Origin of the sequence: Rhodobacter aestuarii, assembly GCF_900156655.1 — a bacterium.
GTDB classification, from domain to species: Bacteria; Pseudomonadota; Alphaproteobacteria; order Rhodobacterales; family Rhodobacteraceae; genus Rhodobacter; species Rhodobacter aestuarii.
This window is the reverse complement of sequence record NZ_FTOG01000011.1, coordinates 57,214-146,742: the sequence shown is the minus strand read 5'-3', so window position 1 is coordinate 146,742 and position 89,529 is coordinate 57,214. Positions and strand designations below refer to the sequence as shown.

Annotated in this window: 81 protein-coding genes, 1 tRNA gene and 2 pseudogenes (1 of these 84 only partly in view); 63 read left to right on the top strand and 21 right to left on the bottom strand. The window is 61.1% G+C overall.

All coding sequences use genetic code 11. From position 1 onward, the window contains the following. Positions 1–484, bottom strand: a pseudogene (locus tag BW967_RS18415) (transposase); the annotation flags it as partial. Positions 485–604: 120 nt separating this feature from the next. On the opposite strand from BW967_RS18415, the gene BW967_RS15585 reads away from it, so the two are divergent. The 7 genes and pseudogenes from BW967_RS15585 (at position 605) to BW967_RS15555 (ending at position 8,190) form a co-directional block, all read left to right on the top strand. Beyond that, positions 605–922, top strand: coding sequence for a DUF1153 domain-containing protein (locus BW967_RS15585; RefSeq protein ID WP_076486030.1), 318 nt, complete (start codon positions 605–607; stop codon positions 920–922). Next, positions 919–1,740: an IS3 family transposase gene (locus BW967_RS15580; protein WP_076486010.1), complete on the top strand. Its 822-nt coding sequence runs from the start codon at positions 919–921 to the stop codon at positions 1,738–1,740. Before BW967_RS15585 ends, BW967_RS15580 begins: the two co-directional genes overlap by 4 nt. A 76-nt stretch (positions 1,741–1,816) precedes the next feature. Then, a complete protein-coding gene (locus BW967_RS18565; RefSeq protein WP_139327848.1) occupies positions 1,817–2,347 on the top strand; it encodes an SLATT domain-containing protein in 531 nt (176 codons plus the stop codon). Positions 2,348–3,044: 697 nt separating this feature from the next. Further along, positions 3,045–3,209 (top strand): annotated as a pseudogene (locus BW967_RS18560) (IS5/IS1182 family transposase); the annotation flags it as partial. Then, positions 3,193–4,380, top strand: a complete 1,188-nt coding sequence (locus BW967_RS15565) for a hypothetical protein (protein WP_139327847.1) — start codon at positions 3,193–3,195, stop codon at positions 4,378–4,380. The pseudogene BW967_RS18560 and the gene BW967_RS15565, both read left to right, overlap by 17 nt. 14 nt (positions 4,381–4,394) lie before the next feature. Continuing rightward, entirely contained in the window at positions 4,395–5,453 is a 1,059-nt protein-coding gene (locus tag BW967_RS15560; RefSeq protein WP_076486006.1) for a hypothetical protein, read from the top strand. Positions 5,454–5,457: 4 nt separating this feature from the next. Beyond that, complete coding sequence (locus BW967_RS15555; protein ID WP_139327846.1) at positions 5,458–8,190, top strand: hypothetical protein; 2,733 nt, start codon at positions 5,458–5,460, stop codon at positions 8,188–8,190. 534 nt (positions 8,191–8,724) lie between these two features. Here BW967_RS15555 and cobA read toward each other — a convergent pair. Next, the gene (cobA, locus tag BW967_RS15550) at positions 8,725–9,675 is read right to left on the bottom strand and encodes a uroporphyrinogen-III C-methyltransferase (protein WP_245826565.1); all 951 of its coding nucleotides are present in this window, start codon (positions 9,673–9,675) and stop codon (positions 8,725–8,727) included. Positions 9,676–10,011: 336 nt separating this feature from the next. Between cobA and BW967_RS15545 the strand changes: the two genes are divergently transcribed. The 30 genes from BW967_RS15545 to BW967_RS15400 all read left to right on the top strand — a co-directional run bounded on the left by BW967_RS15545 (position 10,012) and on the right by BW967_RS15400 (position 46,087). Further along, complete coding sequence (locus tag BW967_RS15545) at positions 10,012–10,596, top strand: ANTAR domain-containing response regulator (protein WP_076486004.1); 585 nt, start codon at positions 10,012–10,014, stop codon at positions 10,594–10,596. Next, positions 10,593–11,771: an ABC transporter substrate-binding protein gene (locus BW967_RS15540; RefSeq protein WP_076486003.1), complete on the top strand. Its 1,179-nt coding sequence runs from the start codon at positions 10,593–10,595 to the stop codon at positions 11,769–11,771. Before BW967_RS15545 ends, BW967_RS15540 begins: the two co-directional genes overlap by 4 nt. Positions 11,772–12,047: 276 nt before the next feature. Then, positions 12,048–13,415 carry a CmpA/NrtA family ABC transporter substrate-binding protein gene (locus BW967_RS15535; protein WP_076486002.1) on the top strand — a complete coding sequence of 456 codons (1,368 nt, stop codon included), beginning with the start codon at positions 12,048–12,050 and terminating at the stop codon, positions 13,413–13,415. A gap of 72 nt (positions 13,416–13,487) precedes the next feature. After that, entirely contained in the window at positions 13,488–14,573 is a 1,086-nt protein-coding gene (locus BW967_RS15530; protein ID WP_076486001.1) for an ABC transporter permease, read from the top strand. Positions 14,574–14,578: 5 nt separating this feature from the next. Then, complete coding sequence (locus tag BW967_RS15525; protein ID WP_076486000.1) at positions 14,579–16,234, top strand: ABC transporter ATP-binding protein; 1,656 nt, start codon at positions 14,579–14,581, stop codon at positions 16,232–16,234. Continuing rightward, the gene (locus BW967_RS15520) at positions 16,234–17,169 is read left to right on the top strand and encodes a GAF domain-containing protein (RefSeq protein WP_076485999.1); all 936 of its coding nucleotides are present in this window, start codon (positions 16,234–16,236) and stop codon (positions 17,167–17,169) included. Before BW967_RS15525 ends, BW967_RS15520 begins: the two co-directional genes overlap by 1 nt. Positions 17,170–17,179: 10 nt before the next feature. Beyond that, positions 17,180–19,618: a nitrite reductase large subunit NirB gene (nirB, locus tag BW967_RS15515; protein ID WP_076485998.1), complete on the top strand. Its 2,439-nt coding sequence runs from the start codon at positions 17,180–17,182 to the stop codon at positions 19,616–19,618. Beyond that, positions 19,615–19,947 carry a nitrite reductase small subunit NirD gene (gene nirD, locus BW967_RS15510; RefSeq protein ID WP_076485997.1) on the top strand — a complete coding sequence of 111 codons (333 nt, stop codon included), beginning with the start codon at positions 19,615–19,617 and terminating at the stop codon, positions 19,945–19,947. Before nirB ends, nirD begins: the two co-directional genes overlap by 4 nt. Positions 19,948–20,029: 82 nt before the next feature. Then, positions 20,030–20,872: a formate/nitrite transporter family protein gene (locus BW967_RS15505; RefSeq protein ID WP_076485996.1), complete on the top strand. Its 843-nt coding sequence runs from the start codon at positions 20,030–20,032 to the stop codon at positions 20,870–20,872. Positions 20,873–20,897: 25 nt separating this feature from the next. Continuing rightward, the gene (locus tag BW967_RS15500) at positions 20,898–23,537 is read left to right on the top strand and encodes a nitrate reductase (RefSeq protein ID WP_076485995.1); all 2,640 of its coding nucleotides are present in this window, start codon (positions 20,898–20,900) and stop codon (positions 23,535–23,537) included. Next, the gene (locus BW967_RS15495) at positions 23,534–24,511 is read left to right on the top strand and encodes a glycosyl transferase family protein (protein ID WP_076485994.1); all 978 of its coding nucleotides are present in this window, start codon (positions 23,534–23,536) and stop codon (positions 24,509–24,511) included. The genes BW967_RS15500 and BW967_RS15495 overlap by 4 nt, the downstream gene beginning before the upstream one ends. Before the next feature lie 328 nt (positions 24,512–24,839). Next, a tRNA-Trp gene (locus tag BW967_RS15490) sits at positions 24,840–24,915 on the top strand. 100 nt (positions 24,916–25,015) lie between these two features. Beyond that, the gene (gene secE, locus BW967_RS15485; RefSeq protein WP_076485993.1) at positions 25,016–25,198 is read left to right on the top strand and encodes a preprotein translocase subunit SecE; all 183 of its coding nucleotides are present in this window, start codon (positions 25,016–25,018) and stop codon (positions 25,196–25,198) included. Positions 25,199–25,376: 178 nt separating this feature from the next. Continuing rightward, positions 25,377–25,916: a transcription termination/antitermination protein NusG gene (gene nusG / locus BW967_RS15480; protein ID WP_076485992.1), complete on the top strand. Its 540-nt coding sequence runs from the start codon at positions 25,377–25,379 to the stop codon at positions 25,914–25,916. Positions 25,917–26,003: 87 nt separating this feature from the next. Further along, the gene (rplK, locus tag BW967_RS15475) at positions 26,004–26,456 is read left to right on the top strand and encodes a 50S ribosomal protein L11 (protein WP_076485991.1); all 453 of its coding nucleotides are present in this window, start codon (positions 26,004–26,006) and stop codon (positions 26,454–26,456) included. Between the two features lie 3 nt (positions 26,457–26,459). Next, positions 26,460–27,158 (top strand): 50S ribosomal protein L1, encoded by a 699-nt coding sequence (gene rplA, locus BW967_RS15470; RefSeq protein WP_076485990.1) that lies wholly within the window; start codon positions 26,460–26,462, stop codon positions 27,156–27,158. Positions 27,159–27,379: 221 nt separating this feature from the next. After that, a complete protein-coding gene (gene rplJ, locus BW967_RS15465; protein WP_076485989.1) occupies positions 27,380–27,895 on the top strand; it encodes a 50S ribosomal protein L10 in 516 nt (171 codons plus the stop codon). A 68-nt stretch (positions 27,896–27,963) separates the two neighbouring features. Then, entirely contained in the window at positions 27,964–28,338 is a 375-nt protein-coding gene (gene rplL, locus BW967_RS15460) for a 50S ribosomal protein L7/L12 (protein ID WP_076485988.1), read from the top strand. Positions 28,339–28,575: 237 nt separating this feature from the next. Beyond that, positions 28,576–32,712, top strand: a complete 4,137-nt coding sequence (rpoB, locus tag BW967_RS15455) for a DNA-directed RNA polymerase subunit beta (RefSeq protein ID WP_076485987.1) — start codon at positions 28,576–28,578, stop codon at positions 32,710–32,712. A gap of 50 nt (positions 32,713–32,762) precedes the next feature. Continuing rightward, entirely contained in the window at positions 32,763–36,998 is a 4,236-nt protein-coding gene (gene rpoC / locus BW967_RS15450; protein ID WP_076485986.1) for a DNA-directed RNA polymerase subunit beta', read from the top strand. Positions 36,999–37,173: 175 nt separating this feature from the next. Next, positions 37,174–37,740, top strand: a complete 567-nt coding sequence (locus BW967_RS15445) for a NifU family protein (protein WP_076485985.1) — start codon at positions 37,174–37,176, stop codon at positions 37,738–37,740. Beyond that, the gene (gene tsaB, locus BW967_RS15440) at positions 37,730–38,341 is read left to right on the top strand and encodes a tRNA (adenosine(37)-N6)-threonylcarbamoyltransferase complex dimerization subunit type 1 TsaB (RefSeq protein ID WP_076485984.1); all 612 of its coding nucleotides are present in this window, start codon (positions 37,730–37,732) and stop codon (positions 38,339–38,341) included. Before BW967_RS15445 ends, tsaB begins: the two co-directional genes overlap by 11 nt. After that, the gene (rimI, locus tag BW967_RS15435; protein ID WP_076485983.1) at positions 38,341–38,751 is read left to right on the top strand and encodes a ribosomal protein S18-alanine N-acetyltransferase; all 411 of its coding nucleotides are present in this window, start codon (positions 38,341–38,343) and stop codon (positions 38,749–38,751) included. The genes tsaB and rimI overlap by 1 nt, the downstream gene beginning before the upstream one ends. Before the next feature lie 154 nt (positions 38,752–38,905). After that, positions 38,906–39,895 carry a BMP family lipoprotein gene (locus BW967_RS15430; protein WP_076485982.1) on the top strand — a complete coding sequence of 330 codons (990 nt, stop codon included), beginning with the start codon at positions 38,906–38,908 and terminating at the stop codon, positions 39,893–39,895. Further along, complete coding sequence (locus BW967_RS15425; protein ID WP_076486028.1) at positions 39,895–41,493, top strand: ABC transporter ATP-binding protein; 1,599 nt, start codon at positions 39,895–39,897, stop codon at positions 41,491–41,493. The genes BW967_RS15430 and BW967_RS15425 overlap by 1 nt, the downstream gene beginning before the upstream one ends. After that, the gene (locus BW967_RS15420) at positions 41,490–42,578 is read left to right on the top strand and encodes an ABC transporter permease (protein WP_076485981.1); all 1,089 of its coding nucleotides are present in this window, start codon (positions 41,490–41,492) and stop codon (positions 42,576–42,578) included. The genes BW967_RS15425 and BW967_RS15420 overlap by 4 nt, the downstream gene beginning before the upstream one ends. Next, complete coding sequence (locus BW967_RS15415; RefSeq protein WP_076485980.1) at positions 42,578–43,546, top strand: ABC transporter permease; 969 nt, start codon at positions 42,578–42,580, stop codon at positions 43,544–43,546. Before BW967_RS15420 ends, BW967_RS15415 begins: the two co-directional genes overlap by 1 nt. After that, positions 43,530–44,330 (top strand): purine-nucleoside phosphorylase, encoded by an 801-nt coding sequence (locus BW967_RS15410; RefSeq protein WP_076485979.1) that lies wholly within the window; start codon positions 43,530–43,532, stop codon positions 44,328–44,330. Before BW967_RS15415 ends, BW967_RS15410 begins: the two co-directional genes overlap by 17 nt. Positions 44,331–44,402: 72 nt before the next feature. After that, positions 44,403–45,320: a sulfite exporter TauE/SafE family protein gene (locus BW967_RS15405; protein WP_076486027.1), complete on the top strand. Its 918-nt coding sequence runs from the start codon at positions 44,403–44,405 to the stop codon at positions 45,318–45,320. Beyond that, the gene (locus BW967_RS15400) at positions 45,320–46,087 is read left to right on the top strand and encodes a TIGR02186 family protein (RefSeq protein ID WP_245826564.1); all 768 of its coding nucleotides are present in this window, start codon (positions 45,320–45,322) and stop codon (positions 46,085–46,087) included. Before BW967_RS15405 ends, BW967_RS15400 begins: the two co-directional genes overlap by 1 nt. Here the strand turns inward: BW967_RS15400 and BW967_RS15395 are convergent. From BW967_RS15395 to rbfA, 9 genes are all read right to left on the bottom strand, one after another. Then, entirely contained in the window at positions 46,084–46,320 is a 237-nt protein-coding gene (locus tag BW967_RS15395) for an Lrp/AsnC ligand binding domain-containing protein (RefSeq protein WP_076485978.1), read from the bottom strand. The two genes, BW967_RS15400 and BW967_RS15395, sit on opposite strands and share 4 nt — an antisense overlap. Positions 46,321–46,479: 159 nt before the next feature. Continuing rightward, the gene (locus tag BW967_RS15390) at positions 46,480–48,021 is read right to left on the bottom strand and encodes an ATP-dependent DNA helicase (RefSeq protein WP_076485977.1); all 1,542 of its coding nucleotides are present in this window, start codon (positions 48,019–48,021) and stop codon (positions 46,480–46,482) included. Between the two features lie 89 nt (positions 48,022–48,110). Further along, entirely contained in the window at positions 48,111–48,467 is a 357-nt protein-coding gene (locus BW967_RS15385) for a YigZ family protein (RefSeq protein WP_076485976.1), read from the bottom strand. Between the two features lie 103 nt (positions 48,468–48,570). Next, positions 48,571–48,840, bottom strand: a complete 270-nt coding sequence (gene rpsO, locus BW967_RS15380; protein WP_076485975.1) for a 30S ribosomal protein S15 — start codon at positions 48,838–48,840, stop codon at positions 48,571–48,573. 147 nt (positions 48,841–48,987) lie between these two features. Beyond that, complete coding sequence (locus BW967_RS15375; RefSeq protein ID WP_076485974.1) at positions 48,988–50,019, bottom strand: calcium-binding protein; 1,032 nt, start codon at positions 50,017–50,019, stop codon at positions 48,988–48,990. 111 nt (positions 50,020–50,130) lie between these two features. Further along, positions 50,131–50,655, bottom strand: a complete 525-nt coding sequence (locus BW967_RS15370) for a DUF1643 domain-containing protein (RefSeq protein ID WP_076485973.1) — start codon at positions 50,653–50,655, stop codon at positions 50,131–50,133. A gap of 4 nt (positions 50,656–50,659) precedes the next feature. Further along, positions 50,660–51,562 (bottom strand): tRNA pseudouridine(55) synthase TruB, encoded by a 903-nt coding sequence (gene truB, locus BW967_RS15365; RefSeq protein WP_076485972.1) that lies wholly within the window; start codon positions 51,560–51,562, stop codon positions 50,660–50,662. 65 nt (positions 51,563–51,627) lie between these two features. Continuing rightward, a complete protein-coding gene (locus tag BW967_RS15360) occupies positions 51,628–52,371 on the bottom strand; it encodes a phosphodiester glycosidase family protein (RefSeq protein WP_083952286.1) in 744 nt (247 codons plus the stop codon). Beyond that, positions 52,346–52,786: a 30S ribosome-binding factor RbfA gene (rbfA, locus tag BW967_RS15355; protein WP_076485971.1), complete on the bottom strand. Its 441-nt coding sequence runs from the start codon at positions 52,784–52,786 to the stop codon at positions 52,346–52,348. The genes BW967_RS15360 and rbfA overlap by 26 nt, the downstream gene beginning before the upstream one ends. Before the next feature lie 94 nt (positions 52,787–52,880). Here rbfA and dapB point away from each other — a divergent pair, with 94 nt between their 5' ends. Further along, positions 52,881–53,690, top strand: a complete 810-nt coding sequence (gene dapB / locus BW967_RS15350; protein WP_076486024.1) for a 4-hydroxy-tetrahydrodipicolinate reductase — start codon at positions 52,881–52,883, stop codon at positions 53,688–53,690. An 88-nt stretch (positions 53,691–53,778) separates the two neighbouring features. On the opposite strand, the gene BW967_RS15345 is transcribed toward dapB, so the two are convergent. Further along, positions 53,779–53,958, bottom strand: coding sequence for a DUF1674 domain-containing protein (locus BW967_RS15345; RefSeq protein WP_083952285.1), 180 nt, complete (start codon positions 53,956–53,958; stop codon positions 53,779–53,781). Between the two features lie 93 nt (positions 53,959–54,051). On the opposite strand from BW967_RS15345, the gene BW967_RS15340 reads away from it, so the two are divergent. The 11 genes from BW967_RS15340 to BW967_RS15290 all read left to right on the top strand — a co-directional run bounded on the left by BW967_RS15340 (position 54,052) and on the right by BW967_RS15290 (position 66,430). Continuing rightward, complete coding sequence (locus BW967_RS15340; RefSeq protein WP_076485970.1) at positions 54,052–55,317, top strand: RsmB/NOP family class I SAM-dependent RNA methyltransferase; 1,266 nt, start codon at positions 54,052–54,054, stop codon at positions 55,315–55,317. Positions 55,318–55,401: 84 nt separating this feature from the next. Further along, on the top strand, positions 55,402–57,156 hold the full coding sequence (locus BW967_RS15335; RefSeq protein ID WP_076485969.1) for a heparinase II/III family protein: 1,755 nt from the start codon (positions 55,402–55,404) through the stop codon (positions 57,154–57,156). Positions 57,157–57,173: 17 nt separating this feature from the next. Then, positions 57,174–58,760: a bifunctional phosphoribosylaminoimidazolecarboxamide formyltransferase/IMP cyclohydrolase gene (gene purH / locus BW967_RS15330; protein WP_076485968.1), complete on the top strand. Its 1,587-nt coding sequence runs from the start codon at positions 57,174–57,176 to the stop codon at positions 58,758–58,760. 7 nt (positions 58,761–58,767) lie between these two features. Continuing rightward, positions 58,768–59,247 (top strand): signal peptidase II, encoded by a 480-nt coding sequence (gene lspA / locus BW967_RS15325; RefSeq protein ID WP_076485967.1) that lies wholly within the window; start codon positions 58,768–58,770, stop codon positions 59,245–59,247. A 75-nt stretch (positions 59,248–59,322) separates the two neighbouring features. Beyond that, on the top strand, positions 59,323–59,874 hold the full coding sequence (locus BW967_RS15320) for a DUF3035 domain-containing protein (RefSeq protein ID WP_076486022.1): 552 nt from the start codon (positions 59,323–59,325) through the stop codon (positions 59,872–59,874). A 90-nt stretch (positions 59,875–59,964) separates the two neighbouring features. After that, positions 59,965–61,347 carry a M16 family metallopeptidase gene (locus tag BW967_RS15315; protein WP_076485966.1) on the top strand — a complete coding sequence of 461 codons (1,383 nt, stop codon included), beginning with the start codon at positions 59,965–59,967 and terminating at the stop codon, positions 61,345–61,347. Beyond that, positions 61,344–62,660 carry a M16 family metallopeptidase gene (locus tag BW967_RS15310; RefSeq protein ID WP_175610466.1) on the top strand — a complete coding sequence of 439 codons (1,317 nt, stop codon included), beginning with the start codon at positions 61,344–61,346 and terminating at the stop codon, positions 62,658–62,660. Before BW967_RS15315 ends, BW967_RS15310 begins: the two co-directional genes overlap by 4 nt. 47 nt (positions 62,661–62,707) lie before the next feature. Next, entirely contained in the window at positions 62,708–64,579 is a 1,872-nt protein-coding gene (gene mutL, locus BW967_RS15305; RefSeq protein ID WP_076485965.1) for a DNA mismatch repair endonuclease MutL, read from the top strand. 1 nt (position 64,580) lies between these two features. Continuing rightward, on the top strand, positions 64,581–64,874 hold the full coding sequence (locus tag BW967_RS15300) for a hypothetical protein (RefSeq protein WP_076485964.1): 294 nt from the start codon (positions 64,581–64,583) through the stop codon (positions 64,872–64,874). Beyond that, the gene (locus BW967_RS15295; protein ID WP_076485963.1) at positions 64,871–66,031 is read left to right on the top strand and encodes a DNA recombination protein RmuC; all 1,161 of its coding nucleotides are present in this window, start codon (positions 64,871–64,873) and stop codon (positions 66,029–66,031) included. Before BW967_RS15300 ends, BW967_RS15295 begins: the two co-directional genes overlap by 4 nt. Positions 66,032–66,085: 54 nt before the next feature. Continuing rightward, entirely contained in the window at positions 66,086–66,430 is a 345-nt protein-coding gene (locus BW967_RS15290) for a DUF3775 domain-containing protein (protein ID WP_076485962.1), read from the top strand. A gap of 52 nt (positions 66,431–66,482) precedes the next feature. On the opposite strand, the gene BW967_RS15285 is transcribed toward BW967_RS15290, so the two are convergent. Further along, positions 66,483–67,169, bottom strand: coding sequence for a response regulator transcription factor (locus tag BW967_RS15285; RefSeq protein WP_076485961.1), 687 nt, complete (start codon positions 67,167–67,169; stop codon positions 66,483–66,485). 144 nt (positions 67,170–67,313) lie between these two features. Here BW967_RS15285 and ribA point away from each other — a divergent pair, with 144 nt between their 5' ends. Together ribA and BW967_RS15275 are read left to right on the top strand one after the other, a co-directional pair. Continuing rightward, entirely contained in the window at positions 67,314–68,393 is a 1,080-nt protein-coding gene (ribA, locus tag BW967_RS15280) for a GTP cyclohydrolase II (RefSeq protein ID WP_076485960.1), read from the top strand. After that, the gene (locus BW967_RS15275) at positions 68,390–68,944 is read left to right on the top strand and encodes a L,D-transpeptidase family protein (RefSeq protein ID WP_076485959.1); all 555 of its coding nucleotides are present in this window, start codon (positions 68,390–68,392) and stop codon (positions 68,942–68,944) included. The genes ribA and BW967_RS15275 overlap by 4 nt, the downstream gene beginning before the upstream one ends. Here the strand turns inward: BW967_RS15275 and BW967_RS15270 are convergent. Both BW967_RS15270 and BW967_RS15265 read right to left on the bottom strand, forming a co-directional pair. Further along, positions 68,941–69,603, bottom strand: coding sequence for a YggS family pyridoxal phosphate-dependent enzyme (locus BW967_RS15270; RefSeq protein WP_076486020.1), 663 nt, complete (start codon positions 69,601–69,603; stop codon positions 68,941–68,943). The genes BW967_RS15275 and BW967_RS15270 overlap by 4 nt on opposite strands. A gap of 94 nt (positions 69,604–69,697) precedes the next feature. Next, positions 69,698–70,627: a porin gene (locus BW967_RS15265; protein WP_076485958.1), complete on the bottom strand. Its 930-nt coding sequence runs from the start codon at positions 70,625–70,627 to the stop codon at positions 69,698–69,700. Positions 70,628–70,891: 264 nt separating this feature from the next. Here BW967_RS15265 and BW967_RS15260 point away from each other — a divergent pair, with 264 nt between their 5' ends. From BW967_RS15260 to BW967_RS15235, 6 genes are all read left to right on the top strand, one after another. Then, the gene (locus BW967_RS15260) at positions 70,892–71,401 is read left to right on the top strand and encodes a DUF3576 domain-containing protein (RefSeq protein ID WP_076485957.1); all 510 of its coding nucleotides are present in this window, start codon (positions 70,892–70,894) and stop codon (positions 71,399–71,401) included. Positions 71,402–71,547: 146 nt separating this feature from the next. After that, entirely contained in the window at positions 71,548–74,103 is a 2,556-nt protein-coding gene (gene leuS / locus BW967_RS15255) for a leucine--tRNA ligase (RefSeq protein WP_076485956.1), read from the top strand. Beyond that, positions 74,090–74,584 (top strand): LPS assembly lipoprotein LptE, encoded by a 495-nt coding sequence (gene lptE, locus BW967_RS15250; RefSeq protein ID WP_076485955.1) that lies wholly within the window; start codon positions 74,090–74,092, stop codon positions 74,582–74,584. Before leuS ends, lptE begins: the two co-directional genes overlap by 14 nt. Further along, entirely contained in the window at positions 74,581–75,606 is a 1,026-nt protein-coding gene (gene holA, locus BW967_RS15245) for a DNA polymerase III subunit delta (protein ID WP_076485954.1), read from the top strand. Before lptE ends, holA begins: the two co-directional genes overlap by 4 nt. Next, positions 75,606–76,793 carry a TIGR03862 family flavoprotein gene (locus BW967_RS15240; RefSeq protein WP_076485953.1) on the top strand — a complete coding sequence of 396 codons (1,188 nt, stop codon included), beginning with the start codon at positions 75,606–75,608 and terminating at the stop codon, positions 76,791–76,793. The genes holA and BW967_RS15240 overlap by 1 nt, the downstream gene beginning before the upstream one ends. A gap of 51 nt (positions 76,794–76,844) precedes the next feature. Further along, a complete protein-coding gene (locus BW967_RS15235) occupies positions 76,845–78,080 on the top strand; it encodes an MFS transporter (RefSeq protein WP_076485952.1) in 1,236 nt (411 codons plus the stop codon). Here BW967_RS15235 and BW967_RS15230 read toward each other — a convergent pair. Beyond that, on the bottom strand, positions 78,077–78,916 hold the full coding sequence (locus tag BW967_RS15230) for an SDR family oxidoreductase (protein ID WP_076485951.1): 840 nt from the start codon (positions 78,914–78,916) through the stop codon (positions 78,077–78,079). The genes BW967_RS15235 and BW967_RS15230 overlap by 4 nt on opposite strands. Before the next feature lie 78 nt (positions 78,917–78,994). On the opposite strand from BW967_RS15230, the gene ade reads away from it, so the two are divergent. From ade to BW967_RS15210, 4 genes are all read left to right on the top strand, one after another. Further along, positions 78,995–80,797: an adenine deaminase gene (ade, locus tag BW967_RS15225; protein ID WP_175610465.1), complete on the top strand. Its 1,803-nt coding sequence runs from the start codon at positions 78,995–78,997 to the stop codon at positions 80,795–80,797. After that, positions 80,794–82,269, top strand: coding sequence for an AMP nucleosidase (locus BW967_RS15220; protein WP_076485950.1), 1,476 nt, complete (start codon positions 80,794–80,796; stop codon positions 82,267–82,269). The genes ade and BW967_RS15220 overlap by 4 nt, the downstream gene beginning before the upstream one ends. Positions 82,270–82,414: 145 nt before the next feature. Then, the gene (locus tag BW967_RS15215) at positions 82,415–82,702 is read left to right on the top strand and encodes an HU family DNA-binding protein (RefSeq protein WP_076485949.1); all 288 of its coding nucleotides are present in this window, start codon (positions 82,415–82,417) and stop codon (positions 82,700–82,702) included. Between the two features lie 172 nt (positions 82,703–82,874). Continuing rightward, positions 82,875–83,753 (top strand): DMT family transporter, encoded by an 879-nt coding sequence (locus BW967_RS15210; RefSeq protein WP_076485948.1) that lies wholly within the window; start codon positions 82,875–82,877, stop codon positions 83,751–83,753. Here BW967_RS15210 and BW967_RS15205 read toward each other — a convergent pair. The 4 genes from BW967_RS15205 to dapD all read right to left on the bottom strand — a co-directional run bounded on the left by BW967_RS15205 (position 83,750) and on the right by dapD (position 86,551). Beyond that, entirely contained in the window at positions 83,750–85,012 is a 1,263-nt protein-coding gene (locus BW967_RS15205; protein ID WP_076485947.1) for a lytic murein transglycosylase, read from the bottom strand. The genes BW967_RS15210 and BW967_RS15205 overlap by 4 nt on opposite strands. Positions 85,013–85,101: 89 nt before the next feature. Next, positions 85,102–85,455, bottom strand: a complete 354-nt coding sequence (locus BW967_RS15200; protein WP_076485946.1) for a hypothetical protein — start codon at positions 85,453–85,455, stop codon at positions 85,102–85,104. A 1-nt stretch (position 85,456) separates the two neighbouring features. Next, entirely contained in the window at positions 85,457–85,720 is a 264-nt protein-coding gene (locus BW967_RS15195; RefSeq protein ID WP_076485945.1) for a hypothetical protein, read from the bottom strand. 3 nt (positions 85,721–85,723) lie between these two features. After that, entirely contained in the window at positions 85,724–86,551 is an 828-nt protein-coding gene (gene dapD, locus BW967_RS15190) for a 2,3,4,5-tetrahydropyridine-2,6-dicarboxylate N-succinyltransferase (protein ID WP_076485944.1), read from the bottom strand. Positions 86,552–86,631: 80 nt separating this feature from the next. On the opposite strand from dapD, the gene BW967_RS15185 reads away from it, so the two are divergent. Then, a complete protein-coding gene (locus BW967_RS15185; protein WP_076486018.1) occupies positions 86,632–87,456 on the top strand; it encodes an LOG family protein in 825 nt (274 codons plus the stop codon). Then, the gene (locus BW967_RS15180) at positions 87,443–89,023 is read left to right on the top strand and encodes an ArnT family glycosyltransferase (protein WP_076485943.1); all 1,581 of its coding nucleotides are present in this window, start codon (positions 87,443–87,445) and stop codon (positions 89,021–89,023) included. The genes BW967_RS15185 and BW967_RS15180 overlap by 14 nt, the downstream gene beginning before the upstream one ends. A gap of 42 nt (positions 89,024–89,065) precedes the next feature. Here BW967_RS15180 and rlmN read toward each other — a convergent pair whose 3' ends face one another. Next, positions 89,066–89,529, bottom strand: the final stretch of a protein-coding gene (rlmN, locus tag BW967_RS15175; RefSeq protein WP_076485942.1) for a dual-specificity RNA methyltransferase RlmN. Its footprint extends 718 nt past the window's final position; only the last 464 of its 1,182 coding nucleotides appear in the window; the start codon falls outside the window, past its right edge; it ends in the stop codon at positions 89,066–89,068.

Below are 89,529 nucleotides of genomic sequence, written 5' to 3'. Positions count from 1 at the left end.
ATGCCCTTGCGCTCGAGCAGGATGCCGACGCGCCGATAGCCGAAGCGACGGCGCTTCTCGACGATCTCGTGCATCGCCTCACGGATTTCCGGGTTATCGGGCGGCCTCTTTCGCCGCACCGTCTTCGGATCGACACCGATCAGGACGCAGGCCCGGCGCTGAGAGATCGGATGATCCTTCAGCGCCCGCAGCACCGCGTCCCGCCGTTGCATCGGCGTCGTTAGGGCTTTCCCAGCAGATCCTTCAACACAACATTATCCAGCATGACATCAGCCACGAGGCGCTTCAGCTTCGCGTTCTCGGCCTCGAGCTGCTTGAGCCGATTAGCGTCCGAAAGGTCCATGCCGCCATACTTGGCCTTCAGCTTGTAGAACGTCGCAGGGCTCAAACCGTGCTTCCGGCAAAGCTCCGAGGTCGGCAAACCCGCCTCCTGCTCTTTGATCATCCCGATAATCTGCGCCTCGGTGAAACGGCTCTTTCGCATTCGTCTGCTCCTTCAGGTTGGGCAGACTCTACATCAGATTGAGGGAACCTCCGGGGGGCAGGTCACGCCCGTGTATCGCCTCAGTGAAAAGCTGCTCATGCTACAATGGAGAACGTGGCAATGAGTATGACGATGGACGACAGCATCAAACGTTGGACGGCGAAGCGCAAAACAGCGCTCGTCATCGAGATCATTCAGGGCAAGACGACGGTGGCCGAAGCCAGCCGTTCGTTCGACCTGACGCCTTCCGAGATCGAAGGCTGGGTCGAGGACGCGAAGCGGGGCATGGAGAATTCCTTGCGGGCCAACCCGCTCGACATCCGCGAGCAATACGAGAAGCAGCTGAAGGATCTGCAGGAAGCTTACGGCGAGGCCATGCTGGAGATCCGCGCGCGAAAAAAAGCGCAGGCCCTCATGGAACGGGAGGACGGGCAATGATCCGGACGCTCCATGAGGGCCTTCTTGCGGAGGGCGTCACGGTGCCGATTGCCAAGCTCTGCGCCTGGTTCGGCGTGCCGCGAAGGACGGTCTATTACAAGCCGACCAAAGCCGCGCCGAAGGTCGATCCGCGCTTCGCCGAGCCGATCAAGGCCATGATCGAGCAGGAGCCATCGTTCGGCTACAGGACCGTGGCCTGGCTGCTCGGCTTCAACAAGAACACGGTGCAGCGGATCTTCCAGCTCAAGGGCTGGCAGGTCCGCAAGCGCGCCGTCGGGATGCGACCGCGTATCGAGGCCGTGCCTTCCGTCGCCACCGCGCCGAACGAGCGCTGGTCGACGGATCTGGCCCGGGTCTGGGCCGGCAAGGACGGCTGGGCGTCGCTCGCGCTGGTGATCGACTGCCACACGCGGGAGCTCCTGGGCTGGCATCTGTCGCGCTGCGGCAAGGCCACGACCGCCGCCAGCGCGTTGGAGCATGCGTTGATCAGCCGGTTCGGCACGCTCGGTCGCGTCGACCGGGAGTTCCTCTTGAGGTCGGACAACGGCCTGGTCTTCACCAGCCGCCACTTCACGGCCCTGGTCCGCAGCTATGGCCTGAAGCAGGAGTTCATCACCCCGCATTGCCCGCAGCAGAACGGCATGGTCGAGCGGGTCATCCGCACGCTCAAGGAGCAATGCGTTCATCGCCATCGCTTCGAGAGCATCCAGCACGCGACCCGCGTCATTGGTGACTGGATCAGCTTTTACAACAACCGCCGCCCTCATCAGGCCCTTGCCATGCGCACGCCTGCCGAGGCATTCAGATTAGCGGCTTAACCTGAGCAGATTCCGATGGGTCGATACAGATCGATGACCGTGTCCATTCCTGCACACAACTTTGAAAGGTACAAACATGGCTGACGAAAAAATAGACGAAATAGACAGCACTCAGATTATAGCCTTGGAGGGCTCTGCAACAAACTATCTGATCTCGAAAATTCACCCTCTGCGTGTGAACCAAATCACTCACTATAGCGTGTGCGAAAGGCTTTTGCGACGACATCGCTTAATTGGGTTAGCTCTTGTGGTTTTTTCAACTTTTGCGTTGGGAACCACTTTCGCAGATAAGTCCATTATCCCTAACGCTGAACTCGTGCTACCCGCAATATCAATACTCGTCGCTCTGCTATCTGCACTTTTGGCGTTCATGGGTGATCAAGCTCGCGCAATGGATCACCAATCGTCGGCAGTAGCTTATGGTGCGTTAGTGCGCCAATGTGAAGTGCGGACCTCGGGGGCGTGCAGTGATGCTGGCAATCAAGATTACCTGGCGGAGTTCCTTAAGGAATGGGCTGCAATATCGAGAACGTCACCACTGACTACAGATGCGGATAGGCAGCGTGTCGAAACTAAATTGATTCGAGAATTTGGCGAAGCTGAGTAAGCGGTCGCCGGGGATCACGGGTATGGCTTGTCATCGCCATGAAGCGCGCATTCACGTCGCGCTTCTTGCCAGCGCCCACACGGTCCACTGCCGTCCTCATGTTATCGTAGATCCCGCGCCCCGGAACGCCTTCGAACAGTGACATCCAACAGGTAGTACCAGATCGGTTCATGCGAGGCGCGCCGTCTGTCGCGCCGAATGGGACCAGTGAGCGGCGGTTATCGCAGATTGCCGAGGATGCGATGCCGCAAACTCAAGGTCCGGAAACCGCCCCTTGCGAAGGCGACGGCCTGACCGACTTGACCGGCCCAATGCCGTCGGTGGACCCTTCCGGCGCATGTCGCCAAAGCGGCCGCTTGAGCTTGGCACAGCGAGATGGGTGCGCAGCCCATTCCGGCTCCCCGTGGGAGGCGCCGGGTAATCCTGGCGCCGAAACAACGGGCGGTCTGCTGACGGTGGTGAAGAAGCCGCTGAAAGTCGTGGCCGTCGCTCTGGCCAACCGCATGGCGCGACATATCTTGGCAATGCTGCGAACTGGTGAGGCCTGGCGGGCGAAGTGAAAGCGATGAATTCAGGGCCGAGCGCGGCCTGATCGAAGTTGCGAGAGCAAAGTGAGATGATGGCAAACTGACGGACACTAGGCCGGGACACCCCGTTTGAACCGGAGCGCCACGAGCACCTGCCATTGATAGGAAGCTGCATCAAGCTGCTTTGCCAATCTCTGATGGCTCGAGACTTCGATCGCCTGGTTGCGGCGTTGCAGCTTCGCATCGCCGTGCTGAACGGCTGCACCGCGCGTGGTATCCCCGTGACAGTTCCTGTGGGAGAAGTCCCCCAGGAGAAAGATGAATTCCGTTCATAGCTTGATCTGTGCGACGGGCCGTGTTTTGCTCTATTCTGTGTATTTATTGGGCGAAGGCATGTCGATTATGATAAAGTCAAATTTGCGCAAACTGTGGGCGGATGGGGAGGGCCGACTGCTTCTGACGAACATTGCAAATCAACTCGACAATGGAGTCATTGGGCACAAAGACATTGCGCCTTTTTTGCGGCGTGCGCGACATCGCGAAGCAGATTTTTCTACACGTGGTAGCGCACTTGCTTACACTCAACGGGATCTCGATCGACCGGGCCCTCCCAGTGGCGTCCTCAAAGGGCCGCTCTGTACACAGATCGTCGATGATACGTTCGTGCTGCGAGTAACTTCATTTGATCTCATCATTCGGAGCATATTTTTTTTAAAGAACGATGAGCTGCACCAAAATATCCTGACCGATCTAAATACGCTTTTGCATCGTGACATTAGTGACGAAGACGCCCGCCATGCCGACGATGGAATCAAGGGCTATCTGAACAAATATGCCATGGATGGCGGTGCGCCATCTCGGTGGAGCCTCCCTCCGGAGGTTGCCGCTCTTTCCCCGGTTGCCTGTCGTTTCGGTGAGCGTTCCATCCGATTGGAGGACAAGGCCAAGGGAAAGCCTGTGTTCGTCGCGCCGGTCGTCAAGGGGGGAAGGACTCTTGTGCCGCTTTTTCAGTCTCTGAATGCTTGCGGCATCGCTGATGACTTCCGGGATCGGCTTGGATTGGATTACTTGGACCGATTCTACGTTGATAAGCGGACCGTTATTGGAGGCATCTTGTTTCGAAAGAGTCAGATTGTTGGTTCAACTGTTCATCGTCCTACCCCTTTTGATAATACATCACCTGCGCGGTTCCGTGGGGCTTATGGCGCTTACGGAGCGGGACGCGGGTCGATGGGACGGGCGGCGGATTTGGCTTTGGCCGGTGGTGGGGCTGCGACGGGCCCCGGTTGTGCGGAATTGGTTGCCCAAGATGGTCATTTCGCGCCGAATGACTCGGAAGTGCTCATATTTTATTTTGGTCCGGTTAAAAATCCTCGGAACGATCATTATCAGGCGGGGCACTGGGGGACGGAAGATGACGCATTTGCCGATGGGTGCCTCGGCAGAGAGAGACGTACGCGGGCATTGGCGCGGATCGTGCTAGCAGCCCGCCGTGTCGGCCGATAGGGACAGGAAATCCGATGGACAAGCAACGCGATACTTCTGCCCCCGAAGGACGGCTGATCGAGCGTGTCGGCAAATTCATGGCCCCCGTTCGCGATTATCGGAAACACCCCGTAGAAACGTTCAATGATTGGCTCGCATTGGTTTTTACGGAATTTTTCAATCGCGAGACCGGTGCTGCGTTCGCGCCGTTCAACGACCGTTTCGAAGGCCGTTTGGAGTTTCCCGAGGCCTTCTGCGAATTCGTGCGAGTCGACGTCAGCGGGCAACGCGTAGGAGAATTCGACGCTAGAGCTTTGGTTGTCAATTACTTGGCCAGCAGGCTGGGGAACGCCCTACAGGACTTCGCACCGTTTGAGCGTACCGGCGGTGATGGACGCCTTTATATCCGTGACTACCCACTGCTGCTGTTCAAAGCGCTGCGCCTTCTTGACGGGGAGCGCGCTTGTGAATGGGCGGCGAGTGCGACGCGGACGATGGACGGGGCAGCCATCCGTTGGACGATTGACAGGCAGCCACTTCCGGTTGCGCTTTACTACGAGATGAGGGGGCGCGCCATAGCCGGCCCCAACCGCCAAGATTTCAATGATGCTTTCCTTGAATGGTGCGACAAGAACTGCGATCTGAAAGGGGGATACGGCCCTGCGTTCGCGGTGCTTCTGGATGTGTTGCGCGTGCGCAAAGCACAGGAGCGGATCGCGCTGGTTCACTGGCGGCAGGACCTCCTCTTTACAATTTGCACCGGGATCTTGCGCTTGGATGAGGTGATGGGGACCGATTGCGAGAAGCTTTCGCTGGCCGCAAAACAACTTCGAAAAGCGTTCGGTTCGGATGGGATAGAAAAAATTGCCGCGATGTTCCCTGACAGTAAGGAAAAATGGAACCGCAATCCATTGCTGGTAGAGGCTTTCGGGCGCGAACTTGTCGCAAGCGAAGGGACCGGAGCCGAAGGCGGCTGGGGTGGAGTAGAGCAAACTCCAGCATGGTATACTGAAACGATACAGGCTGGCGGCGCATTGCCTGTTTCGATGCTTCGTGAGGTGAATATGGGGAATGCTTTGGGAGGCGGGCCGTAGCACCATGGAAAAAAACCTCGACCTCAACCTGAAAATTTTGCGTAATGCCGCTTTTCTCCGGCGCGAGTTCGTGGGCCTCGAGATCACTCGGGCGACCGACGGCGGTATTTTCGATCGACGCAAAAAGACGATCTTCATCTACGATACAGATGTGATCGTGACCTATTGCGAACCCTGGAAAAAGGGCCCATTGAGCCCCGAGGCGGGCGGTGAGGGGTATGGTGAGATCCTGTCAGTCTCTTCGGATGGCAACAAATCCGAACGAGAGCGGGCCATGGATGTGGCTGCGATCTTGGCGGAACGCGCACTGCTCAGTATGCGGGACCGAAATATTCCGGCATTCCTCTTCGATGGGCATCTTGACGAAACAAACAAGGTCTACGCGGAGATCGGACGGCGGGTTTCGGAGCGCAGCGACAGGCCTCAACTCGACTTTGAGGAAGAGCGCAACCGCCGACTTAGGCAGTTGTTCGCTATGATCAATTATCGAGCGCCCTCAAGTAAGCAGACACCGACGCAGCTTTCCCCTTTGGTCAAAGAGCTTTTTGCAACGATGAATGCAGCCACTCGCTATCCCGGCGAGCAAGAAAAAGATGAAGCTGCGCTGAGGAACCTATTTGAACTTCGGGTCAAGACTGGGAACATCTATCCGACATCCAAAGCGGCTGTGATGCTCGGCGACAAGGTGCCGGAGGCTGTTCGTGATGCGCTTTGTGTATTTTCTGCCGCGAAGGGAAATCCGGAGGGCTTCACGGATAAACTTGAATACCTGACGGATGTTGAGCGGCAAGATCTGTACACAATCACCCAGCATCTCTCGCGGTCGTTCAGAGCAGGCCAGGAGGCGGACTGGAATGCGATTAGCTTGGTGTATCTCGCCAATGCGCGTCTCAAGACAACCGGCTGGCGGGTCGTTCTGATGACCGGGACGACATCGCTCGTCAACGCCTGTCACGGGCACTTTGCAGCGATCAAGGGGCTTGACCCCAAGCGCGCGGAAGGTCTGCAAAAGAATTTCGCAAGTCGGTTCATTCGACATCTGTGGTCGGGAACGACTGATGCGCTTTTGGAACCTGCGTCGGATAACTTGGGCGGAAATGCGCCGGATCGTTTCATCAATTGGCTCGATGGCTTCATTGCCGATTGCTCGAATGCGGACCGATTTGAAGTTGAAAGGCTGGATGAATTCATTTCCGACCCTAAAAGAATGTTCAAGGATAACCTCGAAAGGCGCGTTGGCGATGCGTCCAACCATTGGAAATCTCTGATCGAGGATGCATTGCGAAATTATCGCTTTCGACAAATCGGAATTGATAGCGAGGCGGCGCTTAAACTTCAGAGTAAGATTTTGTACAGGATTTCCATGGCCAGAGGTTTATCGTCACCCCCGTCGTTTTCGGAAATGCTCCGGGAACACCAAGAAGAATACGAACGCGAGCGAGATCTAACTTATACGAAACTCTCCGATATCGGCATTGAGTCTATTTTGAGTAGCCGTGGCATTGGCTTGCGCAATCCGCCTGACCTTGCTTTCGAAAGCTTGAAACGCACCAACAAGATTTTCAAGACCCTGTGTAGCATGAATGGCTATAGCGATCATAACACGCGTTTGCGCGAGTTCGCGGATGACTATCAGGAAATCTGGAGGGATACCCGCGACGAGAAGGAAACGGATGATCCGCGCAAGGAATGCTATCTGCGGTTTCTCGCGCTCGGTGCCGCATTTGCCAGTGGCAATTTGTGGGGAGTCGCGCTCAGCCAAGGCGAGCGTGCCTTGGCTATCGTTCGCCGCTCAAAGTCGAGGGGAGCTATTCCCGATAAAATATGCCAAGATGGCAGGGTCACGCATATTTCTGGTCGTGAAGCATATTTCCTTTGTGCAACTGCGCAGAGAGCCGTAGCGAGGACGCAAAAAGAGTTTGATCGCTCGTTTCGGCACCTTAAGGACGCCGAACGGTGCTTGGAAGAGGACTGGAAAAGCGGCTCGGCACTGAGCACCTCAAGGTTGCGTTTGAAGGGAGAACATCTCGCACTTCAATTGAGCCGATATTATGATGCTCGTAAGAGAGCTGAAAAAGAGGGCCGAGAAGACTGCTATTGCGACGATCAAGTGGCAGACGTGTTTTCCTCTGCAAAAGATTTGTTGGAATACTTCAAGCATATCGAAAGTAATGGCACTGGGTTTGGAAAAGACGGAAAGTACTATTTTCCTAGGTGTAAGCTGGCAAAGAGACCTCCCGTTAGCGAGAAATTTTTTGACGAGTGGCAGCCAAAAGAGATCATGCTATATCCGAGCTATGGCAAGGTGAGTCTTCTACATATTTCAACGAACTTTGTTCAGGTGGCGGCAATTCGTTCCTACCGTGCGTATATGGGCCACGGCTCGACCGATGAATCCCCTCTGACCTATGAAAATCTTCGCTTCGCCGTTGAGTTGATGAGTTATTTCACCGGAAAGGCCGACAAAATTCTGTTGGATAAAGTGCCCCCTCCAGAGCATTTGCTTAGGGCGAGTCCTCTGGTTCTTCTCTACCGAGAGACGGGGGCGCTACTTATCGACTCAGATGCCGATCCTATAATGAAGAACAGAGATGGTGTAGATCGTTATTTTGAAGAGCACAAGAAGGACTTCAAGGTCGCAGATTACGACGATTGGCGTCTGAGGGCGTTGAGGACCCACTGTGAGCGCCTTGTAACGATGTCAGCAGACGAGAGACGCCAATTCTTGTATGTTTGAGCTACAGGACACCTCGATTTTTCACCGTTTACCACGCTCAGTGAATGTTTAACCGTAGAGCAATGCTGCGAGTTGTTTGGGCGACTGCTTGGTGGAGTACGAAATCGCTGCAACTGAGAAAAGGTAGTACCAGATCGGTTCATGCAAGGCGCGCCGTCTGTCGCGCCGAATGGGACCAGTGAGCGGCGGTTATCGCCGATTGCCGCGGGTGCGATGCTGCAACCTCACAGTCGGCTTCCCGCCCTTCGTGTCGGTGTGCGTGCAGATGGTCAGACTACGCATCTTAGATCGGGTAAACTACGGCGGTTGCATGCCCCCGCAGCCCAAAAAGACCATCTATAACAATACGTTATGAACGACCTGAGGGGCGCTTTACGCGTTCCGAAAACAACGCTCGAAGCAACGTGGAAGCAGATGGAGCGCGCTACAATGCCTGCCACCTTGGATTCACGAGATGAATCCTTCACCGGATTTGTGCAACCCTGTCCTATGGCGAACCGAAATCGCAAAAACCGCCGAGCGGGGTCCCAATCTTCACGCGGCGCTGCGTGTTTTACTGGCAATGTCTCGGGCAAGCGATTTGGGGTAGCGCACCATCAAAATCGCCGGATTGACGATGCCGTTTTCCCGCACGGTCTCGGCCAGATCAGCCAGAACGGTCTCGACGCGGCGCTCGCGCGGGGTTGAGACAGAGGCGATGATCTCTACCGGGCAAGTGGTCGGCGCCCCCGCCGCAAGCAGATCGGCCTGCACTTTCGCGGCCTTTTCGACCGACATGTAAAAGGCAATCGCCGTGCCCGGACGCGCCAAAAGCGCCCGGTCGGGCTCGGCATCGCCGGGGCGGCAGGTGCCGGTGGTGATCACGAATGTATCGGTCTCGCCGCGTTCGGTCAGCGCATGGCAGGTGGCCGCCGCAGCCGCCGAAGCTGCGGTGATGCCGGGCACGATCTCTACCGCGATCCCGGCGGCGCGGGCTGCATCAATCTCTTCGGTCGCGCGGCCAAAGATCGACGGATCGCCTGATTTCAGCCGCACCACCCGCTTGCCGCGCGCAGCCTCCGCGACAATCATCCGATCGATGCGCGCCTGAGACCATGCCGCCGTCCCCAGTTCCTTGCCGACATAGATGCGCTGCGCACCCTCGCGCGCGAGGTCGAGCAGATCGGGGTCCACGAGACGGTCGTAAAAGATCACATCGGCCTCTTGCAGGCGCTGCAGCGCGCGCAGGGTCAACAGATCGCGCGCGCCGGGGCCTGCGCCGACCAAGGCAATATGGCCTGCTTTCCCCTGCGCTGGGTCGGTGCGTGTCTGTGTATTCACCTTCACGGTCGCGTCTGTGAGGCTGATCAAAGCCCCGCCAAAGGCGTGACGGGGGCTTTTCCAAACCTGTTGTGCCAGCATATCGCGCAGCCGCCCCGCAAAGGCGACGCCGAAAAGCCCAAAACGGCGCCCATCCTTGCGCAGCAACATCGGGAAAGTCCTCATGTCTTGGCTCCTCAATGCAAAAAGGCCGCCGACGCCAGCGCGAACGATGTCACGCAGAGTCGAGCAGCCTTGCCCATCATCCCGGTTTTGGGAAATCGCGACGCCGTTGTCGCTTATCTCACCGCTATGAAGCCCGCGCCTTTCTCGCAAGAAAAACATGCGGCCGCACTGGCCGTATCCTCGAAAGCTGGCGCGCAATGCCTCTAATTTGGGCGGCCTTGCGCAATTCTGTCTATCTGCGCACCAGTCGTGGGCAGGATCGGCGCCTGGATGCGTGAGGGCTTCTGTTTTCGGAAGGTGCAAATATAGTGGCTCAGACCTTCAAGGTGCCACTCCATGCCCGAAACGCTCTCCATCATCGTTGTTGAAACCGATCCCGAACGTGCGGGGCTGATCACCGATAGTTTGAAGGACACCGGGCTTTATAAGATCACCGTGATACCGGAAACGACGGGCCTTGCGCGCCGGATTGCCGAGATCAACCCCGATATCGTGCTGATCGACATGGCGAGCCCCTCGCGCGACATGCTCGAGGAACTCACCCTTGCCTCGGGCCCGCTCGAACGCCCGGTTGCGATGTTTGTGGACCGCGCCGACAGTAGCGCCACCAAGGCCGCGATTGATGCGGGCGTTTCGGCCTATGTGGTGGACGGGCTGCGCGCGGACCGGATCAAGCCGATCATGGATGCCGCGATTGCGCGCTTTCATATGGTACAGCGGATGCGCACGGAGCTGCTGACCACCAAACGCGCTTTGGAAGAACGCAAGGTGATCGACCGCGCCAAGGGTTTGCTGATGAAGGCGCGCGGTCTTGATGAAGATGCCGCCTATGCCCTTTTACGCAAAACCGCGATGGATCAGGGCAAGAAAGTCGCCGATGTGGCGGCGGCCTTGGTCACGGCGGCGGGGCTTTTGTCATGAGCTTAGAGGTCATGAAGGCGGGCTATATTCCGCTTGTGGATGCCGCACCGCTGATTATTGCGCGCGAGATCGGCTTCGCCGAAGAAGAGGGGCTCGCGCTGAACTTGCAAGCGGCCCCAAGCTGGGCGCAGTTGCGGGACCAATTGATGATGGGGCAGATTGAGGCGGCGCATCTGCTGTTTCCGATGCCCATTGCCGCCGCCCTTGGGCTGGGTGGCTTCAATACGCGTATTGATATTTTGCAGGTGCTCTCGCTCAACGGCAATTCCATCGGGGTGTCGCGCGAGCTGGCGCAAAGACTGCGGGCACAGGGTTTTGGGTTTGATTTTGCCGATGCCCGCGCGGCCGGAGAGGCGCTGAAGGCGGCGCGGTCGGGCCCGTTGCGGGTGGGGGTGCCGTTTCCTTTCTCGATGCATGCCGAGTTATTGCACCATTGGTTTGGCGCGCTGGGGATGACGGCGCCCGATGATTTTGAAATGCGCACCGTGCCGCCGCCGCTGATGGCAGAGGCTTTAGGCGCGGGCGAGATTGATGCTTTTTGCGTAGGTGCGCCTTGGGGGTCCATCGCGGTGGAATTGGGGGCGGGTGAGTTGCTCCTCCCCGGCAATGCGATCCGCACCAATGCCCCCGAAAAGGTGCTTGCCGTTCGCCATGACTGGGCAGAGGCGGAGCCGCGCCTGACCCGGCGCCTGATGCGCGCCGTTTGGCAGGCCACCCGTTGGTTGAACAGCGAAAGCAATTTGTTGACCGCCGCCGAAATCCTGTCGCGGCCCAAATACCTCGACCTTCCGGCGGAACTGATCGAACGGTCATTAACCGGAGATCTGGTGATCTCGCCCCGTGGCGAGATGCGCCACACCCCCAATTACATGACCTTTCATGCGGGCGCGGCGAGCTACCCTTGGGCCTCGCAAGCGGCCTTGGTGGCGGCAAAGCTTGCCGCGCGGATGGGGCTTGCGCCGGAAAAGGCGATCCCGGCCGCCCGCGCGATCTGCCGGACCGATCTTTACGCCACCAACCTTGCCGATCTGGGGGCCGATCTGCCCGCCACGCGTGACAAGCACGAGGGGGCCCTAAGCGCCCCGACGCAAGTTGATGCGGCGCAAGGGCGGGTGATTCTGCCTGCGGATTCGTTTTTCGATGGCTGGATTTTTGATCCCCCATCTGCCTCGTGATGCATTTCTGCGCAGTTTTTGCTGCTGTGCAGAAAATACACTCCGGACGCGGCCGGAATTCTTAACAGCTTGTTGACGGTGCGACCGCCTGTCGCGCATGGTCAATGCATCGGAGCAAGGGCGTTCCGATGACCATATTCCGCCTCGCATAGATGTGGGGCCTTGGACAAAGCCGTCCGACCTGATCGCTTCTCTTCCACCTCCCTGGAAGTCGCGTGCAGGTCGGGCGGCTTTTTCGTTTTCGGCGCGCGATACGTGCAACAGGGACAGAGACACATGAAAAAGCTACTGGCCGCTATGGCCGCCACGACCATCCTCGCCAGCCCCGCCTTTGCGGAGATGCTGGATGTCGAGAAAGATGAACTCACCCTTGGCTTCATCAAACTCACCGATATGGCGCCGCTGGCCATCGCCTATGAAAAGGGCTTCTTCGAAGACGAGGGGCTTTACGTTACGCTTGAGCCGCAAGCGAACTGGAAAGTGCTGCTGGACCGTGTGATCTCGGGCGAGCTTGACGGTGCGCACATGCTGGCGGGGCAGCCCTTGGCCGCGACCATCGGTTACGGCACCGAGGCGCATATCGTGACGCCCTTCTCGATGGATCTCAACGGCAATGGCATCACCGTCTCGAATGCGATCTGGGAAGAGATGAAGGCCAATGTGCCGATGGGCGAAGACGGCAAGCCTTTGCACCCGATCTCGGCCGCCGCGCTGAAGCCTGTGGTCGATAAATACCGCGCCGAGGGCAAGCCCTTCAACATGGGCATGGTGTTCCCGGTTTCGACCCACAATTACGAACTGCGCTACTGGTTGGCGGCGGGTGGCATCAACCCCGGCCTTTATGCGCCTGACGACGTTTCTGGCCAAATCGGGGCCGAGGTGCTGCTTTCGGTGACGCCGCCGCCGCAAATGCCAGCCACGATGGAAGCCGGCACGATCTATGGCTATTGCGTGGGCGAGCCGTGGAACCAGCAAGCCGTGTTCAAAGGCATCGGCGTCCCGGTCGTGACCGATTACGAGATCTGGAAGAACAACCCCGAGAAGGTCTTCGGCCTGACCGCCGAATTCGTGGAAGCCAATCCCAATACGACGCTCGCCCTGACCAAAGCGCTGATCCGCGCCGCGATCTGGCTGGATGAAAACGAAAACGCCAACCGCCCCGAAGCGGTGGAGATCCTGTCGCGGTCTGAATATGTGGGGGCTGATGAAGCGGTGATCGCAAACTCGATGACCGGCACGTTTGAATATGAAAAGGGCGACACCCGCGCGGTGCCCGATTTCAACGTGTTTTTCCGCTATAACGCGACCTATCCGTTCTATTCGGACGCGGTGTGGTATCTGACGCAAATGCGCCGCTGGGGCCAGATTGCCGAGCCGCAAACCGATGCGTGGTATGATGAAACCGCGAAATCGGTCTACAAGCCCGCGATCTATCTCGAAGCCGCGAAAATGCTGGTCGAGGAAGGCAATGCCGATGAGGCTGATTTCCCTTGGGACAGCGATGGCTACAAAGCCCCCACGCCGGCAGAAGATGTGATTGACGGCATCGGCTACGATGGCCGCCAGCCCAACGCCTATATCGACGCCCTGACGATTGGGCTGAAGGGCGCGCAGCACCTTGTCGGTTCCCGCATCGAAGGTTGAGCCCGCCCCGGCGGAGGGGCTCCCACCCTCCGCCACCTTCCTCTTATCCAAGGCCCGCAAAGGACCCCAGACATGACCGCGATTGATCCCGAAACCCTCGCCAAAGGGCAGACGCGCGCCGAGCGCCGCGCCGCGTTTCATGCCCGCATCACCCGTGCCGATGGCTGGTTCAAGGTGCTGGGCCTTGCGTGGCTGACGCCGATGCTGCGCATTGCTGCGGGCGATGACCCCAAGGCCCAAGGCCGCGAGATTTGGCAGCTTTTGGGTGTGCCGCTTTTGGCAATTGCGCTTTTCCTTGGGGCTTGGGCGGGCCTTGCGCCCAAGGTGCAAACCTCGCTTGGCGCCATTCCCGGCCCGGCGCAGGTTTGGGATCAGGTGGGCGTGCTGTGGAAAGACCATTTGCGCGAGCAAGACAAAGCCGCCGATTTCTACGCCCGCCAAGATGAGCGCAACGCCAAGCTGATTGCCGATGGCAAAGCCGACCGGGTGAAACTTCGCGACTACACCGGCAAGCCGACTTACCCCGCGCAAATCTGGACCTCGATCAAGACCGTCTTCTTTGGCTTCCTGATCGGCACCGTGATTGCCGTGCCGCTGGGCATCATGGCGGGGCTTTCCAAAACCGCCAATGCCGCGCTGAACCCGCTGATTCAAATCTTCAAACCGGTCTCGCCGCTGGCTTGGCTGCCGATTGTGACGATGGTCGTCTCGGCACTTTACACCACCACCGACGGGCTGTTTTCGAAAAGCTTCCTGATCTCGGCGATCACCGTAACGCTCTGCTCGCTTTGGCCGACGATCATTAACACCGCGCTTGGCGTGGCCTCGATCGACAAAGATCTGGTCAACGTCTCCAAGGTGCTGAAAATGAACACTTGGACCAAGATCACCAAGCTGGTCCTTCCCTCGGCGCTGCCGCTGATCTTCACCGGGCTGCGGCTGTCCTTGGGCGTGGGCTGGATGGTGCTGATTGCGGCTGAAATGCTGGCGCAGAACCCCGGACTTGGCAAATTCGTTTGGGATGAATTCCAAAACGGCTCCTCGGACAGCCTCGCGCGGATCATGGTGGCGGTGTTCACCATCGGCATCATCGGCTTCATCCTCGACCGGATGATGTTCGCGATCCAATCGCTTTTCACCTTCTCCAACAATCGGTGAGTGTCATGGCGATCCTTGAATTTTCCAATGTCTCCAAAACTTTCGGCACGAACTCGGTGCTCAAGAACATCGATCTACAGGTGGAAGAAGGGGAGTTTCTGGTGCTTCTGGGCTTTTCCGGCACCGGCAAGACCACGCTGATCAACCTGATGGCCGGGCTCGAGATGCCCTCCGAGGGCGCGGTGCGCTTCAAGGGCCAGCCCATCACCGGCCCCGGCCCCGAACGCGGCGTGATCTTTCAAAACTACTCGCTGATGCCGTGGCTTACGGTGAATGAAAATGTGGCGCTGGCGGTGGACACCATCTTCCCCGGCCTGTCGCGCAAAGACCGTGCTGAGAAAGTGGCGCATTACGTGAAAATGGTGGGGCTGAGCCATGCCGCCACCCGCCGCCCGGCCGAGCTTTCGGGCGGGATGCGCCAGCGGGTCAATGTGGCCCGGGCGCTCGCCATGAACCCCGAGGTATTGCTGCTGGATGAGCCGCTTTCGGCGCTTGACGCGCTCACCCGTGCGAATTTGGCCGATGAGATCGAGCATATCTGGGAAGCCGACCGCAAGACCTGCGTGCTGATCACCAATGATGTGGATGAGGCGATTGTGCTGGCCGACCGGATCATTGCGCTCAACCCCGATGGCAGCTTGGGCCAAAGCTTCTCAGTCAAAATTCCCCGCCCGCGCGACCGAGGCGCGATGAACCATGATGCGGAATTCAAACGCCTGCGGGCCGAGGTGACGACTTACCTGATGGATGTTGGCATTTCGGCGCGGCGCGAAGGCTCCCGTCAACTCCCCGATGTGGTGCCGCTGCACGCGATCCCGAAGGCGGTGTCCGAGGCGGCGCGCTCGGCGCTGGAAGACCGCTATCTGGAATATTCGCGCCTGCACAAGGTTTATCCCACGCCCAAAGGCCCGCTGACGGTGGTGGAAAACTTCGATCTGACGCTGAAAAAGGGCGAGTTCGTCTCTCTAATCGGCCATTCGGGTTGCGGCAAATCCACCGTGCTCACGATGACAGCGGGACTCACCGATGTCTCGCTCGGCGGTATCAAGCTCGACGGTTTCGAGGTGAAGGGCGCAGATCCGGAACGCGCCGTGGTGTTCCAGTCGCCCTCGCTGTTCCCCTGGCTTTCGGCGCGCGAAAACGTCGCCGTGGGGGTGGAGAAGGTCTACCCCAAGGCCAGCCGCGCCGAACGCCAAGATGTGGTCGATTACTACCTTGAGCGGGTCGGGCTGGCCGATGCGATGGACCGCCCGGCCTCGGAAATGTCGAACGGGATGCGCCAGCGCGTTGGCATTGCGCGTGCCTTTGCGCTTTCGCCGAAACTGCTGCTGCTTGATGAACCCTTCGGCATGCTCGACAGCCTCACCCGCTGGGAGTTGCAAGAGGTGCTGATGGAGGTCTGGTCGCGCACCAAGGTCACCGCCGTATGCGTCACCCACGATGTCGACGAGGCGATCTTGCTGGCTGACCGCGTGGTGATGATGACGAATGGCCCGCGCGCCACAATCGGCCGGGTGATGCCGGTCGACCTGCCGCGCCCGCGCACCCGCAAGGCGTTGCTCGAACACCCGGATTATTACCTCTACCGCGAGCAGGTGCTCAATTTCCTTGAAGAATATGAAAAGGGCCACAAGCCCGCCAAAGCCTCGGAGGCCGCGTGATGGAAACCGCAACCGCAACTGTCAGCCCCGCGCGTGCCTTTATTGGCGTGAGCGAAGTCTGGGTGCCCGAAGGCGACCGTCTGGTCCATGCCGCCGGTGAATATGGCGCGCTGCGCGCCTTTGAAGAAGCCTCGATCCGTACCAGTTTTGGCTATGGCGAGGGCCTCCCCGGCAAGGCTTGGGCCGAGGCACGCCCGGTCGTGCTGAAAGGCTTCGACGGCAGCTATTTCAAACGCACCGAAGCGGCGAAAGAAGCGGGGCTCACCTCTGCCGTGGCGCTGCCGGTCTTTGCGGGCGAGGTGCTCAAGGCGGTGCTGGTGGTGCTTTGCGGCGATGATGACACCACCATCGGTGCGATTGAGGTTTGGGCCGAACGCGACGGGCTCTTGCTGCTCGACGATGGCTATTACGGCGCGGCCAAGCATTTTGAATGGGTCAGCCAGCACACGCATTTCCCCAAGGGCCAAGGGCTTCCGGGGGGCGTTTGGGCCGCGCAAACACCGATGCTGTTTCGCGATCTGGGCTCGGGCTATCGCTTCATTCGGTCCGAAAGTGCCGGGGCTGCCGGGTTGACCACCGGGCTTGGCCTGCCGGTGCCTGTGCCGGGTGAGCAAACCTATATTGCCACGCTCCTTTCCGCCCGCGGCACGCCGATTGCACGCCGGTTCGAGATTTGGGACGCACGCGAAGCGCGGATGGGCAAAGACGGCGGTGCGATGCTGATTGATGGCATTTGCGAACGCGAAGGCCCGCTTTGGAGCGAAGACAATCCGCGCCGCGCGCAAATCTGGCAAGGGCCGATCGGGCAGGTCTTGGGCTCGGGGCTACCGCAGGTGATCAGCGGCGGGCAGATCGCGGCGGGCTATTCCAGCATGGTCGCGCTGCCAATCCATCGTGGCGAGGAAATCGCCCATATCGTTGCTTGGTATGTCTAAGGGGGCCGCTATGCAAAAACTGGTCGTCATCGGGGCAGGCATGGCTTCGGGCCGGATGCTCGAACATCTGTTTGAAGCGGCACCGGGGGCATGGGATGTCACGCTCTTCAACGCCGAGCCGCGCGGCAACTATAACCGCATTATGCTCTCGCCGGTGCTTTCGGGCGAAAGAAGCTATGAGGAAATCGTCACCCATGACGCGGCCTGGTATGAGAGCCACGGCGTCACCTGTCGCTTTGGCGAGAGGGTGGTCGGCATCGACCGCGCCCGCAAAGAGGTGATCGGCGAAAATGGCACCGTCGCCTATGACAAGCTGGTCATCGCCACCGGGTCGGAGCCCTTCATGATCCCGCTGCCGGGGCGCGATCTGGACGGGGTGATCGCCTACCGCGACCTTGAGGACACCAACCGGATGATCGAAGCTGCGGCGCCCGGCGCGCGCGCGGTGGTGATCGGCGGTGGGCTTTTGGGCCTTGAGGCTGCGGCGGGCATGCGCCTGCGCGGCATGGAGGTGACAGTGGTGCACCTGATGGGGCATCTGATGGAGCGCCAGCTCGATCCGGCGGCGGGCTATCTGTTGCGCCGCGCGCTGGTGGACCGCGGCATCGAGGTTTTGTGCTCGGCCAACTCCAAGGAAATTCTGGGCGAGAACGGCAAGGTTCGGGCGCTGATGCTGGATGACGGCACCGAACTGCCCTGCGATCTTCTGGTGATGGCGGTGGGTATTCGCCCCGCCGCGACCCTTGGCCGCGAGGCGGGTCTGGCGGTCGGGCGCGGCATTCAGGTCGATGCGCAGATGCGCAGCTCCGACCCCGATGTGCTGTCGCTGGGCGAATGCGTCGAATTCGAGGGCCAGCTGTTCGGCCTTGTTGCGCCGCTTTACGATCAGGCCAAGGTCGCCGCCGCCACGCTTTTGGGTGAAGAGGCGGTCTTCACCCCGCGCGAGGTCTCGACCAAGCTCAAGGTCACCGGCTGCGATCTGTTCTCGGCGGGCGATTTTGCCGAAGGCCCGGGGCGCGAGGATATCGTGTTCCGCGATCCGGCGCGCGGCGTCTACAAGCGCCTCGTGCTGGAAGAAAACCGCGTGATCGGCGCGGTGCTTTATGGCGACGTGGCCGATGGCAACTGGTTTTACGGGCTGATCAAGGACGGCACCGATGTCTCGGACATGCGCGAGACGCTGATCTTTGGCCCCGCCTTTCAGGGGGGCGCGCCCGCGGACCCTATGGCGGCCGTTGCAGCCTTACCGGCTGACGCAGAGATCTGCGGCTGCAACGGCGTGTGCAAGGGCGCGATCGTCGCGGCGATCCAGAACGGGGCCAGCACGCTCGATGCGATCAAGGCGACCACCAAGGCCAGCGCCTCTTGCGGCAATTGCGCGGGGCTGGTGGAGCAGGTTCTGGCGGTGACTTTGGGCGATGACTTCGTCGCGCCCAGCGCGCGGCCGATGTGCGCCTGCACCGATCACCCGCATGAGGATGTGCGCCGCCTGATCAAGGCGAAAGAGATCAAATCCATGCCGCAAGCGATGCAGGAACTGGGCTGGAAGACCCCCAATGGCTGCCACTCCTGCCGCCCGGCGCTGAACTATTACCTGATCGCCGACTGGCCGCTCGACTATAAGGACGACCCGCAAAGCCGGTTCGTGAACGAGCGCAACCACGCCAACATTCAAAAAGACGGCACCTATAGCGTGATGCCGCGGATGTGGGGCGGCATGACCACGCCCGATGAATTGCTGGCGATTGCCGCCGCGGCAAAGAAATACAATGCCACGGTGAAGGTGACGGGCGGCCAGCGGATCGACCTTCTGGGGATCAAGAAGGAAGACCTGCCCTATATCTGGGCCGATCTGAACGCGGCGGGGATGGTCTCAGGCCATGGCTACACCAAGGGGCTGCGCACGGTGAAAACCTGTGTCGGCACCGATTGGTGCCGCTTTGGCACGCAAGACAGCACCGGCCTTGGCATCAAGCTGGAAAAGCGGCTCTGGGGCTCGTGGACGCCGCACAAGTTCAAGCTTGCCGTCACCGGCTGCCCGCGCAACTGCGCCGAGGCGACCTGCAAGGACCTGGGCGTGGTCTGCGTCGACAGCGGCTATGAGATCGGCGTCGGCGGCGCGGCGGGGATGGAGTTGAAAGAGACCGAACCGCTGGCAAAGGTTGCCACCGAGCAAGAGGTGATCGACATCACCGTGGCCTTCTTGCAGCTTTACCGCGAAAGCGCCAATTACCTCGACCGGCCCTATAAATGGATCGCCAAGACCGGCGGACTCGACTGGATCCGCGCGCAGGTGGTCGATGATCTTGAAAACCGCGCCGCGCTGATCGCGCGTTTCGATATCTCGCAATCGATCTACCAAAAAGACCCGTGGGCCGAACGCGCCACGCCCGAATATCAGCGCGCCTGGGCGCCGCTTGCCGATCTCACACAGGAGGCCGCCGAATGAGCTGGGTAGATATTGGCGCGCTGGACGACATTCCCGCGCAAGGCGCGCGTGTCGTGCGCACGAAACTGGGCTGCGTCGCGGTGTTTCGCACCGCCGATGATCAGGTGTTCGCGCTCGCGGACCGTTGCGCCCACAAGGGCGGGCCACTGTCTGAGGGCATCGTGCATGGCCACAAGGTGACCTGCCCGCTCCACAACTGGGTGTTCAGCCTAGAGACCGGGGAGGCACAGGGGGCCGACAGCGGTCAGGTGCCTACCTTCCCCGCCAAAATCGAAAACGGTCGCGTGCTGCTCGATGCTGCGCGGCTGCAACAGGAAAGCGCCGCATAGAACGGCGCCAATGACAGCCCGATCCGGTTCCGGTCCGGGCGCTCTCCTCCTCCTCCAACAAACAGCAGGGACGTTTCCAACCATGTCTTACAACACTCCCCCGCAGTTCGCCGAGAAGATGATCGAAGCGGGCGAATCCAAGATCACCATGTCCACCAAGGACACTTTGATCCGCGCTTATATGGCGGGCGCGATCCTCGCGCTTGCGGCAGCCTTTGCGGTGACCATCGCGGTCAACACCGGCAACTTCCTTGTGGCCTCGCTGCTTTTTCCGGTGGGCTTTTGCATGCTCTACCTGCTCGGCTTTGACCTGCTGACCGGGGTCTTCACCCTTGCCCCGCTTGCGGTGATCGCGAAACGTCCGGGCATGACCTGGGGCGGCGTGCTGCGCAATTGGGGCCTTGTTTTCGTCGGTAACTTTGCGGGCGCGCTGACCGTGGCGGTGTTTATGGCGATCATTTTCACCATGGGCTTTTCCACCGAACCAAACGCCGTGGGCCAAAAAATCGGCAAGATCGGCGAGGCTCGCACGCTGGGTTATGCCGCCGCCGGTGCCTCGGGGATGTTGACGGTCTTCATCCGCGCGGTGATGTGCAACTGGATGGTCTCGACCGGGGTCGTCGCGGCGATGATGTCGAACTCTGTCTCGGGTAAGATCATGGCAATGTGGATGCCGATCCTTGTGTTCTTCTACCTCGGTTTTGAACATTCGATCGTGAACATGTTCCTGTTCCCCTCGGGCATCATGCTGGGCGGCAATTTCACTTGGGTCGACTATTTCGCCTATAACGAGATCCCGGTGGTTTTGGGCAACCTCGTGGGCGGGCTGACCTTCGTGGGAGGTATGATCTACGCCACGCACTACAAAACCTCGCCGAAGCGCCAGCCGAAGGGCATTGCCCCGGCACCGGTTGCGGCTGAGTAAATCCAACGGGGCAGGAGGACCGGAGATGACAGCGATCACTGAATCTGCGATCTGCACCACCTGCCCCTATTGCGGCGTCGGCTGTGGCGTGACGGCCCGGCCCGATGGTGCGGGCGGGCTTGAGATCAGGGGCGACAAGGCGCATCCGGCAAACGAGGGGCGGCTGTGCTCCAAGGGCTCGGCTTTGGGCGAGACGGTCGGGCTTGAAGACCGCTTGCTTGCCCCGCAGATCGGCGGGCAGGAAGCAAGCTGGGACACAGCGCTCGATCTGGTCGCAAGCAAGTTCCGCGCGGCGATTGCCGAACACGGGCCCGATGCGGTCGCTTTCTATGTCTCGGGGCAGCTCCTGACCGAGGATTACTATGTAGCCAACAAGCTGATGAAAGGCTTCATCGGCTCGGGCAATATCGACACCAATTCAAGGCTTTGCATGGCTTCTTCGGTGGCCGGCCACCGCCGCGCCTTTGGCACGGATACAGTGCCTGGGCTTTACGAAGATTTCGATCAGGCCGAGGTGATCGTGCTGGTGGGCTCCAACCTCGCCTGGTGCCATCCGGTGCTTTACCAGCGCATCGCGGCGGCGAAATCGGCGCGGCCCGATCTGCGCGTGGTGGTGGTGGACCCGCGCCGCACCGCGACGTGTGATCTGGCCGATCTGCATCTGGCGATCGCGCCGGGCGGGGATGCGGCGCTGTTCAACGGGCTTTTGGCGCAAATCGCGGCGACGGGCGCGGTAAATGCGGCCTATGTGGCCGCACATGTCACCGGTTTCCCCGAGGCGCTGGCGGCGGCGCAGGCCTCTGACCCCGCGCTGACCGGGCTCTCTGATGCCGATCTGGCGGCCTTCTACCGGCTCTGGATCGGTAGCGAAAAAGTCGTCACCGTCTATTCGCAGGGGATCAACCAATCCTCCTCGGGCACCGACAAGGTCAATGCGATCCTCAATTGCCACCTTGCGACGGGCCGGATCGGGCGCCCTGGCATGGGGCCGTTTTCGGTCACCGGCCAGCCCAATGCGATGGGCGGGCGCGAGGTGGGGGGGCTCGCCAACATGCTCGCCTGCCATCTCGATATCGAAAACGCAGATCATCGCGGCGCGGTGCAGGGGTTCTGGCAAAGCCCCGCCATGGCCCCCGGGCCGGGGCTGAAGGCGGTCGACATGTTCCGCGCCGTCGAGGCCGGGCAGATCAAGGCGCTGTGGGTGATCTGCACCAACCCCGCGGTGTCCATGCCCGAGGCCGACCGGGTCCGCGCCGCGATTGCGGGCTGTGATTTCGTCGTGGTCTCGGACCTGACCGCGCAGACCGACACCGCGCAACTGGCCGATGTGGTGCTGCCCGCCACAGGCTGGGGCGAGAAGGACGGCACGGTGACCAATTCCGAGCGCCGCATCTCGCGCCAGCGTGCGGTGCTGCCGCCCCCGGGGCAGGCGCGGCACGATTGGCAAATCCTGTGCGATTTTGCGGCGCGGATGGGCTGGGGCGCATGGTTCGACTATGCCAACCCGGCGGCGATCTTTCGCGAATATGCGGCGCTTTCGGGCGTGGCCGGGGCCTTGGGGCGCGATTTCGACATCTCCGACCTCGCGACGCTTTCCGACGCCGATTATGCGGCGCTTGCCCCCTTCACTTGGCCGCAATCGGCGCGCAAACGCGGCGGTCGGTTCTTTGCCGAGGGGCAGTTCTACACCCCCGACGCCCGCGCCCGGATGCTGCCCATCGTGCCGCGCCTGCCGCAAAGCGCGCTCAGCCCCGATACGCCGTTCCGTCTCAATACCGGGCGGGTGCGCGACCATTGGCACACGATGACCCGCACCGTGAAATCGGCCCGGCTCAGCCAGCATATGGGCGAGCCCTATCTTGAGATTCACCCCCGCGATGCCGCGCGTCTGGGGCTGGGACCGGCGGTGCTGGCCGAGGTCTCGAACACGCATGGAACCGCCCTGCTGCGGGTGCTGGAAAGCGCGCGGGTGCCGCAAGGAAGCGTCTTCGCGCCGATGCATTGGACCGCGCAAACCGCCTCGGCGGGCCGGGTGGATGCGTTGGTGCCCGCCACGGTGGACCCGGTCTCGGGCCAGCCCGAAAGCAAGGCGGCCACGGTGCGGATCGCCCCCTTCAAGGCGGCGTGGTATGGCTTTGCGGTCTCGGTTCAGGATGTGACGCCGCGCTGCGACTATTGGGCGAAGGCGCGCAGCAAGGCGGGCTGGCGCATCGAACTTGCGGGGCGCGACAGGCCCGAGGATTGGGAAGCCTTCGCGCTTGACCTGTTTGGCCGGGCCGAGGCACAAGCGATCACAATGATCGACCAAGCGCGCGGCCTAGCGCGGGTGGCGCTTTTGCAAGAGGGGCGTGTGGTGGCGGCACTTTTCGTGGCACCCGAGCCGGTTGCGGTGTCGCGCGGCCATGTCGCGGCGCTTCTGGGCGCGCCGGACCAGCCCGCGCTGCTTGCCGGTCGCGCGGGGGCCGACCGGCCCGACCCGGGCGCCACGATCTGCGCCTGTTTCGATGTCGGCGTGAACACGGTTTTGGCGGCGATTGCCAATCAGGGGCTGGCTTCGGTGGAGGCGATTGGCGTGGCGCTGCGCGCGGGCACCAATTGCGGCTCCTGCCGCCCCGAACTCGCCGCCCTTCTGGCGCAGGCCCGCAGCGCCGAGGCCGCCGCATGAGCCTTGCGCCGTACATCCATGCGCTTGGGCGCGGGCCGGGGCGGTCGCGCGCCCTCACCCAAGACGAAGCGCGCGATGCGATGGCGCAAATTTTGGCGGGCACCGCCGCGCCAGAGGCGGTGGGCGCGCTGTTGATGCTGATGCGCTACCGTGGCGAGACGGCCCCCGAAATCGCAGGCTTTGTCGAGGCCCTGCGCGCGACCCTGCCCGCTTGGCCGGGCCCGCGCCCCGTGCTTGACTGGCCAAGCTATGCCGCCGGTCGCTCGCGCGGATTGCCTTGGTTCTTGCTGTCCGCCCGGCTGGTGGCGCGGGCAGGCCTTCCGGTTTTGCTGCATGGTTGGAACGGGCCGCAGGCGCCCCATGCCTCGATCCGCGCCGCGCTGCCCGCCGCAGGCATCGCCGAAGCCAAAGATATGGAAGATGCCGCGCGGCTTCTAACGCGTGATGGGATCGCCTATTTGCCGCTTGAGGCTTTCGCCCCGCGCGCTTTAGAAATTTTGCGGCTGCGCGAGATTTTGGGCCTGCGCTCGGCGATCAACACCGTGCTGCGGGTAATGAACCCGGCGGGGGCGCCCGCCGCAGTGCAGGGCGTTTTCCATCCCCCCTATCGGGAGCTTCAGGCCGATGCCTGCGCGCTTTTGGGGCAAGAAAGCGTCACCGTGATCAAGGGCGGCGGAGGTGAGTTCGAACGCCACCCGTCGAAAAGCATCGCGCTGTTCGGGCTGCGCGCAGGGGCTAACTGGACCGGGGAGGCACCGGCCTTGTGCGAAGAGACCCGCCGTCTGGCTGAACTGCCGGAGGCGGAGCCGGGTGGGGCGACCGATTTCGCAAAGCTTTGGTCCGGTGCGCACGAAGACCCGTTTGCGCAGGCCATCGTGCTGGGCACAGCCGAACTTGCGCTGCAAACCTGCGGCTTTGCGGAGGCGGGCGGTATCGCACAAAGCCTGTGGGATAGCCGCGCCGATCCAATGTGAGATTCCTTTGCAGGGCTATTTGCGGTTTGATGTTGATCTGAGTGAAATCCCCGGAAGCCGACCCGCATCCAGCGCTGGGCCAAAGTTTTCGCGTGGCTCAAAAAATGACGTCAGAAAGAGTTTTTCTTTCCACCGCGAAATCCCCGCTCACCTAGACTGGGCTGCTGTCTGCGAAAGCTGCGTAAGCTTAGCTGAAAAGCGCGCAGCATACCTTTTCCAGATTTGTCGATGTGGCGGCATTTGAGCACGTTGTGCCCTGAGATGCAGTTGCGACGCAAAACGCTCTTGATTTCCCCCGCCGCCTGCCTTAGCACCCGCAACACGGCCTAGGGGTATAGCTCAGTTGGTAGAGCATCGGTCTCCAAAACCGAGGGTCGCGGGTTCGAGCCCTGCTGCCCCTGCCAGCCGTTTTCCGCAAAGTTTCGTATCGGTTGCGTGCACGCCGGCGCTTGAAATTGGTGTCGCTTGCGCGTATCTCGACGCGGTCGCAAGGAAGGAAGCATCATGGCGAACCCGATCCAGTTCATGCAGCAGGTCCGCTCGGAAGTGGGCAAGATCAGCTGGCCGTCGCGCCGTGAGGTGCTTTTGACCACGGCGATGGTCTTTGTGCTGGCGGCGCTGACCGCGCTGTTCTTCTCGCTCGTGGACTGGGCGATCCGTTTTGGCGTTGGCCAAATTCTGGGCTGAAAACCCGGCGAAGGCCTTGAAAAGCAGCCTTTTGGCGGCTAAAGGGGCTCCAGACTTCGGAACCGGCGTGCATCGATTCGCAAGATGCGCGCCGTCTTGTTTTCCGAGAAGAGCGGTCAAACCGTTGTAATGGCAGGATTTTCGGCGCGTTGCGCTGGGCGAAAGAGGCAGGCTGGGCATGGCGAAGCGTTGGTATTCGGTTTCCGTACTCTCGAACTTCGAGAAGAAGGTCGCCGAACAAATCCGTCAGGCCGTGATCGACAAAGGCCTTGAGGATGAAATTGAAGAGGTTCTCGTTCCCACCGAAGAGGTGATCGAGATTCGTCGTGGCAAGAAAGTCACCTCGGAGCGCCGCTTCATGCCGGGCTATGTGCTCGTGCGGATGGATATGAGTGATCGTGGCTACCACGCGATCACGTCGATCAACCGGGTGACCGGTTTCCTCGGGCCGCAAGGCAAGCCGACGCCGATGCGCGACGCCGAGGTGAACCAGATCCTGAACCGCGAAGGCCCGACGGGCGAGGTTGCCGCGCCGCGCAACCTGATCCGCTTCGATGTGGGCGAGAGCGTGTCGGTGACCGATGGCCCGTTCGAGGGCTTCTCGGGCATGGTCGAGGAAGTGGACGATGTCGCGGGTCGCCTGAAGGTGACCGTGTCGATCTTTGGTCGTCCGACGCCGGTGGAATTGGAATTCACGCAGGTGGCGAAAACCGCCTGACGTGCATCGTGGGAGGCGCGGGGTAACCCAGACCGGACCACTAAACTTCGCCTCATGGTGGGGCGGCAGTGAAAAGGAGAGGGCCACATGGCCAAGAAAGTTATCGGGCAGCTGAAGCTGCAAATTAAAGCGGGGGCGGCCAACCCGTCGCCGCCGGTCGGTCCGGCGCTGGGTCAGCGCGGGATCAACATTATGGAATTCTGCAAGGCGTTCAACGCCCGCACGCAAGAAATGGAACAAGGTTCGCCGGTTCCCTGCGTGATCACCTACTACGCCGACAAATCGTTCACCTTTGAAACGAAAACGTCGCCCGCGTCCTACATGCTGAAAAAGGCCGCTGGCCTGAAGCCGGTGGGCAAGCGTAACCGCCCGAAAGGGTCGGAAAAGCCGGGCCGCGAAACGGTTGGTACCGTGACCGCCGCGCAAGTGCGCGAAATCGCTCAGGCGAAGATGAAAGATCTCAACGCCAACGATATCGACGGCGCGATGAAAATCATCCTCGGCTCTGCGAAGTCGATCGGTCTGGACGTGAAAGGGTAAGCAATGGCCAAGCTCGGTAAACGTTCGGTCGCTGCGCGCGCCGCTTTCGAAGGCAAAGACAACCTCTCGGTTGAAGAAGCCGTCAAACTGATCAAATCCGCTGCCTCGGCGAAATTCGACGAGACGCTGGAAATCGCGATGAACCTCGGCGTTGACCCGCGCCACGCTGACCAAATGGTCCGCGGTGTTGTCCGTCTGCCCAACGGCACCGGCAAAACCGTGCGCGTGGCCGTGTTCGCCCGTGGCGCGAAAGCTGATGAAGCCAAAGAAGCCGGGGCCGATATCGTTGGCGCCGAAGACCTGATGGAAACGATCCAAAGCGGCAAGATCGAGTTCGATCGCTGCATTGCGACCCCGGACATGATGCCGATCGTCGGCCGTCTGGGCAAAATCCTCGGGCCGCGCAACCTGATGCCGAACCCGAAAGTCGGCACCGTGACGATGGACGTGAAAGCGGCTGTCGAAGCGGCGAAAGGCGGCGAAGTTCAGTTTAAAGTCGAAAAAGCTGGCGTGATCCACGGCGGCATCGGCAAAGTCTCGTTCACCGAAGACAAGCTGGCTGAAAACGTGCGCGCTTTCGTGGATGCCGTGACCAAGGCGAAACCCGCCGGCGCCAAAGGCACCTATGTGAAAAAAGTGTCGCTGTCCTCGACGATGGGCCCGGGCGTTTCGCTCGACCTCGCGACGACTGCCGCGCAATAAGAATTTGCCGGGAAACCGGCGAATGACGGGGCGGTCAAACGCCCCGTCCTGTCCGAGACGGAGGGTGCCGGGTTCCGGCTTAATTTCCTTCCTGAGATGGGGAACGAGAATTACCGGGGTACTGCCTCGGGCGATCTCGGGAACCGATCGGACCCGACCTGCGGGCATGCGCCCGTGGGAAACGAGAGCCGGGGGGAAACCCCCACACTTGGAGTGTAACCGTGGATAGAGCCCAAAAAGAGAAAGTGGTCGAGGAACTCGGCCAAATCTTCGAAAGCTCTGGCGTCGTGGTGGTTGCCCACTACGAAGGCATGACGGTTGCTCAGATGCAGGACCTGCGCGCGAAAATGCGTGAAGTTGGTGGGTCCGTCCGCGTTGCCAAGAACACGCTCACCAAGATCGCCCTTGAAGGCAAGCCCTGCGCCAGCATGGCTGAACTTCTGTCGGGTATGACCGTTCTCGCCTATTCCGAAGACCCGGTCGCTGCGGCCAAGGTCGCGGACGCCTATGCCAAGACGAACGACAAGTTCGCTATTCTTGGCGGGTCGATGGGCGGGGAGGCTCTGGATCCGGCCGGTGTCAAAGCCGTCGCCTCTATGCCGTCGCGTGAAGAGCTTATCGCTCAAATCGTGTCGTGCATCGGTGCGCCTGCTTCGAACATCGCCGGCGCCATTGGTGCGCCTGCTTCCAACATCGCGAGCATCCTCAAAACTCTTGAGGAGCGGGAAGCCGCCTGAAGCAACAAATTGCCTTCGTCGGAAAGCACCGACGTCGGATCAACCCTATATCAGAATGGAACGGAAAAATGGCCGATCTGAAAGCCCTCGCCGAGCAAATCGTCAACCTGACGCTGCTTGAAGCCCAAGAACTGAAAACCATCCTCAAAGACGAGTACGGCATTGAGCCGGCCGCTGGTGGCGCTGTCATGATGGCCGCCGCCCCGGGCGCCGCTGCTGAAGCCGCCGAAGAGAAAACCGAATTCGACGTCGTTCTCGTCGAAGCCGGCGCGAACAAAATCAACGTGATTAAAGAAGTTCGCGGCATCACCGGTCTTGGCCTGAAAGAAGCCAAAGAGCTGGTCGAAGCTGGTGGCAAAGTGAAAGAAGGCGCGGCGAAAGCCGAAGCCGAAGAAATCAAAACGAAGCTCGAAGCGGCTGGCGCCAAGGTCGAGCTCAAATAATCGAGCAGGATGCGTTCGCATCCTCTTTAAAAAATTGGCTGGGTTCGGGGCTTTCCCGAGCCCAGCTGCTCCTGTCTCGGTAAGGGCTTTGACAAGAAGCCTTTTCCAAGGCAGGGTCGGTTCGGGAGCCTTCCGGTGGGACGGAAGGCAGGTATGGAACCTGACCCCCCATTCGCCTGCAACGTGTATCGGGCCCCGACGATACACGCTTGCTACAGACGAAAGGTCACGACGAGCATGGCTCAAGCTTACGTTGGTCAAAAACGCATCCGCCGCTACTACGGCAAAATCCGTGAAGTTCTGGAGATGCCCAACCTCATCGAGGTGCAGAAGGCCTCCTATGACCTGTTCCTGCGTTCGGGCGATGCGCCCAAGCCGCTGGATGGCGAAGGCATTCAAGGCGTTTTCCAATCGGTCTTCCCGATCAAAGACTTTAACGACAATGCAATTCTCGAATTCGTGAAATACGAACTCGAACGTCCGAAATATGACGTCGACGAATGCATGAGCCGCGATCTGACCTTCTCGGCGCCGCTCAAGGTGACGCTGCGCCTGATCGTGTTTGATGTTGACGAAACCACCGGGGCGCGGTCGGTCAAAGACATCAAAGAACAAGACGTGTTCATGGGTGACATGCCGCTGATGACGCCCAATGGGACGTTCATCGTCAACGGGACCGAGCGGGTCATCGTTTCCCAGATGCACCGTTCGCCGGGCGTGTTCTTCGACCACGACCGTGGCAAAACCCACTCCTCGGGCAAACTGCTGTTTGCTTGCCGGATCATTCCTTACCGTGGCTCGTGGCTCGACTTTGAATTCGACGCCAAAGACCTCGTGTTCGCGCGCATCGACCGTCGCCGCAAACTGCCGGTGACCACGCTGCTTTATGCGCTGGGTCTCGACCAAGAAGGCATCATGGATGCCTATTACTCGACCGTGAACTTCCGCGCCGAGGGCAAACGCGGCTGGGTCACCAAATTCTTCCCCGAGCGCGTGCGCGGCACCCGCCCGGCCTATGACCTGATCGACGCCGCTTCCGGCGAAGTGATCTTGCAAGCGGGCGAAAAAGCCACGCCGCGTATGGTCAAAAAATGGATCGACGATGCGGCGATCACCGAAGTTCTGGTGCCCTTCGACCACATCCTTGGCCGCTACTGCGCCAAAGACATCATCAACGAAGACACCGGCTACATCTACATCGAAGCCGGCGACGAGCTGACTGCGGAATACGACCGCGACGGCCAGTTGGTGGGTGGCTCGATCAAGACGCTGCTCGACAATGGCATCACCGATGTTCCGGTGCTCGATATCGACAACGTCAATGTCGGCCCCTACATGCGCAACACCATGGCCGCGGACAAGAACATGAACCGTGATCAGGCGCTGATGGACATCTATCGCGTCATGCGTCCGGGTGAACCGCCGACCGTCGAAGCTGCCTCGAGCATGTTCGACACGCTGTTCTTCGATAGCGAGCGTTACGACCTGAGCGCCGTGGGCCGCGTGAAAATGAACATGCGCCTTGATTTGGATGCGCCCGATACTCAGCGCACCCTGCGCCGCGAAGACATCATCGCCTGCATCAAAGGCTTGGTGGAACTGCGCGATGGCAAGGGTGAAATCGACGATATCGACCACCTCGGCAACCGCCGGGTGCGTTCGGTCGGCGAGCTGATGGAAAACCAATATCGCGTCGGCCTGCTGCGCATGGAACGCGCGATCAAAGAGCGCATGTCCTCGGTCGAAATCGACACGGTCATGCCGCAAGACCTGATCAACGCGAAACCGGCTGCGGCCGCGGTGCGTGAATTCTTCGGCTCTTCGCAGCTGTCGCAGTTCATGGACCAAACCAACCCGCTTTCGGAAGTCACGCACAAGCGTCGTCTTTCGGCGCTCGGGCCGGGCGGTCTGACCCGCGAACGTGCAGGCTTTGAGGTCCGCGACGTTCACCCGACCCACTACGGTCGGATGTGCCCGATTGAAACGCCGGAAGGTCAGAACATTGGTCTGATCAACTCGCTCGCCACTTTCGCGCGGGTGAACAAATACGGCTTCATCGAAACCCCCTATCGCCGTGTGGAAGATGGGCAGGTGACGGACGACGTGATCTACATGTCGGCCACCGAAGAGATGCGCCACACCATCGCGCAGGCGAACGCCACGCTCGATGAAGATGGCCGCTTTGTGAATGACCTCGTCTCGACGCGTCAGGCGGGTGAATTCATGCTCAACCCGGTCGAGGCCGTGGACCTGATCGACGTGTCGCCGAAACAGCTCGTGTCGGTCGCTGCGGCGCTCATTCCCTTCCTTGAAAACGACGACGCCAACCGCGCGCTGATGGGCTCGAACATGCAACGGCAGGCCGTGCCGCTGCTGCGCAACGAAGCCCCCTTCGTCGGCACCGGCATGGAAGCCACTGTGGCGCGCGACTCGGGTGCTGCGATCATGGCGCGCCGTGGTGGTGTGGTGGATCAGGTCGATGCGCAGCGGATCGTTATCCGCGCCAACGAAGATCTGGGCATGGGCGATGCGGGCGTGGACATCTACCGTCTGCGCAAGTTCAAACGCTCGAACCAATCTTCGACGATCAACCAACGTCCGATCGTGAAAGTGGGCGACATCGTCACCAAGGGCCAAGTTGTGGCTGACGGTCCCTCGACCGATCAGGGCGAATTGGCGCTGGGTCGCAACGTGGTCGTCGCCTTCATGCCGTGGAACGGCTACAACTACGAAGACTCGATCCTGATTTCGGAACGCATCCACCGCGATGACGTGTTCACCTCGATCCACATCGAGGAATACGAAGTGGCGGCGCGCGATACGAAGCTTGGGCCGGAAGAGATCACCCGCGATATCCCGAACGTCGGTGAGGAAGCTTTGCGCAACCTCGACGAGGCGGGGATTGTCTACATCGGCGCCGAAGTGGGCCCGGGCGACATTCTCGTGGGCAAAATCACCCCCAAAGGCGAAAGCCCGATGACGCCGGAAGAAAAACTTCTGCGCGCCATCTTCGGTGAAAAAGCCTCGGACGTGCGCGACACCTCGCTGCGCCTGCCGCCGGGGGCCTACGGCACGATCGTGGAAGTGCGGGTCTTCAACCGCCACGGCGTTGATAAAGACGAACGCGCGCTGCAAATCGAGCGTGAAGAAGTCGAACGTCTGGCCCGCGACCGTGACGACGAAATGGCGATCTTGGAGCGCAACATCTACGCGCGTCTGAAAACGCTGATCCTCGGCAAAGTCGCCGTGAAAGGCCCGAAAGGCATCAAAGCCGGTTCGGAAATCACGGAAGATCTGCTGGGCACGCTGAGCCGTGGCCAATGGTGGCAGCTTGCCCTTGAAAACGAAGCCGATGCCAAGGAAGTGGAAGCGCTGAACGATCAGTTCGACGCGCAGAAACGTGCCCTTGAGCACCGCTTCGAAGACAAGGTCGAGAAAGTCCGCCAAGGCGACGATCTGCCTCCTGGCGTGATGAAGATGGTCAAAGTCTTCGTTGCTGTGAAGCGCAAGCTGCAAGCGGGCGATAAGATGGCCGGTCGTCACGGCAACAAAGGTGTTGTGTCGAAAGTCGTGCCGATGGAAGACATGCCCTTCCTCGCCGATGGCACCCCGGTTGACCTCGTGCTGAACCCGCTCGGCGTGCCGTCGCGGATGAACGTCGGACAGATCCTTGAAACCCACATGGGTTGGGCCTCGCGCGGTCTGGGCATCCAGATCGACGAAGCGATCAAGGAATATAAGCGCTCTGGCGATCTGACCCCGGTGCGTGACGCGATGCGCCATGGCTATGGTGACGAGACCTACGAAGCGGCCTTCTCTGAAATGGAAGAAGAGCGGTTCGTGGAATGTGCCGAGCATGTCCGCAACGGCGTGCCGATTGCCACGCCGGTCTTTGACGGCGCGAAAGAGGCTGATGTGAACGATGCGCTGATTCGCGCGGGCTTCGACAAATCGGGCCAATCGCGTGTGTTCGACGGCCGTACCGGCGAAATGTTCGCGCGCCCGGTCACGGTTGGGGTGAAATACTTCCTCAAGCTGCACCACCTTGTTGACGACAAGATGCACGCCCGTTCGACCGGCCCGTACTCGCTCGTCACCCAGCAGCCGCTTGGTGGTAAGGCGCAGTTCGGTGGTCAGCGTCTCGGGGAGATGGAGGTCTGGGCTCTGGAAGCTTACGGCGCCGCATATACCCTGCAAGAGATGCTCACCGTGAAGTCGGACGACGTGGCTGGCCGGACCAAGGTCTACGAAAGCATCGTCAAGGGCGAGGACAACTTCGAAGCCGGTGTGCCGGAATCGTTCAACGTTCTCGTCAAGGAAGTGCGTGGCCTCGGCCTCAACATGGAACTCCTGGATTCGGAGGAAGACGAGTGAGGGCGGTCGCGCCCTCCTCCCCTTTCCCGACCCATTCAAGGACATAACCGATGAACCAGGAACTCACCCAAAACCCGTTCAACCCGCTGGCCGCGCCGAAGGCTTTTGACGAGATCAAGATCTCGCTGGCTTCGCCCGAGCGGATCCTGTCGTGGTCCTATGGCGAGATCAAGAAGCCCGAAACGATCAACTACCGCACGTTCAAACCCGAGCGTGACGGTCTGTTCTGTGCGCGGATTTTTGGCCCGATCAAAGACTACGAATGCCTGTGCGGCAAATATAAGCGGATGAAATATCGCGGCGTTGTCTGCGAAAAATGCGGTGTGGAAGTCACGCTGCAAAAAGTCCGCCGCGAGCGTATGGGCCACATCGAACTGGCCTCGCCTGTTGCGCATATTTGGTTCTTGAAATCGCTTCCGAGCCGCATCGGTCTGATGCTCGACATCACGCTGCGCGACCTCGAACGCATTCTGTATTTCGAGAATTACGTCGTGATCGAACCCGGTCTGACCGAGCTGTCCTACGGCCAGCTTCTGACCGAGGACGAGTATCTGGACGCGCAAGACCAGTATGGTGCCGACGCTTTCACCGCCAACATCGGCGCAGAAGCGATCCGCGACATGCTCGCCGCGATCGACCTTGAGGCGACCGCCGAGCAACTGCGCGAAGAGCTGAAAGAAGCCACGGGCGAGCTGAAGCCGAAGAAGATCATCAAACGCTTGAAGATCGTCGAAAGCTTCATCGAGTCGAAAAACCGCCCCGAGTGGATGATCCTCACGGTGCTTCCGGTGATCCCGCCGGAACTGCGCCCGCTGGTGCCGCTTGACGGTGGCCGCTTCGCGACGTCCGACCTCAACGACCTCTATCGTCGTGTGATCAACCGGAACAACCGTCTCAAGCGCCTGATCGAACTGCGTGCGCCCGATATCATCGTGCGGAACGAAAAGCGGATGCTGCAAGAAGCGGTTGACGCGCTGTTCGACAACGGCCGTCGTGGCCGCGTGATCACGGGCACCAACAAGCGCCCGCTGAAATCGCTCTCCGACATGCTGAAAGGGAAGCAAGGCCGCTTCCGTCAGAACCTTCTCGGTAAACGCGTCGACTTCTCGGGCCGTTCGGTTATCGTGACCGGGCCGGAACTCAAGCTGCACCAGTGCGGCTTGCCCAAGAAGATGGCGCTCGAACTCTTCAAGCCCTTCATCTACTCGCGCCTTGAAGCCAAGGGCCTGTCGAGCACGGTGAAACAGGCGAAGAAACTGGTCGAGAAAGAGCGTCCCGAGGTTTGGGATATTCTGGACGAGGTGATCCGCGAACACCCGGTGTTGCTGAACCGCGCACCGACGCTGCACCGTCTGGGCATCCAAGCCTTCGAGCCGCAACTGATCGAAGGTAAAGCGATCCAGCTGCACCCGCTCGTTTGCTCGGCGTTTAACGCTGACTTCGACGGTGACCAGATGGCCGTTCACGTGCCGCTTTCGCTGGAAGCCCAGCTGGAAGCCCGCGTGCTGATGATGTCGACGAACAACGTTCTGTCGCCCGCCAACGGCGCGCCGATCATCGTTCCGTCGCAAGACATGGTGCTTGGTCTTTACTACACGACCATGGAACGGGCCGGGATGCCGGGCGAAGGCATGGTGTTCTCCTCGGTTGAGGAAGTCGAACACGCGCTGAACTCGGGCACCGTGCACCTGCACGCCAAAGTCAAAGCCCGCGTCAAGCAAATCGACGAAGAGGGCAACGAGGTCTGGAAACGGTATGACACCACCCCGGGCCGCGTGCGTCTTGGCGCGCTTTTGCCACTCAACACCAAAGCGCCCTATGACCTTGTGAACCGCCCGCTGCGGAAGAAAGACGTGCAAAACGTCATCGACACCGTCTACCGCTACTGCGGTCAGAAAGAGTCGGTGATCTTCTGTGACCAAATCATGGGTCTTGGGTTCCGCGAAGCGTTTAAGGCCGGTATCTCGTTCGGTAAGGACGACATGCTGATCCCGGAACGCAAATGGGAAATCGTCGATGGCGTGCGCGAGCAGGTCAAAGAGTTCGAACAGCAGTACATGGACGGTCTGATCACCCAAGGTGAGAAGTACAACAAAGTCGTCGATGCTTGGTCGAAATGCTCGGATGCCGTTGCGGCCGAGATGATGAAGGAGATTTCTGCGGTTCGCGTCGATGATGCGGGCATGGAGAAAGAGCCGAACTCGGTCTACATGATGTCCCACTCCGGGGCGCGGGGTTCGCCGGCGCAGATGAAACAGCTTGGCGGGATGCGCGGCCTGATGGCCAAACCGTCGGGCGAGATCATCGAAACGCCGATCATCTCGAACTTTAAAGAAGGCCTGACCGTGCTCGAGTACTTCAACTCGACCCACGGCGCCCGTAAGGGTCTGGCCGACACTGCGCTTAAAACGGCGAACTCGGGGTATCTGACCCGTCGTCTGGTCGACGTTGCCCAAGATTGCATCGTGCGCTCGCATGACTGCGGCACCGAGCGTGCCATCACGGCTTCGGCCGCGGTGAACGACGGTGAAGTGGTCGCGCCGCTTTCGGAACGCGTTCTGGGCCGGGTTGCGGCCGATGACGTGATGGTTCCGGGCACCGATGAGGTGCTGGTGCGCAAAAACGAGCTGATCGACGAGCGTAAAGCCGACCTGATCGAGCAAAATGCGATCCAATCGATCCGCATCCGCTCGGCGCTGACCTGTGAGGCCGAAGAGGGCGTTTGCGCGCTTTGCTACGGTCGTGACCTTGCCCGCGGTACGCTGGTGAACCAAGGCGAAGCTGTGGGTATCATCGCGGCGCAGTCGATTGGGGAACCCGGCACGCAGCTGACGATGCGGACCTTCCACATCGGCGGTATTGCGCAAGGTGGCCAGCAGTCGTTCCTTGAGGCCTCGCATGAAGGCGCCATCGAGTTCCGCAACGCCAATATCCTCGTGAACGAGGCGGGCGAGCAGATCGTGATGGGCCGTAACATGCAGATCGCGATCATGTCCGATCAGGGCGAGGAACGCGCCAGCCACAAGCTGGGCTACGGCACCAAGCTCTTCGTCAAGGAAGGCCAAGCGGTCAAACGCGGCGAAAAGCTGTTCGAATGGGACCCCTATACCCTGCCGATCATCGCGGAAAAATCGGGTGTGGCGAAATTCGTCGACCTCGTTTCGGGCATTTCGGTGCGCGACGAGACCGACGATGCCACCGGTATGACGCAGAAGATCGTGACCGATTGGCGCTCGGCGCCGAAAGGCAACGACCTGAAGCCCGAGATCATCATCGTCAATGCCGATGGTGAGCCGGTCCGCAACGATGCAGGCAACCCGGTGACCTATCCGATGTCGGTGGACGCCATTCTCTCGATCGAAGAGGGACAAGAGGTGAAGGCCGGTGACGTGGTTGCGCGTATCCCGCGCGAAGGTGCGAAGACCAAAGACATCACCGGGGGTCTTCCCCGCGTGGCGGAACTGTTCGAAGCCCGTCGTCCGAAAGATCACGCGATCATCGCCGAACTTGATGGCTATGTGCGCTTTGGTAAAGACTATAAGAACAAGCGCCGCATCGCGATCGAACCCGCGCAAGAGGGTCTCGAGCCGGTCGAATACATGGTGCCGAAAGGTAAGCACATCCCGGTGCAAGAGGGCGACTTCGTGCAGAAGGGTGACTACATCATGGATGGCAACCCGGCCCCGCATGACATTCTGCGTATCATGGGGATCGAGGCGCTGGCCGAATATCTGATCGACGAAGTGCAAGACGTGTATCGTCTGCAAGGCGTGAAGATCAACGACAAGCACATCGAGGTGATCGTGCGGCAAATGCTGCAAAAGATCGAAATCCTCGACAGCGGCGATACCACGCTGCTGAAAGGCGAGCATATCGACAAGTCGGAGTTCGACGAAGAGAACGCCAAAGTCGAAGCGCGTGGTGGCCGTGCCGCTACGGGCGAGCCGGTGCTGCTCGGGATCACCAAAGCCTCGTTGCAAACGCGGTCCTTCATCTCGGCGGCGTCGTTCCAAGAAACGACGCGCGTGCTCACCGAGGCTTCGGTGCAAGGCAAACGCGATAAGCTTGTCGGCCTGAAGGAAAACGTCATCGTCGGCCGTCTGATCCCGGCGGGTACGGGTGGGGCCACCACCAAGGTCCGCAAGATCGCTGCCGAACGCGACCACACGGTGATCGAGGCGCGTCGCGCCGAGGCTGCCGAGGCCGCCGCGCTCGCCGCGCCGATCGACACCGCCTACGAAGAGGCCGATTTCGGCCCGGTGGAAACGCCCGAAAGCCGCGATTGATCGGCTGACGCGTTTAGAAACAGGCCCCCGCGCAATGCCCTTGCGCGGGGGCTTTTTGATGGAAAACGGCCGCAAATCCCGTGCCGTGACTTGGGGTGCGGCTTTGTGAGGTCGGCCAAAACTTGACGAATTTGGTCAGAAGGCGCATATCTGCCTCAAGCCAAGGAGGCACGCCATGTTCATCCAGACCGAGACCACCCCGAACCCCGCGACGCTCAAATTCCTGCCGGGGCAGGAAGTTCTGCCCAAAGGCAGCGCCGATTTCACCTCTGAGGAAGCTGCGCAGGTTTCGCCTTTGGCGGGGCGTATTTTCCGCGTGGCCGGGGTGAAGGGCGTGTTTTTGGGTTCTGATTTTGTCACCGTCACCAAAGACGATGCCACCGATTGGGCCCATGCCCGCCCAGCGATTTTGGGCGCGATCATGGAGCATTACCAATCCGGCCAGCCGGTGCTGATGGGGGCGGCCAGCGGTGGCCATACCGAAGGCGGCGCTGACGATGGCGAAGATGGCGCGATCATCGCCCAGATCAAAGAATTGCTCGACACCCGTGTGCGCCCCGCTGTGGCGCAAGATGGCGGCGACATCACCTTCCACGGCTTTGAAAAGGGCGTGGTTTACCTGCATATGCAAGGTGCTTGCGCGGGCTGCCCGTCTTCGACCTACACGCTGAAAATGGGCATCGAGAACCTTTTGCGCCATTATATCCCCGAGGTCAGCGAGGTGCGCGCCGTTGCGCAGTGAGGCTCTGACCCTTGCCTTTGACACATCGGCCGCGCATTGCGCGGCCGCTTTGCTGCAAGGCGAGACGGTGCTGGCGCATCGGCTGGAAGAGATGGCGAAGGGGCAGGCCGAACGGCTGATGCCGTTGTTGGAAAAGCTTCTCGCCGAGGCAGGTCATAATTGGCGCGACCTTGCCGCCATTGGTGTTGGCATTGGGCCGGGCAATTTTACTGGCGTGCGGATTTCGGTTTCTGCCGCGCGGGGCCTAGCGTTGAGCCTTGGCATTCCCGCGATTGGGGTTTCCAGTTTCGAGGCGGTTGCCGAAGGCGCGGCGCGCCCGATTGCGGTGATGCTCGATGCACGGCGCGGCGAGGCTTATGCACAGCGCTTTACCGACGCAGGTGCAGAGCCGCCCCGCTTGGAGCCCGCAGGGGTATTTCAGGCGGAACTGGCAGGCACGCCGATCCTTACACCGGAGCAAGCGACTTTCCCGCTCGCCGTGGCCATTGCCCGGGTCGCCGCATCGCGCGCCGAGACCCCGCAGCCTAAACCCGCGCCGCTATATCTGCGCGGGGCCGATGCCGCGCCGCCGTCTGATCCGCCTCCGGTGTTGCTGGACTGATGGACCCCGCCGCCCTTGCCCAATTACATGCCACTTGCTTCACCACCCCGCGGCCATGGTCTGCGGCGGAATTCGCCGATCTTTTGGCAAGCCCGCAGTGCTTTCTTTGCATCGAAGCCACCGGGTTTCTGTTGGGCCGGGTCGTGGCGGATGAGGCCGAATTGCTTACCCTCGCCGTTGACCCACAAGCTCGGCGGCAAGGCACGGGTATGAAACTCGTGACGGCGTTTTCGGTCGAGGCCCGCAGTCGCGGCGCGACGACAGCATTTTTGGAAGTTGCGGCCTCAAACGCTGCTGCTCAGGCCCTTTATGGCTGCACGGGTTGGACAGAAGCCGGGCGGCGTAAGCGCTATTACCACGCGCCGGACGGCAGTGCAGAGGATGCGCTGGTTCTGGTGCAAGCGCTTTAGGCAGCTGCCTAGGATCTGCGCATCAAGACGCGACGACAGCCAAAAACCCGCTTGACCGCCCCCGGTTTCAGAGCCCTAATTCGCGAGGTCCGCGGGCTTGCCCCGCCACTGGCGTTCCTTGGGGGGGACGCGCAACAATGACCGGGAGTGATCCATGACCATGACGAAACATTTCCTCGGCGCCGCAGCGACGCTGGCGCTTTTTGCAGGCGCGGCGGCTGCCGATCCGGCGCTGATTTTTGACCTTGGTGGCAAGTTCGACAAATCCTTCAACGAAGCGGCCTTCAACGGCGCCGAGCGTTGGGCCGCAGAAACAGGCGGCACCTACAAAGAATTGGAAATGCAGTCTGAAGCGCAGCGCGAACAGGCGCTGCGGCGCTTCGCGGAATCGGGTGCGAACCCGATCGTGATGACGGGCTTTGCCTTTGGCGATGTGCTCAACACCGTGGCCCCGGATTACCCGGACACGAAATTTGCCATCATCGACATGGTGGTGGATCAGCCGAACGTCCGCTCGGTCGTGTTCCAAGAAGAGCAAGGCTCCTATCTTGTCGGCATGATGGCGGCGATGGCCTCGAAAACCGGGGTTGTTGGCTTTGTTGGTGGCATGGATATTCCGCTGATCCGCAAGTTTGAATGCGGCTATGCCCAAGGCGCGAAAGCGGCGAACCCGGATGTGAAAGTGGTCTACAACATGACCGGCACGACTCCTGCGGCGTGGAACGATCCGGTGAAAGGGTCCGAATTGACCAAGGCGCAAATCGCGCAAGGTGCGGATGTTGTGTTCTCGGCGGCGGGTTCAACCGGCCTTGGCATCTTGCAAACGGTTGCCGATGAGGGGATTTTGGGCATCGGTGTCGATAGCAACCAAAACTACATGCATCCGGGCAACATGCTGACCTCGATGGTCAAGCGCGTGGACCTGTCGGTTTATGAGGCCTTCATGGAAGGTGCCGATCTGGAAACCGGCGTGATCGTTTCGGGGCTTGCCGACAATGGCGTGAGCTATGCGCTGGATGAATTCAACGCCGAACTCGTCACCGACGAGATGAAAGCCGCCGTCGATGAAGCCGCTGCGAAGATCGTCGCGGGTGAGATCGAGGTGCACGATTACATGACGGACAACACCTGCCCGGTGGAATGATGACAGAGACGACGGATGCGGGGCGGCAGGCAACTGCCGCCCTTTCCGGGGCTGCGGCCCCGGCAATTGAGTTGCGCGGCATTTCCAAGGCCTTCGGGCCGGTGCAGGCAAACAAGGATATTTCCATTCGCGTGATGCCGGGCACGATCCACGGCATTATCGGCGAAAATGGCGCGGGCAAATCGACCTTGATGTCGATCCTATACGGGTTCTACCGCGCCGATGCGGGCGAGATCTTGATCAATGGCCGGCCGACCATCATCCATGATAGCCAAGCTGCGATCCGCGCGGGCATCGGGATGGTGTTCCAGCACTTCAAGCTGGTGCAGAATTTCACCGTGCTCGAGAATGTCATTCTGGGCGCGGAAGACGGGGCGCTGCTTCGCCCCTCGCTTGCCAAGGCGCGCAAAACGCTGGCGCATTTGGCCGAGGAATATGAGCTGGATGTTGACCCCGATGCGGTGATTGAAGAGCTTTCGGTGGGCCATCAGCAGCGCGTGGAGATTTTAAAAGCGCTTTATCGCCACGCCGATATTTTGATTTTGGATGAGCCCACGGGCGTGTTGACCCCCGATGAGGCCGATCACCTGTTTCGCATCCTGCGTGGCCTGAAAGAGCAGGGCAAAACGATCATTCTGATCACCCATAAGCTGCGCGAGATTATGGAGATCACGGATTCCGTTTCCGTGATGCGGCGCGGCGAGATGGTGGCCACCGTCAAAACCGCCGAGACCTCGCCCGAGGAGTTGGCGGAGTTGATGGTGGGCCGCAAAGTGCTGATGCATGTGCCGAAAGCGCCCGCAAATCCGGGCGATACGGTGCTGAAGCTGGAAAACCTGCGCGTCACCGATGCCGAAGGAGTTGATCGACTTAAGGGTGTGAGCCTGACCATTCGCGCGGGCGAGATTTTGGGCATTGCTGGGGTGGCGGGCAACGGCCAATCCGAATTGCTTGAGGTTTTGGGCGGTTTTGGCGCGGGCAAGGTCACGGGCCGGATGGAGGTGCAGGGGCAGGAGGTCGTGCTGGCTGGCCATGGGGCCACCGGGCAAACCCGGCGGGCGCGCGGCATTGCCCATGTGCCCGAAGATCGCCATCACCTTGGCCTGATCTTGGATTTCAGCGCATGGGAAAACGTGGCTTTTGGCTATCACGGCGCCAAAGACTATCAGGCCAGCGGGCTCTTTATGGACAACGCGGCGATCATCCGCGACACCGAAGGCAAGATGGAGCGCTTTGACGTGCGCCCGCCCAACCCGCACCTGCCCGCGCAAAGCTTCTCTGGCGGGAACCAGCAAAAGATCGTTCTGGCGCGCGAGATTGAGCGTAACCCGGTGCTCTTGCTTGTCGGGCAACCGACACGCGGCGTGGATATTGGCGCGATTGAATTCATCCATCGCCGCATTGTGGAATTGCGCGATGCGGGGGCTGCGGTGCTGCTCGTTTCGGTCGAGCTTGATGAGATCATGTCACTCTCTGACCGGATTGCGGTGATGTTTGACGGCCAGATCATGGGCGAGCGGCTGCCCGCCGAGACGAATGAGCGTGAGTTGGGCCTGTTGATGGCCGGGGTTGCGCAAACCAAAGGGGCGGCAGAATGACCAAACTCCCCACTTGGGCAGACCTTGTTCTGGTGCCCTTCATCTCGCTTTTGCTGGCGGCGGTCATTTCGGCCATCGTGATTTTGGCGATTGGTGGCGACCCGATCGAGGCCGTGACGGTGATGGTCGATGGCGCGATTGGCTCCCCCTATGGCTGGGGCTATACGCTTTACTACACCACCTCTTTCATCTTCACAGGGCTTGCCGTGACGGTCGCTTATCACGCCGGGCAGTTCAACATCGGCGGCGAAGGGCAGGCGCAACTTGGCGGTTTGGGGGTGGCACTTGTGTGCCTAGCGCTGCCTTGGCCGCATTGGTCGCTGGCGCTTGTTGCCGCGACCGCTGGGGCGGCACTCTTTGGGGCCGCTTGGGCCGCCATTCCCGCATGGTTACAAGCAAAACGCGGCAGCCATATCGTGATCACCACGATCATGTTCAACTATATCGGCGCGGCTTTCATCGTGTACATGCTGGTTGAGGTGCTGCGCCCTGTGGGGCAGATGGACCCGGCCTCCGCCCGCTTCCCAGAGGGGGCAAAGCTGCCAAACTTTGGGCAAATTCCGGGGCTTGATCTGATCTTCTCGAACAAAGTGCCCGCCAATGTCAGCTTCTTTGCGGCGGTCGCGGCCTGTTTTGCGGTTTGGGCCCTGCTGTGGCGCACCAAGCTTGGCTATGAAATCCGCGCCTTTGGCAAATCAGAAAGTGCGGCACGCTATGCCGGGATCTCGCCCGTGAAGGTGATCATGCTGGCAATGCTTATTTCGGGCGGCTTGGCAGGGATGATGGCGATCAACAACGTCATGGGGGAATCTGAGCGGCTGGTGCAAAACGCGTCAGAAGGGGCGGGGTTCATTGGCATTGCCGTGGCACTGATGGGGCGAAACCACCCGTTTGGCGTGTTTTTGGCCGCACTGCTGTTTGGCTTCCTCTATCAAGGGGGGGCCGAGATGGGGCTTTGGACCACAATCCCGATTGAATTGCGTCTGCTGCTTCAGGGGCTGGTGATCTTGTTCACGGGCGCACTCGACACGATGGTGCGGATGATGCTCGTGCCCTTCTTCCGCTTGGCACGGGGGGCTGTGTGATGGATTACGCAACGCTGATCGAGGTTTTGGGCTCCACCCTGCGTTTGGGCACGCCGCTTCTGCTTGCTTGTTTGGCGGGGCTTTATTCCGAACGTGCGGGCATTTTTGACATCGGGCTTGAAGGCAAGATGCTGATGGCTGCAATGGCCTCGGGCGCGGTGGCGGCGATGACGGGTTCGGCATGGCTTGGCCTTGGTGCGGGGATTGTGGCCTCGCTTATTTTCGCGCTGATCCACGGGCTCGCCTCCATCACCTTCCGGGGCAACCAGCTTATTTCGGGCGTGGCGCTCAACTTCGTGGCCTCGGGCGCGACGGTGCTCATCTCGCAAACGCTGTTTCACCAAGGCGGGCGCACGCCGCCGCTGACTGGCGATGCCCGGTTTCAGGCGATAACCTTGCCGGGGGCAGAGGCGCTGGCCTCCGTGCCCTATTTCGGGCCCTTCTATGCCAAGGTGATCTCGGGCCATTCCCTGCTCGTTTATATCGCGCTTGCGGCTGTGCCGCTGACATGGTGGCTGCTTTACCGTACCCGCTTTGGCCTGCGGCTGCGGGCTGTGGGGGAAAACCCGGAATCGGTGGATACCGCAGGCGTTTCGGTCATCGGCCTGCGCTATACTGCGGTGATGCTGACCGGCGTTTTGTGCGGCATTGCCGGGGCCTATATGGCGACCTCTTTGCAAGCGGGTTTTGGCCGCGAGATGACGGCGGGGCGCGGCTATATTGCCCTTGCCGCGCTGATCTTCGCCAAATGGCGGCCTTGGTATGCGCTTGGCGCGACCATGCTCTTTGGTTTCTTGCAGGCCATTGCGTTGCGCCCCGATGTGATCGAGGGCACGTTGCACATGAAAATCCCGGTCTCGGCGCTGGATGCCCTGCCTTACATTTTGACTGTGATCGTTTTGGCGGGCTTTGTGGGCCGCGCGATCCCCCCACGCGCCGGAGGCCAACCCTATGTCAAGGAGCGCTGAACTCGCCCGCCTGATCCGTGCCCGCGCGGGTTCCACCCCGCCTGTCTTGGGCTTGGTGCTGGGCTCCGGGCTTGGTCATATCGCCGACGAGGTAGAGGGCGTCGCGATCCCTTACACCGACCTGCCGGGTTTTCCGCAAGCGGGGGTGTCAGGTCACAACCCAAAACTCGCGATTGGCACGCTTGAGGGCGTGCGGGTCGCGGTGTTTGGCGGGCGCGTGCATTACTATGAACATGGCAACCCCGCCGAGATGCGGCTGGCCTTAGAGGTGCTGCGCGATCTGGGCTGCGATCAGCTCCTGTTGACCAATGCCGCCGGTAGCCTACGCGCCGACATTCCCCCCGGCGGGCTGATGCTGCTGAATGACCATATCAACTTTGCAGGTGCCAACCCGCTGATTGGTGAGCCAACAGATGCGCGCTTTGTGCCGATGACCGAGGCCCATGATCCGGGCCTGCGTGGGCAACTCAAAGCCGCCGCCGAAGCTGAGGGGCTCGCGCTTCCCGAAGGGGTCTATTGCTGGTTCTCTGGCCCGTCCTTTGAAACACCCGCCGAAATTCGCGCGGCAAAAATCCTTGGGGCCGATGCAGTGGGCATGTCGACCGTACCTGAGGTGATCCTTGCGCGCTTTTTGGGCCTGCGGGTCGCCGCCGTGTCGGTGATGACAAATATGGGCGCTGGCATGGCGAATGAACAAATCAGCCACGAGCAAACCAAGGCGATGGCCCCCCTTGGTGCCGCCAAGTTTGAAAAGATCCTGCGCCGAATGCTGAAAACCCTTTAACCGGGGCGAAAGCGGGTCTTGCTACCCTCGCCCATGCAGGTCATGCTGCAAGGGCAAAGCCAACGCACCGCCATGCAAATCTACCTTCCCATCGCCGAGCTTTCGGTGAACATCTTTCTTCTTTTGGGCCTTGGTGGGCTCGTGGGCCTGTTGTCGGGCATGTTTGGTGTGGGCGGCGGCTTCTTGATCACGCCGCTTCTGTTTTTCATTGGCATTCCGCCCACTGTGGCGGTGGCGACCGGGGCGAACCAAGTTGTGGCCTCTTCGGTCAGTGGGGTCTTGGCACAGTTCAAGCGTAAGGCTGTGGATGTGCCGATGGGGATCGTTCTCTTGATCGGTGGCCTTATTGGCTCGGCCATGGGGATCTTCATCTTCAACCTGCTTACACGGCTCGGGCAAATCGACCTTGCGGTGCAATTGGCCTATGTCGTGTTTTTGGGCTCGATCGGGCTGTTGATGCTGCAAGAGGCGGTACGCGCGCTGCGCCGCAACCGCCGCAAAGATGCGCCGCGGGTGAAAGCGCGCCAGCATAATTGGGTGCACCGGTTGCCGTTCAAGGTGAAGTTCCGCGCCTCAGGCCTTTATATCTCGGTCATCCCGCCGATGCTGGTAGGCATGGCTGTCGGGGTTTTGGCCGCGATCATGGGCGTGGGTGGTGGCTTCATCATGGTGCCCGCGATGATTTACCTGCTTGGGATGCCGACTAAGGTGGTGATCGGCACCTCGCTGTTTCAAATTTTGTTCGTGTCGGCCTTCACCACGATGATGCACGCCATCACCAACCAATCGGTGGATGTGATGCTGGCGCTCTTGCTGATTGTCGGCGGGGTGATTGGCGCGCAGATCGGCTCGCAACTTGGGGCGAAGCTGAAAGCCGAACAGTTGCGCATCTTGTTGGCGCTTTTGGTTCTGGCTGTCGCGGTGAAGCTGGGGCTCGATCTTCTGTTGATGCCCAGCGAGCTTTACTCCCTCACCATGGGGGTGATCTGATGATCCGCGCGCTGATGGTCTTTTTCGTGTTGGGGCTGTCGCTTCTGCCGGGGCTGGCGCAGGCCGAAAAGGTCGTGGCGGGACTCAGTGCCGAGGATATTGGGATTACCGCCTCGTTTGATGGGTCGACGGTGATCCTTTATGGCGCGGTGAAACGTGACGCGCCGGAGCCGCCGGGGCGGCTTGGGGTGATTGTCACGCTGGAAGGGCCGCTGCAGCGCGTCACCGTGCGGCGCAAGTCGCGTGAATTTGGGATTTGGGTCAACACCGGGAAAGTGGTGGTGCCGCAAGCGCCAAGCTATTACGCCGTGGCAAGCTCCGCGCCACTCGAGAAGATCTTGCCACCAGCGCTGGATGCGCTTGAGAATATCTCGCTGCCGCTGGCGATGCGGGCCTTTGCAGGGCCTCTGGGCGAAAGTGACACTCGCCCCTATGCCGAAGCACTGATGCGCATTCGTGAAAAGGGTGGGGTCTATCAGCTGACGCGCAAACCGGTAAAGCTGGTGCAAGGCACGCTGTTTCGCGCCGACTTCGACTTGCCTGCAAACCTGATTGAAGGGGATTACACCGCGCGGATCTTTTTGCTGCGCGATGGCAATTTGATCGACCGGGCAGAGCGCCCAATCCGGGTGCGCCGGGTTGGGCTTGAGCGGTTCACCTATAACCTGTCGCAAAACCAGCCCGCGCTTTACGGGCTGATGTCGCTCGCGCTTGCGGTCTTTGCGGGCTGGGCCGCCTCTGCCGCCTTCCGGATGCTGAAGCGTTAGAACGCTTTGAAGGTCATCGTCGTCAAGGTGCGGCTGATGCCAGCAATATCGAACAGCTTTTCCGACAGGTAATGGCCAACATCGACCTCTTCGGGGATGTAGACCTTGGCGATCAGGTCATAATCGCCCGAGGTGGAATAGAGTTCGCTCACCACCTCGCGCTCATAAATGGCATCGGCCACGGCATAGGTTTGACCGGGCTGGCAACGGAACTGGACGAAAACGCAACGCATGGGCCGCCTCCTTTGTTGGGGGCAGATTAGGCGGCGTGGCCGGAAAGGAAAAGGGCTAGAGCATGTTGCACAAAACTGGGAGCCGGTTTTGTGCGCCTCCGATATGCGAGATTACAAGGTAAGAGCTTGTGGCGCGCAGGCGAAGGAACGCGACCGGCTCTAGTCGGTTTGACCTTCGAGCTTGAGCACCGCAGCCCCGCTTGGCAGATCGTCGATGCCCAAGGGGGTAGAGGGGCGGGCAAGTCGCGCTTTCGTCACCCATAAAAGCCGATGCTCGGCGCGGGTGATCGCGACATAGGCCAGCCGTTTCCACAGCGGGATACCCGCCTCTGACCGACCCGCGCGGAAGGCGGCATAAATATCGGGCGCAAAAACCTGCACATCGGGCCACTGGCTGCCCTGCGCCTTGTGAATGGTGACGGCAGCACCATGCAAAAAGGTCGCCCCCATCCGTGCGGCAAAGGGGATGAAGGGTTCTTCTTCATCAGGCATTTCGATCTTTACGATCGAAGCGGCTGACAGGCGCGGGTCTTCAGAGCCAATCACATGCAGCCGCGAAAAGCCGGGCTTTTTGCCGGGGCCAAGGTAGATCACCTGCGCGCCCTTAATCAGCCCGCGCGCCTCAAGGTCGATGCGCTTCTTGCGGTGCTTGAGCGGCAATTCGATCCCGTCGCAAATCAGCGGCTCGCCGGGCAAAAGCGCATCTGCGGGCGCGGAATGCGCGCCGCGAAACGCCTGTATCAGCCGAATGCGGGTCGCATTGCGCCACACCAAAACGGGCGAGCGCGCCATCAGATCGCTTTCGACCCGTTCGGCCCAAACCACGCGCGGGTCAGATTTTGCAGCCTCTGCCAGCTTGCGTTCAAAAGCGTAGAAATCGAGGCTGTCATCGGCCAAAGCATGGGCCAGATCCAAGATCGGGTTGTCATCGGCTTGGCGGTGGATACGGTGTAGCGCATGCACCTCTTTTTTCGGCAACCGCTCAAACGACATATGACCCGATTGGTTGACGGGGGCGAGCTGCGCCGGGTCGCCAAACAAGACCAGCGTCGGGAAGATTTCTTTCAGGTCGTCAAACTGGCGTTCGTCGAGCATTGAGGCTTCGTCAACAAAGCCTATATCCAGCGGGTCTTCGCGCCGCTTCCAGCCGGAAATAAAATCCGAGCCCCGCAAGCCCGCCGCCGCCAAGGCGCCCGGCACCGAGGCATTTGTTTCGTAAAAGGCTTTCGCGCGGTCGAGCGCGAGTTCAGACAGCCCGTCGATCCGCAACTGCTCAAGATCGGGGCGGTCGCCTTGCCCGGCCAGCCATTCGGCAATGGCCTCATATTCAGGGTGATAAACGGGGGTATAAAGAATGCGGTGGATCGTGGTCGCGGGCACACCGCGCGAGCGCAGCACCGAGGCGGCTTTGTTCGTGGGGGCCAAAATCGCCAGCGTGCGCCGATCTTTGCGCTTCTTGCCTTCATAATCGCCCGAGACGATCTCAACCCCCGCCTCGGCCAAGGCTTTGAAGAGTTGCGCCAAAAGGAGCGTTTTGCCCGAGCCCGCCTTGCCGATCACCGCCATCACATGCGGCTCGCCGCCCTCGGGCAACAAACTGCCATCCAAAATATCGACACCCGCCGCCTCCAGCGCGGAAGCAACGGCATCCCAGGCCTCGGCCTGATCGTCAGAGAATTTAAGCGTGGCAGGAAGCGTCATGGCGCGACTTTACAGGGCGTCTGGGTGAACCGAAAGGCGTGAAATCCGGGGGCCAAGCTGCCGTTGTGGGTCGGTCGTTTGGGGGGCGCTCAGGTCTGGCGCAGGTCTTCCAGATAAAGACGCACGGCCTCTTGCACATGGCGGAACCGATCCCCGCCAAGATGCTTGCCGCCAAACCAGCGCGTGACCACGATGATATGGTTTTGCAGAGCTTCGCGTTCGAGCATCCGCAAAATCACCATACCCGCCCCGGCTTCTCCATCATCATTTTTAAGCGGGGCATCGGCGGTCAAAAGGGCCCAGCTATTATGCGTTGCCTTGGCGAATTTTTTCGTGCGGCAGAGGGTTTGGATGAAAGCCCGTGCCTCTTCTGCCGAGGCGCATGGCCCGCCGGCAACGGCATATTTCGAGCCACGATCGCTGATGATGTTTTCCAAGATGCGCATGGTGCGGGTGTAAAGCGCATGCCTGCGGGCAGCAAGGCGGGGGACATAAGCAAAACGCCCGCCGCTTGTGCGACGGGCGTTTCGTTTTCCGAAGCCGGAAAGATTAGCGGCGCAGGCCGAGACGCTCGATGAGCGACTGGTAGCGAGCCACATCTTTCTTTTTCAGGTAGTCGAGCAGTTTGCGGCGCTGGGCCACCATCATCAGAAGGCCACGACGCGAGTGGTTGTCCTTCTTGTGCTGTTTGAAGTGCTCGGTCAGCGTCGCGATGCGCGAGCTGAGGATCGCCACTTGGACTTCCGGCGAACCGGTGTCGCCTTCTTTGGTGGCGTATTCTTTGATGAGACGGTTTTTCTCTTCAACGGTGATCGACATCGGGGTCTCCTTTGGTAAAGGGTTATGGCGCAGGCCGGGATGTCGTCCAGCAAGGCCCGTGGAGCACCGCCGAATCCGGCGGATGGCGGCGTTTAGCGGAAATTCCGCCTTTTGGGAAGCAAAAAGGCCCGAGAGGCCTTGGCGAGGTCAAAGCGCGCTGAATTCCTCTGGGGTCACCAAGCGAAGGTCTTCAACCGTCAGGTTCTCGGCGTTCATTACCTCGGCCAGCGGCACACCATCCAAGCAGACCCATTGGTTGCCACTGGTCTCAGAGGGCTGAAGGGTCAGGTCCGGCAGGCTGCCCGAACTCGGGTCATAGACCACCACAATCTGGTCTTGGCTGGCGTCATAATCGGCAATGGTGGCTGGGTTGGCCGGGTCGATCCAATCGCCCAAGCCGAACACATCTTCATCCTCGCCACCCGAGGCATAGTCGCCCGTTCCCACCATCAGCGTATCCGCCCCCGTGCCGCCATTGAGGAAATCTGTCCCATCCTCATCCATGGTAGCGGATTCGTCTGCGGCTACCACTCCGATCAGCAGATCATCGCCATCGCCGCCAAACAACTCGTCATTGCCAAGCCCACCTGTCAGCGTGTCATCCCCATCGTCGCCCATCAGGCTGTCATTGCCCGTATCGCCCGCCAAGATGTCATTATCGGCGCCGCCAGACAGGCTATCATTATCTTCGCCCCCCGACAGGCTATCCGCCCCAAAGCCCCCGGTTAGCGTGTCATTTCCCGCAGCGCCCAAAAGCGTATCTGCCCCGTCTTCGCCAGCAAGCGAATCATCGCCTGCATCCCCGGATAGATTGTCATCGCCCTCTTCGCCAATCAGCGTGTCGTCACCCGCGCCGCCCGCAAGCGTGTCATCGCCGCTGTAGCCGTTGATTTGGTCATCGCCGCCAAGCCCGTCGATCTCATCGTCGAAAAGATCGCCCCAAAGGATATCGGCAAGCTCGCTCGGGTCAGGGGAGGGCAGGGAAGAGGGCGTGGGATCGTCCCCGGGCAAGGTGGTCACCGTGTCGGACGGGTCATCTTCGATCAGATCCTCGCCACCGCTATCGCCCGCGCTGTCTTCGGGGAGAATGCCATCTTCTGCCTCCGGCTCCTCCAGCGGAACCAGACCAGCGGCAACCCCTGCCATCAGCAGACCCAGCAGACCGGAGAGAAACAGCATCGCACCACCTCATGGTTAAGCGGCGAGCCTAACGCGCGGGCGTGAATCAAAAGCGAGCACAGGTGCCGAAAAGGCGTAGGAGCTGCGATATTTCGGAGGCTGGTTAACCGTTTATGACGCGGGCCAAGCGATCAGTTGCTGCGCATAGCTGATGTAAAGCGGGTGTTTGGGGGCTCCCGCATTGGTGAGCCCCAAATGATGCAATGCCCGGCCAGAGCCGCGCAAAAGCGCCTCCACCGCTGCCCCGCGGTTCAAATGCGCCCCATGCGCCCCCCAAGCGCAGATGATTCGATCTTTAGGCCCGGCGGCCCATTCAAGGCTTTCCAAAATCGCGGCATCATTTTCGGGGCCAACGGGGTCTGCTTGCGCGCGCATGTCTTTGGGGTCGGTGGCGCGATAGGCGAAGATATTCGTCACCCGGAAAGCGCCAAAGCCCAAGGCCCGCGCCCGGCGCTCGCAGCGCTCCACGGTCGGGTCGTTCTGCACCTCGGTTGCGGTGGAAGGGTTCAGCATCACAAACAGCGCGCGGGGGTGGCTTTCGTCCCAAACACGGGTGAGCAGGTAGCGATACTGCTCACAGTCGGAATAAACCGCGATCGAGGGGGCATCGCCTTTGATATGGCTGCGTGTGATCATGCCCTTACCGGTTGAAAACGCGGTCCGGATGGACCTCGCCGCCCATGTAGCGACCCACGGCAATGGCAAGCCCGTCGCGGCTCACCCAAACCTCGGTGCCAAATTCGATGCCCGATGCGATCACTTGGCCCGGGTTGCCGTGGCTCAGCCGCACTGCGCCCTCCACCGTGGCTTTCACTTCGGGCAGGTCATCTAGCCCGAGTTCCAGCGGCAAAAGCTTTTCATCCAACTCTGGCGTGCGGGCAAGCGTATCAATCTGATCAAGGCTCAGGCCATTTTCCGCCTCAAACGGGCCAGACCAGACCCGGCGCAGCCAAGCCACATGGCCCAAACAGCCAAGTGCCCGGCCCAGATCGCGCGCGATAGAGCGCACATAGCCGCCCTTGCCGCAGACCATTTCCAACTCGACCGTATCAGCATCGGGGCGGGCAACGACCTCAAGGCTTTCGACCCAAAGCGGGCGCGCGGCCAAATCCATTGCCACACCCTCTCGGGCCAGATCATAAGCGCGCTCGCCTTCCACCTTCACGGCAGAGACTTGCGGCGGCACTTGCATGATGTCCCCGCGAAACGCGCCAAGCGCGGCTGCAATCGCCTCATCCGTGGGGCGGGCGTCAGAGGTTTCCAACACCGCGCCTTCGGCGTCATCGGTGCTGGTTGAAGCGCCAAAGCGCACCTGGAAGCGGTAGCATTTCATTGCATCGGTGATGAAGGGAACGGTCTTGGTCGCTTCGCCGAGCGCGATGGCCAAAACGCCCGTGGCCGCAGGGTCAAGCGTGCCCGCATGGCCCGCCTTTTTCGCATCAAGCGCCCAGCGAACCTTGCCCACCACCGAGGTCGAGGTCACCCCCGCCGGTTTGTCGACCACGATCCAGCCGGAAATATCGCGCCCCTTCTTGCGGCCCATAACATGCTCCCTTTTATGCAAGCCCGCCTGCTAGCGCTTGAAGGCGCGCGGGTCAATTGGGGCGCTTAGTCTTGGGCCACAAGCCCGACAATCGGCCCCATCGGCAGGCCGAAATCCGCCCGGCCCTGCGCCGGCACAAAAAGCCGCGAAATCGAGCCATCCAGATACAGCGCATTCGGCGCGCCAAGTTGGTCGCGGAAAAACCGCGCGAAGCGGTGAAAGTTCACCGGCTTGTCCGAAATCACGAACCACGCCGTCAGCCCATCCCCCGAAACACCGACACCATTGCGGATATAGGTGCTGTCACTCTCGGGCAGAAAGCGCGGATGCAGCGCGCCATCAATCACCAGCATCGGGCCGGATTGCGTGGCAAAGCGACAGGCAAGCGGGTTGGCGGCAAAGGCGCGGCTTTCGACCACCGCGAAACGATCAGAGATGCAAAACACCCCATTCGGCAACAGACCAAAATTGCCCGGCCCTTCATTGGTGACGATCCGGTGCAGTTCTTGCCCGTTTTCAATGTAAAGCCCTGCGGGGGAACGGTCGGGCGCATACATCCCGGCATTCATCGCAAAGACCAGTTGCTCATTTGGGGCGAGCGTGGCTTTCAAGCGCGGGATCGTCCCCAAAATATCGCCCGCATCGTCGCGCAACCACAGCCGCAGATCATCCCCCGCGCGCGCTTCGCACACGGTGAAGGGCGTGTCTTCAAAGGTCACGGTGTGGCAAGGGTCAGCCGCCAGCGCAACGCGCGGCACCACCAGCGCCAAGGCGGCAAAAAGCCTAGCCCAGATCGGCTTCATCTTCATCGTCGTCACGCGCGGCGATATCGCGCTGCACCGTTTCATCCGAGAAGATGCGCCGTGTCTCATCCAGCCGATCAAAGGTCTCGTCGATGCGGAAGCGCAGATCGGGCGCATATTTCAGCGTCATCGCCTTCGCCACATGGTGGCGCAGTTCGCCGGTGTTGCGGCGCAGCGCGGCCAGCATCGCCTCGGCGCTTTCCCCGCCGAGCGAGCCACCAAGCGGGGCGACATAAACGGTCGCCACCTTCAAGTCGGGCGAGGGGCGCACTTCGCCCACGGTGATCGAGATGCGATTCAGGTCCGGGTCATGCACCTCGCCGCGCATCAGCACGTCAGACAGGGTCCGGCGGATCAGTTCGCCAACGCGAAGCTGCCGTTGCGAGGGGCCATCGCCCGAATGGAAGCGGTTCTTTGCCATGCCCCGCACATAGTGCTTTCGCGCCTTGCCCGCAACGGGGCTTTGCCAATCGGTGGGTCACAGTCTAAAGACGGTCGAAACCATGGAGGGAAAGATGAGCGATTTGCCGGGCATCGTGATCACCGGAATTTCGGGGCGGATGGGGCAGATGCTTGCCAAGACCATCTCTGCCTCGGGCAAGGCGCAGGTGGTGGGCGCGGTTGAGCGCTCCGGCCATGACTGGGTGGGGCAAGATTTGGGCGCGGCAATGGGTGGCGCGGAAACGGGCGTGATCGTGACCGATGATCCGCTTGAAGCCTTTAAAAATGCGCAAGCGGTGATTGACTTTACCGCCCCCGCAGCGACGCTCGAATTCGCGAAATTTGCCGCGCAGGCGCGGGCCGTGCATGTGATTGGCACCACCGGGTTTGAGCCGGGCCAGATCGCAGCGCTGGAGCCTGCGTCGCGCCATTCGGTGCAAATTCGCGCGGGCAATATGAGCCTTGGCGTCAATCTTCTGACCAAGCTCGCCAAAACCGTGGCGCAAGCACTCGACGCAGATTGGGATATCGAGGTGGTCGAAGCGCATCACAACCGCAAGGTCGATGCGCCGTCGGGCACGGCCCTGATGCTCGGCCAAGCGGCGGCGGATGGCCGGGGCATCTCGCTCGAGGGCAATACCGAATCGGGGCGCCACGGCATCACCGGCACGCGTCAGCCCGGCGCGATCGGCTTTTCGGCCATTCGCGGCGGCGATATTGTGGGCGAACATGATGTGATTTTCGCGGCTGCAGGCGAGCGGATCGTGCTGCGCCATATCGCAACCGACCGGGTCATTTTTGCGCGTGGCGCGCTCAAGGCCGCGCTTTGGGGGCTCGATCAAAAGCCCGGCCAATATGACATGATCGACGTGCTGGGGCTTTAATCTTTAAGGCCCTGCTTTCGACTTTGTTGAAATATCCTCGGGGGTCCGGGGGCAGACAGCCCCCGGCGGGTGCCAAAAGCGCCACCGCTTAAAAGTCGATGGCGATGCCTTTTTTCTCCCAATCGCCGTAGCGCACGGGTTCCGGCCCGTCGCGGCCCCCAAGTTCGGGCGGCAATTCAAGCGCTTTGGCCGCTTTGCGGCGTTCTTCGGCTTCGGCCAGCGCGCGGATGGCGGCGGGCGGCAGCTCCTTGCGGTCTTCCTCGCTCATGCGGGTCTCCGGCTTTGCGTTTGGGGTCGGCCCTGTTATAGGCCGCGCATCCCGGCACAACAAGCGCCCGGCAAAACGCGCAAAGGACGCGCTATGGCAAGCATTGATCCGGCCCGCCGTGCGGCCGCTGCCCTGTTGGTGGGCGTCTTGGAAGAACGGCTCACCCTTGCGGAACAAGCCGGCGAATTGGCCGCGCTGCCGCCGCAAGACCGCGCCCGCGCGCAGAGGCTCGCACTCGCAACTTTGCGCAACCTGCCGCGCGCCGATGCGATGCTGAAACCGCATTTGCGCAAAAAGCCCCCGGCGGATTTGCTCGCCGTGCTGCGGCTCGGCACGGTTGAGATTTGCGCGCTGGACGCGGCCCCGCATGGGGTGGTGGATGCTTTGGTGACGCTGACCCATTCCGGTGGGCGCCGGGCTGAGGGTTTTGCGGGGCTGATCAATGCGGTTTTGCGCAAAGTCGCGGCAGATACGGCACGGTGGCAGCGGCTTGATCCGCCCGCCTTGCCCGGTTGGCTGCGTGGGCGGCTAATGTCGGCCTATGGCAAAGTGGCAGTGATGAAGATGGAAGCCGCGCATCATGCAGGGGCGCCGGTGGATCTTTCGGTGAAGGCCGATGCCGCCGCTTGGGCGGAAAAACTTGGGGCGGAGCTTTTGCCCACAGGGTCACTGCGGCTGGCGCAAGCGGGCCAGATCACTGACCTGCCGGGCTATGCGGCGGGAGATTGGTGGGTGCAAGATGCCGCTGCAGCGTTGCCCGCGAAACTGCTGGCCGCGCAGCCGGGTGAAACGGTGTTGGACCTTTGCGCCGCGCCGGGGGGCAAAACGCTGCAATTGGCCGCGATGGGGGCCGATGTGACCGCGCTCGATATTTCCGCTCCGCGGCTGGATCGGCTGCAAGAAAACCTTGCCCGGTGTCAGGTGACGGCGAAAACCGCGGTGGCAGATGCGCTGGAATGGCAGCCTGAGGCGCCCTTTGATGCGATCTTGCTCGATGCGCCCTGCTCGGCCACGGGCACGATTCGCCGCCATCCCGATCTGCCTTTTGTGAAGGACGCGAAGGGGATCAAGGAGCTGGTGGCGCTGCAGGCGCAACTGATCGACCGCGCTTTGGGCTGGCTCAAGCCCGGCGGGCGGCTGGTTTATGCCACCTGCTCGCTTTTGCCCGAAGAGGGCGAGGCGCAGCTTGCCGCCGCCTTGGAGCGCCATCCCGATTGGCGAATCAATGCGCCCGAAATCGCGGGCATCGACCCGGCATGGATCACCGACCAAGGCGCTGTGCGGCTGCGGCCCGATACTTGGCCCGAGCGCGGCGGGATGGACGGCTTTTTCATGGCTGTGCTGAAACGCGCGACCTGAGGCATAAAACTATCCGATGACAGGCGGCGGGGGCGGCACTATGGTGCGCGCAATCTCAACAACGGGCCTTAGGGCCGAGCGGGCATGACAGGCGGCGGGACATCTTCCAAAGGCGCGCCTCGGGGGCGTTTCACAGCGGCGTTTGACCGCTTGGCCGCCTTGCGCGCGGCCCGTGCCCGCCCGGCCACCGGATTCGTCAGCCAGCCTGAACCGCGCACGATTGGCTCTTTTGCCCGTGGGCGGCAGTTGATCGCCGGTAATTTCCTGTTTGCGGGGTTCTTGGTCGAGGGGCCGGGGCTGTCGATCTGGGACTTGCCGATGCCGGACCCAAGCTTTGAAGAAGCGCTGCACGGCTGCACTTGGCTCGATGATCTTGCCGCCGTGGGGGACCGCCCGGCGCGCGAGCGGGCGCAAGAATGGGTCTTTGACTGGATCACCCGTTTTGGTGCGGGCCGTGGGCCGGGCTGGACGCCCGATTTGACCGGGCGGCGGCTGATCCGGCTGATCAACCATGCGATCTTTTTGCTTAATGGCCGCGACAAAGCGCAGGCGGAAGCCTTCTTCCGGGTGCTGGGGCAGCAGACGCTTTTCTTGGCACGGCGCTGGCGCTCGGCCAGTCCCGGTCTGCCGCGGTTCGAGGCGCTGACGGGACTTATTTACGCAAGCCTTGCCCTCACCGGGATGGAGCAGCACGCCAATGCCGCGGCAGAGGCTTTGGCGGCCGAGTGTCGCGCGCAGGTGGATGCGGGCGGCGGCATTCCGACCCGCAACCCCGAGGAATTGCTTGAGGTCTTCTCGCTCCTGATCTGGGCCTCTGATGCGATGACACAAGCGGGGCGCACCGCGCTGCCTGCTCACCAAGCCGCGATCGCACGGATTGCGCCAACCTTGCGCGCTCTGCGCCATGCCGATGGCGGCTTGGCCCGGTTCCACGGTGGCGGGCGGGGGCTGGAAGGGCGACTGGATGCGGCGCTTGCGGCCTCTGGCGCGCGTCAGGTGCCGCCCAAAGGCTTGGCAATGGGCTTCGGGCGGCTGCATGCGGGGCGCTCCACCTTGGTGATTGATTCTGCGGCCCCGCCGCAAGGCCCGGCCTCGGCGAATGCGCATGCCTCGACGCTGGCATTTGAGCTCACCTCGGGCCGCTGGCCGCTGATCGTGAATTGTGGGTCTGGCGCAATGTTTGGGCCAGAATGGCACCGCGCGGGCCGCGCCACGCCCAGCCATTCGACACTGGCGCTTGAAGGGTATTCTTCTTCCCGCCTTGGCCCCGCAACTCGCAGCGGTTCCACCACGCGCACTTGGCTCGATGAAACCCCGAAAGAGGTTTGGATGCGCACGGAAACCGATCCGGCGCGCCATGCCCTCTTTGGCCATGATGGCTATCTTTCCACGCATGGGCTGACACATGTTCGCGAGCTCGAACTCGGGGCCGATGGCAATATGCTGACGGGCACCGACACGCTTGGCGCGATGGCCCCGCCCGACAAAGCGCGGTTTGAAAAGCTGCTTGAGGCCGATGCGCTGCGCGGCATCCCGTTCAAAATCCGCTTCCATCTGCACCCCGAAGTGGATGCCGCTTTGGATATGGGCGGTTGGGCCGTTTCGCTGGCGCTGAAATCCGGCGAGATTTGGATTTTCCGCTTCGATGGGCCGGTTGATCTGAGCCTTGATCCCTCTGTCTACCTTGAAAAGGGGCGTCTGCGACCCCGTGCCACGCAACAGATTGTGCTTTCGGGCCGCTTGCAGGAACCGATCAGCCAAATCAACTGGACCTTGGCCAAGGCACAGGATACCCCCTCCGCCAACGGCGGCGCTGCACCGCCTTCTTCCGACACCTGATCAAAGGACCTGCCACCGTGACCAGACCCGTCCCCCTGACCCGCGCCCTGCTGTCTGTCTCCGACAAGACCGGGCTTGTTGATTTTGCCCGTGCGCTGGCCGCGCGTGGGGTGGAGCTGCTCTCGACCGGCGGTACCGCGAAAACGCTGCGCGAAGCGGGGCTGAATGTGCGCGACGTGGCCGATGTCACGGGCTTCCCGGAAATGATGGATGGCCGCGTGAAGACCCTGCACCCCAAAGTGCACGGCGGTCTTTTGGCGCTGCGTGACAACAAAGAGCATGTCACCGCGATGGAAACCCACGGCATTGAGGTGATCGACCTGCTCGTCGTGAACCTTTACCCGTTTGAGGCCACCGTCGCCAAAGGCGCGGCTTATGATGATTGCATCGAAAACATCGACATTGGCGGCCCGGCGATGATCCGCGCGGCGGCCAAGAACCATGCTTTCGTCGCGACCGTGGTCGATGTGCAAGATTACGATGCGGTGCTGGCTGAACTGGATGCGAATGACGGCGCGACCACGCTCGCCTTCCGCCAAAAGCTCGCGCAAATCGCCTATGCCCGCACGGGGGCTTATGATGCGGCGGTTTCCACTTGGATGGCGGGCGCGATTGGCGAAGAAACGCCGCGCCGCCGCGCCTTTGCCGGTGAGCTGGCGCAAACCCTGCGCTATGGTGAAAACCCGCACCAATCCGCCGCCTTCTACCTTGATGGTTCGGGACGCCCGGGCGTGGCCACTGCCGCACAGCACCAAGGCAAAGAGCTGAGCTACAACAACATCAACGACACCGATGCCGCCTTTGAACTGGTGGCTGAGTTTGACCGTGCCGCGCCCGCTTGCGCGATCATCAAACACGCCAACCCCTGTGGTGTGGCGACCGGTGCCACGCTGACGGAAGCCTATACCCGTGCCTTCGATTGCGACCGCACCTCGGCCTTTGGCGGGATCATCGCGCTGAACCAAGTGCTTGATGCCGCCACGGCGGAAGAGATCGTGAAGATCTTCACCGAGGTCGTCATCGCGCCTGAAGCGACGGATGAGGCGAAAGCCGTCTTCGCTGCCAAGAAAAACCTGCGCCTGCTGACCACCGGCGCGCTGCCGGACCCGAAAGCCGCGATCACCACCTATCGCCAAGTGGCGGGTGGTTTCTTGGTGCAAGGCAAAGACAACGGTGCGATCACGCTCGACGATCTGAAGGTCGTGACCGAACGCGCGCCCACCGAGCAAGAGTTGAAAGACCTGCTGTTCGCTTGGAAAGTGGCCAAACACGTCAAATCGAACGCGATCATCTATGTCAAAGACGGGGCCACCGTAGGCGTAGGGGCCGGCCAAATGAGCCGCGTTGACAGCACCCGGATCGCCGCGCGCAAATCGCAAGATATGGCCGAAGCGATGGGCTTGAGCGCGCCGCTCACCCAAGGCTCGGTTGTCGCCTCGGATGCGTTCTTCCCCTTTGCCGATGGTCTGATCACGGCGGCGGAAGCGGGCGCGACGGCGCTTATCCAGCCCGGTGGGTCGATGCGCGACCAAGAGGTGATCGACGCCGCGAACGAGCGTGGCTTGGCCATGGTCTTCACCGGCATGCGCCACTTCCGCCACTGAGCTAAACATGCGTTTGCTCGGCTGGACCAGTGCAACGATCCTGATGCTCGACCAAGTGTCGAAGTATTACGTCGTGCATTGGTTGGGTTTGGACCGGGTTGGGGCGATTGATGTCGCCCCGCCTTGGCTCAACCTGCGCATGGCGTGGAATCGCGGCGTCAACTTTGGTCTTTTCGCGGGCGATGATACCATCACGCGCTGGGTGCTGATTGGGGTGGCGCTGGCGATCTCGGCTTGGGTGCTTGTGTGGATCGGGCGGGCGCCGCATCAGCGCCGCGTGCATTTGGCGGCGGGGCTTCTTGTGGGCGGTGCGCTCGGCAATGTGATCGACCGGCTCGCCTATGGGGCGGTGGCCGATTTTCTCAATATGTCCTTGCCGTTCTGGCAAAACCCCTATTCCTTTAATGTTGCGGATATCGCAATTTTTGCGGGCGCGGCGGGGCTTGTGCTTTTTACCGGGGACGGCCAAACGAAACGCCAGGGCTAAGCTGGCTTTCGGGCGTGACGCGGCGGCGGTGATAGGCTAAGACGGGGCAATAACTTGCTATCTATGGGGTGGCTCATGCGATCGGTGACGAACACGCTCGGGATTGCGCTTGTGACGGCGCTGGCCTTGGCTGGCTGTTCGCGTGCCGAAAAACAGCCGCAGCTTATGCATCTGCGCTCTGCGACTTCGGGGCCCGATGAATTCGGCATTCTGCCGACCAAGCCGCTTGAGATGCCCGAGGATTTGGCAATGCTGCCGGACCCGACGCCGGGGGGCGCCAATATCGCCGACCCGACCCCCGAAGCCGATGCTGTCGCCGCGCTCGGCGGCAACCCGGATCGTCTGCGCGCTGGCAGCGTGCCACGTGGCGACGGGGCACTTTTGGCGCAAGCTTCGCGGTATGGCACATCTGCCGATATTCGTGCCCAACTGGCGGCTGAAGATCTTGAATTCCGTCGCAAGAACGATGGGCGGCTCTTGGAGCGGCTCTTCAACGTGAACGTCTATTACAAGGCCTATGAGCCGATGTCGCTCGACCAAGCGGCTGAACTGGAGCGCTGGCGCCGTGCCGGATTGCGCACGCCTGCCGCGCCGCCCTCGGGCGTGGCGCAGGACGCTTTGCCGTAACGCGCGATCAAACCTGCGTCAAAGTTGATGCATCGCGGTTGCCTGCCCGCCCGGCGCCACTAAGTTGAGCGCAACCCTAGGGAGGTTTTCATGCGCGCCGCTTTCGCTGCCCTTGTTTTGGCTGTCTTCGCCACCAGCGCATCTGCTGCGCCTGTGACCCATTTCACCCTTGCCAATGGCCTTGAAGCGGTGGTGATCGAGGATCACCGTGCCCCGGTTGTGGTGCAGATGGTCTGGTATAAGGCTGGCTCTGCCGATGAGATGCGCGGCAAATCCGGCATCGCGCATTACCTTGAACATTTGATGTTCAAAGGCACCGACACGATGGCGGCGGGCGAGTTGTCGAAGACCGTCTCGGCCAATGGCGGCTCGGACAATGCCTTCACCTCGTATGATTACACCGCCTATTACCAGCGCATCGCAGCGGATCGGCTGGAGCTGGTGATGAAGATGGAAGCCGATCGGATGCGCCATCTGCGTATTTCTCCCGATGATTGGCAGACCGAACGCGATGTGATTTTGGAAGAACGCGCGCAGCGCACCGACAGCGATCCGAGCGCGCTTTTGCGCGAACAGATGCGCGCGGCGCAGTTCCTCAACAGCCCCTATGGCACGCCGATCATCGGCTGGCGGCAAGAGATGGAAGCGCTGACCCGCGATGACGCGCTGGCATGGTACAAGCGCTTCTACGCGCCGAACAATGCCGTGCTGGTGGTGGCCGGGGATGTCACGCCCGAGCAAGTGCGCAGCTTGGCCGAGGAATATTATGGCCCGCTCGCGCCTTCGGCCGATACTCCGCCGCGTGCCCGCCCGCAGGAACCCCCGCAACGCGCCGAGCGTCGGATGATCTACCGTGATGCGCGGATTGCCCAGCCTTACCTGATGCGCAGTTATCTCGCCCCGGAGCGAGACCCGGGCGATCAAAAAGCGGCTGCCGCGCTGACGATTCTGTCGGAAATTCTGGGCGGTAACGCCGCGACTTCGGTCTTGGGGCGCAAGCTTTTGTTTGAAACGGGCGATGCGATCCATGCGTCGGCGGGCTACGACGGGATGGCAATTGATAAAACGACCTTCTCTCTCGCGGCGATGCCCGCGAAAGATGTGAGCCTGCCGGAACTGGAAGCCGCGCTCGATAAGGCGCTGCAAGATTTCCTCGCCGCAGGCATCGACCCGGCGCAGTTTGAGCGGATTCGCACCCAAATTCGTGCCAGCGAAGTCTATGAGCAAGACAACACCCAAGCCCTCGCCCGCCGCTATGGCGAGGCGCTGGCCTCGGGGTTCACCATTGCCGATGTGCAGGGCTGGCCCGCCGCGCTGATGTCTGTCACCCCGGAAGAGGTGATGGATGCTGCGCGCACGATCTTTGACCCGGCGCGCGCGGTGACTGTTTATGCCGAACCCGCCCCGGCACCGATTGTTCCGGTAGTCGCCCCAGCGGTTGACCCCGTTCTGTCGCCGGAGGTGGCACAATGAGCTTTGTCCTGCGCTTGCGCTTTGCGGCGCTCACCCTGATCGCCTGCCTCCTCGCTCTGCCCGCGCAGGCGATTGAGATTGAAGAGGTCACCTCCCCCGGCGGCATCCACGCTTGGCTTGTGGAGGCGCATGACATCCCTTTCACGGCGCTTGAAATCCGTTTCCGGGGAGGGGCGAGCCTTGACGCGCCGGGCAAGCGCGGCGCGATCAACCTGATGACGGCAACGCTTGAGGAGGGCTCTGCCGATCTTGATAGCCAAGGCTTTGCCGCTGCGCAGGAGGCTTTGGCCGCCACCTTCCATTTTGATGTGGATGATGATGCGCTTTCGGTCTCGGCGCGGATGCTGAGTGAAAACCGCGCCGCTGCGGTCTCGTTGTTGCGCGGCGCATTGGTTGAGCCGCACTTCGACCAAGCCTCGGTGGACCGGGTGCGCGGGCAGGTGCTGTCGATCATCGCCTCTGATGCGCAAGACCCGAACGCCCTTGCGGGGGAAGCTTTCCGCAAGCTTGCCTATGGCGATCATCCCTATGGGTCTTCGCTCAATGGCACGACCAAAAGCGTGCAGGCGCTTACCCGCGAAGACATGTTTGAGGCGAAAGCCCGTGTCATGGCCAAAGATCGGCTGGTGGTTTCCGCCGTGGGCGATATCACGCCCGAGGAATTGGGGCCGCTTCTCGACACATTGCTGGGCGATTTGCCCGAAACCGGGGCAGAGATGCCGCCGCGCGCGGAATTGGGTCTAAGCGGGGGCGTGACCGTTGTCCCCTTTGATACGCCGCAATCGGTGGTGATCTTTGGGCAAGAGGGGATCGCGATGGATGATCCCGATTTCTTCGCTGCTTATGTGCTCAATCAAATTCTCGGTGCGGGCGGCTTTTCTTCGCGCCTTATGGACGAGGTGCGCGAGAAACGCGGCCTGACCTATGGCATCTATACCTATCTCGTGCCCAAGGATCTGGCCGAGACATGGCAGGGCAGCTTTGCATCTGCCAATGAAAAGGTCGCCGAGGCGATCGAGATTGTGAAGGCCGAATGGGCACGCGCGGCTGCGGGTGCGGTAAGCGATAAAGAGCTGTCCGATGCCAAGACCTATCTGACTGGGGCCTATCCGCTCCGGTTCGACGGCAATGGCAAGATTGCTGATATTTTGGCGGGGATGCAGCTCAGCCATATGCCGGTGGATTACATCAACACCCGCAATGCGCAGGTTGAGGCGGTGACGGCAGAAGATGTGGCCCGCGTCGCGCAGCGCTTGTTGAATGCGGAGGCTTTGCGCTTTGTTGTGGTGGGCCAGCCTGCTGATCTGAAGTAATTCCGAATCTCTTTAGGCCCTTTCTGCCTTATGCTATCCCTAGTGGAATGAACGCAGAACCCCGCAAGATAGGCGCGAGCGAGCGCCCCGTGATCCGGCAGCTTGATGAAGCTGCCGCCAACCGTATTGCGGCGGGCGAGGTGGTAGAACGCCCCGCCTCTGCCGTGAAAGAGCTTGTCGAAAACGCGCTTGATGCCGGGGCAAGCCGGATTGATGTCGCCTATGCCGATGGTGGCAAAACGCTCATCCGCATCACCGATGACGGCTGCGGGATGACGGCGGAGGATTTGCCGCTTGCGCTTTCGCGCCATGCGACCTCCAAGATTGACGGGACCGATCTGCTCAACATCCGCAGTTTTGGCTTTCGCGGCGAAGCTTTGCCCAGCCTTGGGGCGGTGGGGCGGCTCACCATAACCTCGCGCGTCGCGGGGGAAGAGGCGGTGCAAATCACCGTGTCAGGTGGCGCGATGGGCCCGGTGAAACCGGCGGCGTTGAGCAGCGGCACCGTGGTTGAACTGCGCGACTTGTTCTACGCCACCCCGGCACGGCTCAAATTCCTGCGCACCGACCGCGCCGAGGCGCAGGCAATCTCGGACGTGATCAAGCGGCTTGCGATGGCGGAGCCTTACGTCAGCTTTACTCTGCGCGAGGTGAAGGGCGAGACGAGCCGCGAGATTTTTCGGGCCGATGCCGAACAAGGCGAGTTGTTCGATGCGCTTTCAGGGCGTTTGGGCCGGGTTCTGGGCCGCGCCTTTGCCGAAAACGCCGTAGCGCTGGATGCGGAGCGCGAGGGGATCAGGCTCACGGGCTACGCCGCTTTGCCGACCTATTCGCGCGGCGCGGCGGTGGAGCAGTTTCTTTTCGTCAATGGCCGCCCGGTGCGGGACCGGATGCTTTTGGGCGCTTTGCGTGCCGCTTATATGGATTTTCTGTCGCGTGACCGGCATCCGGCGGCGGCGCTGTTTCTCACCTGCGATCCCGAGCGGGTCGATGTGAACGTGCACCCCGCAAAGGCCGAGGTGCGCTTTCGCGAGGCCGGCGTGCCGCGCGGGTTGATCGTGACGGGCATTCGCCACGCATTGGCGCAGGCGGGGCATCGCGCGTCTTCGACCGTGGCCACGGCAACCCTTGGCGCGATGCAGCCCGAACCTACGGGCCCACCGCGCATCTATCAGATGGATCGGCCAAGCTATGGCGCGCGGCAAAACGCCTATGCCGCGCAGATGCCGCTTCATAGCTTTGACGAGGCGCCACAGCCCTTCACCGGACCCACGCCAGACCCGTTCACCCCAAGCGCGCGGGTGGAGCCGGTGCCAGAGGCGACGCCCGAACTCACCCGCCAGCCCTTGGGGGCCGCGCGCGCGCAGGTGCATGAAAATTACATCGTCGCGCAGACCGAGCGGGGCATGGTGATCGTGGATCAGCATGCCGCGCATGAACGGCTGGTCTATGAGCGGCTGAAAAAGCAAATGGCGCAAAATGGTGTGGCGGCGCAGGCGCTGCTCATTCCAGAGATCGTCGAATTTTCGCCCGCGGATGCGGCGCGCTTGCTGGAGGCGGCAGACGATCTGCAACGCCTTGGCCTGACGATTGAGCCCTTTGGCGGTGGCGCGGTGGCTGTGCGCGAAACCCCCGCGATTTTGGGCGAAATTGATGCAGGCGCGCTGTTGCGCGATGTGCTCGATGAACTCGCCGATCAAGGCGAAAGCTTGAAGCTGCAAGCCCGCATTGAAGCGGTTTTGTCCCGCATGGCCTGCCACGGCTCGATCCGCTCGGGCCGTCAAATGCGGGTTGAGGAAATGAACGCGCTTTTGCGCGAAATGGAAGCCACGCCGCATTCGGGCCAATGCAACCACGGGCGGCCCACCTACGTGGAATTGAAGCTGTCCGATATCGAGCGGCTGTTCGGGAGAACTTGAAATGGCACAACTGCGGCGCCGGAGCGGTAAGAAAGAAGGCGGAAAGGCAATTCTTCATAAGTATGAGGATCAAAAGGCGAAGCTAGAGATCGAGATCGACGCCACAGTAGCAAATGGTTTGATGCTTTCTGCGGTTGATCATGGTGGCGCTTTGAATGGTATCCTCACAATCAATGGGCAATCCTTCAACGTCAGCGTAATCGGAGGAAGAATCGATAGCATCGACTCCGATGGGACAAAAATTGGAGGTACAGGTGTGATCGCTTTCTCGAGTCTTTCTCGAGATAGTGAATGATCGAGCTTGGCACGCATCTGATCGACCTGCACGACCCGCTCGTGCAGGGGGCGCTTGGCGCGGCGGCTTTGGTGTTGTTGCTCCTTCTCCTTGTCTTGCGCGCGGCGGCGCGGGCGTCGCGCGCCGCTGAACCGCTGACCGGAAACCTGATGCAACTTGCGCAAAGGGTGCAGGCGCTTTCCGATGGCCAGCACCAATTGGCAGGGGGCTTGCATCATGTGAGTGAGGCGCAGGCGGCGAGCCAAGCGAAGATGCTGGCGCTGATGGAATCGCGGCTGGCCGAGGTGAACCGGGCGATGAACGAAAGCCTTCATGGCTCTGCCACCCGTACTGCGCGGTCACTGGGCGATTTGCAGCAACGGCTAAACGCGATCGACAAGGCCCAAGCCAATATCGAGAAGCTTTCGGGCAATGTGCTGGGGCTGCAAGATATTCTCTCAAACAAGCAAACCCGCGGCGCCTTTGGCGAAATTCAGCTGCATGACATTGTGAAAAAGGCGCTGCCCTCGGATGCGTTTACGATGCAGGCGACGCTCTCAAACGGGCGACGGGCGGATTGTTTGATCCATCTGCCCAATCCGCCGGGGCCGATTGTGGTGGATAGCAAATTCCCGCTGGAGGCTTATGAGGCGTTGCGCCGGGCCGAGAACCAAAGCCAGATCATCGAAGCGCAGCGGATGATGCGTATTTCGGTGCGCAGCCACATTCGGGCAATTGCGGACCGCTACATCATTGAAGGCGAGACCGCCGATGGTGCGCTGATGTTTTTGCCCTCCGAGGCTGTCTATGCCGAGTTGCATGGCAATTTCCCCGAACTGGTGCGCGAGGGCTTTGCCGCGAAGGTCTGGATCGTTTCGCCCACCACCTGCATGGCGACGCTGCACACCATGCGCGCGGTGCTCAAAGACGCGCGGATGCGCGAGCAGGCGGGCGCGATCCGGCGCGAATTGGCGGCGCTTTACGGCGATGTCGAGCGATTGGGCGGGCGTGTGTCCAACCTTGATCGGCATTTTGCGATGGCGGCCAAAGACATTGAGGAAATTCGCATCTCTGCGGAAAAGGCGGGAAGGCGCGCGCATCGGTTAGATAACTTCGATTTTGAAGACCTTGCGAAAGAGCCGGGATCGGCCCCGAAAGTGATCCCGATTGAGCGCTGAATAAGCTTGCACACGAACCCGTGAACGGCGAAACTGAGCGCAAGGAGAGCACCCATGTTGCCGATTAGCCCGTCAAAAATCGCCCATATCATCATCCGCGCGCGCAAGTTCGATTCGGACGTGCCGGGCGCGGGCCAAGCGCGCGAATTGCGCGCCTTCATCGAGAACCTGAACGATGATGAAAAGGCCGCGCTGACCGCCGTGGCGTGGATTGGGCGCGAGACCTTTGAGGCCGAAGAATTTGACGAGGCCTATGCCACTGCCCGGGCCGAAGCGACCGCGCCGACCGAAGATTATCTGCTCGGTATGCCGATGCTGGCCGATTATCTGGAAGATGGTCTCAACGCGATGGGTATCAGCCTTGAAGAGGCGGAAGAAGACATCAACCCCTCGGTATAAAACCGGGTTGGACCTGATGTGAAAAAGGGGGCCGACGCCCCCTTTTTGTGTTTTAGGCAACCAGACGATAGCCGCCCGATTCCGTGATCAGCAGCCGCGCGTTCGAGGGATCGGGCTCGATCTTCTGGCGCAGCCGGTAAATGTGGGTTTCCAGCGTGTGCGTGGTGACCCCGGCGTTATAGCCCCAAACCTCATGCAGCAGCACATCGCGCGCCACCACGCCATCTTGCGCGCGGTAGAGGAACTTGAGGATATTCGTCTCTTTCTCGGTCAGACGGATCTTGCGATCTTTCGTGTCGATCAGCATCTTCATCGCCGGTTTGAACGTATACGGCCCCAACTGGAACACGGCATCTTCGGATTGTTCATGCGTGCGCAGTTGCGCGCGGATGCGGGCGAGCAGCACAGGGAATTTGAACGGCTTGGTGATGTAATCATTCGCGCCGCTATCAAGGCCCAAGATCGTATCGGCATCGGTGTCGTGACCCGTCAGCATCATGATCGGGCATTTCACACCTTGCTTGCGCAGCTTTTTGCACAGCTCGCGCCCATCGGTATCAGGCAGACCCACATCCAAGATCACCAGATCATAAAGCGCGGCCTTCGCCTGTTCGACGCCCGTGGCACCCGAGCTTGCCTCAAACACCTCAAACTCTTCGGTCGCCACCAACTGCTCGGCCAGCGCTTCGCGCAGGTCGTCGTCATCATCCACCAGAAGGATTTTCTTCAAGCCTGCCATCGTTGTCTCCCGTCAGCTTTGCGGTTTCGGAACAACTGATCACAGATCACGGTTCCGACAAGGGTGCTGAAATCTTTCTCACGCAAGGGTGACGGAACGGCGCAGAGTGTTTCAATTTGTTACGGGCCTCGCTATCTGTGAGCGATGCAAACGCCCTTCGCCCTTGGCCCGAGCCTGCCCGAACGTATCAACCGCGCCCGCGCCGATTTGCGCATGGGGCTGCCGGTGATTTTGTCTGACACCGTGCTGGCGGTGGCGGTAGAGACGCTGTCGGTCGAACGGCTGGCGGCGCTGCGGGCCTTGGGGCCGCTCACCTTGGTGCTGACCTCTTGGCGGGCGGAAACGCTCAAAGCCCGCGTCTATGACGATGATCTGGCGCGGATTGCAGTGCCGGAGGACGCCGATCTGGCGTGGCTGCGCGCGATTGCCGACCCAGCCGATGACCTGATGGTGCCAATGAAAGGGCCGCTTTCCAGCCTGCGTGATGGCGATGCCATCCCGGCACGCGCGGCGATTCAACTGGCGAAAACCGCGCAACTTTTGCCCGCAGCATTGCTTGCGCCCCTGCCGCGCCCGCGCCCCGAAGGGCTCACCGCTTTGGACGCGGCGCAAACGCTGCAAGTGATTTCCGATGAAACCACCTTTGCCCCGGTTTCTGCCGCGCGGGTGCCGATGCGGGCTGCGGAAAAAGGGCGGCTGCATATCTTCCGCCCCGATGATGGTAGCGAGGAACATTACGCGATCGAGATCGGCTCGCCCGACCGCGAGGGCCCGGTGCTTGCCCGGTTGCATTCGGCCTGTTTCACGGGTGATGTTCTGGGCAGCCTCAAATGCGATTGCGGCCCGCAATTGGATGCCGCGCTTCAGCAAATGGGGGCCGAGGGGGCAGGGGTGCTGCTTTACCTCAACCAAGAGGGGCGCGGCATTGGCTTGGCCAATAAGATGCGCGCCTATGCGTTGCAAGATCAGGGCTTTGACACGGTCGAGGCGAACCATCGCCTTGGCTTTGAAGATGATGAGCGTGATTTCCGGATTGGCGCGGCGATCCTGCGCAAGCTGGGCTTTTCCAAGGTCCGGCTGCTGACCAATAACCCCGCCAAAGTGAATATGCTGCAATCACATGGCATCGCGGTCACCGAACGGGTGCCGCTTAAGGTGGGCCTGAGCCAGCATAATGCGGCTTATCTGGCGACCAAGGCGGCGAAGTCGGGGCATCTGCTGTGATCCGGCTGACGCCCAGCGGCCTTATTGCCTTTGGGCGGCGGTATCCGGTGCAAATTGGGCGCGGCGGTTTAAGCCGCACGAAGCAAGAAGGCGATGGCGCGACCCCGGTGGGCAGGTTGCGGGTGGTAGAGATGCTTTATCGCGCCAGCCGTTTGCCACGCCCCACCGCTTGGGCGCGCGCCATTGGTCCGCAAGATCTGTGGTGCGACGCGCCCGATCATCCAGCCTATAACCAGCTTGTGCGCGCGCCCTTTGCGGCGAGCCATGAACGCATGGCGCGACCCGATCCGCTTTATGACATTGTTTTGGTGAGCGACTGGAATTACCCGCAGGCGACGCCCGGCAAAGGCTCTGCCATCTTCCTCCATCAACGCCGAAGGCTTTGTTACCCCACTGCGGGCTGCATCGCGCTGCGCCGTGCGGATTTGATCGACTTCGCGCAAAGGCTCACACCGGGCGCAGAGATCGAGATCCCGCCGCTTGCCTGTTTTCTTCTTGGCAGAAATACCTCGGGGTCCGGGGCAGCGCCCCGGCCGTTCGATAAGGCTTAGCCGCGCGTGGAATAATCGCGCGCGCCAAAAATGGCGGAGCCGACGCGCACATGGGTGGCCCCTGCGGCGATCGCCGCCTCAAAATCAGAACTCATTCCCATCGAAAGCCCGCTCAGCCCGTTGCGCGCGGCCATCTCGGCCAGCATGGCAAAATGCGGGGCGGGGTCTTCATCTTCGGGCGGAATGCACATCAGGCCTTGCACGGGCAGGTCCATGCCCCGCGCCTCGGCGACAAATGCATCCAAGGCGGCGGGCAGAACGCCGGCCTTTTGCGGCTCTTCCCCGGTGTTCACCTGCACAAAGAGATCGGGGCAGGCCCCCCGCGCTTGCGCGAGATTGGCGAGTTTGCTGGCAAGCGAAGGGCGGTCGAGCGTATGGATTGCTTCAAACAGTTCCACCGCTTGTTTGGCTTTGTTGGTTTGCAGCGGGCCGATCATATGCACCGCTACGCCCGCGAATTCTGCGCGCCAAGCGGGCCATTTGCTGGCGGCTTCTTGCACGTAATTCTCGCCAAAAAGCTTTTGCCCCTCGGCCAGCACAGCTTCCACCCGGTCAAGCGGTTGCACTTTGGAGACCGCAATCAACTGGACCGAACCGGGGGCACGGCCGGCTGCCTGTTCAGCTTTGGTAATGCGGCTCAGAATGTCTTGCAAACCCATGGCAGCCTCCGTTTTGGGCAAAAAATCATACGAGGGCACAAAAGAAAAGAGCGGGCGCAAGGCCCGCTCTTTCCGTAACTCTTGTTCTAAAGACTTAGAACGAGAAGCGCACGCCGAAGTTGGCGGTCGGGTCCGAACCGGTGACGTCGTCGTCTTGGATCGCGCCCGAGAGGACAGCGCCGCCGCCCAGATCGTAGTCAACGCCGATGCCGTACCAAGTCACGTCGCCGCCGCCGATGGCGTCGATTTGTTGCACGTAGCCAGCAACGGTCGTCGCGCCGAAGGTGGTGGCAGCGCTGATGCCGAAGGCGGCGTCAATGATGCCGTCTTGTTGGTCAGCATAGTAGGCTTTGACGTCGGTGTTGCCGAAGGTGGCAACCGCAGCCAGCTCGAGCTGGGTGGTGTTATCCACGCCCGCGGCATCCCAGTCGATGACTTCGTAGCCGAGGCCAACGGTGTAGTTGCCGAAGGTGTAGGCACCAGCAACGGCGTAAACTTGGTCGTCGCCGCCCGAGCCGAGGTCTTCACCGATGCCGTCCGACATCGAGGCCGCAACCGAGAACGCACCGGCGCTGTAGGTGTACAGCAGAGCCGATTGGGTGCCGTCATCGAGGGTCAGGTACGGGATGTTGTTGGTGCCGCCGTTGGCAGTGCCTTGGCTGTCGCCCATGTAGCCGACCGAAGCGAGGTCGCCGAACAGAGCTTCCGGAGCCGAAGCAACGTCGCCCATCGAGATTTTGCCGAACGCGCCCGAGATGTACACGGAGCCAGCGTTACCGGTGTCAGCACCCCAAGCGCCGGTGGCGCCGTCGCCAGCTTGGTCAGCGCGGAACGAACCGCCGAATTCGAGGCCACCGTCGGTGGTGCCCGAAAGGGTGAACACAACGCGAGCGCGGCTCGAGAATTCCCAGTCAGCGCCGTCATACACGACACCCATACGGCCGTTGCCCGAGAGCGAAACTTCAGCGGCAGCAACGCCAGCGGTCATGACGAGCGCGGTCGTCGCGATAAGAACCTTTTTCATCTTTTCCCTCATTTGCCAAGGTAGCCCCAACTCAGGGGAATCCGAGTTGGGTATGAGGCTTTTTCCCTCTGCTCCGCCTCTATTGCAATGAAAACGGGGAAGGTTTGGGCCATTGGGTGGGGCGTGGTGCAGGTTTGCCACAGTCGCGTGGGCCGCGATTGCCCGCAGGTGCATATTAAAGGAGTCAAAAACCTTGTCGCTTCTGGGGGCATCGGCTAGAGACAGGAAAAGGCAAAAGGTTCAGCCGCGGGGGCAGGTCATCCGATGAAGAAATCCAGCATTTTGCGTGGCGCGATTCTTGTGGGCGCAGCGGTTTCGCTTTCGGCCTGTGGTGGCATGTCGAGCGGCAAGCTGTTTTCTTGGGGCGGCAAGCGCGAAGCGACGCCCAAACAAGAAACCGCTTTGGAGCGTATGAACCCCGAACCGAAGCAATCGACCTTGTGGGATCTGTTTTCCAACAACGATGATCCCAATGTGACGCTTGAGGTGAACAAATACCTCTGGAATGCCTCGCTTGAGGTGCTCGACTTCCTGCCGATTCAAACGGTTGATCCGTTCTCGGGCTTGATCGTGACGGGCTATGGCACCCCGCCGGGCGGTGGCCGCGCTTATAAGGCGACGATTCACATCTCTGACCCGGCGCTGGATGCGCGCTCGCTGAAAGTGTCGCTTGAAAGCCGTGGCGGAACCGTTTCGGCGGAAACCGTGCGCGCCGTCGAAGATGCGATCTTGACCCGTGCGCGGCAGTTGCGGATTCGCGACTCCGGGATGTAAGCGCAGCTCTTGTGCTATTCGGCCCCGCCAAGCGCTGCTTTGGCGGGGTTTTTTGTCGCCTGCGCGGCTGATCTCTGGACCTTTGGGGCGGCTGCGGTATAGCAGGGCGCAAGATTTCCGCACGATCCACCAGACGAGGGGCCGCAATGTCGCGCTACGAGCCGAGCCAAACCGAGACCAAATGGCAAGCCGCATGGGATGATGCGGGGGTGTTCACCGCGCGCCGCGACCCGGCCCGCCCGAAATATTATGTGCTTGAGATGTTCCCCTATCCGTCGGGGCGCATCCATATGGGCCATGTGCGCAACTACACGATGGGCGATGTGGTCGCGCGCTACAAAATGTCTTGCGGCTTTAGCGTGCTGCACCCGATGGGCTGGGATGCCTTTGGGATGCCCGCCGAAAACGCGGCGATGGAACGGGGCGGTCACCCGAAAGACTGGACCTATGGCAATATCGCCGACATGCGCGACCAGATGAAACCGCTTGGGTTGAGCATCGACTGGAGTCGCGAATTTGCCACCTGTGACCCGGAATATTACGGCCAGCAGCAGGCGATGTTCCTCGACATGCTTGATGCCGGGCTGGTGTATCGCAAAAACGCGGTGGTGAACTGGGACCCGGTCGATATGACCGTGCTCGCCAACGAGCAGGTGGAAAACGGGCGCGGCTGGCGTTCGGGTGCGCTCGTGGAGCGTAAAGAACTGACCCAATGGTTCTTCAAAATCTCGGATTTCGCGGGCGAGCTGCTTTCTGCGCTGGATGGGTTGAAAGACTGGCCCGAAAAAGTGCGCCTGATGCAGGCGAACTGGATCGGCCAATCGCGCGGGCTGCAGTTTAGCTTTGACACGGTCGATGCACCCGAGGGCTTTGAGAAGATCGAGGTCTACACGACCCGCCCCGATACGCTGATGGGCGCAAGCTTTGTGGGTATTTCGCCCGACCATCCGTTGGCGAAGCTGCTGGAAGCGCAAAACCCGGAACTGGCGGAGTTCTTGGCCGAATGCCGTAAAGGCGGCACAACCGAAGAAGCGATTGAAACGGCGGAAAAGATTGGCCGTGATACCGGCTTGCGCGTGAAGCATCCGCTTGACCCGAATTGGGAGCTTCCGGTCTGGATCGCCAACTTCATCTTGATGGATTACGGCACCGGCGCGATTTTCGGCTGTCCCGCGCATGACCAACGCGACTTTGAATTTGCGACGAAATACGCGCTGCCGATCAACCCTGTCTTCGTCGCCGAAGGGGCGGAAGAAGAGGCGCTGACCGAAGCCTTCGTGCCGATGAAATCTGAAAAGGTCCGCTATGTGCGCGGCTTTGCAGGGGCCGAGGTGCAAACCGGCGAAGAGGGCGTAGCGACCGCCATTGCCTATGCAGAAGACAAAGGCTTTGGCGAGGGCGTCACCAAATACCGCCTGCGCGATTGGGGGCTGAGCCGCCAGCGCTATTGGGGCTGCCCGATTCCGGTGGTGCATTGCCCCGCCTGCGGTGTGGTGCCCGAGAAAAAAGAAAACCTTCCGGTTCGCCTGCCCGATGATGTGACCTTCGATAAGCCCGGCAACCCGCTCGACCGTCATCCGACGTGGCGCGATTGCAGCTGCCCGAAATGTGGCGCGGCGGCGAAGCGTGAAACCGACACCATGGACACCTTCGTTGATTCGTCTTGGTATTACGCGCGCTTCACCGCGCCGCGTGCGACCACGCCCACTGTGGCGGAAGATGCCGACTACTGGATGAACGTCGATCAATATATCGGCGGCATTGAGCACGCGATTTTGCACCTGCTTTATTCGCGGTTCTTTGCGCGGGCGATGCACAAGACCGGGCATTTGCCCGCCAAAGCGGTGGAGCCGTTTGACGCGCTTTTCACCCAAGGCATGGTCACGCACGAGATCTACAAAACCACCGATGAAAAGGGCCGTCCGGTCTATCACCTGCCCGAAGATGTGGATCGCGAAGCGGGCACGGTGAAAGCCACCGGTGAAACGCTTGAGATCATCCCCTCGGCGAAAATGTCGAAGTCAAAGAAGAACGTGGTCGATCCGATGAACATCATCGCCGCCTTTGGGGCGGATACGGCGCGGTTCTTTGTGATGTCGGACAGCCCGCCCGAACGCGATGTGGAATGGACGGCTTCGGGCGCGGAAGCGACCTCCAAATTCCTTGGCCGTGTTTGGCGGATTGCGCATGAGATCGCCGAAGGTGCTGGTGGCGAAGGCGTGGCCGAAGATGCGGCGCTGATGAAAGCCACCCATAAAGCGATTGATGAAGTCACCCGCTCGATCGACGGCTTTGCCTTCAACAAAGCGGTTGCGGCGCTTTATACGCTGACCAACACGATGCAAAAATCGGGCGCCTCGAACGCGGTGAAGCGCGAAGCGATGAAGCTGATGGCGCAACTGATGGGACCGATGGTGCCGCATTTGGCGGAAGACATCTGGGCCGCGCTTGGTGGCGATGGCTTTGTGGTGCAAGCGCCGTGGCCCAAAGCCGACCCCGCGCTCTTGGTCGAAGATTCGGTGACCTTGCCGATTCAGATCAACGGCAAACGGCGTGGCGAGATCACCGTGCCCAAAGACATGCCCGCATCCGAGGTTGAAAAGATCGTTCTGGCGGATGATGCTGTGGTCAAGGCGTTGGCTGGTGGCCAACCGAAAAAGCTGATCGTGGTGCCGGGGCGGATCGTCAATGTGGTCATCTGACCGTCGTAACTTCTTGATGCTGGCAGGGGCCACGGCCCTTGCCGGTTGCGGTTTCACCCCGGCCTATGGGCCTGCGGGTGGGGGCGCGAAGCTATTGGGGGCCGTTGCCCCCGATACGCCGCAAAGCCGCGATGATTTCGCTTTGGTGCGCCGAATCGCTGAGCGGCTGAACCCGGCAGAGGTGCCGCGGTATCGGCTCGCCTACAAAGTTTCGACCGATGTTCTGGGGCAGGCGATCACGCCCGATGGGTCGACCACGCGCTATTCGCTGGCCGGGCAGGTCGATTACACATTGCATGATGCGGGCACCGATGCGGTGTTGCTGACGGGGCGGGTGAGCAGCTTCACCTCTTGGTCGGCCTCGGGCACGGTGGTGGCCACATCTGCCGCCGAAGAGGATGCGCATCGCCGCCTGATGCGAATGCTGGCAGATCAAATCGTGACCCGGCTTTTGGCGCAGGCCGGAACCCTGCCGCAATGAAGCTGACCGGCGCAGCCGCCGTGCGCTATTTCGGCAAGCCGGATGCGTCGCGTTTGGGCTTGTTGATCTTTGGGGCCGATGCGATGCGCGTGGCCCTGCGCCGCCAAGAGGTGATTGCCGCATTGATTGGCCCGGAGGGTGAGGCCGAAATGCGGCTGACCCGGCTTTCGGGCGGGGATTTGCGCCGTAGCCCCGGCCTTGTGCTTGATGCGATCAAAGAGATTGGCTTCTTTCCCGGCCCGCGTGTTGTCTTTGTGGAAGAGGCAACCGACGGCACCGCCCCCGCTTTTGCCGAAGCGGTGAAGGCTTGGACCGCAGGCGATGCGCAGATCATTGTCACCGCTGGGAGTCTGACGGCCAAATCGGCCCTGCGAAAGGTATTTGAGAATCACCCCAACGCCTATGCGATTGGCATCTATGATGACCCGCCAAGCCGCGAAGAGATTGAAGATATTTTGAAAAAGGCCGGTCTCTCGCATGTGCCGAATGAGACGATGACCGATATCTTGGCTTTGTCGCGCGCGCTAGACCCCGGTGATTTCCGCCAAACCATCGAGAAGATCGCGCTTTACAAACACGGCGATAGCACGCCGCTCACCCCGCATGAGGTCACGCTTTGCGCCCCTTCGACGGTGGAGGCAGAGGTGGATGAGGTGCTTGACCTTGTTGCCAATGGCAAGGTGGTCGATCTCGCGCAGATGATGCGGCGGATCGAGGGGCAGGGGGTGCAGCCCGTCACGCTTGCGATTATGGCGCTTCGGCATTTTCGCACGCTGCATATGGCGGCCTCGGACCCGGGCGGGCCCGGATCGGGCCTACAACGGATGCGCCCGCCGGTTTTTGGCCCGCGCCGCGATCGGCTTCAGGGGCAGGCACAGAAATGGGGCATGTATCGGCTGGAAGAGGCGCTGAAAGTGCTGATTGAGGCCGATTTGACGCTGCGTTCCTCGTCCAAAGCGCCGCAAATGGCGGTGATGGAGCGCGCTTTGATGCGGCTCGCCTCCATTTCGGCGAAGCTCTGATGGCGCAGGCGCTTGTCATTGGCGCAGGCCCCGCGGGCTTGATGGCGGCCGAGGTGCTGGCGCGCGCCGGGGCAAAGGTGACGCTGGCCGAGGCCAAGCCCACCGCCGCGCGCAAATTCCTGATGGCAGGAAAATCTGGGCTGAACATCACCAAAGATGAACCGCTTGAGCTTTTCCTAAACGCCTATGCGCCCGAGTGGGTTCGGCCCTATGTGGCCGATTTCGGCCCCGATGCGGTCAGCGATTTTGCCCGTGGGCTGGGGGTGGATTTGTTCACGGGCTCTACCGGGCGGGTGTTTCCTGTGGAAATGAAAGCCTCGCCCATGCTGCGGGCATGGCTCGCGCGGCTTGCGGGGCTGGGGGTCGTGTTGCAAACGCGCTGGCGTTGGGTGGGGCTGGAGGCCGATGGGGTTCGTTTCGAAACCCCCGATGGCGCGCAAACCCTGCGCCCCGATGCCACCATTTTGGCTTTGGGTGGGGCGAGTTGGCCGCGGCTTGGCTCGGATGCCGCTTGGGTCGAGATGATGGCCGCGAAAGGCGTGGAAATCGCGCCTTTCCGCCCCGCGAATATGGGCTTTGTGGTCGATTGGTCCAAACACATGACCGCGCATCTGGGCCAGCCCATCAAAGGCGCGGCGCTTTACGTGCCGGGGCAAGTGAGCCGTGGGGAGTTTGTGATTTCCGCGAAGGGCATCGAAGGCGGCGGGGTCTATGCGCTTTCTGCCCCGGTGCGCGATGGCGCGGCGCTGATGCTGGACCTCGCCCCCGATCTGGATGTGGAAGCGGTGGCGCATCGGCTGGGCCGCACTTCCAATAAAGACAGTTTGCAAAACCGGCTGCGTAAAGCGCTGCGGTTGGATGCGGTGAAACTCGCGCTTGCAAATGAATGGGGCCGCCCCCTGCCGAATGACCCGCTCGCCTTGGCGCGTAAACTCAAAGCGCTGCCCGTGCGACATGCTGGCCCCCGGCCCTTGGCAGAGGCGATTTCGTCGGCGGGCGGGATCACCGCCGCCGCTCTGACCGATGGGTTGGAGTTAAAGGCCCTCCCCGGTGTGTTCGCTGCGGGTGAGATGCTCGATTGGGAGGCGCCGACGGGCGGCTATCTGCTGACCGGTTGCTTGGCGACGGGGCGCGCAGCAGGCCGCGCTGCCGCTGCGCGATTGTTCCCAGAACAAATGACAGATTGACGCAGGGGCCGACGCATGTCGAACTGGCGCCCTTGCGCTAGGGAGACGTGCATGAGCGATAGCCGCCTTATCTCCCCCGTCCTGATTGGCGGGGCCATCATCTTGATGCTCGGGTTTGCGATCCGCGCCTCGTTTGGGGTGTTTCAGATCCCGATTGCGGCGGAGTTTGGCTGGCCGCGGGCCGAGTTCAGCCTTGCCATCGCGATCCAAAACCTCGCTTGGGGGATTGGCCAGCCGATCTTTGGCGCGCTGGCCGAGCGGTTTGGCGACCGCCGCGCGATCACCTTGGGCGCGCTCATGTATGCGGCGGGGCTGGTGATGTCGGCCTTTGCCACGGCCCCTTGGCAGCACGATCTGCTGGAAATTCTGGTGGGCTTTGGCATTGCAGGCACCGGCTTTGGGGTGATTCTGGCGGTCGTTGGGCGTGCGGCTTCGGCCGAAAATCGTTCGCTCGCGCTGGGCATTGCCACAGCTGCGGGGTCCGCAGGCCAAGTCTTTGGCGCGCCATTGGCCGAGGCGCTTTTGGCCTACTTCCCGTGGCAGACGGTCTTTGTGATGTTTGCAGGTGTGATCTTGCTGGCCCTTTTTGCCCTGCCGATGCTGCGCAGCCCGGCGCGCGCAGCCCCCGCCGCAAATGAAGAGAGCATGGGAGACGTTGTTTCGCGGGCTTTGCGCGACCCGTCTTTCATCCTCATCTTTCTGGGCTTCTTTTCTTGCGGCTATCAGCTTGCCTTTATCACCGCCCACTTCCCCGCAATGATCACCGAGATGTGCGGGGCGGTGCCGCCCGGCTCTATGCTCGCCGCGCTTGGGATCGAAACGCAATCGGCGCTGGGGGCCTTTGCTATCGCGGTGATCGGGCTCGCCAACATCGTGGGCACGATCTTTGCCGGTTGGGCGGGCAAGAGGTGGAGCAAGAAATACCTGCTCGCGCTGATTTACCTGCTGCGCACCATCGCGGCGGCCAGTTTCATTTTGCTGCCGATCACCCCCGGCTCGGTGCTGATCTTCTCGCTTGTTATGGGGGCGTTGTGGCTTGCCACTGTGCCGCTGACCTCTGGCCTTGTCGCGGACCTATACGGGCTGCGCTACATGGGCACGCTTTATGGCGTCGTGTTCTTTTCGCACCAACTGGGCGCGTTTCTGGGCGTTTGGCTGGGCGGGCGGCTTTACGACATCGCGGGCGATTACACGCTGGTGTGGTGGGTCGGCGTGGGCGTTGGCGCGTTTTCCGCGCTCGTGCATTTGCCAGTGCGGGACCGCCCCGCGGCGCTGCAACCGGCCTAGGCTTCGCTGCGCAGCATTGCCTCTAGCCCGGCCCTGTAATCAGGGTAGCGGAGTTGCACGCCAAGCTCGTCTTTGATGCGGTCATTTCGCACCCGTTTGTTCTCGGCATAAAAGCTCGCGGCCATCGGCGTCATGGTGGCGGGGTCAAACGGCTCCTCGGGCGGGCGCGGCAGGCCAAGCAGTTCGGCGGCATAGGCCAGCACATCTTCGGGCGGGGAGGCGGCATCATCGCAAAGGTTATAGATCCGCCCCGGATTGGGCTGCGCGATTGATGCCGCGAGCACCTGCGCAATGTCAGCCACATGGATGCGCGAAAACACCTGACCGGGCTTGATAATTAGCCGCGCAGTGCCGTTGCGGACCTTGGCAAAGGGGCCGCGTCCGGGGCCGTAAATGCCTGCGAGCCGGAAGATATGCAGCGGCAAGCCAAGCTCTTGCCACGCCGCCTCTGCTGCGACGCGCGCTTTGCCGCGCGCGGTGCCGGGGGTGAGTGGCGTTTCCTCATCAACCCAGCCGCCATCATGGTCGCCATAAACGCCAACGGTCGAAAGATAGCCGACCCACTTCAAATGCTGCGCTGCGGCAATGGCTTTTTTCTGCGCAGAAAGAACCGGGTCGCCGCTGCTGTCTGGCGCGACGGAGGTCAGCAGATGCGTGGCCTCAGACAGCGGTAATTCTCCGCCCGTCCAGACCAGCGCTTCCAACCCTTCGCTGCGCAGCATTTCCGCTTTTTCTGCGCTGCGCGTGGTCGCAATAATGCGCCAGCCTTGCGGCAACAAAAGTCGCCCCAAAGCCCGCGCCGAATAGCCATGCCCGATAGAAAGCAGCGTTTTCATCATCCCTCCTATACTCAAGTGCAACCTAGTCATCACCTCGTCACTTGCGAAGGGCAAAAAGCGGTGGCACCCTGTGGCATGGAACAGATGAAACAACTGAAATCATGGCCTGAAGCCGCGCCGCGCCTTGTAGCTGTGGCCGCCGGGCGCGCGCCGGCCGATATGGTGATCCGGCAAGGGAAATGGGTCAATGTCCACAGCCGCGAGGTGTTGGAGGGCTATGACATTGCCATCGCCGAGGGCCGCTTTGCCGCGATTGCACCGGATTTAAGCGCCGCGATTGGCCCCGAAACCGAAGTCATTGAGGCCAAGGGCCGCTACATGCTGCCCGGTCTATGCGATGCGCATATGCATATTGAAAGCGGCATGCTGACGCCTGCCGAATTTGCCGCTGCCGTCATTCCGCATGGCACCACCACCATGTTCACCGACCCGCATGAAATCGCCAATGTGTTGGGGTTAGAGGGTGTGCGGATGATGCATGACGAGGCGGCCCTTCAGCCCGTCAATATCTTCACGCAAATGCCCTCTTGTGCGCCCTCTGCGCCGGGGCTGGAAACGACCGGGTTTGAAATCACGCCCGAAGATGTGGCCGAGGCGATGACATGGCCGGGCATCATCGGGCTTGGGGAGATGATGAATTTCCCCGGTGTTGTGAATGCCGACCCAAAGATGCTGGCCGAGATCGCCGCAACCCAAAACGCGAATAAAACCGTGGGCGGGCATTATGCGAGCCCTGACTTGGGCGCCCCCTTCCGCGCCTATGCGGCAGGTGGCCCGGCGGATGATCACGAAGGCACTTGTGAGGCCGATGCAATTGCCCGCGTGCGCCAAGGGATGCGTTCCATGATGCGGCTGGGCTCTGCGTGGTATGACGTGGAAAGCCAAATCACGGCGGTCACCCAAAAGGGCCTTGATCCGCGCAATTTCATTTTGTGCACCGATGATTGCCATTCCGGTACGCTGGTGAACGATGGCCATATGAACCGCGTCTACCGCCATGCGGTGGCTTGCGGTTGTGAGCCGCTGATCGCGCTACAAATGTGCACGCTCAACACGGCGAGCCATTTTGGGCTGGAGCGGGAATTGGGCTCCATCACACCCGGGCGGCGGGCCGATGTCATCTTGTCTTCGGACCTTGCTAGCCTTCCGGTGGAAGTGGTGATCGCGCGCGGCCAAGTTGTGGCGGAGGCGGGCGTGCTCAAAGTGTCTTGCCCGCATTACGACTGGCCCGAAAGCGCGCGCAACACGGTGCATTTGGGCAAACAACTGACGGCACAAGACTTTGCCATTGCCGCGCCGGAAGGCGCGAATAGCGTCACCGCTAAGGTGATTGGCGTCGTTGAAAACCAAGCCCCGACCAAAGCGCTTACCGCCACCTTGCAGGTGGCTGAGGGGCTGGCTCAGCCCGATGAAGCTAAAGACGTGGCGCAGATCGCCTTGGTGGAACGCCACCGGGGCACTGGCCATGTGGTCAATGGTTTCGTGTCTGGCTTTGGTTACAAAGGCAAAATGGCGATGGGCTCCACCGTCGCGCATGACAGCCATCATATGATCGTCGTCGGCACCGACCGCGACAGCATGGCCGCCTGTGCCAACCGCTTGGGCGAGATGGGTGGCGGCATCTCGGTTTGGAAAGACGGGGCCGAGCTTGCCGCCGTGCCTTTGCCGATTGCGGGGCTGATGTCGGATGATCCGGCGGCAGAGGTCGCCGCGCGCGCGGCCAAAATGGTGGAAGCGATGGCGCAATGTGGATGCTCGCTCAACAACGCCTATATGCAACATTCATTGCTGGCGCTTGTCGTGATCCCGGAAATCCGCATTTCTGATCTGGGGCTCGTCGACGTCACGAAGTTTGAGCTGACAGAGTTGTTTGAATGACAGACCCGCTGACGATCCAAATATCACCCCACGCCGACCCTGAAACCTTCACCGATCCCGCCGCCGCCGTTGCCCGGCTTGAGGCGCTTTATGCCGAGGCGACGGGGTTCTTGCTGACCAAGTTCAACGAGGTGCTGGAAACTGGCGCCGCTCCCTCGCGCTATCGGGCCTTTTACCCCGAGGTGCGACTGACGGTGAATTCGCATGTCAAAGGCGATAGCCGGCTGAGCTTTGGTCATGTGTCCGAACCCGGAACCTATTCCGCCACGATCACGCGGCCCGATCTTTTTCGCAATTACCTCACGCAGCAGATCGGCCTTTTGATGCGCAACCACAGTGCCACGGTGCAGGTGGGGCCCTCGACCACGCCGATCCCGGTGCATTTCGCCGTTGCTGGCCAGCCGGAGGTGACCGTGCCGCAAGAGGGCGCGCTCGGCATCAGCCTGCGCGATGTGTTTGACGTTCCCTCGCTTGCCTCGATGAACGATGACATCGTCAATGGCACGGCAGGGCTGCACCCGGATGGTTCGGGCCACTTGGCACCGTTTACGGCGCAACGGGTGGATTACTCGCTCGCGCGGCTGGCGCATTACACGGCCACCTTGCCTGAGCATTTCCAAAACCATGTGCTGTTCACGAACTACCAGTTCTATGTCGATGAGTTTGAGGCGGTGGCGCGGCGGATGCTCGCCGACCCGTCGCAGGGCTACACAAGCTTTGTGGCACCGGGCAATGTGGAGATCACCACCCCCGATGGGGCGATTGCGCCGCTCTCCAAGCTGCCGCAAATGCCAACCTATCACCTCAAACGGCCCGATGGGAACGGGATCACCTTGGTCAACATCGGCGTGGGGCCGTCCAACGCGAAAACGGCAACCGATCATATTGCCGTGCTGCGCCCCCATGCTTGGCTGATGGTTGGTCACTGCGCGGGGCTGCGCAATTCGCAAAGCTTGGGGGATTTTGTGCTCGCGCACGCCTATTTGCGCGAAGACCATGTGCTGGATGATGATCTGCCGATCTGGGTGCCGATCCCGGCCTTGGCCGAGGTGCAGGTGGCGTTGCAAGAAGCGGTGGCCGAGATCACCCAGTTGGAAGGTTATGAACTCAAGCGGATCATGCGCACCGGTACGGTGGCGACGATTGATAACCGCAACTGGGAATTGCGTGACCAATCCGGCCCGGTGCAGCGGCTTTCGCAAAGCCGCGCCATCGCGCTTGATATGGAAAGCGCGACCATCGCGGCCAACGGGTTCCGGTTCCGCGTGCCCTATGGAACGCTGCTGTGCGTTTCAGACAAACCGCTGCATGGGGAGCTAAAACTGCCCGGCATGGCGACCGAATTTTACCGCACGCAAGTGGCGAACCATCTGCTGATTGGGGTGCGCGCAATGGAGAAATTGCGCGACATGCCGCTGGAGCGGATTCATAGCCGGAAGCTGCGTTCTTTTGACGAGACCGCCTTCTTGTGATGGGCTGCACATTGTGCTGTGGAAATTCACCGAAAACGCCCGAAAAGGCTTGCCTTGTTGAAAAAAACCGTGTGTTAGGGGGCGCATGAAACCGTAAAGACGGGCAGATCGACCCCACCACGAGGGGTGTATGAGAGGAAATCCCATGTCGAAACCGATGACCAAGACCCAGCTGGTGGCCGCCCTCGCCGAAGCCATGGGCTCGGACAAGAAAACCGCCACGGCTGCGCTCGACGCCATCGCCGAAGTCGTGACCAAAGAAGTGGCTGAAGGTGGCGCTGTGACGCTGCCGGGCATCGGCAAAGTGTCGTGCAAAGCCCGCCCCGAGCGCATGGTGCGCAACCCGGCCACTGGCGACACGATGATGAAACCGGCCGACAAACAAGTCAAAGTGACGATCGCCAAAGCGCTCAAAGACAGCGTCAACGGCTGATCCATCCGCCTTCGGGCAGATGTGAAGAATTTGGGTCGTCCTGCATCGGCAGGGCGGCCTTTTTTCTTGGGCGCCGCGGGAAATGAACCTGTATTGCATACAGGTTTTTTCTTGTCGGAGCGGAGCAAATTTGGCTTCCCTGCTCGGACGTTCTTCCAGCGATGAGGAAAATATGGATATCCGCGCCATTTTGATGGGCTTGGCCTTTGCGCTTATGTGGTCTTCGGCCTTCACCTCGGCGCGGATGATCGTGGCCGAAGCGCCGCCTTTGCTCGCGCTGTCTGGGCGGTTTCTGATCTCTGGGCTGATCGGGGTCGGGATCGCGCTGGCCATGGGGCAAAGCTGGCGGCTGAGCCGTGCGCAATGGCGGGCCACGTTGATTTTCGGTCTCTGCCAGAACGCGCTCTATCTGGGGCTCAACTTCGTAGCGATGCAATGGGTACAGGCGTCGGTTGCTTCGATCATCGCTTCGACCATGCCGCTGATGGTGGCGCTCATGGGCCGTGTTGTGTTTGGCGATAAGGTGCGCCCGCTCGGTCTTGCGGGACTCTTTGCTGGTGTCGTGGGCGTCTCCATCATCATGGGCGCGCGGCTTTCGGGCGGGGTGGACCCGGTTGGGTTGGCGCTCTGTTTCATTGCGGCTTTTGCGCTTTCGGTCGCCACACTTTCGGTGCGCGGAGCGACCTCTAGCGGCAATGTGCTGATGATCGTGGGCTTGCAGATGTTTGTCGGTGCGATCTCTCTCGCCACCGTCTCAGCCTTCACTGAAAGCTGGCATGTCGTGCCCACCACGCGGCTGACGCTCGCCTTCCTTTACACCACGCTGATTCCTGGGCTTTTGGCGACTTGGGTCTGGTTCCGGCTGGTGGCACGGATCGGGGCGGTGAAGGCGGCGACCTTCCACTTCCTCAACCCGTTCTTTGGCGTGGCGATTGCCGCCGCCGTGTTGGGCGAGCGGTTGGGTTGGCTCGATCTTCTTGGCGTGGCGGTGATTGCGGCTGGGATTTTGGCGGTGCAGCTTTCCAAACAAAGCCCCGTCGCGCGGCCTTAACCGCCGCGGCGAAGCGCCTCAAGCAGCTTCAGTGTCACCCAACCATCGGCCTTCACGCCATTGGCGCGTTGCCATGCGGCCACGGCAGAAATCGTATTCGGGCCAATCAACCCGTCATGGCCCTGCGTGTCATAACCCGCTGCGGTGAGCCGTTCCTGCACTTCGATCTTCTCGGCCTCGGTGAGCGCGCGGCCCTCACGCGGCCATGGGGTTTTGAACGGTCCCTGACCTTTGATCCGGTCCGCCAAATGCCCCACGCCAATCACGTAAGAATCGGCGTTGTTGTAGCGCGATATCGCGCGGAAATTGTCAAAGATCATCAGTGCGGGCCCCTCGGCCCCGGCGGGCAGCAAGATCGAAGCTGCGCCGTAGTTTGCCACCTTACCGCCTGCTGCGGCGCGCACACCAAGATCGGCCCAGTCGGACGGAGATTTCTTCACCCCCTTCCCGGTCAGGCCAAGGTTGAAGTCTTTTGGCAAGATGACTTCAACCCCCCAAGGCTGGCCTTTTGACCAGCCCGAGCGTGCCAAATAAGCGGCGGTGGAGGCCAGCGCATCGGCGGGATTGTCTGACCAGATATCGCGTTTGCCATCGCCGGTAAAATCGACCGCAAACGACAAATAAGAGGTGGGGATGAATTGGGTATGCCCCATTGCGCCAGCCCAAGACCCGGTCATCTGCGCGGGGTCGATATCGCCCGATTGGATGATCTTCAGCGCGCCAATGAGCTGGCTTTCAAAGAATGCGCCGCGCCGCCCGTCATGCGCCAAAGTGGCGAGCGCGGGAATGATCAACGTGTCGCCTCGGCGGCTACCATAGCGCGATTCCATCCCCCAGATCGCGACGACAACCTCTTTTTCAACGCCGTAGCGCGCCTCAATCTCGCGCAAAAGTCGGTCATGCTGCGCAAGCATTTTGCGCCCCTCCGCCACCCGTTCGGGTGAAGCGGCACTGTCCAGATAATCCCAGATCGGCTTAGAGAATTCGGCTTGGAAGCGGTCGCGCTCGATCACCTTGGGGTTGTAGGGCACGTTGCGCATGGCGCGGTTCCACGTGGCCTCAGAAATCCCCGCCGCCATGGCACGAGGTTTGAAGTTCATCACCCACTCATCCAAGCCCTGTTGCGTGGCCGCATCTACACGCGGAATAGCGGCAATGCTGCTGCCGCCCGATCCGCCACCCTCCAGCGGGCCACTACAGGCTGCCATGCCAGAAAGGGCAAATAGGGTGATTGCAAGGGGTTTTAATGCGTGTTTCATGACCTGCCCGACTGTTCGCTGTTTCGAAACAGTGTAGCAGGTCAAAGCGGTCTGGCAACAATCGCGCCAAGCGCCGGGCGGGGAAATGCCTAGCCTTTTTCCCCCATGAACGGGGTCATTTGCGCCACGATCACAGAGTTTTCTTCCAAGGCGCGGGCCATCAAGGCTTTTTCTTCCTCGGGGATTTCGTCGCCCGCCTTTTCGCGTTCCGCGAGTGTGCCGTAGCCGGTTACATCGAGCGGCGCGAGATCGGCTTGCTTCAAAATCGCCACCGTTTCGCGCACGGCTTCTGCCTCATCCACACCGCTGGCGTAGCACAAAAGCCCGGCCCCGGTGGCGCCTTTGGGCAGGCCATCATTTTCACAACGGCCCACCTCCACCAGCAGGGTGTAGACCTGCTGGGGGCGTTTTTTCTTTTCGGGCTTTTCCGGAGTTTCGGACATCTTAGACCTTCGCCGGGCGCTTGGTGGATTTAAGCGCGGTCAGCAGCAGCCAGACAAAAACTACGGCATAGGCCACAAGCGCCGCGCCGGGGATCCATTCCCCGGGTTCAGCCGCTTCGACCATCGCCGTCATCTTTTCGAGGCCCCAAATCTGAAACAGCGCGATCGAGACGACATCAATCATCATCAACCCACCGCGAATGTGGTGCGGGATTTCCGTCCCATTCACCGCATCGCGGATTTTCCCTGCCAGCGAAAGGATCATGGTTTAGTCCCGCAAAAGCTCGTTGATACCGGTTTTCGAGCGGGTCTGCGCATCGACCCGTTTCACGATCACGGCGCAGTAAAGGTTGATCCCGCCTTTGGAGGGCATCGACCCGGCCACCACGACCGAATAGGGCGGCACTTCGCCATACATCACTTCGCCGGTTTCACGGTCGACGATCTTGGTCGATTTGCCGATGAAGACGCCCATGCCAAGCACCGAGCCTTCGCGCACGATGCAGCCCTCGACCACTTCCGAACGCGCGCCGATGAAGCAGTTGTCTTCAATGATCGTCGGGCCCGCTTGCATCGGCTCGAGCACGCCGCCAATGCCAACACCGCCCGAAAGGTGCACGTTTTTGCCGATTTGCGCGCAAGAACCGACGGTGACCCAAGTATCGACCATCGTGCCTTCATCGACATAGGCGCCAAGGTTGACGAAGCTCGGCATCAGCACCGCGCCTTTGGCGATATAGGCCGAGCGGCGCACGATGCAGTGCGGCACCGCACGAAAGCCCGCAGCTTGCCATTCTTGCTCGCCCCAGCCTTTGAATTTGCTATCGACCTTGTCCCACCAATGGCCGCCTTGCGGGCCGCCGTCATGCTGTTCCATGTCTTTCAGACGGAAGCCCAGTAGCACCGCCTTTTTGGCCCATTGGTTCACATGCCAATTGCCGTCGTCTTGCTTTTCGGCCACCCGCAAAACACCTTTGTCGAGCGCTTCAAGCGTGGCTTCGATCGCTTCGCGCGTTTCTCCGCCGGTCGAGGGGGTGATCGTGTCGCGCACCTCCCATGCAGCTTCAATCGCGGCTTCAAGCATGGCATTCGACATGGGAGAGGCTCCTCTTTCAGGTGGCATTCAGGTTTTTCCCCCTATAGTTGGGGAAATCCCTTCGTGCAATGAGCCCAATCATGAAAGACGACAGCCGGTCCCACCCGTTTCGCGACAGCATGATGGATGCGCGCGCGGCGAAAGACACCCCCGATACCCCACAAACCCGTGCGCCCGCCTATAAGCTTGCCTTCGCCGATGATGGCTTCATGATGCGCGAAGAGTTGCGGCCGGTGCGGTTGCAGCTGGAACTGCTTAAGCCCGAACTCATCATGGATGAGCGCGGGGTGGAAAGCACGGTCGTGATGTTTGGCGGGGCGCGCATCCCGGACCCCGCGCAGAAAGACAGTGCCAAAACGCCCGCCTTGGCGGAACTCAGCCGCTACTATGACGAGGCGCTAAAATTCGCCCGCCGGATGACCGAAATTTCGATGGCACAATATGGCCGCGAATATGTCATTTGCACCGGCGGTGGCCCGGGCGTGATGGAGGCGGGCAACCGTGGGGCGCATGAGGCGGGCGGGCAGTCCATTGGGCTCAACATCGTGCTGCCGCATGAACAGGCCCCCAACCCCTATGTCACGCCGGATTTGTGCTTCAACTTCCACTATTTCGCCATTCGTAAGATGCATTTCCTGATGCGGGCCAAGGCGGTTTGCGTCTTTCCGGGTGGCTTTGGCACGCTTGATGAAATGTTTGAGACGCTGACTCTGATCCAGACCCATCGGATGAAGCGGATCCCGCTCATTCTGTTTGGCGTCGATTTTTGGAAGAATGTCGTCAACTGGGATATGCTGGCCGAGGCTGGCACCATTGCGCGCGAGGATCTTGAGTTGATGAACTTTGTCGAAACCGCTGAGGAAGCGGTGCAAATCATCGAAAGCTGGCAAAATGGCGCCGCCTGAAGGGCGCGCCCGCAGCGGCTTTGCTGTTGCGATGATTTTGGCCTTTGCGGTGGTTGCGGTGATTGGCGTTGCCCTACGCCCGCTCCTGCCGATTGATGAAACCCGCTACATCGACGTTGCCCGCGAGATGCGGCTGGAGGGAAGCTGGTTTCTGCCGATCAAGAACTTCGAGCTTTATACCGACAAGCCGCCGCTTCTCTTTTGGCTGATCAACCTTGTCTGGACGCTTGTGGGCGAGGTGAGCGGCTTTGCGGGCCGCTTGGTGGGGCCGTTCTTTGCCGTGGTGACGCTTTTGGGCACGTGGGCGCTCGGGCGGCGGCTTTGGGATAATGCCACCGGGGCTTTGGCGGCCATTGTGCTTTCCGGGCTCAGCGTCTTTGCCGCTTATGGCGGCGCGACGATGTTTGACACGCTGCTTTCCACAGCGACTTTAGCGGGGCTTTGGGCGCTGATTTCCGCTTTGCGCGCGCCGGGGGGAAATCGCCTCGCTTGGGGCGGCTTTGGCTTCGCGCTGGCCTTTGGGGTTTTGGCGAAAGGGCCGGTGATCTTGTTCCACCTTGCGCCGGCGCTTTTGGCGGTTCCGCTTTGGGCCGACCCCAGCACACGACCTTCCGGCCGTGAGATCGCAAAAGGTGCGGGGCTCGCGCTGGCTGTGGCGCTTGCGGTGGTGGCGCTTTGGGTTTTGCCCGCCGCGATCACTGGCGGGGCCGAATACCGCCGGATGATTTTGTGGGAGCAAACGGCAGGCCGCACGGTGCAAAGCTTCGCCCATGCGCGGCCGATGTGGTGGTTGCTCGCTACGCTTCCGCTTGCGCTTTTCCCGTGGATTTGGTCGCCAAGCTTCTGGCGCGGGGCGGCGAAATTGCGCTTCTCGGATCGTGCGCTGCGGTTGATGGTTGTGCAGGCAGGGGCGGGGTTGTTTCTGTTCTCGCTCATTTCCGGCAAGCAGGTGCATTACCTTGTGCCGGAACTGCCCGCATTCGCGCTGATCGTCGCGCGCGCTTTTCTGACCTCGGGCAGTGCCGAGGCGCGGGGGCGTTTGTCCCACCTGCCAGTCGGCGCTTTGCTGGTTTTGGCCGGGATCGCGCCGCTCGCCTTGGCTTTGGGGGCGGGCGATGCGCAGACAGTGGCTTTGATGCAGCCGCTTTGGGGGCCGATCGCTTTTGCGCTGTTTTGCGGTTTGCTCGCTGCCTTGGTCTGGCTGTTGCCGCGGGTGATCGGGCTCAGCCTTGCGGGTTTGGGGCTGGTCTTGGGCTTCGTGGGGTTGATTGCCAGCACCGGCCTTGGCCCCGCTTATGACAGCACGCCAATTGCTCAGAGAATGGCCGGGCATCAGGCGCAGGGGCTCGCCACCGTTGCAGGGCGCTACAATTCTGAATTCGGTTTTGAAGGGCGCCTGACCGAAAAGGTCGATGTTCTTACCGCAGAGGATGCGCCCGCGTGGCTCGCCGCGCATCCGGGCGGGTTACTGGTTGCCGAATGCCGTGATGTGCCCACGCTTGAAAAAGAGGCCGCCGAGGTGCGCTTTTTCTACGGGCATGATTGGTGCCTGTGGCAAGGCGAATAACGCGCGCAGCCCGGGCGCATCGCCCGGGCGAGAAAGCGGCGTTTACTGGCCCGCTTCCGCCGCGATTTCTGCCTTAGATTTCCGCGCGCGTTCGGTGGCAGATTTCAGCTGCCCGCAAGCAGCCATGATATCTTCGCCGCGCGGGGTGCGAATGGGCGCGGCATAGCCCGCCTTATAAACGATATCGGCAAAAGCCTCGATCCGCTCCCAATCGCTGCGCTGATAGGGCGAGCCGGGCCATTCGTTAAACGGGATCAAGTTGATCTTCGCGGGAATGCCCCGGATCAGCTTGATCAGCCGCCGCGCATCGTCGTCGCTATCGTTCACGCCTTTGAGCATCACATACTCAAAGGTGATCCGCTCAGAATTGGACAGGCGCGGGTAATCGCGCAGCGTGTCCAACAGCGTGGCGATGTTCCATTTCTTGTTCACCGGCACCAGCTTGTCGCGCACCTCATCGGTGGTGGCATGGAAGGAAATCGCCAGAAGGCAGCCAATTTCTTCGG

Bases quoted from the DNA above. Each gene is read 5' to 3' on its own strand.
- BW967_RS15585 (WP_076486030.1), top strand. From the start codon at position 605: ATGAGTATGACGATGGACGACAGCATCAAACGTTGGACGGCGAAGCGC.
- BW967_RS15580 (WP_076486010.1), top strand. From the start codon at position 919: ATGATCCGGACGCTCCATGAGGGCCTTCTTGCGGAGGGCGTCACGGTG.
- BW967_RS18565 (WP_139327848.1), top strand. From the start codon at position 1,817: ATGGCTGACGAAAAAATAGACGAAATAGACAGCACTCAGATTATAGCC.
- BW967_RS15565 (WP_139327847.1), top strand. From the start codon at position 3,193: ATGAATTCCGTTCATAGCTTGATCTGTGCGACGGGCCGTGTTTTGCTC.
- BW967_RS15560 (WP_076486006.1), top strand. From the start codon at position 4,395: ATGGACAAGCAACGCGATACTTCTGCCCCCGAAGGACGGCTGATCGAG.
- BW967_RS15555 (WP_139327846.1), top strand. From the start codon at position 5,458: ATGGAAAAAAACCTCGACCTCAACCTGAAAATTTTGCGTAATGCCGCT.
- cobA (WP_245826565.1), bottom strand. From the start codon at position 9,675: ATGAGGACTTTCCCGATGTTGCTGCGCAAGGATGGGCGCCGTTTTGGG.
- BW967_RS15545 (WP_076486004.1), top strand. From the start codon at position 10,012: ATGCCCGAAACGCTCTCCATCATCGTTGTTGAAACCGATCCCGAACGT.
- BW967_RS15540 (WP_076486003.1), top strand. From the start codon at position 10,593: ATGAGCTTAGAGGTCATGAAGGCGGGCTATATTCCGCTTGTGGATGCC.
- BW967_RS15535 (WP_076486002.1), top strand. From the start codon at position 12,048: ATGAAAAAGCTACTGGCCGCTATGGCCGCCACGACCATCCTCGCCAGC.
- BW967_RS15530 (WP_076486001.1), top strand. From the start codon at position 13,488: ATGACCGCGATTGATCCCGAAACCCTCGCCAAAGGGCAGACGCGCGCC.
- BW967_RS15525 (WP_076486000.1), top strand. From the start codon at position 14,579: ATGGCGATCCTTGAATTTTCCAATGTCTCCAAAACTTTCGGCACGAAC.
- BW967_RS15520 (WP_076485999.1), top strand. From the start codon at position 16,234: ATGGAAACCGCAACCGCAACTGTCAGCCCCGCGCGTGCCTTTATTGGC.
- nirB (WP_076485998.1), top strand. From the start codon at position 17,180: ATGCAAAAACTGGTCGTCATCGGGGCAGGCATGGCTTCGGGCCGGATG.
- nirD (WP_076485997.1), top strand. From the start codon at position 19,615: ATGAGCTGGGTAGATATTGGCGCGCTGGACGACATTCCCGCGCAAGGC.
- BW967_RS15505 (WP_076485996.1), top strand. From the start codon at position 20,030: ATGTCTTACAACACTCCCCCGCAGTTCGCCGAGAAGATGATCGAAGCG.
- BW967_RS15500 (WP_076485995.1), top strand. From the start codon at position 20,898: ATGACAGCGATCACTGAATCTGCGATCTGCACCACCTGCCCCTATTGC.
- BW967_RS15495 (WP_076485994.1), top strand. From the start codon at position 23,534: ATGAGCCTTGCGCCGTACATCCATGCGCTTGGGCGCGGGCCGGGGCGG.
- secE (WP_076485993.1), top strand. From the start codon at position 25,016: ATGGCGAACCCGATCCAGTTCATGCAGCAGGTCCGCTCGGAAGTGGGC.
- nusG (WP_076485992.1), top strand. From the start codon at position 25,377: ATGGCGAAGCGTTGGTATTCGGTTTCCGTACTCTCGAACTTCGAGAAG.
- rplK (WP_076485991.1), top strand. From the start codon at position 26,004: ATGGCCAAGAAAGTTATCGGGCAGCTGAAGCTGCAAATTAAAGCGGGG.
- rplA (WP_076485990.1), top strand. From the start codon at position 26,460: ATGGCCAAGCTCGGTAAACGTTCGGTCGCTGCGCGCGCCGCTTTCGAA.
- rplL (WP_076485988.1), top strand. From the start codon at position 27,964: ATGGCCGATCTGAAAGCCCTCGCCGAGCAAATCGTCAACCTGACGCTG.
- rpoB (WP_076485987.1), top strand. From the start codon at position 28,576: ATGGCTCAAGCTTACGTTGGTCAAAAACGCATCCGCCGCTACTACGGC.
- rpoC (WP_076485986.1), top strand. From the start codon at position 32,763: ATGAACCAGGAACTCACCCAAAACCCGTTCAACCCGCTGGCCGCGCCG.
- BW967_RS15445 (WP_076485985.1), top strand. From the start codon at position 37,174: ATGTTCATCCAGACCGAGACCACCCCGAACCCCGCGACGCTCAAATTC.
- rimI (WP_076485983.1), top strand. From the start codon at position 38,341: ATGGACCCCGCCGCCCTTGCCCAATTACATGCCACTTGCTTCACCACC.
- BW967_RS15430 (WP_076485982.1), top strand. From the start codon at position 38,906: ATGACCATGACGAAACATTTCCTCGGCGCCGCAGCGACGCTGGCGCTT.
- BW967_RS15425 (WP_076486028.1), top strand. From the start codon at position 39,895: ATGACAGAGACGACGGATGCGGGGCGGCAGGCAACTGCCGCCCTTTCC.
- BW967_RS15420 (WP_076485981.1), top strand. From the start codon at position 41,490: ATGACCAAACTCCCCACTTGGGCAGACCTTGTTCTGGTGCCCTTCATC.
- BW967_RS15415 (WP_076485980.1), top strand. From the start codon at position 42,578: ATGGATTACGCAACGCTGATCGAGGTTTTGGGCTCCACCCTGCGTTTG.
- BW967_RS15410 (WP_076485979.1), top strand. From the start codon at position 43,530: ATGTCAAGGAGCGCTGAACTCGCCCGCCTGATCCGTGCCCGCGCGGGT.
- BW967_RS15405 (WP_076486027.1), top strand. From the start codon at position 44,403: ATGCAAATCTACCTTCCCATCGCCGAGCTTTCGGTGAACATCTTTCTT.
- BW967_RS15400 (WP_245826564.1), top strand. From the start codon at position 45,320: ATGATCCGCGCGCTGATGGTCTTTTTCGTGTTGGGGCTGTCGCTTCTG.
- BW967_RS15395 (WP_076485978.1), bottom strand. From the start codon at position 46,320: ATGCGTTGCGTTTTCGTCCAGTTCCGTTGCCAGCCCGGTCAAACCTAT.
- BW967_RS15390 (WP_076485977.1), bottom strand. From the start codon at position 48,021: ATGACGCTTCCTGCCACGCTTAAATTCTCTGACGATCAGGCCGAGGCC.
- BW967_RS15385 (WP_076485976.1), bottom strand. From the start codon at position 48,467: ATGCGCATCTTGGAAAACATCATCAGCGATCGTGGCTCGAAATATGCC.
- rpsO (WP_076485975.1), bottom strand. From the start codon at position 48,840: ATGTCGATCACCGTTGAAGAGAAAAACCGTCTCATCAAAGAATACGCC.
- BW967_RS15375 (WP_076485974.1), bottom strand. From the start codon at position 50,019: ATGCTGTTTCTCTCCGGTCTGCTGGGTCTGCTGATGGCAGGGGTTGCC.
- BW967_RS15370 (WP_076485973.1), bottom strand. From the start codon at position 50,655: ATGATCACACGCAGCCATATCAAAGGCGATGCCCCCTCGATCGCGGTT.
- truB (WP_076485972.1), bottom strand. From the start codon at position 51,562: ATGGGCCGCAAGAAGGGGCGCGATATTTCCGGCTGGATCGTGGTCGAC.
- BW967_RS15360 (WP_083952286.1), bottom strand. From the start codon at position 52,371: ATGAAGATGAAGCCGATCTGGGCTAGGCTTTTTGCCGCCTTGGCGCTG.
- rbfA (WP_076485971.1), bottom strand. From the start codon at position 52,786: ATGGCAAAGAACCGCTTCCATTCGGGCGATGGCCCCTCGCAACGGCAG.
- dapB (WP_076486024.1), top strand. From the start codon at position 52,881: ATGAGCGATTTGCCGGGCATCGTGATCACCGGAATTTCGGGGCGGATG.
- BW967_RS15345 (WP_083952285.1), bottom strand. From the start codon at position 53,958: ATGAGCGAGGAAGACCGCAAGGAGCTGCCGCCCGCCGCCATCCGCGCG.
- BW967_RS15340 (WP_076485970.1), top strand. From the start codon at position 54,052: ATGGCAAGCATTGATCCGGCCCGCCGTGCGGCCGCTGCCCTGTTGGTG.
- BW967_RS15335 (WP_076485969.1), top strand. From the start codon at position 55,402: ATGACAGGCGGCGGGACATCTTCCAAAGGCGCGCCTCGGGGGCGTTTC.
- lspA (WP_076485967.1), top strand. From the start codon at position 58,768: ATGCGTTTGCTCGGCTGGACCAGTGCAACGATCCTGATGCTCGACCAA.
- BW967_RS15320 (WP_076486022.1), top strand. From the start codon at position 59,323: ATGCGATCGGTGACGAACACGCTCGGGATTGCGCTTGTGACGGCGCTG.
- BW967_RS15315 (WP_076485966.1), top strand. From the start codon at position 59,965: ATGCGCGCCGCTTTCGCTGCCCTTGTTTTGGCTGTCTTCGCCACCAGC.
- BW967_RS15310 (WP_175610466.1), top strand. From the start codon at position 61,344: ATGAGCTTTGTCCTGCGCTTGCGCTTTGCGGCGCTCACCCTGATCGCC.
- mutL (WP_076485965.1), top strand. From the start codon at position 62,708: ATGAACGCAGAACCCCGCAAGATAGGCGCGAGCGAGCGCCCCGTGATC.
- BW967_RS15300 (WP_076485964.1), top strand. From the start codon at position 64,581: ATGGCACAACTGCGGCGCCGGAGCGGTAAGAAAGAAGGCGGAAAGGCA.
- BW967_RS15295 (WP_076485963.1), top strand. From the start codon at position 64,871: ATGATCGAGCTTGGCACGCATCTGATCGACCTGCACGACCCGCTCGTG.
- BW967_RS15290 (WP_076485962.1), top strand. From the start codon at position 66,086: ATGTTGCCGATTAGCCCGTCAAAAATCGCCCATATCATCATCCGCGCG.
- BW967_RS15285 (WP_076485961.1), bottom strand. From the start codon at position 67,169: ATGGCAGGCTTGAAGAAAATCCTTCTGGTGGATGATGACGACGACCTG.
- ribA (WP_076485960.1), top strand. From the start codon at position 67,314: ATGCAAACGCCCTTCGCCCTTGGCCCGAGCCTGCCCGAACGTATCAAC.
- BW967_RS15270 (WP_076486020.1), bottom strand. From the start codon at position 69,603: ATGGGTTTGCAAGACATTCTGAGCCGCATTACCAAAGCTGAACAGGCA.
- BW967_RS15265 (WP_076485958.1), bottom strand. From the start codon at position 70,627: ATGAAAAAGGTTCTTATCGCGACGACCGCGCTCGTCATGACCGCTGGC.
- BW967_RS15260 (WP_076485957.1), top strand. From the start codon at position 70,892: ATGAAGAAATCCAGCATTTTGCGTGGCGCGATTCTTGTGGGCGCAGCG.
- leuS (WP_076485956.1), top strand. From the start codon at position 71,548: ATGTCGCGCTACGAGCCGAGCCAAACCGAGACCAAATGGCAAGCCGCA.
- lptE (WP_076485955.1), top strand. From the start codon at position 74,090: ATGTGGTCATCTGACCGTCGTAACTTCTTGATGCTGGCAGGGGCCACG.
- holA (WP_076485954.1), top strand. From the start codon at position 74,581: ATGAAGCTGACCGGCGCAGCCGCCGTGCGCTATTTCGGCAAGCCGGAT.
- BW967_RS15240 (WP_076485953.1), top strand. From the start codon at position 75,606: ATGGCGCAGGCGCTTGTCATTGGCGCAGGCCCCGCGGGCTTGATGGCG.
- BW967_RS15235 (WP_076485952.1), top strand. From the start codon at position 76,845: ATGAGCGATAGCCGCCTTATCTCCCCCGTCCTGATTGGCGGGGCCATC.
- BW967_RS15230 (WP_076485951.1), bottom strand. From the start codon at position 78,916: ATGAAAACGCTGCTTTCTATCGGGCATGGCTATTCGGCGCGGGCTTTG.
- ade (WP_175610465.1), top strand. From the start codon at position 78,995: ATGGAACAGATGAAACAACTGAAATCATGGCCTGAAGCCGCGCCGCGC.
- BW967_RS15220 (WP_076485950.1), top strand. From the start codon at position 80,794: ATGACAGACCCGCTGACGATCCAAATATCACCCCACGCCGACCCTGAA.
- BW967_RS15215 (WP_076485949.1), top strand. From the start codon at position 82,415: ATGTCGAAACCGATGACCAAGACCCAGCTGGTGGCCGCCCTCGCCGAA.
- BW967_RS15210 (WP_076485948.1), top strand. From the start codon at position 82,875: ATGGATATCCGCGCCATTTTGATGGGCTTGGCCTTTGCGCTTATGTGG.
- BW967_RS15205 (WP_076485947.1), bottom strand. From the start codon at position 85,012: ATGAAACACGCATTAAAACCCCTTGCAATCACCCTATTTGCCCTTTCT.
- BW967_RS15200 (WP_076485946.1), bottom strand. From the start codon at position 85,455: ATGTCCGAAACTCCGGAAAAGCCCGAAAAGAAAAAACGCCCCCAGCAG.
- BW967_RS15195 (WP_076485945.1), bottom strand. From the start codon at position 85,720: ATGATCCTTTCGCTGGCAGGGAAAATCCGCGATGCGGTGAATGGGACG.
- dapD (WP_076485944.1), bottom strand. From the start codon at position 86,551: ATGTCGAATGCCATGCTTGAAGCCGCGATTGAAGCTGCATGGGAGGTG.
- BW967_RS15185 (WP_076486018.1), top strand. From the start codon at position 86,632: ATGAAAGACGACAGCCGGTCCCACCCGTTTCGCGACAGCATGATGGAT.
- BW967_RS15180 (WP_076485943.1), top strand. From the start codon at position 87,443: ATGGCGCCGCCTGAAGGGCGCGCCCGCAGCGGCTTTGCTGTTGCGATG.